Origin of the sequence: Streptomyces sp. NPDC048507 (assembly GCF_043199995.1) — a bacterium.
In the GTDB taxonomy this organism is placed as follows: domain Bacteria; phylum Actinomycetota; class Actinomycetes; order Streptomycetales; family Streptomycetaceae; genus Streptomyces.
Genome location: NZ_JBICWZ010000018.1, coordinates 1 through 114,724, shown reverse-complemented (window position 1 = coordinate 114,724; position 114,724 = coordinate 1). Strand labels below are relative to the sequence as shown.

The 114,724-nt window shown below is 73.4% G+C and carries 97 protein-coding genes and 1 other RNA gene (1 of these 98 cut by a window edge); 44 read left to right on the top strand and 54 right to left on the bottom strand.

Translation table 11 applies throughout. The features are described from left to right. A protein-coding gene (locus ACGFXC_RS32445; protein WP_393718462.1) for a hypothetical protein crosses the window boundary here: on the top strand, positions 1-15 show its end. Its footprint begins 384 nt before the window's first position; 15 of the gene's 399 nt are visible here — the last part of the coding sequence; its start codon lies off the left edge, out of view; its stop codon occupies positions 13-15. 85 nt (positions 16-100) lie between these two features. Here ACGFXC_RS32445 and ACGFXC_RS32440 read toward each other — a convergent pair whose 3' ends face one another. Continuing rightward, on the bottom strand, positions 101-502 hold the full coding sequence (locus tag ACGFXC_RS32440; protein WP_393718461.1) for a hypothetical protein: 402 nt from the start codon (positions 500-502) through the stop codon (positions 101-103). Between the two features lie 144 nt (positions 503-646). Between ACGFXC_RS32440 and ACGFXC_RS32435 the strand changes: the two genes are divergently transcribed. Genes ACGFXC_RS32435 through ACGFXC_RS32420 form a run of 4 tightly spaced genes read left to right on the top strand, consistent with a single transcriptional unit; the run spans position 647 to position 5,220 of the window. After that, complete coding sequence (locus ACGFXC_RS32435; protein ID WP_393718460.1) at positions 647-1,747, top strand: hypothetical protein; 1,101 nt, start codon at positions 647-649, stop codon at positions 1,745-1,747. Continuing rightward, the gene (locus ACGFXC_RS32430) at positions 1,744-2,943 is read left to right on the top strand and encodes a toxic anion resistance protein (protein ID WP_393718459.1); all 1,200 of its coding nucleotides are present in this window, start codon (positions 1,744-1,746) and stop codon (positions 2,941-2,943) included. Before ACGFXC_RS32435 ends, ACGFXC_RS32430 begins: the two co-directional genes overlap by 4 nt. Next, positions 2,940-4,607, top strand: a complete 1,668-nt coding sequence (locus ACGFXC_RS32425) for a substrate-binding domain-containing protein (protein ID WP_393718458.1) — start codon at positions 2,940-2,942, stop codon at positions 4,605-4,607. The genes ACGFXC_RS32430 and ACGFXC_RS32425 overlap by 4 nt, the downstream gene beginning before the upstream one ends. Continuing rightward, a complete protein-coding gene (locus ACGFXC_RS32420; RefSeq protein WP_393718457.1) occupies positions 4,594-5,220 on the top strand; it encodes a hypothetical protein in 627 nt (208 codons plus the stop codon). The genes ACGFXC_RS32425 and ACGFXC_RS32420 overlap by 14 nt, the downstream gene beginning before the upstream one ends. A 72-nt stretch (positions 5,221-5,292) precedes the next feature. Here ACGFXC_RS32420 and ACGFXC_RS32415 read toward each other — a convergent pair whose 3' ends face one another. Then, on the bottom strand, positions 5,293-7,125 hold the full coding sequence (locus ACGFXC_RS32415) for a phosphoenolpyruvate carboxykinase (GTP) (protein WP_393718456.1): 1,833 nt from the start codon (positions 7,123-7,125) through the stop codon (positions 5,293-5,295). A gap of 220 nt (positions 7,126-7,345) precedes the next feature. Here ACGFXC_RS32415 and ACGFXC_RS32410 point away from each other — a divergent pair, with 220 nt between their 5' ends. After that, the gene (locus tag ACGFXC_RS32410) at positions 7,346-8,035 is read left to right on the top strand and encodes a hemolysin III family protein (RefSeq protein ID WP_393718455.1); all 690 of its coding nucleotides are present in this window, start codon (positions 7,346-7,348) and stop codon (positions 8,033-8,035) included. 17 nt (positions 8,036-8,052) lie between these two features. On the opposite strand, the gene ACGFXC_RS32405 is transcribed toward ACGFXC_RS32410, so the two are convergent. Both ACGFXC_RS32405 and ACGFXC_RS32400 read right to left on the bottom strand, forming a co-directional pair. Further along, positions 8,053-9,240, bottom strand: a complete 1,188-nt coding sequence (locus tag ACGFXC_RS32405; RefSeq protein WP_393718454.1) for a GtrA family protein — start codon at positions 9,238-9,240, stop codon at positions 8,053-8,055. Positions 9,241-9,455: 215 nt separating this feature from the next. Next, positions 9,456-11,510, bottom strand: coding sequence for a thioredoxin domain-containing protein (locus tag ACGFXC_RS32400; RefSeq protein WP_393718453.1), 2,055 nt, complete (start codon positions 11,508-11,510; stop codon positions 9,456-9,458). Between the two features lie 186 nt (positions 11,511-11,696). On the opposite strand from ACGFXC_RS32400, the gene ACGFXC_RS32395 reads away from it, so the two are divergent. Both ACGFXC_RS32395 and ACGFXC_RS32390 read left to right on the top strand, forming a co-directional pair. Continuing rightward, entirely contained in the window at positions 11,697-12,263 is a 567-nt protein-coding gene (locus tag ACGFXC_RS32395; RefSeq protein WP_393718452.1) for a Uma2 family endonuclease, read from the top strand. Positions 12,264-12,440: 177 nt separating this feature from the next. Continuing rightward, positions 12,441-15,722, top strand: a complete 3,282-nt coding sequence (locus tag ACGFXC_RS32390; RefSeq protein ID WP_393718451.1) for a tetratricopeptide repeat protein — start codon at positions 12,441-12,443, stop codon at positions 15,720-15,722. A gap of 176 nt (positions 15,723-15,898) precedes the next feature. On the opposite strand, the gene ACGFXC_RS32385 is transcribed toward ACGFXC_RS32390, so the two are convergent. Together ACGFXC_RS32385 and mca are read right to left on the bottom strand one after the other, a co-directional pair. Next, positions 15,899-16,138: a hypothetical protein gene (locus tag ACGFXC_RS32385; protein ID WP_393718450.1), complete on the bottom strand. Its 240-nt coding sequence runs from the start codon at positions 16,136-16,138 to the stop codon at positions 15,899-15,901. A gap of 2 nt (positions 16,139-16,140) precedes the next feature. Further along, entirely contained in the window at positions 16,141-17,022 is an 882-nt protein-coding gene (gene mca / locus ACGFXC_RS32380; protein ID WP_393718449.1) for a mycothiol conjugate amidase Mca, read from the bottom strand. Between the two features lie 106 nt (positions 17,023-17,128). Here mca and ACGFXC_RS32375 point away from each other — a divergent pair, with 106 nt between their 5' ends. Both ACGFXC_RS32375 and greA read left to right on the top strand, forming a co-directional pair. Further along, the gene (locus ACGFXC_RS32375; RefSeq protein WP_393718448.1) at positions 17,129-17,542 is read left to right on the top strand and encodes a DUF4307 domain-containing protein; all 414 of its coding nucleotides are present in this window, start codon (positions 17,129-17,131) and stop codon (positions 17,540-17,542) included. A gap of 239 nt (positions 17,543-17,781) precedes the next feature. Continuing rightward, complete coding sequence (gene greA / locus ACGFXC_RS32370; protein ID WP_393718447.1) at positions 17,782-18,279, top strand: transcription elongation factor GreA; 498 nt, start codon at positions 17,782-17,784, stop codon at positions 18,277-18,279. Positions 18,280-18,412: 133 nt separating this feature from the next. Here greA and ACGFXC_RS32365 read toward each other — a convergent pair whose 3' ends face one another. The 3 genes from ACGFXC_RS32365 to ilvA all read right to left on the bottom strand — a co-directional run bounded on the left by ACGFXC_RS32365 (position 18,413) and on the right by ilvA (position 21,757). Beyond that, a complete protein-coding gene (locus ACGFXC_RS32365) occupies positions 18,413-19,270 on the bottom strand; it encodes an ABC transporter permease (protein WP_393718446.1) in 858 nt (285 codons plus the stop codon). Then, positions 19,267-20,298: an ATP-binding cassette domain-containing protein gene (locus ACGFXC_RS32360; protein ID WP_393718445.1), complete on the bottom strand. Its 1,032-nt coding sequence runs from the start codon at positions 20,296-20,298 to the stop codon at positions 19,267-19,269. The genes ACGFXC_RS32365 and ACGFXC_RS32360 overlap by 4 nt, the downstream gene beginning before the upstream one ends. Positions 20,299-20,524: 226 nt before the next feature. Beyond that, positions 20,525-21,757, bottom strand: a complete 1,233-nt coding sequence (gene ilvA, locus ACGFXC_RS32355) for a threonine ammonia-lyase (protein ID WP_393718444.1) — start codon at positions 21,755-21,757, stop codon at positions 20,525-20,527. Positions 21,758-21,939: 182 nt separating this feature from the next. Between ilvA and ACGFXC_RS32350 the strand changes: the two genes are divergently transcribed. From ACGFXC_RS32350 to ACGFXC_RS32340, 3 genes are all read left to right on the top strand, one after another. Continuing rightward, a complete protein-coding gene (locus ACGFXC_RS32350) occupies positions 21,940-22,461 on the top strand; it encodes a MarR family winged helix-turn-helix transcriptional regulator (RefSeq protein ID WP_393718443.1) in 522 nt (173 codons plus the stop codon). Between the two features lie 62 nt (positions 22,462-22,523). Further along, positions 22,524-23,036: a sigma factor-like helix-turn-helix DNA-binding protein gene (locus ACGFXC_RS32345; protein ID WP_393718442.1), complete on the top strand. Its 513-nt coding sequence runs from the start codon at positions 22,524-22,526 to the stop codon at positions 23,034-23,036. Further along, positions 23,033-23,284, top strand: a complete 252-nt coding sequence (locus ACGFXC_RS32340; RefSeq protein ID WP_393718441.1) for a hypothetical protein — start codon at positions 23,033-23,035, stop codon at positions 23,282-23,284. Before ACGFXC_RS32345 ends, ACGFXC_RS32340 begins: the two co-directional genes overlap by 4 nt. A 22-nt stretch (positions 23,285-23,306) precedes the next feature. On the opposite strand, the gene ACGFXC_RS32335 is transcribed toward ACGFXC_RS32340, so the two are convergent. Beyond that, the gene (locus tag ACGFXC_RS32335; RefSeq protein ID WP_393718440.1) at positions 23,307-24,464 is read right to left on the bottom strand and encodes a cystathionine gamma-synthase; all 1,158 of its coding nucleotides are present in this window, start codon (positions 24,462-24,464) and stop codon (positions 23,307-23,309) included. 139 nt (positions 24,465-24,603) lie between these two features. Between ACGFXC_RS32335 and ACGFXC_RS32330 the strand changes: the two genes are divergently transcribed. Continuing rightward, the gene (locus ACGFXC_RS32330) at positions 24,604-25,716 is read left to right on the top strand and encodes a hypothetical protein (protein WP_393718439.1); all 1,113 of its coding nucleotides are present in this window, start codon (positions 24,604-24,606) and stop codon (positions 25,714-25,716) included. A gap of 88 nt (positions 25,717-25,804) precedes the next feature. Beyond that, positions 25,805-26,467, top strand: a complete 663-nt coding sequence (msrA, locus tag ACGFXC_RS32325; protein ID WP_393718438.1) for a peptide-methionine (S)-S-oxide reductase MsrA — start codon at positions 25,805-25,807, stop codon at positions 26,465-26,467. 68 nt (positions 26,468-26,535) lie between these two features. Here the strand turns inward: msrA and ACGFXC_RS32320 are convergent, their stop codons facing one another. The 5 genes from ACGFXC_RS32320 to ACGFXC_RS32300 all read right to left on the bottom strand — a co-directional run bounded on the left by ACGFXC_RS32320 (position 26,536) and on the right by ACGFXC_RS32300 (position 33,957). After that, a complete protein-coding gene (locus ACGFXC_RS32320; protein WP_393718437.1) occupies positions 26,536-28,149 on the bottom strand; it encodes a DUF262 domain-containing protein in 1,614 nt (537 codons plus the stop codon). 50 nt (positions 28,150-28,199) lie between these two features. Further along, positions 28,200-29,147 (bottom strand): hypothetical protein, encoded by a 948-nt coding sequence (locus ACGFXC_RS32315; protein WP_393718436.1) that lies wholly within the window; start codon positions 29,145-29,147, stop codon positions 28,200-28,202. Beyond that, positions 29,144-30,424, bottom strand: a complete 1,281-nt coding sequence (locus ACGFXC_RS32310; protein WP_393718435.1) for an AAA family ATPase — start codon at positions 30,422-30,424, stop codon at positions 29,144-29,146. Before ACGFXC_RS32310 ends, ACGFXC_RS32315 begins: the two co-directional genes overlap by 4 nt. Before the next feature lie 97 nt (positions 30,425-30,521). Further along, the gene (locus ACGFXC_RS32305; protein ID WP_393718434.1) at positions 30,522-32,705 is read right to left on the bottom strand and encodes a sulfatase-like hydrolase/transferase; all 2,184 of its coding nucleotides are present in this window, start codon (positions 32,703-32,705) and stop codon (positions 30,522-30,524) included. Between the two features lie 205 nt (positions 32,706-32,910). Further along, complete coding sequence (locus ACGFXC_RS32300) at positions 32,911-33,957, bottom strand: NAD(P)-dependent alcohol dehydrogenase (protein WP_393718433.1); 1,047 nt, start codon at positions 33,955-33,957, stop codon at positions 32,911-32,913. A 205-nt stretch (positions 33,958-34,162) separates the two neighbouring features. Between ACGFXC_RS32300 and ACGFXC_RS32295 the strand changes: the two genes are divergently transcribed. Then, positions 34,163-35,059, top strand: a complete 897-nt coding sequence (locus ACGFXC_RS32295; RefSeq protein WP_393718432.1) for a helix-turn-helix transcriptional regulator — start codon at positions 34,163-34,165, stop codon at positions 35,057-35,059. A gap of 12 nt (positions 35,060-35,071) precedes the next feature. On the opposite strand, the gene ACGFXC_RS32290 is transcribed toward ACGFXC_RS32295, so the two are convergent. From ACGFXC_RS32290 to ACGFXC_RS32270, 5 genes are all read right to left on the bottom strand, one after another. Next, positions 35,072-36,040 carry a GNAT family N-acetyltransferase gene (locus tag ACGFXC_RS32290; protein WP_393718431.1) on the bottom strand — a complete coding sequence of 323 codons (969 nt, stop codon included), beginning with the start codon at positions 36,038-36,040 and terminating at the stop codon, positions 35,072-35,074. A gap of 47 nt (positions 36,041-36,087) precedes the next feature. After that, positions 36,088-36,765 carry an ABC transporter ATP-binding protein gene (locus tag ACGFXC_RS32285; RefSeq protein ID WP_393718430.1) on the bottom strand — a complete coding sequence of 226 codons (678 nt, stop codon included), beginning with the start codon at positions 36,763-36,765 and terminating at the stop codon, positions 36,088-36,090. A gap of 88 nt (positions 36,766-36,853) precedes the next feature. Further along, entirely contained in the window at positions 36,854-38,368 is a 1,515-nt protein-coding gene (locus ACGFXC_RS32280) for an ABC transporter permease (protein WP_393718429.1), read from the bottom strand. Between the two features lie 167 nt (positions 38,369-38,535). Further along, positions 38,536-39,795, bottom strand: a complete 1,260-nt coding sequence (locus tag ACGFXC_RS32275; protein WP_393718428.1) for an Ig-like domain-containing protein — start codon at positions 39,793-39,795, stop codon at positions 38,536-38,538. A 142-nt stretch (positions 39,796-39,937) separates the two neighbouring features. Beyond that, on the bottom strand, positions 39,938-40,222 hold the full coding sequence (locus tag ACGFXC_RS32270; RefSeq protein WP_393718427.1) for a hypothetical protein: 285 nt from the start codon (positions 40,220-40,222) through the stop codon (positions 39,938-39,940). A gap of 164 nt (positions 40,223-40,386) precedes the next feature. Between ACGFXC_RS32270 and ACGFXC_RS32265 the strand changes: the two genes are divergently transcribed. Continuing rightward, the gene (locus ACGFXC_RS32265; RefSeq protein ID WP_393718426.1) at positions 40,387-40,722 is read left to right on the top strand and encodes a hypothetical protein; all 336 of its coding nucleotides are present in this window, start codon (positions 40,387-40,389) and stop codon (positions 40,720-40,722) included. 105 nt (positions 40,723-40,827) lie between these two features. On the opposite strand, the gene hutH is transcribed toward ACGFXC_RS32265, so the two are convergent. From hutH to ACGFXC_RS32240, 5 genes are all read right to left on the bottom strand, one after another. Continuing rightward, complete coding sequence (hutH, locus tag ACGFXC_RS32260; protein WP_393718467.1) at positions 40,828-42,369, bottom strand: histidine ammonia-lyase; 1,542 nt, start codon at positions 42,367-42,369, stop codon at positions 40,828-40,830. Between the two features lie 118 nt (positions 42,370-42,487). Further along, positions 42,488-43,606: a diguanylate cyclase domain-containing protein gene (locus ACGFXC_RS32255; RefSeq protein ID WP_393718425.1), complete on the bottom strand. Its 1,119-nt coding sequence runs from the start codon at positions 43,604-43,606 to the stop codon at positions 42,488-42,490. Between the two features lie 59 nt (positions 43,607-43,665). Beyond that, complete coding sequence (locus ACGFXC_RS32250; RefSeq protein ID WP_393718466.1) at positions 43,666-44,469, bottom strand: enoyl-CoA hydratase/isomerase family protein; 804 nt, start codon at positions 44,467-44,469, stop codon at positions 43,666-43,668. 29 nt (positions 44,470-44,498) lie between these two features. Next, the gene (locus ACGFXC_RS32245) at positions 44,499-45,662 is read right to left on the bottom strand and encodes an adenylate/guanylate cyclase domain-containing protein (RefSeq protein ID WP_393718424.1); all 1,164 of its coding nucleotides are present in this window, start codon (positions 45,660-45,662) and stop codon (positions 44,499-44,501) included. Positions 45,663-45,864: 202 nt separating this feature from the next. After that, entirely contained in the window at positions 45,865-46,728 is an 864-nt protein-coding gene (locus tag ACGFXC_RS32240; RefSeq protein ID WP_393718423.1) for a biotin--[acetyl-CoA-carboxylase] ligase, read from the bottom strand. 113 nt (positions 46,729-46,841) lie between these two features. On the opposite strand from ACGFXC_RS32240, the gene ACGFXC_RS32235 reads away from it, so the two are divergent. The 5 genes from ACGFXC_RS32235 (at position 46,842) to ACGFXC_RS32215 (ending at position 50,038) form a co-directional block, all read left to right on the top strand. Next, the gene (locus tag ACGFXC_RS32235) at positions 46,842-47,093 is read left to right on the top strand and encodes a zinc ribbon domain-containing protein (RefSeq protein ID WP_393718465.1); all 252 of its coding nucleotides are present in this window, start codon (positions 46,842-46,844) and stop codon (positions 47,091-47,093) included. A gap of 226 nt (positions 47,094-47,319) precedes the next feature. Continuing rightward, entirely contained in the window at positions 47,320-48,912 is a 1,593-nt protein-coding gene (locus ACGFXC_RS32230; RefSeq protein WP_393718422.1) for an acyl-CoA carboxylase subunit beta, read from the top strand. 21 nt (positions 48,913-48,933) lie between these two features. After that, complete coding sequence (locus ACGFXC_RS32225; RefSeq protein ID WP_351823105.1) at positions 48,934-49,146, top strand: acyl-CoA carboxylase epsilon subunit; 213 nt, start codon at positions 48,934-48,936, stop codon at positions 49,144-49,146. A 96-nt stretch (positions 49,147-49,242) separates the two neighbouring features. Further along, complete coding sequence (mmpB, locus tag ACGFXC_RS32220; RefSeq protein ID WP_393718421.1) at positions 49,243-49,377, top strand: morphogenic membrane protein MmpB; 135 nt, start codon at positions 49,243-49,245, stop codon at positions 49,375-49,377. A 52-nt stretch (positions 49,378-49,429) separates the two neighbouring features. After that, positions 49,430-50,038 (top strand): nucleoside triphosphate pyrophosphatase, encoded by a 609-nt coding sequence (locus ACGFXC_RS32215; protein WP_393718420.1) that lies wholly within the window; start codon positions 49,430-49,432, stop codon positions 50,036-50,038. Here ACGFXC_RS32215 and ACGFXC_RS32210 read toward each other — a convergent pair. Next, positions 50,019-50,459 (bottom strand): hypothetical protein, encoded by a 441-nt coding sequence (locus ACGFXC_RS32210; RefSeq protein WP_393718419.1) that lies wholly within the window; start codon positions 50,457-50,459, stop codon positions 50,019-50,021. The two genes, ACGFXC_RS32215 and ACGFXC_RS32210, sit on opposite strands and share 20 nt — an antisense overlap. Before the next feature lie 377 nt (positions 50,460-50,836). Here ACGFXC_RS32210 and ACGFXC_RS32205 point away from each other — a divergent pair, with 377 nt between their 5' ends. Continuing rightward, positions 50,837-52,600, top strand: a complete 1,764-nt coding sequence (locus ACGFXC_RS32205; protein ID WP_393718418.1) for a biotin carboxylase N-terminal domain-containing protein — start codon at positions 50,837-50,839, stop codon at positions 52,598-52,600. Between the two features lie 145 nt (positions 52,601-52,745). On the opposite strand, the gene ACGFXC_RS32200 is transcribed toward ACGFXC_RS32205, so the two are convergent. Both ACGFXC_RS32200 and ACGFXC_RS32195 read right to left on the bottom strand, forming a co-directional pair. Continuing rightward, positions 52,746-53,720 (bottom strand): DeoR/GlpR family DNA-binding transcription regulator, encoded by a 975-nt coding sequence (locus tag ACGFXC_RS32200; RefSeq protein ID WP_351823002.1) that lies wholly within the window; start codon positions 53,718-53,720, stop codon positions 52,746-52,748. A 187-nt stretch (positions 53,721-53,907) separates the two neighbouring features. Next, positions 53,908-55,347 (bottom strand): NAD(P)H-quinone dehydrogenase, encoded by a 1,440-nt coding sequence (locus ACGFXC_RS32195; protein ID WP_393718417.1) that lies wholly within the window; start codon positions 55,345-55,347, stop codon positions 53,908-53,910. Positions 55,348-55,531: 184 nt separating this feature from the next. Here ACGFXC_RS32195 and ACGFXC_RS32190 point away from each other — a divergent pair, with 184 nt between their 5' ends. From ACGFXC_RS32190 to ACGFXC_RS32180, 3 genes are all read left to right on the top strand, one after another. Beyond that, positions 55,532-55,969, top strand: a complete 438-nt coding sequence (locus ACGFXC_RS32190; RefSeq protein WP_351822996.1) for a gamma-glutamylcyclotransferase — start codon at positions 55,532-55,534, stop codon at positions 55,967-55,969. Positions 55,970-56,120: 151 nt separating this feature from the next. Then, entirely contained in the window at positions 56,121-56,927 is an 807-nt protein-coding gene (locus tag ACGFXC_RS32185; protein ID WP_351822993.1) for a purine-nucleoside phosphorylase, read from the top strand. A gap of 28 nt (positions 56,928-56,955) precedes the next feature. Then, on the top strand, positions 56,956-58,605 hold the full coding sequence (locus ACGFXC_RS32180) for a phospho-sugar mutase (RefSeq protein ID WP_393718416.1): 1,650 nt from the start codon (positions 56,956-56,958) through the stop codon (positions 58,603-58,605). Positions 58,606-58,745: 140 nt separating this feature from the next. On the opposite strand, the gene ACGFXC_RS32175 is transcribed toward ACGFXC_RS32180, so the two are convergent. The 5 genes from ACGFXC_RS32175 to ACGFXC_RS32155 all read right to left on the bottom strand — a co-directional run bounded on the left by ACGFXC_RS32175 (position 58,746) and on the right by ACGFXC_RS32155 (position 63,739). Continuing rightward, positions 58,746-59,336, bottom strand: coding sequence for a CGNR zinc finger domain-containing protein (locus tag ACGFXC_RS32175; RefSeq protein ID WP_393718464.1), 591 nt, complete (start codon positions 59,334-59,336; stop codon positions 58,746-58,748). A gap of 83 nt (positions 59,337-59,419) precedes the next feature. After that, positions 59,420-59,962 (bottom strand): GNAT family N-acetyltransferase, encoded by a 543-nt coding sequence (locus tag ACGFXC_RS32170; protein ID WP_393718415.1) that lies wholly within the window; start codon positions 59,960-59,962, stop codon positions 59,420-59,422. Positions 59,963-59,971: 9 nt separating this feature from the next. After that, entirely contained in the window at positions 59,972-61,177 is a 1,206-nt protein-coding gene (locus ACGFXC_RS32165) for a uroporphyrinogen-III synthase (protein WP_393718414.1), read from the bottom strand. Between the two features lie 123 nt (positions 61,178-61,300). After that, positions 61,301-62,671 carry a nitrate/nitrite transporter gene (locus ACGFXC_RS32160; protein WP_393718413.1) on the bottom strand — a complete coding sequence of 457 codons (1,371 nt, stop codon included), beginning with the start codon at positions 62,669-62,671 and terminating at the stop codon, positions 61,301-61,303. 96 nt (positions 62,672-62,767) lie between these two features. Next, complete coding sequence (locus ACGFXC_RS32155; RefSeq protein WP_393718412.1) at positions 62,768-63,739, bottom strand: LysR family transcriptional regulator; 972 nt, start codon at positions 63,737-63,739, stop codon at positions 62,768-62,770. A gap of 111 nt (positions 63,740-63,850) precedes the next feature. Between ACGFXC_RS32155 and ACGFXC_RS32150 the strand changes: the two genes are divergently transcribed. Continuing rightward, positions 63,851-65,146, top strand: a complete 1,296-nt coding sequence (locus ACGFXC_RS32150) for an MFS transporter (protein WP_393718411.1) — start codon at positions 63,851-63,853, stop codon at positions 65,144-65,146. A gap of 487 nt (positions 65,147-65,633) precedes the next feature. On the opposite strand, the gene ACGFXC_RS32145 is transcribed toward ACGFXC_RS32150, so the two are convergent. From ACGFXC_RS32145 to ftsE, 6 genes are all read right to left on the bottom strand, one after another. After that, positions 65,634-65,978, bottom strand: coding sequence for a hypothetical protein (locus ACGFXC_RS32145; RefSeq protein ID WP_393718410.1), 345 nt, complete (start codon positions 65,976-65,978; stop codon positions 65,634-65,636). A 198-nt stretch (positions 65,979-66,176) separates the two neighbouring features. Continuing rightward, positions 66,177-66,565: a transfer-messenger RNA gene (ssrA, locus tag ACGFXC_RS32140) on the bottom strand. An 84-nt stretch (positions 66,566-66,649) separates the two neighbouring features. After that, complete coding sequence (gene smpB, locus ACGFXC_RS32135; protein ID WP_393718409.1) at positions 66,650-67,135, bottom strand: SsrA-binding protein SmpB; 486 nt, start codon at positions 67,133-67,135, stop codon at positions 66,650-66,652. Between the two features lie 18 nt (positions 67,136-67,153). Continuing rightward, positions 67,154-68,335, bottom strand: coding sequence for a S41 family peptidase (locus tag ACGFXC_RS32130; RefSeq protein WP_393718408.1), 1,182 nt, complete (start codon positions 68,333-68,335; stop codon positions 67,154-67,156). A gap of 67 nt (positions 68,336-68,402) precedes the next feature. After that, the gene (gene ftsX / locus ACGFXC_RS32125) at positions 68,403-69,362 is read right to left on the bottom strand and encodes a permease-like cell division protein FtsX (protein ID WP_393718407.1); all 960 of its coding nucleotides are present in this window, start codon (positions 69,360-69,362) and stop codon (positions 68,403-68,405) included. Between the two features lie 16 nt (positions 69,363-69,378). Beyond that, positions 69,379-70,068, bottom strand: a complete 690-nt coding sequence (gene ftsE, locus ACGFXC_RS32120) for a cell division ATP-binding protein FtsE (RefSeq protein ID WP_030240478.1) — start codon at positions 70,066-70,068, stop codon at positions 69,379-69,381. 221 nt (positions 70,069-70,289) lie between these two features. Here ftsE and ACGFXC_RS32115 point away from each other — a divergent pair, with 221 nt between their 5' ends. Next, positions 70,290-70,481 carry a hypothetical protein gene (locus ACGFXC_RS32115; RefSeq protein ID WP_393718406.1) on the top strand — a complete coding sequence of 64 codons (192 nt, stop codon included), beginning with the start codon at positions 70,290-70,292 and terminating at the stop codon, positions 70,479-70,481. Between the two features lie 127 nt (positions 70,482-70,608). Here the strand turns inward: ACGFXC_RS32115 and prfB are convergent, their stop codons facing one another. Further along, positions 70,609-71,718 carry a peptide chain release factor 2 gene (gene prfB, locus ACGFXC_RS32110; RefSeq protein WP_393718405.1) on the bottom strand — a complete coding sequence of 370 codons (1,110 nt, stop codon included), beginning with the start codon at positions 71,716-71,718 and terminating at the stop codon, positions 70,609-70,611. 314 nt (positions 71,719-72,032) lie between these two features. On the opposite strand from prfB, the gene ACGFXC_RS32105 reads away from it, so the two are divergent. Next, positions 72,033-73,091: an isopenicillin N synthase family dioxygenase gene (locus ACGFXC_RS32105; protein ID WP_393718404.1), complete on the top strand. Its 1,059-nt coding sequence runs from the start codon at positions 72,033-72,035 to the stop codon at positions 73,089-73,091. A gap of 81 nt (positions 73,092-73,172) precedes the next feature. Here the strand turns inward: ACGFXC_RS32105 and ACGFXC_RS32100 are convergent, their stop codons facing one another. Next, positions 73,173-74,429 carry a serine/threonine-protein kinase gene (locus ACGFXC_RS32100; RefSeq protein ID WP_393718403.1) on the bottom strand — a complete coding sequence of 419 codons (1,257 nt, stop codon included), beginning with the start codon at positions 74,427-74,429 and terminating at the stop codon, positions 73,173-73,175. 170 nt (positions 74,430-74,599) lie between these two features. Then, positions 74,600-76,396, bottom strand: a complete 1,797-nt coding sequence (locus ACGFXC_RS32095) for a serine/threonine-protein kinase (protein WP_393718402.1) — start codon at positions 76,394-76,396, stop codon at positions 74,600-74,602. Positions 76,397-76,859: 463 nt separating this feature from the next. On the opposite strand from ACGFXC_RS32095, the gene ACGFXC_RS32090 reads away from it, so the two are divergent. The 5 genes from ACGFXC_RS32090 (at position 76,860) to ACGFXC_RS32070 (ending at position 86,042) form a co-directional block, all read left to right on the top strand. Beyond that, a complete protein-coding gene (locus tag ACGFXC_RS32090; protein WP_393718401.1) occupies positions 76,860-80,012 on the top strand; it encodes an FtsK/SpoIIIE domain-containing protein in 3,153 nt (1,050 codons plus the stop codon). A gap of 97 nt (positions 80,013-80,109) precedes the next feature. Next, positions 80,110-81,471, top strand: coding sequence for an ABC transporter substrate-binding protein (locus tag ACGFXC_RS32085; protein WP_393718400.1), 1,362 nt, complete (start codon positions 80,110-80,112; stop codon positions 81,469-81,471). A 4-nt stretch (positions 81,472-81,475) separates the two neighbouring features. Then, positions 81,476-82,804, top strand: coding sequence for a carbohydrate ABC transporter permease (locus ACGFXC_RS32080; RefSeq protein ID WP_393718399.1), 1,329 nt, complete (start codon positions 81,476-81,478; stop codon positions 82,802-82,804). Further along, the gene (locus ACGFXC_RS32075) at positions 82,801-83,655 is read left to right on the top strand and encodes a carbohydrate ABC transporter permease (RefSeq protein ID WP_393718398.1); all 855 of its coding nucleotides are present in this window, start codon (positions 82,801-82,803) and stop codon (positions 83,653-83,655) included. The genes ACGFXC_RS32080 and ACGFXC_RS32075 overlap by 4 nt, the downstream gene beginning before the upstream one ends. A 125-nt stretch (positions 83,656-83,780) precedes the next feature. Beyond that, a complete protein-coding gene (locus tag ACGFXC_RS32070) occupies positions 83,781-86,042 on the top strand; it encodes a CDP-glycerol glycerophosphotransferase family protein (protein WP_393718397.1) in 2,262 nt (753 codons plus the stop codon). Positions 86,043-86,083: 41 nt separating this feature from the next. On the opposite strand, the gene ACGFXC_RS32065 is transcribed toward ACGFXC_RS32070, so the two are convergent. Beyond that, positions 86,084-86,704 carry a TetR/AcrR family transcriptional regulator gene (locus ACGFXC_RS32065; protein WP_393718396.1) on the bottom strand — a complete coding sequence of 207 codons (621 nt, stop codon included), beginning with the start codon at positions 86,702-86,704 and terminating at the stop codon, positions 86,084-86,086. A 141-nt stretch (positions 86,705-86,845) separates the two neighbouring features. Between ACGFXC_RS32065 and ACGFXC_RS32060 the strand changes: the two genes are divergently transcribed. Together ACGFXC_RS32060 and ACGFXC_RS32055 are read left to right on the top strand one after the other, a co-directional pair. After that, positions 86,846-87,748: an ABC transporter permease gene (locus ACGFXC_RS32060; protein ID WP_393718395.1), complete on the top strand. Its 903-nt coding sequence runs from the start codon at positions 86,846-86,848 to the stop codon at positions 87,746-87,748. After that, complete coding sequence (locus ACGFXC_RS32055; RefSeq protein WP_393718394.1) at positions 87,741-88,553, top strand: ABC transporter ATP-binding protein; 813 nt, start codon at positions 87,741-87,743, stop codon at positions 88,551-88,553. The genes ACGFXC_RS32060 and ACGFXC_RS32055 overlap by 8 nt, the downstream gene beginning before the upstream one ends. A gap of 91 nt (positions 88,554-88,644) precedes the next feature. On the opposite strand, the gene ACGFXC_RS32050 is transcribed toward ACGFXC_RS32055, so the two are convergent. The 5 genes from ACGFXC_RS32050 to secA form a co-directional block, all read right to left on the bottom strand. Then, positions 88,645-93,612, bottom strand: coding sequence for an NAD-glutamate dehydrogenase (locus ACGFXC_RS32050; RefSeq protein ID WP_393718393.1), 4,968 nt, complete (start codon positions 93,610-93,612; stop codon positions 88,645-88,647). A 368-nt stretch (positions 93,613-93,980) separates the two neighbouring features. Further along, the gene (locus tag ACGFXC_RS32045) at positions 93,981-94,664 is read right to left on the bottom strand and encodes an HAD family hydrolase (protein WP_393718392.1); all 684 of its coding nucleotides are present in this window, start codon (positions 94,662-94,664) and stop codon (positions 93,981-93,983) included. Beyond that, complete coding sequence (locus ACGFXC_RS32040) at positions 94,661-95,161, bottom strand: DUF6912 family protein (protein WP_393718391.1); 501 nt, start codon at positions 95,159-95,161, stop codon at positions 94,661-94,663. The genes ACGFXC_RS32045 and ACGFXC_RS32040 overlap by 4 nt, the downstream gene beginning before the upstream one ends. A gap of 31 nt (positions 95,162-95,192) precedes the next feature. Further along, the gene (locus ACGFXC_RS32035; protein WP_393718390.1) at positions 95,193-95,681 is read right to left on the bottom strand and encodes an Rv3235 family protein; all 489 of its coding nucleotides are present in this window, start codon (positions 95,679-95,681) and stop codon (positions 95,193-95,195) included. Positions 95,682-96,094: 413 nt separating this feature from the next. Continuing rightward, complete coding sequence (gene secA, locus ACGFXC_RS32030; RefSeq protein ID WP_393718389.1) at positions 96,095-98,887, bottom strand: preprotein translocase subunit SecA; 2,793 nt, start codon at positions 98,885-98,887, stop codon at positions 96,095-96,097. Positions 98,888-99,114: 227 nt separating this feature from the next. Here secA and ACGFXC_RS32025 point away from each other — a divergent pair, with 227 nt between their 5' ends. Further along, entirely contained in the window at positions 99,115-99,705 is a 591-nt protein-coding gene (locus ACGFXC_RS32025) for a GNAT family N-acetyltransferase (RefSeq protein ID WP_393718388.1), read from the top strand. A 9-nt stretch (positions 99,706-99,714) separates the two neighbouring features. Then, on the top strand, positions 99,715-100,893 hold the full coding sequence (locus tag ACGFXC_RS32020; protein WP_393718387.1) for a winged helix-turn-helix domain-containing protein: 1,179 nt from the start codon (positions 99,715-99,717) through the stop codon (positions 100,891-100,893). A 25-nt stretch (positions 100,894-100,918) separates the two neighbouring features. Here the strand turns inward: ACGFXC_RS32020 and ACGFXC_RS32015 are convergent, their stop codons facing one another. The 6 genes from ACGFXC_RS32015 to mtrA all read right to left on the bottom strand — a co-directional run bounded on the left by ACGFXC_RS32015 (position 100,919) and on the right by mtrA (position 108,326). Continuing rightward, positions 100,919-101,668: a response regulator gene (locus ACGFXC_RS32015; protein WP_393718386.1), complete on the bottom strand. Its 750-nt coding sequence runs from the start codon at positions 101,666-101,668 to the stop codon at positions 100,919-100,921. A gap of 285 nt (positions 101,669-101,953) precedes the next feature. After that, the gene (gene hpf, locus ACGFXC_RS32010) at positions 101,954-102,649 is read right to left on the bottom strand and encodes a ribosome hibernation-promoting factor, HPF/YfiA family (protein ID WP_393718385.1); all 696 of its coding nucleotides are present in this window, start codon (positions 102,647-102,649) and stop codon (positions 101,954-101,956) included. A 311-nt stretch (positions 102,650-102,960) separates the two neighbouring features. Beyond that, the gene (locus ACGFXC_RS32005) at positions 102,961-103,695 is read right to left on the bottom strand and encodes a ComF family protein (protein ID WP_393718384.1); all 735 of its coding nucleotides are present in this window, start codon (positions 103,693-103,695) and stop codon (positions 102,961-102,963) included. A gap of 72 nt (positions 103,696-103,767) precedes the next feature. Next, complete coding sequence (locus ACGFXC_RS32000) at positions 103,768-105,477, bottom strand: LpqB family beta-propeller domain-containing protein (protein WP_393718383.1); 1,710 nt, start codon at positions 105,475-105,477, stop codon at positions 103,768-103,770. A gap of 184 nt (positions 105,478-105,661) precedes the next feature. Then, on the bottom strand, positions 105,662-107,635 hold the full coding sequence (gene mtrB, locus ACGFXC_RS31995) for an MtrAB system histidine kinase MtrB (protein ID WP_393718382.1): 1,974 nt from the start codon (positions 107,633-107,635) through the stop codon (positions 105,662-105,664). Between the two features lies 1 nt (position 107,636). Then, a complete protein-coding gene (gene mtrA, locus ACGFXC_RS31990) occupies positions 107,637-108,326 on the bottom strand; it encodes a two-component system response regulator MtrA (RefSeq protein ID WP_351826892.1) in 690 nt (229 codons plus the stop codon). 235 nt (positions 108,327-108,561) lie between these two features. Between mtrA and ACGFXC_RS31985 the strand changes: the two genes are divergently transcribed. The 6 genes from ACGFXC_RS31985 to ACGFXC_RS31960 all read left to right on the top strand — a co-directional run. After that, the gene (locus ACGFXC_RS31985; RefSeq protein WP_393718381.1) at positions 108,562-109,809 is read left to right on the top strand and encodes a hypothetical protein; all 1,248 of its coding nucleotides are present in this window, start codon (positions 108,562-108,564) and stop codon (positions 109,807-109,809) included. Positions 109,810-109,816: 7 nt separating this feature from the next. Beyond that, a complete protein-coding gene (locus ACGFXC_RS31980) occupies positions 109,817-110,488 on the top strand; it encodes a DUF4129 domain-containing protein (RefSeq protein WP_393718380.1) in 672 nt (223 codons plus the stop codon). Further along, positions 110,485-111,882, top strand: a complete 1,398-nt coding sequence (locus tag ACGFXC_RS31975; protein ID WP_393718379.1) for a DUF4350 domain-containing protein — start codon at positions 110,485-110,487, stop codon at positions 111,880-111,882. Before ACGFXC_RS31980 ends, ACGFXC_RS31975 begins: the two co-directional genes overlap by 4 nt. Then, positions 111,879-112,841, top strand: a complete 963-nt coding sequence (locus ACGFXC_RS31970; protein WP_393718378.1) for an AAA family ATPase — start codon at positions 111,879-111,881, stop codon at positions 112,839-112,841. The genes ACGFXC_RS31975 and ACGFXC_RS31970 overlap by 4 nt, the downstream gene beginning before the upstream one ends. Continuing rightward, the gene (locus tag ACGFXC_RS31965) at positions 112,841-114,151 is read left to right on the top strand and encodes a DUF58 domain-containing protein (protein ID WP_393718377.1); all 1,311 of its coding nucleotides are present in this window, start codon (positions 112,841-112,843) and stop codon (positions 114,149-114,151) included. The genes ACGFXC_RS31970 and ACGFXC_RS31965 overlap by 1 nt, the downstream gene beginning before the upstream one ends. A 55-nt stretch (positions 114,152-114,206) precedes the next feature. Then, positions 114,207-114,724, top strand: a 518-nt coding sequence (locus ACGFXC_RS31960; protein ID WP_393718376.1) for a Uma2 family endonuclease, incomplete at its 3' end; no start/stop codon positions are given.

The window sequence follows — 114,724 nt, the reverse complement described above, 5'->3', positions numbered from 1 at the left end:
GCCGGCGCACACTGACGGCCCCGGTCCGGGGCCGCGGAGGCTCCGGACCGGGTGCCACGAACCTCCCCGCGCCGGCGCGCGGGCGCGGCCGGGGAATGCCTCACCCCGTCTCCACTCCCGCCACCCCGCACCACGGCGTCGCGCCCGGGGGCCAGGGCGGCCCGATGGCCTCGGCGTAGGACGGGGAGCCCGGAGCCAAGCCCGGGACGCGGACCAGGGACTGGGACGTACGGGTGGCGGGGCCCGGGGTCCGCCGGTCGCGGAACTCGACCGTGATCACGTACGAGCCCTCCCCGCGCTCGCCCACGGTCGCCTCCACCGTCGCCGCCACCCGGTGGCTCGCCGGGTCCACGCGGCAGGACGTCACGCGTACGTCCGGCTGCGGCGGGGGCACCGCCGCTCCGCCGCTGGCCCATACGTACAGGCCCAGCGGGGCGAACACCAGCAATCCCGCCAGCCCCATCAGGCCGACCAGCCAGCCCTGCCACTTCAACGCGCTCACGCCCATGGCACGATCCTCCCGGGCCCCCGCCCGGCCCACCAGCACCCACGGGCCCACACAGCATTTCGAAGTGGGACCGCCTGGACACCCGACGTTCATGCGAACCGCCGCGGAATGTGGGTTTCCGCGAGCACGCTGCCCCTCGTGAGACGCAACCTGGGAATCGCTCTGGCGGTCCTCCTGATCGGCGGCGTGATCGCCGTCATCTTCTTCGGGGGACAAGGAGCCGGAGGCACGCCAACGACGAGCGTGCGCGGCGTCATCGGGTCGGAGAAGTCGGACTTCTTCCGCGACCCCGACGTCGGCAAGGCCCTTGCCGCCAAGGGCTTCACCGTGAAGACCGAAACCTCGGGATCCTGGGCCATGGACCAACTGGCCCTCAAGGATTACGACTTCGCCTTCCCCGGCAGCAGTGAACCGGCGCAGGAGATCGAAGCCGCGGCCGGGGTGAAGGGCGCGCAGACGGCCAAGCCCTTCTTCTCCCCGCTCGTCGTGATCGCCCGGGCCAACGCGGCCAAGGTGCTCGCCGACGGCGGGCTCGTGAAGATGTCCGGCAAGAACTCGGGCACCCTTCTGATGGGCCCCTACCTGAAGGCCGCGGGCGAGGACCGGACCTGGCAGCAGCTGCCCGGTTCGGCGGCCTACCCCGAACTGACCGGCACGGTGTTCATCAAGACCACCGACCCCGCCACCTCCAACTCGGGCGCCCTGTTCATCGCCGCGACCTCCAACGTCGCCAACAACGGCACCGTCGTCTCCGACGATGCCGGGATCGCCCGCACCACACCCCTCCTGCGCAAGCTGATCTCGGTCCAGGGCGCCCTGGAGCCCAGCACCGACGACCCCTTCCGCGCCTTCATCAGCGGCAGCGGCGAGCCGCTGATCCTCGCCTACGAGTCGCAGGTCGCCTCGCTGCTGATCCAGAAGCAGGCGGGCGGCGGGACGGACGACATGGTGGTGCTCTATCCGGACACCACCGTCAACTCCCCGCACACCTTCGTGCCGCTCGACGACAAGGCGCGCGAGCTGGGCACGCTGCTCGCCACCGATCCCAAGCTGCGCGAGCTGGCCGTACGGCACGGGTTCCGCCCCCAGGAGGGGGTGGCCGAGTTCACCGCGGCGACCGCGCCGTACGCCGGGTACCTCAACCCGGGGCTGACCGGCATCCGCCAGGTCGGCGCGCCGACCGTCAAGGTGCTGATGGCGCTGGCCGCCCGCGCCAAGGGACAGGGGGACACGCCGTGACACCGACACCGACACCGACACCGCCCGAGGACGCTCCGCTCGTCCTCACCGCGCCGGAGCCCGTCGCCCCCGTACGCCGCGAACAGGCCTCCGGGCTGGTCCCGCTGGCGGACGGGGTGCGCGACGACGTGGCCCGGCGGGCCGGGGAGTACGTGGGCCGGCTGGCCGGGACCGACGTCCGCTCGCCCGAGTTCGCCGCCCGGATCGGCGAGATCACCGCTCTGGGTTCGGCCGACGTGCGCAGCGCCGCCCAGCAGTCCAACCGGATGCTGGAGCGGGCCGTGCGCGCGCTGGGCGCGGACGGGGCCGGTGACGCGCAGGCCCGGGTCGCGGGTTCGCTCGTCGAGCTGCGGCGCACCGTCGAGGACCTCGATCCGCGGGACGCTCCCGCCAAGGGGCTGGGCAGGCTGTTCTCGAAGCTGCCGGGCAGCAGCCGGCTGCGCGACCACGTGGCCAAGTACGCCTCCTCGCAGGCCACTTTGAACCGGATCGTCGGCGCGCTGCGCGGCGGCCAGGACGAGCTGCGGCGCGACAACGCGGCGCTGCACACGGAGCGGGCCCGGCTGTGGGAGACCATGGGCAAGCTCCAGGAGTACGCGGCCTTGACCGAGGCCCTGGACGCGGCCGTCGGGCAGCGGATCGCGCAGGAGGAGCTGACCGATCCGGGGGCGGCGGACGCGATGCGCGCGGACGTGCTGTTCCCGGTGCGGCAGAAGCACCAGGACCTGCTGACGCAGCTGGCGGTGAGCGCGCAGGGCTATCTGGCGATGGACGTGGTGCGGCGCAACAACGACGAGTTGATCAAGGGTGTGGACCGGGCGGCGACGACCACGGTGTCCGCGCTGCGGATCGCGGTGATGCTGGCGTCGGCGCTGGACACCCAGCGCGCGGTGGTCGAGCAGGTCAACGCGCTGAAGGGGACCACGGAGGAGCTGATCCGGGGGAACGCGCAGATGCTGTCCACGCAGAGCGGGGGGATCCAGCGGATCGCCGCGGACCCGGCGGTGGGTGCCGAGACGCTGCGGACGGCCTTCGCGCAGATCTATCAGACCCTGGACGCGATCGACACCTTCAAGGCGCAGGCCACGGAGAACATGGCGGCGACCGTGGAGTCCCTGACCGGTGAGCTCCAGGCGGCTTCGGTCCACCTGGCCCGGACGCGGAACGCGGGCGCCCCGGAAGGCGGGGAGCGATGAGCGGGCGTACGGTGCGCGGGGCGCGGGCGGGCCGGCGGTTCGCGGCGGCCGTGGCCCTGGCGGCGACGCTGCTGGGGGCGGCGGCCTGTACCTCGCAGGAGCCTTCGACTGCGTCGGGCGGTTCGGGGGGTTCGGGCGGTTCGGGGGGTTCGGGCGGGCCGCAGCCGCAGGAGTACAAGGAGGGCCGGCTGCGGGTGCTGGCGTCCAGCGAGCTCTCCGACATGGAGCCGGTCCTGAAGGCGGCGAAGGCGGCCACCGGCGTGTCGGTGGACTTCACCTGGTCGGGGACGCTGGACGCGGCGGAGCAGGTGGCGTCGGGGAGGGCGGACGGGAAGTTCGACGCGGTGTGGCTGTCGTCCAACGACTACCTGCGGCTGCGTCCGGAGGCGGCGGCGAAGCTCGCGAACGAGACCCCGGTGATGTCCTCGCCGGTCGCGATCGGGGTGAAGCCGGAGGCGGTGGCCCGGCTGGGGTGGAAGCCGCAGGAGGTGACGTGGTCGGCGGTCGAGGAGGCCGTCGCCGCCGGGAAGCTGACGTACGGGATGACGGATCCGGTGCACTCCAACTCCGGTTTCTCTGCGCTGGTTTCGGTGGCCTCCGGGCTGTCGGGGGCGCAGTCGGCGCTGACCGACGCCGACGTGGGCGCGGCGCGGCCGCGGCTGCGGGAGTTCTTCAAGGGGCAGAAGCTGACGTCGGGTTCCTCGGGCTGGCTGGTGACGGCGTACGCGAAGCGCGGCGACGTGGACGCGCTGGTGAACTACGAGTCGGTGCTGCTGTCGATGAACGCCGGGGCGAAGGCGCCGCTGACGGTGATCCGGCCGAGGGACGGGGTGGTGACGGCGCACTACCCGCTGACGCTGCTGACCTCGGCCCCGGCCGGGGCGCGGGAGTCGGGCCGGCTGCTGACGGAGTACCTGCGGGGGGACGCGGCGCAGAAGGCCATCACGGAGAAGACGCTGCGGCGCCCGGTGGCGGCCGGGGTGGCTCCGGCGCCCGGTCTGGACGCGGAGAAGCGGCGGGAGCTGCCGTTCCCGGGGACGCGGTCGGTGGCGGACGGGCTGCTGGCCTCGTACGAGAACGAGCTGCGCCGGCCCTCGCGGACGGTGTACGTGCTGGACACCTCGGGGTCGATGGCGGAGCAGGGCCGGATCGGGCGGCTGAAGTCGGCGCTCACCGAGCTGACGGGGAGCGGCGGTTCGGGCACGGGCGAGCGATTCAGGGATCGCGAGGAGGTGACTCTGCTCCCCTTCGGTGACAAGGTGAAGCAGGTGCTGACGCACGTCGTCGAGCCGGGGGCTCCGGGGGCTGCCCTGGACGCGATCCGTGGTGACGTGAATTCCCTCCGCCCGGAGGGGGGCACGGCCGTGTACGGCAGCCTGAAGGCCGCGTACCAGCACCTGGGGCAGGGGAACGCCGACGCGTTCACCTCGATCGTGCTCATGACGGACGGGCAGAGCGGGGACAAGGTGCAGGATTTCGATTCCTTCTACGCGGGGCTGCCCGAGGGGCAGAAGCACACTCCCGTCTTCGCGGTGCTGTTCGGGGACTCCGACCGCAAGGAACTGACGCACATCACCGAACTGACGGGCGGCCGCCTCTTCGACGCCACCGACGGCAACGGCTCGCTGGACGGGGCCTTCGAGGAGATCCGTGGCTACCAGTAGCGGGCCGGCCGGGCCGGGGCGGGTCCGGGCCTATCTGGAGTCGGGCAAGAACCTGGCGGGCTGCGTGTGCGGGCTGGCCGGGCTGGGGCTGACCCTGGCCGGGGTGGCGGGCGCGTACTGGCCGGCGGTGGTCGCGGGCCTGTACGGGGCGGGCGCGCTGATCGCCCCGCCGCGGCGGGTGGACGCCCCGCACTTCCCGGAGCCGGCCGAGCAGTTGGGCGTCGTACGGGAGGACCTGGGGCGGCTGCGCGCGTACGTGGCGGAGGTGGAGCTGCCGGCGGCGGCCGAGGCCCGGCTGACGGAGCTGCTGGAGCTGTACGCGGCACTGCTGGACCCGGGGTGGGTGGCGGACGTGCTGGCCACCGAGCCGGAGGCGGTGCACACGCTGTCGCGGGCGATCCGGCTGGACGTGCCGGAGTGCGTGGACACGTACAGCCGGACGCGGTGGTGGACGCGGCTGACGCCGGGGGGCGAGTCGCCGGAGCGGCACCTGGAGCGGCAGCTGGCGCTGCTGCTGGAGGAGGCGGAACGCGTGACGGCGGACCTCCGTGAAACGGAGGCCCGCCGTCAGCAGACGCACACGACCTATCTGGAAGGTCGCAGAGAGTCCTAGGTCGGGGACTCCCGCGTCAGCCCTGCGGCCGGGGACAGCCGGCCGCGGTTCTGGGGGGGGGTGGGGCCGGGGCTAGCCCAGGCGCTCGACGAGCGCGTGGTACTGGTCCCACAGCTCCTTGGGGGTGTGGTCGCCGTAGGTGTTCAGGTGCTCGGGGACCAGGGCGGCCTCCTCGCGCCAGACCTCCTTGTCGACGGTGAGGAGGAAGTCGAGGTCCTCGGCCGGGAGGTCGAGGCCGTCGAGGTCGAGGGAGCCCTCGGCCGGCAGGACGCCGATGGGGGTCTCGACGCCTTCGGCGGTGCCGTCGAGGCGGCCGACGATCCACTTCAGGACGCGGCTGTTCTCGCCGAATCCGGGCCACACGAACTTGCCCGCGTCGTTCTTGCGGAACCAGTTGACGTAGTAGATCTTGGGGAGCTTCGCCTGGTCCTTGCCCTTGGCCACGTCCACCCAGTGACCCATGTAGTCACCCATGTTGTAGCCGCAGAACGGCAGCATGGCGAAGGGGTCGCGGCGCAGTTCGCCGACCTTGCCCTCGGCGGCGGCGGTCTTCTCGGAGGCGATGTTCGAGCCGATGAAGACGCCGTGGTTCCAGTCGAAGGACTCGGTGACCAGCGGCACGGCGGAGGCGCGGCGGCCGCCGAAGAGGATCGCGGAGATCGGGACGCCCTTGGGGTCCTCCCACTCCGGGGCGATCGTCGGGCACTGCGAGGCCGGGACGGCGAAGCGGGCGTTGGGGTGGGCCGCCGGGGTCCCGGACTCCGGGGTCCAGGCGTTGCCCTTCCAGTCGATGAGCTCGGCCGGGGCCTCCTCGGTCATGCCCTCCCACCAGACGTCGGAGCCGTCCGGGGTGAGCGCGACGTTGGTGAAGACGGTGTTGGCGTACATCGTCTTCATGGCGTTGGCGTTGGTGTGCTCGCCGGTGCCGGGGGCGACGCCGAAGAAGCCCGCCTCGGGGTTGATCGCGTAGAGGCGGCCGTCCTCGCCGAAGCGCATCCAGGCGATGTCGTCGCCGACGGTCTCGACGGTCCAGCCCGGGATGGTGGGCTCCAGCATGGCGAGGTTGGTCTTGCCGCAGGCGCTCGGGAACGCCGCGGCGATGTACTTCGCCTCGCCCTCGCCGGCCGGCGGGGTCAGCTTCAGGATGAGCATGTGCTCGGCGAGCCAGCCCTCGTCGCGGGCCATGACGGACGCGATGCGCAGGGCGTAGCACTTCTTGCCGAGCAGGGCGTTGCCGCCGTAGCCGGAGCCGAAGGACCAGATCTCGCGGCTCTCGGGGAAGTGCGAGATGTACTTGGTGGTGTTGCAGGGCCACGCCACGTCGGCCTGGCCCTCGGCGAGCGGGGCGCCGAGGGTGTGGACGGCCTTGACGAAGAAGCCGTCGGTGCCGAGCTCGTCGAGGACGGCCTTGCCCATGCGGGTCATCGTGCGCATGGCGACCGCGACGTAGGCGGAGTCGGTGATCTCGACGCCGATCGCGGAGAGCTCGGAGCCGAGGGGGCCCATGCAGAAGGGGACGACGTACATCGTCCGGCCCTTCATCGAGCCGCGGAAGATGCCTTCCTGCCCGGCGAAGAGCTCCTTCATCTCGGAAGGGGCCTTCCAGTGGTTGGTCGGGCCCGCGTCCTCTTCCTTCTCGGAGCAGATGAAGGTCCGGTCCTCGACGCGCGCGACGTCGGAGGGGTCGGAGGCGGCGTAGTACGAGTTCGGGCGCGTCGTCTCGTCGAGCTTCTTGAAGGTGCCCTTGGAGACGAGCTCCTCGCACAGGCGCTCGTACTCGTCCTCGGAGCCGTCGCACCAGACGACGCGGTCCGGCTGGGTGAGGGCTGCGATCTCCTCCACCCAGGCGATCAGTTCCCGGTGGGTGGTCGGGACGGAAGTGGGAGCCGCGTTGTCGCGCGCCACGATTGCTCCTTGTTGAGGGGTTTGTTTGGTGTTTGCCCCGTGGGGGCTGCGACCCGGATGCTTCGCGCTCCGCTCATCCGGTGCCGACCGCACTCATCTGATCATCCGGTGCGTGTGCGCATATGTCCAGAGGGCCTCTCACGTGAGCATCGCCACGTCCGTCAATCTTCCGTAAAGAGGACTAACGGAAACCTACGGACCCGTAGGTAGCATGTGGACCATGACTTCTGACGCCGTCGCCGTAGCGGCCTCACCGGCAGTGCCGGAGGCGGAGACCGAGGCCAAGCCGCTGATGCGCGGCTGGCTGCACACCGGAATGTTCCCCGCCGTGGTGATCGCGGGCCTGGCGCTGATGGCCTTCACGGACTCCACCCGGGCCCGCGTGGCCTGCGGGGTCTACATCCTGACCGCCTGCCTGCTCTTCGGCGTCAGCGCCGTCTACCACCGCGGTACGTGGGGGCCGCGCGGCGAAGCGATCCTGCGGCGGCTCGACCACGCCAACATCTTCCTGATCATCGCGGGCACCTACACCCCGCTCACCGTCCTGCTGCTGCCGGACTCCACCGGGCGGACCCTGCTGTGGGCGGTGTGGATCGCGGCCGCGGCCGGCATCGCGTTCCGCGTCTTCTGGGTCGGCGCCCCGCGCTGGCTCTACACCCCCTGCTACATCGCGATGGGCTGGGCCGCCGTCTTCTTCCTGCCCGACTTCCTGCGCACCGGCGGCATCGCCGTCCTGGTGCTGGTGATCGTCGGCGGGCTGCTCTACAGCGTGGGCGGCGTGATCTACGGCATCAAGCGCCCCAACCCCTCGCCCCGCTTCTTCGGCTTCCACGAGGTCTTCCACTCGCTGACGCTGGCGGCCTTCGTGGCCCACTACGTCGGCATCTCGCTCGCCGCCTACCAGCACTGAGCCCCGCGCCGCGCGGCTCAGCCCCTGGGCGGGGCGGGCGCCCGCGGGCCGCGCGGCAGGTAGACGAGGGCCTCGGTGGCGGCGAAGCGCAGGACGAAGGTGGTCACGAGCGCGAGGGCCGTCGCGGGCAGGACGCCGAGGCCGAGGCGGGTCACGAACAGCGCGATGAGCGGGATCCGCAGCAGCAGATCGGCGTTGGCGAGGAGCGCGAAGCGCCCGACGCGGTCCGCCCAGTGGCGGTGGCGGCGGCGGTCGCGGAAGAGCAGGGCCTCGATCAGGAGGAAGTTCCACACCACCCCGGCCTGGTTGGCGAGGACTTCGGCCGCCAGGTACTGCACCCCGGCGTGCGTGAGCAGCCACAGGGCCAGCAGGTTCGGGGCGAAGCCGGAGAGCCCGATCAGGCCGAAGCCGATCATGCGGGCGAGCGGGCTCGCCGAGCGCAGGGCCGCCAGCTGCGCGAGGAGGCGCAGCCCCTCGCGGGCGCCGGAACCGGGCTCCCCGGTCGCGCGGCCGGGCACGGCGCAGGGGATCTCGGCGGTCCGCGCGGGGCGGCAGCGCACGGCCACCTCCAGCAGGATCCGGCGGCCGACCGGCTTGGGCCCGTCGGTGGTGAGCGCGGCGACTGCCGAGCGGCGTACCGCGAAGCAGCCGCTCAACGGGTCGCCGATGCCGCGCAGGGCACGCGGGAACAGGACCTTCGCCAGCCAGGCCGCACCGCGCGAGACGGCGGGCCGGCGCCCCCCGGCGGACCCGGCCGGGCCGTCGCCCGCGCGGGAGGCGACGACCAGGTCGGCGCCGCTGCGGACGCCCTCGGCGACCAGTTCGGTGACCAGGCGGGGCGGGTACCGCAGAGCGGGGTCCAGGACGACGATCCACTCGGACCCGGCCCGCGCGACCCCCTCGGCGACGGCCCGGCCGAGACCCCCCTCGGCGGGAGACCGGTGCAGGACGGACACCGGGAAGGGGCAGCCCGCGGCCGCCTCCCCGATCGCGGCCGGGGTGGCGTCGGCGGAGCCGTCGGCGAAGAGCACCTCACAGGGCGGCCGCGCGGGCAGGGCCGAGCGCAGCCCGCCCAGCAGTTCCCGTACGGACCCGGCCTCGTCGCGGGTCGGGATGAGCACGGTGACGCCGCCGGGTGCGCAGGCCCGCACGCCGGCGGCCTGCGGGCGGTCCAGGGCGCGCGGCGGCCACAGGTCCTCGCTCATGGTGGTTCAGCTCCCACTCTCACGATCGGTGCGACGGGGTCGTGGTGACGGCCGGGTCGTGGTGACGGCCGGGTCGAGGTCCGCCCTGTAGAACCGGCCGGCGCCCGCCGTGGGTGCAACACCGGGGTGAACAGCGTCGAGCCGCAGTGCGTCGCCGACGAGGACGCGGGGGTTCGGGAGCCCGGGAGCCCGGGAGCCCGGGCCCCGCCCCGGCCTCAGCGGCCGTCGGCGGACCCCAACTGACGCTCCAGCTCGGCCGGCTGCGTCGTCGGGCGCGCGCAGACGAAGTGCCGGCACACGTACGCCGTCGGCAGGCCGTCCACCGGCTCGCGCCCGGCCAGCAGGGGGAACTCCGCCCCGCCGCCGTCCGCGCCGAGCGCCGGCCCGGCCGCCACCACCGCGCCGGGAGCCGTCCCCAGCAGCGCGGTCCGGTGCAGTACGGCCAGCGCCGGATCCTGCGCACTCCCGACGACGGCCACCTCGCGCGGCCCGTCCACCAGCGCCTCCGCCACCGCCAGGCCGTGCCCGATGAAGCGCGGGGCGCGCGGCCCGAGGGCCTGCACCACCCCGAGCGCCCGCTCGGCCGCCGTGCGGTGGGGCTCCGAGCCGGTGTGGGCGGCGTACGAGAGGAGCGCCCCCGCGGCGGCCGTCCAGCCGGACGGGGCAGCCGTGTCGGTGGGGTCCTGCGGCCGCCTGATCAGCTGTTCGGCGTCGTGCGCGGTGTCGTAGAGCGAGCCGTCCTCGGCGGCGAAGCGGGCCAGGACCAGGTCCACCAGGAACCCCGCGAACTCCAGCCACACCCCCTCACCGGTGACGGAGGCCAGCGTCATGAACCCCTCGGCGACGTCGCCGTAGTCCTCCAGCACCCCGGCGTGGGGGCCGACCCTGCCGTCGCGGCTGGTGCGGGCCAGCCGGGCGGAGCCGTCCATGTGGACCCGTACGAGGAGATCGGCGGCCTCGGTGGCCCGCTCGACCAGGTCCGGGCGCTCGAAGTACGCCCCGCACTCGGCGAGCGCCGCGACGGCCAGCCCGTTCCAGGCGGCGACGACCTTGTCGTCCCGGCCGGGCGCGGGCCGCTGCGCCCGCGCGGCCAGCAGCCTCGCCCTGATCCCGGCGACCCGCCCGGCGTCCACGGCGGGCCCGTCCTGCGGCAGTTGCAGCACCGACGCGCCGTGCTCGAAGGTGCCCTCCTCGGTCACCCCGAAGTACGCCTGCGCCAACGCCCCGTCGTCCTCGCCGAGCACCTCGGCGAGCTGCGCGGGCGTCCACGCGTAGTAGGCCCCCTCGACGTGCTCACCGGTCACCGGGTCGGCACTGTCGGCATCGAGCGCGGAGGCGAACCCGCCCTGCTCGGTGCGCAGTTCACGGACCATGAAGTCGGCCGTCTCCAGCGCCACCCGGCGCGCGAGGGCCGACCCGGTGGCCCGCCACAGGTGGGCGTAGGCCCGGCACAGCAGGGCGTTGTCGTAGAGCATCTTCTCGAAGTGCGGGACCACCCACTCCCGGTCCACCGAGTACCGGGCGAACCCGCCGCCGAGCTGGTCGTAGATGCCGCCCCGGGCCATGGCCTCGCAGGTGTCGGTCACCATCTGGAGGGCGCCCTCCGAGCCGGTGCGGGCGTGGTGGCGCAGCAGGAACTCCAGCACCATGGACGGCGGGAACTTCGGTGCGCCGCCGAAGCCGCCGCGCACGGAGTCGTACTCGCGGGTCAGCCCGAGCAGGGCCCCCGCCAGCTCCTCGGGCCCGGGCGGGGTGGCCTTGCCGTAGTCCAGCTGCCGTCCGGCCAGGTCCCCCACGATCCGGCGGGCGACCTCGGCGACCTCCTCGGGCCGGCCGGTCCAGGCGGCCCGTACGCCTTCGAGCACCTGTGTGAAGGAGGGCATGCCGTGCCGGGGCTCGGGCGGGAAGTAGGTGCCGAAGTAGAAGGGCTCGGCATCGCCGGTCAGGAACACGGTCATGGGCCAGCCGCCCTGCCCGGTCGCGGCCTGCACGGCCTCCATGTAGACGGCGTCGACGTCGGGCCGCTCCTCGCGGTCCACCTTGACGTTGACGAAGTGCTCGTTCATGTAGGCGGCCGTCAGCTCGTCCTCGAACGACTCGTGCGCCATGACGTGGCACCAGTGGCACGCCGAGTAGCCGACCGACAGCAGCACGGGCACGTTCCGCCGCCGCGCCTCCTCGAACGCCTCCGGCGTCCAGGGCCACCAGTCGACGGGATTGTCCGCGTGCTGAAGCAGATAAGGCGAGGTCACACCAGCCAACCGGTTCATGCGGCTCAGCCTCTCACAACGTCCCGCCACGACCGGTGGAACCCTCGCGAGCCCGCCCGCCTGTCTCAAACGATCGCAGCCACCCCCTCTCCAGCCCCTTCCGCAGCGGGCCGCCAGGCCCCTCGCGACAGTAGGCTGGACACCGCAGCGCCCGGACCTGCCGGGGTTCCTCGAAGGGGGTACACCATGACCGCCGAGATGGTGGCGCCCGCGTGGATGCATTCGCAGATCAGCGCGGAGCAGTACGACTCCTGGTCAGAAGAGCAGTGCGCCGGCATCGAGATCGTGGACGGGATGGTCGTCGTGAGTCCGAGCGCCTCGAAGCGGCACAACCGGCTGGCCCGCATCCTGGCCAATGCCCTGGACGCCGCCGCGGGCCCCGACTGGAACGCGGACACGGACTTCGACGTCCGCCTCCAGGACGTTCCGCTCACCAACCGCCGCCCGGACGTCATCGTCTACCGGGCGGAGACCATCGACCTCAGCCCCACCCGCCCCGAGCACGTACTCCTGGTCGTCGAGGTCGTGTCACCAGGCTCGGAGACGACGGACCGGATCGTGAAGGTCGACCAATACGCCAAGGCCGGCATCCCCTTCTACTGGCGGGTCGAACAGGCCGTCACCGGTGTCCCGATCGTCTACACCTACGTCCTCGACCCCGCCACCAAGGCGTACCGGGACGGCGAGATGTTCACCGGCACGGTGAAGGCCACCGCCCCGTTCTCCCTCACGGTCGATCTCGGGGTCGTGTGAGGAACGGCGGCCGCCCCGCTTCCGGCGCCCTTCGCGGGGCGGGTGGGGGTGCATATATGTGCGGCTGTGACCGGGGAGTTGTCAACTCCCTCTGAACTAGCTCAGATTCCTCGCGCTCGTGGTGGTCCCGCCGCACACTTGGGCCACGTTGCACGGAGCTCTCCGAGGAGGATGCCGATGCGGGACAGCCATCGCGAAGAGGCCGAACGGCTGCTGGCCCGGGCCGTCGAGGAGGAGGTCCGGCGGGCGGGGGCGGGGGCGCCCGTCGACCGGGAGGCCCTGCTGGCGCGCGGCCGGGAGGCCCTGGGGGGGCTCGGCGCGGCGGCGGCCGCGGAGTACGCGGCCTACGTGGCGGCCCTGGACGCGGACGCGGCCGGGCAGCAGTCCCTCGGGGAGGCCTTCCGGCAGGGCAGCACCTCGACGGCCCTGCTGGTGACGGCCGTCGCGGCCGTCGCGGCGGCCGGGGCGGACCTCGCCTTCGGCGTCGCCGCCGGTACGGCGCTCAGCGCGGGCATCGTCGTCGGCGTCGCCGGGGCGGCGACCACCGCCGCCAAGGTGGCGGCGGTGCACCTGCCCGCCGCCAACCGCCGCGCCGGGGCCGCGGGCCGCCCCGGCGGGGCCGCGCAGCTGCGGCTGCAGTGGCTGACGGCGCTGGAGGTGCGCGGCGTACGTCCCTTCCTGGAGCAGCAGCGCCCGGTACGGCCCGTCCCGCCCGGAGCGAAGGCGGCGAAGGCCGCGAAGGCGGCGGGGGCGGCGAACGGCAGCGGCCCCGGCGGCGGGGCGGCGTCGTTGCGCGGGAGTGACCGCAGCGCCGAGGCCCGGCGGCGCGGCATGCTGGAGCAGTCCTTCGGGCAGCTCCCGGACGCGGGCGGGCTGTTCACCGGCCGCCGCGCGGAGCTGACCCGGATCGCCCAGTGGGTCCAGGCCGCCCGGGCCAGCACCGAGACCCGGCCGGTGGTGGTGGTCCTGTACGGAGAGCCGGGGGTGGGCCGTAGCGCCCTGGCCCTGCGGGCGGCGCACGCGCTGCGGGACCAGTTCCGCGGGGCCTGCCTGGTGGACCTGCGCGGCGGGTCCACCGCCCCCGGGGAGGCTCCGCTGCCCACCCGGGAGGCGCTGCTGCACCTGCTGAACCGGCTGGGTGCCCCGCGCGAGCAGCTCCTCTTCCGCGAGGGGGCCACGGCGGAGCAGCAGGTGCGCCGGCTCGGCGAGCTGTACCACCAGCACCTCCAGGGGCTGCCGGTGACGGTGGTGCTGGACGACGCGGTGGATCCGGAGCAGGTCCGCGCGCTCGTGCCGGAGCGCTCCGAGAGCCTGGTGCTGGTGACGGCGCGGGAGCCGCTGGAGCTGCCGGCCGGCCTGTCGGCGTGGGTGCACCAGCTGCCGGTGGTGCGCCTCGCCGGGGCGGAGGCGGCCGAGGTGCTGGCCGCCGGGGCCCGGGCGGCGGGCGGCGCGGTCCCGGGCGAGGCGGCCGCGGCCGGGCTGCTGGAGCTGGGCGCGGGGCTGCCTCTGGCGCTGCGCGCGCTGGCCCCGCTGGGCTCGGCACGGGCCTCGGACCTCGGCGGCGGCGCGGGCGCCGGCAGCGACAGCGGCAGCGGCGACCGCGGCGACGGCTCGCTGGAGCACGCCCTGGACCTGGCGTACGCACGCCTCCCGGAGGAGCGCCGTCGGCTGCTGCGGCGGCTGCCGCTGGCGGGCCGGGCCTCCCTGGGCGCCGCCGCGGCGGCGGCGCTGGCGGGCGCGGACCGGGCCGAGGCCGGGCGGCTGCTGCGCGAACTGGCCGAGGCGGGCCTGCTGGACCTCGTACGCGGGGAGCGGTACCGGATGCACGACGCGGTACGGGCGTACGCGGCGTCACGGCTGGCGGCGGACGAGGACCGGGCCGAGGCGGCGGCCGCGCACGAGCGGCTGATCCGCGACTACGCGCAGCTCGCGGACGCGGTGATCCGGATGGTCGACGGGAAGATGTCGACGCGCGCCCACCAGTTCGGCGGGCACGGCTTCGCCTCCCTGGACGCGGCGCTGCGCTGGCTGGACGAGGAGTCGAGCGTCATCACGGCGGCGCTGCGGCACTCGGAGGGCGTGGACCAGCAGGCGGTGCTGGACCTGCTGGGCGCGCTGTGCGACTTCTGCCTGCTGCGCGGGGACCTGTACCGGCTCGGCGAGATCAACGAGCTGACGCGGGCGGTGGACGGCGGGCGGCTGAACCGGTCGGTGCAGTGGCGCACGGGCATCGCCGCGCGCCAGCTCGGCGAGCTGGACAAGGCCCGCACCACCCTGACCTCGCTGGTGGACCAGTACAGGGAGGCGGAGCAGGAGGCGGGCGCGGGCATGGCGCTGGTCTCGCTCGGCATCACCCTGCACCACCAGGGCAACCTGCCGGAGGCGGCGGCCCGCATCCGGGAGGCGCTGGTGCTCCAGGAGCCGGCGGAGCTGGCGGGCGACCGGGCCTGGGGGCTGCACGCGCTGGCGGCGGTGGAGCGGGACCGGGCGCACCTGGCGGAGGCGATGGCCCTGCTGGAGGAGTCGTTGGCCCTGCACCGGGAGAGCGAGAGCGTGCACGGCGAGGCCTGGGCGCACTTCCAGCTGGGCCAGGTCCACCTGCGGCTGGGCGACGTACCGCGTGCGGAGGCGGAGCTGGGGCGGGCGCTGGAGCTGTACGGGCGCACGCGCGACGACCGGGGCGAGGCGTGGGCGCTGACCCAGCTGGGCCGGGCCCGGGTGGTCGACGGGGATCCGGCGGGGGCGCTGGCGCGGCTGCGGGACGCACTGGCCCGCCACCGGCTGGCGGAGGACGCGCGCGGCGAGGCCTGGACGCTGTACTACCTCGGGCAGGCGCTGGAGGAGGACGGGGAGCGCGACCGGGCGGTGCGCGAGCTGGAGCGGGCCCGGACGATGTTCTCGCGGATGCGGGACGTGTACGGGCTGGCGCACGCCCGGTACCACTCGGGCCGCGTCACCCGCGACCAGCGGGCCGCGCAGACGGGCAACCTGCGCAACTCCGGCTTCGCCCGCCAGCTGCTGATGGACGCCCGGGCCGATTTCCGGCGGATCGGGCTGGCCCACGGGGAGGCCTGGACCTGTCTGGAGCTCGCCGTGGTCGACGCGGGCAACGGGCGGGTGTCGCAGGCGCTGGTGCTGTGCGAGGAGGCGACCCGGCTGTTCATCTCCTACGGGGACCGGCGGGGCGAGGACTGGGCCCGTTTCCTGCGCTGCACGCTGCTGCCGTACGCGGCGGAGGCCGCGCCGCAGGAGGCGCGGGCGGAACTGGACCGGCTGGCGCAGTCCCCGCATCCGCTGCGCGACGGGCGGCTGGCGGACTGCCTGGAGACGTACGGGGTGGTCCTGGACCGGGGTGTGGATCCGGCGGAGGGCTGGCAGGCGTGGCGCCTGGGCATGGTGCCGGACCTGCACGCGCGGGAGGTCATGGGGGTCCCGGTGTCCGCACCCGCCGCGGAGTGAGCTCGGGCGCCGCGCGGCCCGCACGGCGGCGGGCCGGGCCGGGCGGCGCCGCGTACGCGCGCCCGTCCGTACGGCGCCGGCCGCCGCGGCCCCCGACGCCGCGCCGGGTCCCGGAGCGGCAGGCCGGGCGGGCCGCCCGGCCGGACGGCGCCCGCGGGCCTGCGGGGCCTACCGGCCTACGGGGCCTTCGTACCCTTGGCCTTCGCCTTGGCGGGGGCCGCCGCGGCGGGCTCCGGGGCCTCCTTGAAGTCGACCCGGCCCATGTGCCGGCTCATGGACTTCATGAGACCCCAGACGCCGACGGCGAGGGCGGCGAACACGATGAAGCCCAGGAGCCCGGGGGTCACCTTGTTCTTGTCGAAGGTGTCGGCGGCCAGCGGAAGGAGCTGGGTGAATGCTGCCTGCGTAGCGCTCATAGCTACGCATTCTCCCGGATGCCCGCGAAGAGGTCGGACTCGGGGAGGGAAGTGTCGACGAACGACTTCGCCAGCTCGTACTCCTCCGTGGGCCAGACCTCCTTCTGGATCTCCATCGGGACGCGGAACCAGCCGCCGTCGGGGTCGATCTGCGTCGCGTGCGCGATGAGCGCCTTGTCACGGATCTCGAAGTAGTCGGCGCAGGGCACGTGGGTGGTCAGGGTCCGCTCCTTGCGCTCGAACTCCTTCCACCGCTCCAGCCACTCCCCGTAGGGCGATTCCAGGCCGCGGGACAGGAGCGCCTCGTGCAGGGCGATCGTGCGCGGCTTGTTGAAGCCCTGGTTGTAGTACAGCTTCTGCGGCTGGTACGGGGTGCCGTACTCGGCCTCGGGGAACTTGTCGGCGTCCGCCGCGCCGTCGAAGGCCACCATCGTGATCTTGTGGGTCATGATGTGGTCGGGGTGCGGGTAGCCGCCGTTCTCGTCGTAGGTGGTGATGACCTGCGGCTTGAAGGCGCGGATCTTCTTCACCAGCTCGCCGGCGGCCTCCTCGACGTCCGCGAGCGCGAAGCAGCCCTCGGGCAGCGGCGGCAGCGGGTCGCCCTCGGGCAGGCCGGAGTCGACGTAGCCCAGCCATTCCTGCTCGATCCCGAGGATCTCGCGGGCCTCGTCCATCTCCTTGGCGCGCACCTCGTGGATGTTCTCCTCGATGTACTTGTCGCCCTGGAGCTTGGGGTTCAGTACGGAGCCGCGCTCACCGCCGGTGCAGGTCACCACCAGGACGGGCACTCCTTCGGACACGTACTTGGCCATGGTGGCCGCGCCCTTGCTCGACTCGTCGTCGGGGTGGGCGTGGACGGCCATCAGTCGAAGCTGCTCGGTCAAGACAGGATCCTCTGTGATTCGGCGCGACGGGCGACTTCTATAGTGACCGAATCGGGGGGCGGAAAATTCCAGGGGTACCTCACCCTCCCCAGCGAGAGGAACGATCATGAGCGCGGTGCGCGAAGGACTGCCCGAGGGCCGCTACGGCCGCTCGGCGGATGAGCGTGCGGACCGGGGGCTCAAGATCGTCGGATCGGTGCTCGGGGTGGTCCTGCTGGGTGTGGTCGGCTGGATCGGCTGGGACTACGTCGGCGGTCAGGCGGTCAGCGCCGAGGTGATCAAGTTCCAGATCGTGTCGGACTCCGAGGTCAAGGTGCACCTGGAGGTCCGCAAGGAGGCCTCGGTGACCGGGGTGTGCACGCTCATGTCCCAGGACGAGCAGCACGGCGAGGTGGGCCGCGCCGACTTCACCTTCGCGCAGCGCGACTCGCGCGTGGACGAGATGGTCACGCTGAAGACCACCGGCCGGGCCACGATGATCGAACTGGTCGGCTGCCAGACCGCGGGCTCGGCGGGCTGACCCCCCGGGGCCGCCGCGGTCCCCGCCCACCGGTGGGAACACGCGCAGGCCGAGGACCGCGTCCGCACCGATTTCGAGCACCGGCGACCGCTGCCACCAGGCGGTACCGCGCGGGCGCCGGGTGCGATGACACACTTCATACACATGGTGTCCTCCCCCTTTTCTTCCCGAATTGTTAGGCTCGTGGTTTCGCCCGCCGCTGGCGGCTTTGTATTCCCCTGTACCGACGAGGAGCACCCGTGACCCAGACGAGCGAGAGCGTCACCTGGCTGACCCAGGCGGCGTACGACCAGCTGAAGGCCGAGCTGGACTACCTCTCTGGTCCCGCACGCACGGAGATCGCCGGCAAGATCGCGGCCGCCCGCGAAGAGGGCGACCTGCGCGAGAACGGCGGTTACCACGCGGCCAAGGAGGAGCAGGGCAAGCAGGAGCTCCGCGTCCGCCAGCTCACGCAGCTCCTGGAGAACGCGAAGGTCGGCACCGCGCCCGCCGCCGAGGGCGTCGTCGCCCCGGGCACGCTGGTGACGATCGCCTTCGACGGGGACGAGGACGACACGCTGGAGTTCCTCCTGGCCTCCCGCGAGTACGCGTCGTCGGACTTCGAGACCTACTCCCCGCAGTCCCCGCTGGGCAGCGGCGTGATGGGCAAGACGGTCGGCGAGGACGCCGAGTACGAGCTGCCGAACGGCAAGAAGGCCGCGGTCAAGATCCTTGCGGTCAAGCCCTTCACCGGCTGATCACCCCCCTCCCTGCCCGCCCCCGGGCAGTGCGCACCTGCGCGTGAGCCCCCGCCGGACCGATCCGGCGGGGGCTCACGCGCGTCCGGGCGGCCGCGTCCGGGAGGCGGGCGCCGTCGCGCTCCCGGGGGGGTCAGGCGGTCGCCGAGCGGTACTTGCGGACCGCGAGGGTGCGGAACACGGCGATGATCAGCACCGACCACAGGACCGACGCGAGCACCGGGTGCTGCATCGGCCAGGCCGCGGGGACCGGGTAGCCCTCCGGGAGGTTGCCGAAGAGCTCGCGGGCCGCCTGGACGGTGGCACTGAAGGGGTTCCACTCCGCGATGTGCCGCAGGAAGGTGGGCATGTTGTCGGAGGGGACGAAGGCGTTCGAGATGAAGGTGAGCGGGAACAGCCAGATCAGTCCGCCCGAGGTGGCCGCCTCCGGGGTGCGCACGGACAGGCCGATCAGGGCGCCGATCCAGGAGAAGGCGTAGCCGAGCAGGAGCAGCAGGGCGAAGCCGCCGAGGACCTCGCCGGCGCTCGTGTGGGTGCGCCAGCCGACGAGCAGGGCCACCGCCGCCAGCACGACGAGGGTGAGCGTGGTCTGGACGAGGTCGGCGAGGGTGCGGCCGGTGAGGACCGCGCCGCGGGCCATGGGCAGGGAACGGAAGCGGTCGATGAGGCCCTTGTGCATGTCGTCCGCGACGCCCGCGCCCGCGCCGGCGGTGGCGAAGGTGACGGTCTGGGCGAAGATGCCGGCCATCAGGAACTCGCGGTAGTCGGCCGGGGAGGTGCTGCCGCCGACGGCGATGGACCCGCCGAAGACGTAGCTGAACAGGACGACGAACATCACCGGCTGGATGACGCCGAAGATGATCACCTCGGGGATGCGGGACATCCGGATGAGGTTGCGCTTGGCGATCACCAGGGAGTCCCGGACGCCCTGGGTGACGCCGCCGCGCGGGCGGGGGGCCGCGGGTTCCGCAGCCGGGGACGTGACGGTCACTTCGCCGCCTCCTTCCGCGGGCCCTCGGACCCGGACCCGTCACCGGACCCGGCCTCGGCCCCGGCCGTGGTGTCCTCGTCCGCGCCGCGCTCGGCGGCGTGGCCGGTGAGGGAGATGAACACGTCGTCGAGGGTGGGGCGGCGCAGGCCGATGTCGTCGATCTCGATGCCCCGGGAGTCGAGTTCGCGGATGACCTCGGCGAGGAGCTTGGCGCCGCCGGAGACCGGCACGGTCAGCTTGCGGGTGTGTTCCTCGACGGTGGCCTCGCCCTTGCCGAAGCCTGCGAGGACCTGGCGGGCGGTGGCGATGTGGTCGCGCTCGTGGACGACGACCTCGACGCGTTCGCCGCCCGTCTGGGCCTTGAGCTGGTCGGAGGTGCCGCGGGCGATGACCTTGCCCTGGTCGACGACGGCGATGTCGTGGGCCAGGCGGTCGGCCTCCTCCAGGTACTGGGTGGTGAGCAGCAGGGTGGTGCCGCCGGCGACGAGTTCCTCGATGACGTCCCACAGGGCCTGGCGGTTGCGCGGGTCGAGGCCGGTGGTGGGCTCGTCCATGAACATCACGGGCGGGCGGACGACGAGGGCGGCGGCCAGGTCGAGGCGCCTGCGCATGCCGCCGGAGTACGTCTTGGCGGTGCGGTCGGCGGCTTCGGTGAGGCCGAAGCGGTCCAGGAGTTCGACGGCGCGGGCCTTCGCCGCGCGGGCGCTCATCTGGTAGAGCTGGCCGACCATCCGGAGGTTCTCGCGGCCGGTGAGGTATTCGTCGACGGCGGCGAACTGGCCGGAGAGGCCGATGGAGCGGCGGACCTCGTTGGGGTGCTTGAGCACGTCGATCCCGGCGACGACGGCGCGGCCGCGGTCGGGCTGGAGGAGGGTGGTCAGGACGCGGACGGTCGTTGTCTTTCCGGCGCCGTTGGGGCCGAGCAGGCCCAGCACGGTGCCTTCGGGGACATCGAGGTCCACTCCGTCCAGAGCCCGTACGTCGCCGAAGGTCTTGACCAGACCTTCGGCGTAGATGGCGCCTGGCATAAGGGTGCTCCCAGAGTCGATCGGGCCGTAGGGGCGCGGCGACGTTCGACGACGGAGCTGCCGAAATCGGGGCGTTCCTACGCGAATCCTAGGCGCGCCGGACGGTCCTCGCCCGGCGCACCGGCACCGTATCGCGTCATATCGCGATCCGCCACGGCTTTCCGGAACGCCGCCCCCGGGCCGCGGCCCGCTTCCCCCCTCGGCCCCCGCCCTCGGCCCTCGGCCTTCAGCCCGTGACCGGGTAGCCCGCGGCGTGCAGGGTCCGGGCGACCTGCGCGCAGTGCTCGGGGCCCTTGGTCTCCAGGTGGAGCTCGACCTCGACCTCGGTGAGCCCGAGGCGCGGGTCGGTCCGTACGTGGCTGACGTCCAGCACGTTGGCGTCCACCGTGCTCAGCACCCCCAGCAGCCCCGCGAGGGCGCCCGGCCGGTCGGTCACGCGCAGCCGCAGCGAGAGGTACCGCCCGGCGGCGGCCATGCCGTGGCGCAGGATGCGCTGGAGGAGCAGGGGGTCGATGTTGCCGCCGGACAGGACGGCCACGACCGGCCCGCCCCCGTACCGTTCGGGCTCGCTCAGCAGCGCGGCCACCGGGCTGCAGCCGGCCGGCTCGACGACCAGCTTGGCCCGCTCCAGGCAGAGCAGCAGGGCGCTGGAGAGCGCGTCCTCGGAGACCGTGCGGACGTCGTCCAGCAGCTCCCCGATGATCCTGAAGGGGACGTCGCCGGGCCGGCCCACCTTGATGCCGTCCGCCATGGTCGCGGGGTCGTCGATCGAGACGGGGTGACCGGCCTTGAGCGATGGCGGGTAGGCGGCCGCGCCCGCCGCCTGCACGCCGATCACCTTCACGTCCGGGCGCAGCGCCTTCACCGCGACGGCGATCCCGGCCGCGAGCCCGCCGCCGCCGATCCCGACGAGGATCGTACGGACCTCCGGGCACTGCTCCAGGATCTCCAGGCCGACCGTGCCCTGCCCGGCGATGATGTCGCGGTGGTCGAAGGGGTGGATGAACACCGCCCCCGTGCGGTCCGCGTGCTCCTGGGCGGCCGCGAGGGTCTCGTCGACGACCTGGCCGTGCAGGCGCACCTGCGCGCCGTACTCCTCGGTGGCGGCCACCTTGGGCAGCGGGGCGCCGACCGGCATGAAAACCGTGGAGCGGACCCCGAGCAGGGAGGAGGCGAGCGCGACGCCCTGCGCGTGGTTGCCGGCGCTGGCGGCGACGACGCCCGCCGCGCGCTGCTCCGGCCGCAGGCCCGCGATGCGCACGTAGGCACCGCGCAGCTTGAACGAGCCGGTCCGCTGGAGGTTCTCGCACTTGAAGTGGACCGGGGAGCCGGTCAGCGCCGAGAGGTGCCGGCTGCCCTCCATCGCGGTGACCCGGGAGACCCCGGAGAGCATCTTCTGGGCCCCCCGGACGTCGTCGAGGATGACCTGCGGAACGGGCTCGGGCACGCGGTAGTTCATGCGGCCAGTCTCGCAGCCCGCGCAGGTCCCGGCTCAGGGGCGAAATCTCGCCATGCGGAACGGCGGCGGGGTGCCCGGACCCAAGCGCCGTACGAGTTCTCGTACGCGGCGTACGAGCCGCCGTACGGCCGCGTACTCTGTCCCCCATCCTTGTCGGCCCCACGCGAAGAGAGCCCACGGCCATGCCCTCCATCCCGGCCAGTTCCGACCTGCCCGCGGCGGCCGAAGCGCCCGCCGGATCCGGTCTCCTCGACGCGCTCCAGCACCAGGTCGCGGTCTTCGCGCGGCGGGCCGAACAGACCCGCCTGGGCGGGGTCGGCCAGGCCCGCAACTCGATGGACCGCGCCGCGTACCTGCTGCTGAACCGCCTCGATCTGGAAGGCCCGATGGGCGTGAAAGCGCTGGCCGGAGGGATGGGCATCGACTCGTCCACCGTCACGCGCCAGGTCGCCCCGCTCGTCGACGGCGGTCTGGTCAAGCGCACCTCGCACCCCGAGGACGGCCGGGCCGTGGTGCTCGCGCTGTCCGCCCGCGGGCTGGCCCGGCTGGAGGAGGTCCGCTCCTCGCGGCGCGAGCTGATGGCCCGGGTGACCACGGGCTGGGACGAGGAGGAGCGCGAGGCGTTCACGAAGCTGCTGACCCGCTTCAACCTGTCGCTGTCGGAGCTGATGGCCGCGGCGGCCGAGGGCGGCCCGGCCTCCTGAGCGAACCCGCGTGATCCGGCCCCGTCCGACCCCTTGACCGGGGTGGTGGGACCGGCCCCACCATGGGTGCCGTGGAACGGCGTTCGGGGCGCGACCCGGAGTTCGAGGCCTTCGTCGCGGGCGCGGCGGGGCGGCTGCTGCACGTCGCCGTCCTGCTGACCGCCGAACCGGCGGCCGCAGCGGCCGGAGCGGCCGGAGCCGCCGGAGCCGCCGGGGCGGAGGCATCGGGCGGAACGCCCGCCGGGGCGCCCGCCGCGCGGCGGCTGCTGGCCGGGGCGCTGGCCCGTACGTACGCCCACTGGGAGCGGCTGCGCGGCGACGACCCCTACGACCACACCCGCCAGGAGCTGTGCGCGGCCTACGCCCGCACCGCCCGGCGGATCGGCCCGGGCACGGGGGTGCTGGCGCGGCTGAGCCCGCCGGAGCGGCTCGTCCTGGTGATGCGGATCTACGAGGGCGTCGCCGAGGAGGTCACCGCCGCACAGCTGGGGCTGGCCCCCGAACGGGTCGAGGCCATCTGCAACCGGGCCGTGGCCGCGATGCGGGCGGCACCCGGCCGGAAGACGGCCGCATGAGCCCCTTCGACCGTAAGGAATCGCAGGTCAGGGCGCTGCTGGAGGGACCCCACCCGGCGGTCCCGGCCGGTCTGGCGGCAGCCGCCAAGGCGCAGGGCAGACGCATGCTGCGCCGCCGCCGGGCCCTGCGCCGGTTCGGCTGGACGGTGCTGTGCGCGGCGGCGCTGGCCTTCGCGGTGTGGGCGGCACTGACCCACCCCTGGGCCTCGCCGCCGAGCGACGTCTCCCCGCCCCTGGAGGGCTGGTAGCCCTCCAGGGGGGAAGCGGTGGCTAGCCGAGGGCCTGGGTCAGGTCCGCGATCAGGTCGTCGGCGTTCTCGATGCCGACGGAGACGCGGATCAGGTCCGCCGGGACCTCCAGGGCCGACCCGGCCACCGAGGCGTGGGTCATGCGGCCCGGGTGCTCGATGAGGGACTCGACGCCGCCGAGGGACTCGGCCAGGGTGAAGATCTTGGTGCGGCCGCAGACCGCGACGGCCTCTTCCTCGCCGCCGGCGACCTGGAAGGAGACCATGCCGCCGAAGTTGCGCATCTGCTTCGCGGCGATCTCGTGGCCCGGGTGCTCGGGCAGGCCCGGGTAGAGGACCTTGGTGACCTTCGGGTGGCGCTGGAGCACCTCGACGATCTTGGCGGCGTTCTCGGCGTGCCGGTCCATGCGCACGGCGAGGGTCTTGATGCCGCGCAGCACGACCCAGGAGTCGAAGGGCCCGGCGACCGCGCCCATCGCGTTCTGGTGGTAGGCGAGTTCCTCGCCGAGCGCCTCGTCGGCGGTGACCAGGGCGCCGCCGACGACGTCGGAGTGGCCGCCCATGTACTTGGTCAGCGAGTGCACGACCACGTCGGCGCCGAGCGCCAGGGGCTGCTGGAGGTAGGGGGAGGCGAAGGTGTTGTCGACGACGAGCTTCGCGCCGGCGGTGCGGGCGATGTCGGCGATGACGGCGATGTCGGTGATCCCGAGCAGCGGGTTCGAGGGGGTCTCGACCCAGATGAGCTTGGTCTTCGGGGTCAGCGCCGCGCGCACCGAATCGGCGTCGGAGGTGTCGGCCACCGACCACTCCACGCCCCAGCGGGAGACGACCTTCGCGAAGAGGCGGAAGGTGCCGCCGTAGGCGTCGTCGGGGATGACCACGTGGTCGCCCGGCGAGAGCAGCGTGCGCAGCAGGCAGTCCTCGGCGGCGAGCCCGGACGCGAAGGCGAGGCCGCGCCGGCCGCCCTCCAGCGCCGCGAGGTTCTCCTCCAGCGCGGTGCGGGTCGGGTTGCCGCTGCGGCTGTACTCGTAGCCTTCGCGCAGTCCGCCCACGCCGTCCTGCTTGTACGTGGACACCTGGTAGATCGGGGGCACGACCGCGCCGGTCCGCGGGTCCGCCGTGTTGCCCGCGTGGATCGCGCGGGTCTCGAAGCTCTGGTGCTCGTGGCTGTCGTCGCTCATGGGCAGATGCTATGCCCCGGGCGGGCCGCGGTCCTCTCCCGGCCTGACGGTGCGCTGGCAGGCCGCTGACCCGCACCGCGCACCGGCCGGGGGCGGGGGCATTGGCCTTTCCCCCGCCGCGTCTGGTTCGCTGGAGGGCATGCAGATGATCTGGGTCCTGATGGGGCTCGCCCTGGCCGCGGCCATGACGTTCCAGTTCGTACGGGCCAGGCGCGGCGGCGGCGGCCCCCGGCTGGTCGCGCCCGGCAGCCCCGACGCGGCCGACCCGGCGGACTACGGCTTCGTCCGCCAGGAGGAGCTGGACATCCGGGTGCCCGGGCCCGACCGGGACCTGATGGACGCGCTGGGCAGCGTCCAGCGCGGCGGGCACTGGCGGGCGGCCTCGGCGCTGCTGGCCGGCACCCCCCGGGAGGGCGAGCTGCGCTGGCAGCGCGTACAGGCCTTCGGCGGCGCGGCCGCGCTGGAACTGGTGCAGCAGCCCGGGGCGGGCGCGCAGTGGCTGAAGGCGTGGCGGCTGGAGGCGGAGAAGGACGCGGGCGGCGCGCAGGTGCACGCGGAACTGCTCGTCCAGCAGGCCTGGCGGCATTCCGGCGGCGTCGGTTCCGAGGACCACCGGATCATCCTGGAGGAGGCCCGGGCGGCCTGCCGCAAGGCGGCCCTGCTGTCTCCGGGCGACCCGGTCCCCTTCATCACGGAGCTGGCCATCGCCCGGGCCCTCGGGTACGCGGAGGCGGACTTCGACGCGCTGTGGGCGAAGGTGATCGACCTCGCCCCGGCCCACATGGGGGCGCACCTGGCGGCGCTGCACTACTGGTGCGAGAAGTGGCACGGCTCGCGGGAGAAGGCCGACGCCTTCTCGCACGCGGCGGCGGCGCGCGCCCCCCGGGGCTCGCTGCTGGCGGCGCTGCCGCTGTTCGCGGTGTACGAGCACCTGCCCGAGGTGGTGCTGGTGAGCAGCTTCTGGCAGAGCGCGGTCGTCACCCGGGCCGTGGAGGGGGCGCTGTACGCGGTGCACTCGGCGCGGGCCGACGACCCGATGCTGGCGCACGTACGGCACCTGCTGCTGGTGTTCCTGGTGAACATGGAGCGCTGGGCGGAGGCGATGGAGCAGGTGCGGCACGTGGACGGCTGCGTGGGCGCCCTCCCGTGGTCCGCCACGCCCGACCCGGCCGCCGCGTACGCGGTCCACCGCGCGCTGGCGGTGGCCGGCTACGAGGCCAACGGCGGCTCTCCGGCGACGCTGCCCCACTGACCCCGCACGGCCCGGGCCGGGGGCGGGGGGCGGGCGGGAATCCCTCCCGGCCCCCGGCCGTTGACACCCGTACAAGGAGGGAATCCCCATGTTCTCGTACCGTCGCACGCCCGAACTGCCCACCCGCGAGGAGGCCCTCAAGGGCCGTACGCAGCCGCAGTTCTCCCTGCCCGACCGCCACACCGTCCTCGGCAACCCGCTCGCCGGCCCCTACCCCGCGCACCTGGAGGTCGCCGACTTCGGCCTGGGCTGCTTCTGGGGCGCGGAGCGCAAGTTCTGGCAGACCCCGGGGGTGTGGACCACCCTGGCCGGCTACCAGGGCGGCTACACCGAGAACCCGGAGTACGAGGAGGTCTGCTCGGGCCAGACCGGCCACACCGAGGTCGTCCGCGTGGTCTTCGACCCGGCGCTGGTGTCCTACGAGGCGCTCCTGAAGCTGTTCTGGGAGTCCCACGACCCCACCCAGGGCTTCCGCCAGGGCAACGACGTCGGCACCCAGTACCGCTCGGCCGTCTACACCCACTCCCCCGCCCAGCAGGCCACCGCGGAGGCCTCCCGCGCCGCCTACCAGCGCGTCCTGACCGCCTCCGGCTACGGCGACATCAGCACGGCCGTCCTCCCGGCGGCGGAGCGCCCCTTCTGGCCGGCGGAGCCGTACCACCAGCAGTACCTCGACAAGAACCCGGCGGGCTACTGCGGCATCGGCGGCACGGGCGTCTCCTGCCCCATCGGCGTGGCCACCGCGGAGTAGCGGCACGGAGCACGGTGTCGGATCGCGCCGGGCCCCGGCGGTGTCGCCGGGGCCCGGGCCAGGTCCCCTCATTCGGTGTCGATGTCCGCCTCACCCGTGCGTTCCAGCGGGACGGGGATGCCCATGGTCTCCATGAACTCGCGTTCGCTGGATTCCAGGAACCGCGCCCGCGCTGCGATGAAGTCCTCGATCCGCTGCTGACGAATGGCCTCCAGTGCATCGGCGGGGATGCCGTGGCTGCTGCTGAACGACTCCGCTCGGTCGCCGGTGAGGCCCGTGAGCGTACTGCGCACCGAGTAGCCGTCTTCCGTCGGGAGCAGCAGTCGGTTCGCCGGGTGCGACACGCTCTCGGTCTTGTGGGCCACATGACGGTAGGCGTTGGAATCGGCTACCTGGAGCAGCTTCACCGGGTCGATCATCTCGCCGCTCCCGGCCTCCCTGGCGGGGAACTGGCGCAGCTCCCAGAGGATGAAGGCGCGGACGCGCGCGCTGCGCATGTCGAAGCGGTTCGGGAACGGGCGCGCCATCTCGACGTCCCACGGGGCGTCCACCTCGCCCTTCGCGAAGGCCTTCATGCGCTGGAGGGAGATCTTGACGTTGGTCGTGTTCGCCCCGGCGAAGAACCCGGACCAGGAGGTCCCCCAGAACCATCGTTCGAGCTCCCACAGCTGCCCGTCCGACGGGTTCGGATTGCAGTGGAAGAAGGCGGTCAGCAAGACGATCTGGATCTGGTAGGGAACAAGCCGGGCCAGCGGAACCTGGATCTTCTCGCGCAGGAACTCCACGGCCGCCCTGATCGCGTGGTCCGTGTTGTCGACCGACGTCGCGAGGCTCCCCTTGACCCGGGTGGCCATGACTTCCCACCGGGCGTCGAGGATGTCCTCCTCGCCACTGACGGCCAGGATGGACCGGAAGACGGTGATGGACGTGATCTGCCCGTACCCCAGCGGAGCCAGGCTCTCCCGGGTCGACTCGATGCGCTCCGCGAGGCTCTCGCCGTCGGGCGTGTAGGCCAGCGCGGACACCATCTGGTCGGGGGACATCGACTGGCCGCTGCTGTTGAGCCGCGAGAAGACCTCGACGGCGTGGGTGAGACCGCCGCCCTTCAGCCGGATGACCGCCAGCTGGTACGACTTGATGCGGTGGGCCAGTTGTTCCGCCTCGTCCAGATGACGTTCGAGGACGAGCTCACCGTCCACCGCTTCCGACAACTTCCTGCCGTACGCCAGGAAGTCCATCGTCCGCAGGACCGAACGCATGGGAAGGTAGTGCGCCGGGGGTTCCTGCTCCCTCTTCCAGTGCCGGAACCGGTCGGAGCGTTCCTGCAGGCCACCGAGCTCGCGGTAGACCTGCCACATCCATTCGCTCTGGGCTGCGGGATCTTCTCCGGCGGGGCGGCGCATGAGGCTCCCGAAGAGCGTGGAGACCCGCTGGTGCCCGTCGAGCAGGTAGGCGATCGTCTCCCCGGCCGGCGGGGCCGGGACCTCGATGTCCGCCAGCTTGTCGAGACTCGGGATCTCCGCGTTCGACTCCAGGATGAGGAGGCTCCCGATCGGATATCCGCGCTCGATGCTGTCGAACAGCTTCAGCATCTGCTCCGGGCGCCAGACGAACGGCCTCTGGAACCGGGGAACGCGGAGCTTGCCCTCTTTGATCTCCTTGAGAACCTGCTCGAGGAGCATGATCTGCGGATTGACGGTAATCTCGCCTTGAATACCTGCCACCGTTCCTCCTAAATAACCTCGAGAATTACCTTCATCAACATTTCAAGCTCGTCGGCGACCCCCGGACCGATCTTGTCGAAGTCTTCGACGGTAAGACTTCCGGCATGTTCCCGCATCGCCTTCAGAATCCCCTTCCCGAAGCCCTCTCCCAGTCCCCGCACGGTGGCCTCACCCACATCGCGGTAGAGGACCTCCTGAGCGGCCGGTACGGAGCCCTTCCCGCCGGCGGACCGGAATCCGGATTTCATGTCGTAGTGGCCGCGCTGTTCGGGGGAGAGCTTCTTCAGGTGCCCGATCCGCCGATAGGTCTCCGCGCGCTGCCCGACGATGGCCAGGATTCTGGTCGGAGCGTAGTTCTCCGCCTCCCGCAGGGTGAGCACGTGGACCCTGACGCCCAGCCCCTGCAGGTGGTCCGCCTTCACGTGGGATCCGGTGCGCTGGCCGGGGATCAGACGGTCACTGTCGAGGAGGGCGGCCACGCGTACGGTCGTGGTGAACTTCGTGGCGGCATCGGCGGCCACTTTGGCCAGGCTGCCCCCTCCCCCGTGCCGGATCTCCAGCCAGTCCTTCTCGAGCGCCAGCAGGAGACGTGACGCCGAGAAGGCCACGAAGACCGCGCGCAGGAAGTTCCCGTCCGACTCCTCGTCCTCGACGACCAACTGGGCGGGTCGGCAGAGGTCGCGGGCGTATTCCCTGAGACGGTCCGGCTCGACCTCGACCACGGAGCCCGCTCGCGGCCCGCGCCAGGCAGCCTCCACCAAGCTCTTGTGGGAAAATTCGGCGAACAGGTCCGCGAATTCCTTCGCATGGCGGCGCAGGTACGAGATTCCCGCCTGCGCGGACTCGGGACTCACCTGCCAGTCATGGCGGCCCTCGTACACCTCCCGAAGGATCGTCAGGATGTCGATTAACGAATCCGGGGACGCGAAGACCGCCGGGGAGAGCTCGATCCTCAAAGGTTCGCTCGCCTCTCCAACTGCGCCGCGGCGAGGGCACGCGCCTCCTCGTAATCCTCCGAGAAGACGCCCTCCGGCCAGAAATCGAGGCTTCCGTCCTGCGCGATGTTGATGCGGCGCGTCCGCGAGTGAGCACCGGCGTGTTCCACGAAGAAGAGGGTCACGTTGGCGGCGGGCATGCCTTCGGCGATCCGGCGGCGCAGGCGCAGCAGGAAGGTCTCGCTGTGCGTCTCGACGATGAAGCGGACCTTGGACCGCTGCACCGCCGTGAGGTAGAGGTCGGCCAGCGGCCCGTGCGCCGCGGGATGCAGGTGCAGCTCCGGTTGTTCGACGATCTCCAGCACCGGGCTCTCCGGAGGGCTCAGCATGTCGAGGGCTCGCTGCACGAAGAGCGGAAGCACCTGGGCGACACCCGTACCGGAGTCCGCCAGGTTGACCTCCAGCCCGTCTTCGGACTCCGATTTGAGCACGACGGAATAGAGCCCCCCCCTCTCGACCACGTCGACGCTCCATCCGGGCAGGTTGTCCGCCAGATCGAGGTTCACCTGACGGATGAGCGATCTGTTGTTCCGGGCGATGTCACTGGCCAGGATCCCGGCCGCGAACTCCCCGCTGATCCCCACGTCGGACGGCATGCGACCGGGTAGCCGGTAGCGCCGGTGCGGACGTTCTCGGAAGGGCCCCACGTACCTGACGACCGGATAGTTCTCGCGCACCGCGGAACCCATGCCTTCGATGAATTCCAGGAAGCTCGATTCTTCCGGCGTACCCGCTACGGGTTCGAATCCGATGGGAATGATCCCGTGGAAGCGGACGCGCAGCGGTCCGAGCTCGGCCCCGTCGTGCACGGCATCGTACGTGGGGTTGATCGGGTCTTTCAGGTCCCAGGTCAGGACGGTCCGCACGCCGCCCGCCGCGAGCTCGAACTTGCTGACCACCTGGGTCATGCACTCGTCGATGTTCTGGATGGCGGCCGATACCTGCACGGTCGATTCCGACGCACCGGAGATTTCGAGATCCATCGAGATCCCGCCGTGCGGCCTGTTGCCGTAGACGAGGTCGGTGAACGAATCCAGGATGTCTTCGGGCAGTTCGTCCAGGTCGAGCGGGATCGGGGACTCCGTGCGGATCCCCGTTCCGATGACCAGGGGCGCGCGGACCAGGGCGCTCTTGCCCGAATTGTTCCGCCCGAGGATCACGGTGAGGGGGGCGAGTTCGATGTCTTCGCTGTCCGCGAAGCAACGGTAGTTGGTGAGAGCCATCCGCCTGAGTGACATACAGTCACTTTAGCCGTGCAACCGGACGCCGACAGAGGCGTTTTGACCGCCAGCACGGCCGATCACACACGGAGCGGACCCCCGTGCGGCCACGACCCTAACGCACCACCGTGATGTGGGCGCGGGCCCAGGAGGTGTGGTCGAAGGCGGAGTTGGCGTTGGCGTCCTGCACCACCAGGTGCAGGAGGCGGACGCCGCGGACGTCGAGGTCCAGCGCCACCGGGCCCGTGGCGGCGGTGAGGGTGGCCGTCGTCAGGAGGGTGCGGCCGTCGGCGCGGACGAGGGCGCGGGTCGCCCCGGCCGCCGACTGCGCCGCGGAGAAGTCGTCGATGCCGACCAGCGCCGTGAAGCGGTCCGCGCGGCCGCCCAGGTGGTAGACGACCTCCGACGGGGCGTGGACGCCCAGGCCCTTGGCGTACGTGACGCCGCCGAAGGCGATCGGGGGTCCGTCGCCCGCCTCCTTGCGGCCGTTCGAGCGGTCCCGCTCGACGGGGCCCCAGCCGCCCGCGGCCGAGACCCAGGGCAGGTCGCTGAGGTAGGCGTCGGCGGTGGGCGGCGCCGGGAGCGGGGTGAACCGCGCGGACGCCGTGAAGCGGAACGCCGAGGTGGTCGCCGAGGCCGTCACGGAGCCGGCCGCGGCCGTGGGCGCCGTCACGGTCCAGACGGTGGTCAGGGCCGCCCCCGGGGCCAGGGACGCCGCCGCCGCCGACCCGCCGGCCACCGCCGTCCAGCCGGCCGGGAGCGCCAGCTCCACCCGTACGTCCGGCCAGGCCCGGGCGGTGCCGTTGGCCAGTCGGGTCGTCACCGAGACGCCGTCCGCCACCGCCGTGAGGCCCCAGTCGCGGCGCGGGCCGGGCGCGGACCAGGAGGACCGCAGCAGGCCGGTCAGGGAGGTCACCACCGACGGGTTCGCGGCCGCCACGTCGCGCTGCTCCCCCGGGTCCGCCGCGAGGTCGTACAGCTCGAAGCTCCACTGCCCGTCGGGGGCGGTGCGGTCCCGCGCGGGAGCGAACCGTACGCCCTTCCAGTGGTCCTTGCGGATCGCCTCCGCCACCCGCTTCGCCCTCCCCCCGTCCTGCGCGTTGGCGCGGGCGGTGACGCCCTGCTCGTCGCGGTACCAGTACAGGTGCCCGTGGAGCGGGGCGAGCGCGGCAGCGCCCGCGAGGACGGGGGCGGCGGAGAGGCCGTCGATGTCGGACGGGGCCGGGGCGCCCGCCAGGTCGGCGAGGGTCGGCAGGAGGTCGTGGAGCGGGGTGGGGCGGGAACTGGTGGTGCCCGCCGCGATCCGCCCGGGGGCCCAGGCGATCAGCGGAACCCGTACGCCGCCCTCGTAGAGGTTGCGCTTGTAGCCGCGCAGCGGCCCGTTCGCGTCGAAGAGGTCGGGGTTGACGCCGCCCTCCTCGTGCGGGCCGTTGTCGGAGGCGATCAGCACCACCGTGCGCTCCGCGATCCCGTGCGCCCGCAGCCGGTCCACGACGGCGCCGACCTGTGCGTCGAGCAGGCTGATCTGCGCCGCGTGCGCCTTGTCGGCCTGTGGCCAGGAGCGGGCGGCGTACGCGCCCACGTCCGGGATCTCGCCGGGGGCGTGCGGGAGGTTGGGGGTGAGGAAGAGCAGGAAGGGGTCGGGGCCGGCGGCGCGGGCGTCGATGAAGTCCAGGGCGCGGGCCGCGATGACCTCGGGGGCGTAGGTGCCGGCGGCGAGGGGTTCCCTGACGCCGTTGTGCCACAGGTAGGCGGGCCGGTACTCGTGGGCGTGGCCGTGGTCGATGTACCCGTAGAACTCCTCGAAGCCGCGCGCCGCCGGATGGCTGGGCTGGTCGGCGGCCTCGGGTCCGAAGCCCCACTTCCCGAACAGGCCCGTACGGTAGCCGCGCGCCCGCAGCACCTCCGCGACGGTGGTGTCCCCGTCGCGCAGGGCGCCCTGGCCGCCGCTGTCGGGGTTGGCCCGGACGGCCGCGTGGCCGGTGTGCAGGCCGGTCAGGAGGGCGGCGCGGGAGGGGGCGCAGACGGCGGCGGCGGCGTAGGCCTCGGTGAAGCGCAGCCCCTCGGCGGCGAGCCGGTCGAGGCGCGGGGTGGTGATCAGCTTCTGGCCGTACGCGCCGAGGTCGCCGTAGCCCAGGTCGTCGGCCAGGACCACCACGAGGTTCGGGAGCGGGGCGGCCCCAACCCCGGCGGCCCCGTCCGCGGCGGCCGCGGCCGGTGCGGCCGCGGGGAGCTGGGGCAGCGCGGCGAGGCCCGCGGCGGCCGCGGATCCGGCGAGGAAGTGACGGCGGCTGGTCATCTCGGACTCCTGGGCTGCGGACGGTCGGTGACCAGATCATCGGCAGCGGGGCCCGGCGGGGGCCATGCACGGAGCATGAAGAACGCGTGACGGCGGACGGCGGACGGCACCGGGGCCGACGGTGCCGGAACGCCGGAACGCCGGACCGGCCCCCGCGCGTGCGGGGGCCGGACCGGCGCGATCCGGGGATCCGGGGATCCGGGGATCAGATGGTCGAGGCGTCGATGACGAAGCGGTAGCGCACGTCGCTCGCCACCACCCGCTCGTAGGCCTCGTTGACCTGCTCGGCGGCGATGACCTCGATCTCCGAGCCCAGCCCGTGCTCCGCGCAGAAGTCGAGCATCTCCTGGGTCTCCCCGATGCCGCCGATCATCGACCCGGCCAGGGTCTTGCGGCCGCCGATGACGGAGAACAGGTTCAGCGAGACCGGCTCCTCCGGAGCGCCGACGTTGACGAACGCGCCGTCGACCTTCAGCAGGCCCAGGTAGGTGTCGAGCGGCAGCGGCGCCGAGACGGTGGAGACGATCAGGTCGAAGCTGCCGGCGAGCTCCTCGAAGGTGGTCTCGTCGCTCGTCGCGTAGTAGTGGGAGGCGCCCAGCCGCAGGCCGTCCTCCTTCTTGCGCAGACTCTGCGACAGGACGGTGACCTCCGCGCCCAGCGCGGCGGCGATCTTCACGCCCATGTGGCCGAGGCCGCCGAGGCCGATGACGGCGACCTTCTTGCCCGGGCCCGCTCCCCAGTGGCGCAGCGGGGAGTACAGGGTGATCCCGGCGCAGAGCAGCGGGGCGGCGACGTCGAGGGAGAGGCCCTCGGGGATGCGGACGGTGTAGTTCTCGTCGACGACGATGTGGGTGGAGTAGCCGCCGTAGGTGGGCTCCCCGTCCTTGCCCACGGCGTTGTACGTGCCGGTCATGCCCTGGACGCAGAACTGCTCCTGCCCGCGCAGGCAGTACTCGCACTCCCGGCAGGAGTCGACCATGCAGCCGACGCCCACCCGGTCCCCGACGGCGAACCGGGTGACGCCCGCACCGACCTCGGCGACGATCCCGGCGATCTCGTGGCCCGGGACCATCGGGAAGATGCCCTCGCCCCAGCCGTCCCGGGCCTGGTGGATGTCGGAGTGGCAGATGCCGGCGTACTTGATGTCGATGAGGACGTCGTGCTCGCCCACCGGACGGCGCGGGACGGTGGTGCGCTCCAGCGGTGCCTTGGGGGCGGGGGCGGCGTAGGCGGCGACCTGGGTGACGGACATGGGGTGATCTCCTCGGACGAGGACGCGCGGCTCCGGGGGTGGAAACGGGCCGCGGCGTCCGTGCAGCGGTGGTGCGGTGCGTCCCACGATGCCGTTCCCGGCGCACGCCACCCAGCCCCCTGCCGAGCCTAGGACTGCCGGACCTACCCCTGGCGGGGTCAGGATGACCCCCGCGCCGGCGATCCCGTCCGGGGATACTTGCGCCATGGACCACCTCGATCAGCGCGCCGAACTGGGAGAGTTCCTCCGCACCCGCCGGGCCCGGCTGCGGCCCGAGGACGTGGGCCTGCCGGACTACGGGCGCCACCGCCGGGTGCCGGGACTGCGCCGCGAAGAGCTGGCGCAGCTGGCCGGGGTGTCGGTGGCGTACTACACGCGGCTCGAACAGGGGCACGGCCAGAACGTCTCCGCGGAGGTGCTCGACGCCATCGCGCGGGCGCTGCGCCTGGACGGTACGGAATCGGCGCACCTGAACCACCTGGCGAGCCCCCGCACCCGCAAGCGCAGCCGCCCGAGGCGCCCGCAGCAGGTCAGGCCGGGGCTGCGGTCGCTGCTGGAGGCGATGGACGGCGTACCGGCGTACCTGGTGGGGCGGCGCCAGGACGTCATCGGGTGGAACCCGCTGGCCGCGGCCGTCTTCGGCGACTTCGGGGCGATGCCGGCGGCCGAGCGGAACCTGGTGCGGCTGGTGTTCCTGGACCCGGCCACGGCGGAGCTGTACGCGGACTGGGAGTGCCGGGCGTGCGAGGTGGTCAGCAACCTGCGCATGTACGCCGGCCAGTTCCCGGACGACGAGCAGCTGTCGGCGCTGGTCGGCGAGCTGTCGGTGAAGAACGAGGAGTTCCGCCGGCTGTGGGCGGCGCACACCGTCGCCGACAACAAGACGCACGGCGTGAAGCGGCTGCGGCACCCGCTGGTGGGCGCGCTGGACCTGTCCTTCGAGACGCTGACGCTGCCCGACGACCCGGCGCAGTTCCTGGTCACCTACCACGCCGAGCCGGGCTCCCCGTCGGCCGACGCCCTGCGCATGCTGTCCTCCTGGTCGGCCCCCTCGCCCTCGTCCTCTTCGGCGCCGTCCGCCCCCGCCGACCAACAGGGCTGACGGCGCCCGGCCCTACAGCCCGAGCTGGAAGAGGCCCGCGCCGCGCTCCCGGCGGTAGCCCAGGGCCTCGTTCACGGCCCGCATCGGCCCGTTGCCGTCGGCCACCGTGGTACCGATCCGGCGCAGCCCCGGGTGGCGGGCGGCGGCCCGCTCCAGCATCCGGAGCTTCACCGCCCGGCCGAGGCCCCGCCCCCGGTGCCGGGGCACGACGACGGTGTCGTACTGGAGGGCGCGCGGGCCCTCGGGGTCCGGCAGCACCAGCACGGTGTACGCGGCGACCTCCCCGGCGGGGGTGAGCGCCGCGACGGTGGTCATCTCGCCGCCCCGGTCCAGGACGAGGCGCTGTGCGGCCCGCACCCGCGCGGCCGTCCAGGGCCGGAACTCCTCGTCGCTGTCGCCGCTCGGCGCGTCCTCCATCGCCCCGTGGGCCACGGCCAGGGCCGGGGTCCAGGCGTCGGGGACCAGGCCGGACCAGGTCAGGAGCTCGTAGCCGGGGGTGTCGGGAGCGGCCGGAGCGGTGGCGGGCAGCTCCTGGACGTACCAGGCCATCGGCAGCACGTTGCGGAAGCCGAGGGACTCGGCGAAGGCCTGCCCGGGCCCGCCGAGGTCGGCGACGGTGGCGACGGAGGTCCGGCCCCGGGCGAGCAGTTCCGCGCGGACCCGCTCCCACAGGGCCGTGCCCACGCCCCGCCGGCGGGCGTCGGGCCGTACGGTCAGCTCGTCGAGGAACGCGGCGTGGGTGTTGCCCTCCTCGGTGAAGAGCAGCAGGGCGGCCTGCCCGTCGCCCTCCCCGGTGGTCCAGCGGACGGCGTCGCCCCGGCTGGACGGCACCCCCAGCCGCCCGGCCGCCTCCACCCGGGCGGGCGGGGGCAGACCGGGCAGGGCGGCCGCGTCGACGGCGTGGGCCGCGACCTGGACCGCCCACCAGGCGTCCACCTCGGCTTCGGCGGGGGGCCCGGACCGTGCGTTGATCTTCGTCATGCCCCGGACCCTAGACCGTGCCCGGGGACGTGCGCTCAGGGGTTTTCTCAGGGGTTTTCGGTGACCGTGACCCGGCCGCGCCGGATGGTCGCCACGCGCGGGGCGCGGCGGGCGAGGGCGCTGTCGTGGGTGACCATCACGAAGGTCAGGCCGTGTTCCTTCCACAGGCCCTCCAGCAGGTCCATGACCTCGTCGCGCATGGACTCGTCGAGGTTGCCGGTGGGCTCGTCGGCCAGCAGCACCTTGGGCTTCTTCACCAGCGCCCGCGCGATGGCGACGCGCTGCTGCTGGCCACCGGACATCTCCCCGGGCAGGTGGCCCATCCGTTCGCCGAGGCCGACCGATTCCAGGGCCTCGGCGGCCCGGGCCCGCCGCTCGGCGGCCTTGAGGCCGAGGGGGACGAGGGCCGTCTCGACGTTCTCCTGGGCGGTCAGGGTCGGGATGAGGTTGAAGGACTGGAAGACGAAGCCGATGCTCTCGGCGCGGACGCGGGTCAGCCGGGCCTCGGAGACGGTGGCCAGGTCGAGCCCGTCCAGGACGACCTGGCCTGCCGTGGGGCGGTCGAGCGCGCCGAGCATCTGGAGCAGGGTGGACTTGCCGCCGCCGGTGGGCCCCTGGATGACGAGCCGGCCGCCGTCCTCGATGGTCAGGTCGACGCCGGCGAGCGCGTCGACGGTTTCCTTGCCGCGCCGGTAGCGCTTGGTGACTCCGGTGAGCTGGTACATCTGGTTCCCTCGGTTGCTGTGGGGGTACGCGGCCACGTGCGTGGCCCGTACGGACGGGCGCGGGCGGACGGGCGGACGCGGCGCCCGGCTACTCGACGCGGCGCAGGGCGTCCGCGGGCCGCAGCCGCGAGGCGCGCCAGCCGCCGAAGCCGCCCGCGACGAGGCCGCCGGCCACCGCGAGGCCGACGGCCAGGCCGATGGTGGAGAGCGAGACGGGCGCGGTCAGGGCCACGTCCAGGGCCTTCCCGGCGGTGTGCCGGGCGGCGCCGCCGAACATGCGGCCCCCGCCGCCCCCGCCCGGGCCGCCCGCCCCGCGGCCGCCGCCGGCGCCCGCGAGCTGCGCGGTGAGGCTGGGGCTGACCGCGGTGATCACGTAGGCCGCGCCGAGGCCGACGCCGATGCCGAGAACTCCGCCGATCAGGCCGTTGACCAGGGCTTCTCCGGCGACCTGCCGGGTGACGCGGCCGCTCTTCCAGCCGAGCGCCTTGAGGGTGCCGAACTCCCTGACCCGCCGGGAGACGGCGGAGGAGGTGAGCAGGCCCGCGACGAGGAAGGCGGCGGCGAGGACGGCGTAGGAGAGCCACTTGCCGACGGTGGAGGCCAGCGAGGAGGCCGTGGAGAGAGAGCCGGAGACGGTGTCGGCGAGGTCGGCCGAGGTGGTCACGGTGGTGTCGGGGACGTTCTTCTGGATGGCCTGCTTGACGGAGCCGATCGCCTGGGAATCCTTGGCCTGCACGTAGACCGTGGTGATCTTGTCGGCGGCCTCGGCGAGGGTCTGGGCCTGCTTGAGCGGGAGGTAGACGTTGGCGGTGGCGTCGCCGCTGTCGGCGGTGGCGATGCCGATGATCTTGAACGGGGTGTTCTTGATGGTCAGCGTGGCGTCCACGGCGAGCTTGTTCTGGGTGGCGTAGGCACTGTCCACGACGGCGACGGCGGTGTCGGCCTCGCCGGCCTGGAAGGTGCGGCCGGAGGTGATCTTCGAGGTGGTCAGGGGGCCGAGCGCGGGGTGCGCCACGTCGGCGCCGTAGACGGAGAAGGAGTTGACGTCGAAGTTCGCGCCGCCGCCCTCGACCGACCCGCCCTGGCCGCCGCCCGTACCGCCCGGGCCGCCGCCCTGGCCGCCGCCCGCGCCGCCCCGGCCGGTTCCCGTACCGCCCTGCGAGCGCCTCAACTCGCCCCGCTTGAACTGGCCGTTGACCTTCATCACCTGGAGGCTGAGGCCGCCCACCGCCTGCGCGACCCCGCTCTGGCCGGACACCTGCCCGACCGTGGCCGCATCCAGGGTCTGGAAGCCCTGCGGCATCACGATGTCGTGGCTCTGCTCGGCGTCCGCGTTCGCGTCGCCCTCGCCCTTGGCGTCGAACTGGAAGCGGGGCCTGGAGGGCTGGCCGTTCTCCCCCGGCGGGGCCTGCGCCTTGGTCACGGTCATGTCCGTGCCGAGGCCGTAGAGCGACTGGAGGACCTTGTCCTGGGCCGCGTTCATGCCCGCCGACACGGAGGTGACCACGATGACGAGGGCGATGCCGAGGGCGAGCCCGGAGGCGACGACGAGCGCGGCCTTCCGGCGGCGGCGCAACTCGCGCCGGAGGTAGGTGAAGAACATGCGGCCGAAAGTAGGCGGCACCCCTGATGGCCGGATAAGGCGCGGGTAAGAGTCGGATGAGAAGCACGGAAAAGCCGGACGGCGGGACCCCTGGTGGGGTTCCCGCCGTCCGGCTTCGAAGCCGTCAGACCGTCAGACCGTCAGACCGTCAGGCCGTCAGATCCGGATCAGGCCGAGGGACCGGCCTTCCACTCCGCCCAGCTCATGTTCCAGCCGTTGAGGCCGTTGTCGGGCTTGATGGTCTTGTCCGGGGAGTTCATCACGGTGACCACGTCGCCGATGAGCGAGTTGTCGAAGAACCAGGCACCGGCGGTGTCCGGGTCGCCCGCGCCCTTGGAGTCGTTCAGACCGACACAGCCGTGGCTCGTGTTCACGCTGCCGAAGATCGAGTCGGATCCCCAGTAGTTGCCGTGGATGAAGGTGCCGGAGGTCGACAGCCGCATGGCGTGCGGGACGTCCTTGATGTCGTACTCGCCCTTGCCCTCACCGTTCTTGAAGCCGACGGTGGCGCCGTCCATCCGGGTCTCCTTGAACTTCTCGGAGATCACCATCTGGCCGTTGTACGTCGGGTTCTCCGGGGAGCCCGCCGAGATCGGGATGGTCTTGAGGACCTGCCCGTCCCGGGTGACCGTCATCTTCTTCGTCTTGGTGTCGACCGTGGAGACCTGGCTCCGGCCGATCTTGAAGTTGACCGTCTTGTTCTGGACGCCCTGGATGCCGGGAGCACCCTGCACGCCCTCCAGCGCCAGCTTCAGCGTGACGGTGGAGTTCGCCTTCCAGTACTCCTCCGGGCGGAAGTCGAGGCGCTGGTTGCCGAACCAGTGGCCGACGATCTCCTGGCCGCTGCTGGAGGAGACGGTGATGGCCGCCTGGACGGCCTTCATGTCCTTGATCGGCTTGTTGAAGGTGATGGAGACCGGCATGCCCACGCCGACCGTCTCGCCCTCGTCCGGGATGTACGAGCCGATGAAGCTGTTCTCCGGGGAGACCGTCGTGAAGGAGGTGTTCTCGTGCGCCTCGCGCCCGGCCTCGTCCTTCGCGGTCGCCGCGAGCGCGTACTTCGTGGAGCGCTTGAGCGCGCCCTCCGGCTTCCAGCTCTTGCCGTCGGAGGAGATCTTGCCGGCCACGGCGGTGCCGTCCGTGGTCTTCAGTTCGACCTTGGTGAGCGTACCGTCGCTGACGGTGACGTTCGTGGCGTCGTTCAGGCCGATGTTGGTCGCGCCGTCCTTGGGCGTGATCGCTATTCGCGCCTTGGAGGTGTCCTTGGCGGCCGCCGCGTCCACATCCGCCTGCGACTTGCCCGTTTCGCCGTTGCCCTGTGCCTTCTCGCTGCCCCCGTCGTTGCAGGCCGAGAGCATCAGTACGCCACCGAGCACGGCGGATACGGCCACCAGGGACCGCCTCCGCCGCTTGCTGTACGTCCTCACACGTCACTCCATCGTTGCCGGAAACCCCGAGGCTGCATTCCCGGGATCGGGCCGGGCAGGGGTGCGAACCCCTGCTCGTCCTGACAACGCGTTACGACGCGGAACGGTTCCACATTCCGTTCGGATGTGTGCAACCCCACGGTCAGGCGTTGTCGGCCTCTTCCTCGAAGTCACCATCTTCCCCGTCCAGGTCCCACTCCAGGGACTCGGGGTCGTATTCGACCGGTTCGCTGCTCCAGGAGGCCTGCGCAAGCTCCACTCCCGACAGCTCCGCGACCAGGTCGGTGGGGTCCACCAGGTAGGCCAGGGCCTCCGATTCGTCCTCCCGCACGGCCGATTCGGCGTGCCCGCGCTCCTCGTCCGGCATGAACTCGTCGGCCTTGATGTGCGCGAGGGCGGCTCCGATCAGGGCATCCGAATCGGTCACCTCCAGTACCAAATCCACCCGAAGCCGTACGTATCGTGATGTCTCAGAAGGGTTCATACGACGGAGAGTAAGCCCGCGACAGCCTCGACTTTCCCGCGACCCGCCCCTTTCACTAGCATCTGCCCACACGGCCAATTCGCTGCTTCCGCAAGGGGGATCGCACCGTGTCCGCACCTCGACCGCTGCTCACCGCTCTCGGAGCGACCACCCTCCTCGCCGCCCTCTGGTTCGTCCCCTCGGCGAACGCCACGGCCCCCGGGCACCCGGCGGGCACCTCCGGCGCGCCCGCCGCCGCCAACACGGGCACCGTCACCGGCACCGGTACGGGCACCGGCAGCATCGCCGAGGCCGGCGAGCCCGAGGGGGCCGCCGTGGTCACCCTCTCGCTCGCCGACACCGGCGGCGTCGACACCACCCCGTACGTGGTGGGCGGCACGCTCTGCCTGGGGCTGGGGGCCGGGTTCGTGGCCTTCTCGGTACGCCGCTCGCGCGCCCAGTAACCGCTCCGCGCCCGCCCCCTCCCGCGCCGTACGCGAAGGGCCGCGCCCCCGGGGATCGGGTCCCCGGGGGCGCGGCCCCCGTACGTGCCCGGCCGGGCCAGCGCCTCAGGCCAGCGGGCCCGTCACCGGCTCCACGGCGGCCACGAGCGCGCCCGCGCGCACGAAGGCGTCGGCGGCGGCCAGGTCGGGGGCGAGGAAACGGTCCGGCCCCGGACCCTCCACGCCCGCCGCCCGTACCGCGTCGATGGCCGCACGGCTGGCCGGAGCCGGGGTGAGGTGCTCGCGCAGCTCGATGGCGCGGGTGGCGGCGTAGAGCTCGATGGCGATGATCCGCGTCAGGTTGTCGATGGCGGTACGGAGCTTGCGCGCGGCCGACCACCCCATGGAGACGTGGTCCTCCTGCATGGCGGAGGAGGGGATCGAGTCGGCGGAGGCCGGCACGGCGAGCCGCTTCATCTCGCTGACCAGGGCCGCCTGCGTGTACTGGGCGATCATCAGACCGGAGTCCACACCGGCGTCGTCCGCGAGGAACGGCGGCAGGCCGTGGCTGCGGTTCTTGTCGAGGAGGCGGTCCGTGCGGCGCTCGGCGATCGAGCCGAGGTCGGCGGCCGCGATGGCCAGGAAGTCCAGCACGTACGCCACCGGGGCGCCGTGGAAGTTGCCGTTGGACTCCACGCGCCCGTCGGGCAGCACCACCGGGTTGTCGACGGCGGCGGCCAGCTCTCGGGAGGCGACCAGCGCGGCGTGCGCCAGCGTGTCGCGGCCCGCGCCGGCGACCTGCGGGGCGCAGCGCACCGAGTAGGCGTCCTGCACGCGCGGCGCGGACTCCTCCTGGAAGTGCCCGGTGAGCCCGGACCCCTTCAGCACGGCGGCCATGTTGGCGGCGGAGGCGCTCTGGCCGGGGTGCGGGCGGATGGCGTGCAGCTCGGGCTGCAGGACCTTCTCGCTGCCGAGCAGGGCCTCCAGCGTCAGCGCGGCGGTGATGTCGGCGGAGGTGTACAGGGTGCCGAGGTCGGCCAGGGCCATGACCAGCATGCCGAGCATGCCGTCGGTGCCGTTGAGGAGGGCGAGGCCCTCCTTCTCGCGCAGCTCGACGGGCTCGATCCCGGCCTCGGCGAGCAGCTCCCCGGCGGGCCGGACGGTGCCGTCGGGGCCCTCGGCGTCGCCCTCGCCCATCAGCGCCAGGGCGCAGTGGGAGAGCGGGGCGAGGTCGCCGGAGCAGCCGAGGGAGCCGTACTCGTGGACGACGGGGGTGATCCCGGCGTTGAGCACGTCGGCCATGGTCTGGGCGACGGAGGGGCGCACGCCGGTGTGCCCGGAGGCCACCGTCTTCAGGCGCAGGAACATCAGGGCGCGCACGACCTCCCGCTCGACGCGCGGGCCCATGCCGGCGGCGTGCGAACGGACGATGTTGCGCTGGAGCTGCGCGCGCAGCTCGGGGCTGATGTGCCGGGAGGCCAGGGCGCCGAAGCCGGTGGAGACCCCGTAGACGGGCTCGGGCTTGGCGGCGAGCGCGTCGACGATCCCGCGGGCGCGGGCGAGCGCGTCGAGCGCCTCGCCGGACAGCTCGACCCGCGCGTTGCCCCGGGCGACCGCGATGACGTCCTCGGCGGTGGTCCCGGACGTCCCCACCACGACAGTGTGCATATCCATATTCAGCACCCTACGGACTGAATCCCAACCTGTCACTAGCCAACATTGTCACGATCCCGCCAGGGGTGCGCCCCTTACCGGACCCCCGCCGTGGGCCCCGCCGGGAACCCCGTCACGGCCGCCCCCGGAACCGGCGGCGCTCCCCCGGCGCCTCCCGGGCGGCGGCCGCGTCGGCCAGCCGGACCACCGCCGTGTCGCGCCCCGCCACCACCGGCCCCGCCGACCGCGCCGCCTTCGCCTTGTACTGCGCCGCGTCCGCCAGCCGGAACAGCCGGCGCGAGGACTTCACGGGGCCGATCGGGTCCCCCGTCGAGGCGACCCCGCAGGCGACCCCCTCGCCCAGTTCCAGCTCGGCGGCCCGTACGCAGACCTCCTCGGTCACCCGGACCACCTCGTCCGCCGACGGACCCGAGCTGACCAGGCAGAACTCGTCCCCGCCCAGACGGGCGACCAGCGCACCCGCCAGCATGGCGCCGCACAGGCTCAGCACCGACCCGAACCGTTCCAGCAGCCGGTCGCCCGTCGCGTGCCCGTGGGTGTCGTTGACCTTCTTGAGGCCGTTCAGGTCACAGACGACCAGGCTCACCACCGCCCCGGTGCGCCGGTGCTCCTCCAGCGCCTCGTCCAGCCGCATGTCCACGGCCCGCCGGTTGGCGAGCCCGGTCAGCGGGTCGGTGAAGGCCAGCCGGCGCGCCTCCTCCAGCCGCTCGTTCTGCGCGAGTCCGGCCGCGACCACCGCCGCCAGCACCGTCGCGAACTCGGCGTCGTCCCCGTCGAAGTCCGCCAGCCCCTCGTCGCGGGCGACGTACAGCTCGCCCCAGGCCCGTCCGCTCAGCACGATCGGCGCGACCACGCACGAACCGCGCCCGCGCCGGCGCAGGGCCTCGCCCCGGCGGCCGGGGCGCTCGCCCACCGCGCTCTCCACCCAGGCGTGCGGCCCGCCGCCGCCGGCCCAGCGCTCGTGCAGGAACTCGGTGATCTCCGGGAAGTCGTGCACGGGGTAGGACTCGTCCTCGGGGAACTCCTCCTCCCCGGCCCGCCGCCCGCCCTCGTTCACGAGCACGCGCAGCCGCCCCCGCTCGCGCTCCCACGCGGAGATCGCGGCGAACGACCCGTCCATGGCCAGGCGCGCACCCCGCGCGGCCGCCCGGACGCTGTCCCGCGGTGCGCACGCCGCCGCCATGGCCTGCGCGAGTTCCACGACGGCCCGCAGCCGCCCGTCCACTCCCATCACCCCAGATTAGGGGTTTTGTCCGATTTGGTGACGGCGGGCGCGTCGTTCGGCGGCCGCTACTCCCCGGGCCAGTTCGGCTTGCGCTTCTCGTTGAACGCCGCCACGCCCTCGGCCCGGTCCCCCGAGAAGGCCACCGTCCGCCAGGCCGCGTCCTCGATCTCCAGCCCGGCCGCCAGGTCCATCCCGTGCCCCAGCCGCAGCGCCCGCTTGGCCGCGCGCAGCCCGACCGGGGAGTTCGCCGCCATCGCCGCCGCCAGCTCCAGGGCCCGCTCGCGGTCCTCGCCCGCCGGGGCCACCGAGTCCACCAGGCCCAGCGACAGGGCCTCCGCGGCCTCCACCCGGCGCGCGGTGAAGATCAGCTCGGCCGCGCGGGCCGCCCCGACCCGCCGGGGCAGCAGCTGCGTACCGCCGCCGCCCGGGATCACGCCCACCGACACCTCGGGCAGGCCGACCACCGCCGTCGCGTCGGCCACGATCACGTCGCAGGCCAGCGCCAGCTCGAAGCCGCCGCCCAGGGCGAAGCCGTGCACCGCGGCGATCGTCGGCACCGGCAGGTCCAGCACGCCCCCGTAGGCCCCGCGGGCGGTCGGCCGCTGCCGCACCAGCTCGGCGTCCGAGAAGGAGTTGCGCTCCTTGAGGTCGGCGCCCACGCAGAAGGCCCGCTCGTGGGTGGAGGAGAGCACGACGACCCGCACCGAAGCGTCGGCGGCAAGCGCCGCGCAGGCGGCCCCGATGGACCGCGCCATCTCCGTGGACACGGCGTTCATCGCCTTGGGCCGGTCCAGCACCAACTCGGCGACGAACCCGCCGTCGCCGTGGCGCCGCACCCCGACGAACTCCCCGAACCGGACCTCGTCCACAGCCACGCCACCCTCCCGGTTAACGAACGTTACCCGGGGATCTTAGGCGCCCTGCGCGTCAGCGACCAGGGCTCCACGACACCCAGACCGCGCACCGGCCGCTGCCACATCGGCTGGAGCGCGAAGCGGTACGTGCCGCCGCCCTGCTCGGTCTCGGCGTCCTTCTCCGACTTCGGCGCGGCCCCCGTACGGCTCAGCTCCTCGGCCATGGCGCCGTCCACCAGCACCGCGTCCTTGGGGGCTATGGAGGTCAGCCGCGAGGCCAGGTTCACCGTCGTGCCGAACACGTCGCCCATCCGGGTCGTCACCGTGCCGAAGGCGATGCCCACGCGCAGTTCGGGCATCTGCGGATCGGCCTCCATCGTCTCGATCAGCCGCAGCGCGATCTCCGCCGCCGTCGACGCGTCGTCGGCCGCGTACAGCACCTCGTCGCCCAGCGTCTTGATCAGCCGGCCGCCGTGCGCCGCCACCAGGTCCGCCGCCGTCGTCTCGAAGGCCTCGACCAGCTCGCCGAGCTCCTCCTCCTCCAGGCGCCGGGTCAGCCGCGTGAAGCCCACCAGGTCCGCGAAGCCCACCGCGAGGCGCCGGTCGACCATCTCCTCGTCGTCCGCGACCTGCACGACCCGGCCCGTGGCCGCCGCCAGCTGGCGGCGCCACACGTAGACCAGGAACTCCTCCAGCTCCGGCAACAGCAGCTCGACCAGCGGGTACGTGACCTCGGTACGGGTCATCCCCGCTTCGGGGGGCTCCGTCAGGCCCTCCAGGAACGAGTCGATCTGCCACTCCGCCAGCCGGGCGGTGGTCTGCCCCGTCGAACGGGCCACCTGCACCGCCATCGGCTCGCTCAGCAGCCCCGCCTCGACGAGACCGGCCAGCCGCCGCAGGGCCAGTACGTCGGCCTCCGTCAGGGCCTTGGCCTGCCCGATGTCCGCGAAGCCCATCGCCCGCCAGAAGCGCGAGGCCAGCTCCATCGACACCCCGGCGCTGCGGGCCGCCTGGAACGGCGTGTACCGCCGCTCGGCGCCCAGGATCAGCTGCTCCAGCCGGATGGCGAGCGGATCCGCGGTGGGCTGCGCGGTGTGGTCCACCTCGTGCATGGGAGTGTGCTGGTCACGCCCGATGGGGGTGCCGTGACCGCCCCCGGAGCCCGATCCGGACGGGGACGCGCCGGACGTAGAGTCGTCGACGGTCAAGGGCCGCCTCCTGTCCATTCCGTGCGCACTGCGAAACCGGGTGATCACCGCGGGACCGGGATCGCCTAAACCATACGGCAGGTGTGCCGTAGCTCACTCCCCATCGTGGGTGCGGACGGTTTCCGGCGCCCGCCCCGCGATCCGGGCCCGGGGCACGGGGGCCCGCCCCCGGGCGGCGGCGCCGCCCGGGGCCCCGCCGGGGTCAGCGCACGGAGCGCAGGTGCACCACGTCTCCCGCCCCGACGGCCTCCCGCTCGCCCTCCGGGGTACGGATCACCAGCCGTCCGTCCGCGTCCAGCGCTTCGGCCGTTCCGGTGAGCGTGCGCCCGCCCGGCAGCTCCGCGCGGACGTGGCGGCCCAGCGTCGCGCAGCCGGCCGCGTACGCCTCCTGGAGCCCGCACTCCCCGGGGTCGCCGCCGGCCTCGCGCCAGTTCCCGTACCACTCCTCCAGGGACCGCAGCACCGCCTTGAGCAGCGGCTCGCGGTCGGTCACCGCGGCCTTGGCCAGCAGCAGCGACCCGGCGGCCGGCACGGGCAGCTCGTCCTCGGTGAGGCTCACGTTGAGCCCGATCCCGACGACGACCCCGTCCCCGACCCGTTCGGCGAGGATGCCGCCGGTCTTGCGCTCCTCCCCGTCCACCGCAACCAGCAGGTCGTTGGGCCACTTGAGCTCGGTGTCCGTGCCCGCCGCCCGGGACAGCCCCTGCGCGGCGGCCACCCCGGCCAGCAGCGTCAGCCACCCCCACCGCTCCTGCGGCACGCCCGCGCCCGGCTTGAACAGGACGGAGAAGAACAGCCCCGACCGGGCCGGCGCCGTCCAGGTTCGGTCCAGGCGGCCGCGCCCCGCGCTCTGCTCCTCGGCGACCAGCACGGCCCCCTCCGGCAGCCGCGCGGCCCGCGCCGCGAGATCGGTGTTGGTGGACCCGGTGGCGGCGACCACCTCCAGGGAGGTCCACAGCCCGCCCTCGGCGACGAGGGCCCGGCTCAGCGCCGCGGCATTGAGGGGAGGCCGGTCCAAACTCGACCAGCGTCCCGCGGAACCTCCGGCTGAGGGCTCTGATGACATGATCGGATTCCTTATGTCGCCGTACGTGACCCCATGACCCGAGCCTGAGTCCGGATCATGACCGACCCTAGCTTCCGGGCCGTGGGGAATTCTGCGGTAAACAGGGCGTTCAGATTCCGTTTTTACCCGGACGACGCGCAGGGGCGAGCACGGCGGGCGCTGGCACGGCAGGAGAAGAACAGCAGGAACCCGGCCGACGCCCGCACCAGAGTGGCGAAGCTCCACGCGGCTGCGCGGCCTGCGGAGCCGTCGCGGACGAGCTGCCCCTGACCGTCCGCGAGTGGACGTGCTCGGGCTGCGGTACGGTCCACGACCGGGACGGGAACGCGGCGAACCACCTCCGGGGGAGCGGGCGCAAGACCTGAACGGGGTTCCCCCGTCCACGGCGGAGCGCGACGGAGCGGGAAGCCCCGCCCGCGAGGGCGGGAGCCGCCTCCCCTAGGGAAGGCGGCGATGCCAGGCAAGCCAATGCAGGTGTGTCAAACGCCGCACTGCCGAGCGCCATGCCCGCCGATACGCTACGCACCAGTAGCCAGCAGCAGTCATTCAATTGACCAGGCAGTTGACACCACACAGGGAGCCGCGACCCCGATGTCACAACCCTCAGAGCCGATCGACACGCACACGACCGCGGGCAAACTCGCGGATCTGCGCCGCCGCGTCGAGGAAGCCACCCACGCCGGTTCCGGGCGGGCCGTCGAGAAGCAGCACGCCAAGGGCAAGCTGACGGCCCGTGAGCGGGTCGCGTTGCTGCTGGACGAGGGGTCCTTCGTAGAGCTGGACGAGTTCGCCCGGCACCGATCCACCAACTTCGGGCTGGAGAAGACCCGCCCCTACGGCGACGGCGTCGTCACCGGCTACGGCACGGTGGACGGCCGTCCGGTGGCCGTGTTCTCGCAGGACTTCACCGTCTTCGGCGGGGCCCTCGGCGAGGTCTACGGCCAGAAGATCATCAAGGTGATGGACTTCGCGCTGAAGACCGGCTGCCCGGTCATCGGCATCAACGACTCCGGCGGCGCCCGCATCCAGGAGGGCGTCAGCGCGCTCGGCATGTACGGCGAGATCTTCCGCCGCAACGTCCACGCCTCCGGTGTGATCCCGCAGATCAGTCTGGTCGTCGGCCCCTGCGCCGGCGGCGCCGTGTACTCCCCGGCCATCACCGACTTCACCGTCATGGTCGACCAGACCTCGCACATGTTCATCACCGGACCGGACGTCATCAAGACGGTCACCGGCGAGGACGTCGGCTTCGAGGAGCTCGGCGGTGCCCGCACCCACAACAGCACCTCCGGCGTGGCGCACCACATGGCGGGCGACGAGAAGGACGCCATCGAGTACGTCAAGTCCCTGCTGGCGTACCTGCCGTCGAACAACCTCTCCGAGCCGCCCGCGTTCCCGGAGGAGGCGGACACCGAGGTCGGCGCGTCCGACCTGGAGCTGGACACGCTGATCCCCGACAGCGCGAACCAGCCGTACGACATGCACACCGTGATCGAGCACGTGCTGGACGACGGCGAGTTCCTGGAGACGCAGTCGCTGTTCGCCCCGAACATCCTCACCGGCTTCGGCCGGGTCGAGGGGCACCCGGTGGGCATCGTCGCCAACCAGCCGATGCAGTTCGCCGGCTGCCTGGACATCAACGCCTCCGAGAAGGCGGCTCGGTTCGTGCGGACCTGCGACGCCTTCAACGTGCCGGTGCTGACCTTCGTCGACGTACCGGGCTTCCTGCCGGGCACCGACCAGGAGTACAACGGGATCATCCGGCGCGGCGCGAAGCTCATCTACGCGTACGCCGAGGCCACCGTCCCGATGATCACCATCATCACCCGCAAGGCCTTCGGCGGCGCCTACGACGTCATGGGCTCCAAGCACCTCGGCGCCGACCTGAACCTGGCCTGGCCGACCGCGCAGATCGCCGTCATGGGCGCCCAGGGCGCGGTGAACATCCTCCACCGGCGCACCATCGCCGAAGCGGGGGACAATGAGGTGGAGGAGGTGCGCGCCCGCCTGATCGGCGAGTACGAGGACGCGCTGCTCAACCCCTACACGGCCGCCGAGCGGGGATACGTCGACGCGGTGGTCATGCCGTCCGAGACCCGCGCCCACGTGGTCAAGGGGCTCCGCCAGCTGCGTACCAAACGGGAGTCCCTGCCCCCGAAGAAGCACGGCAACATCCCCCTCTAGGCCCCCGAGGAGCTCACCGTGATGATCAAGGTCGTCAAGGGCAACCCGACCCCCGAGGAGCTGGCCGCCGCACTGGCGGTGGTCCAGGCGCGCGCGGCGGCGCTGGCCTCGGCCCCGTCGGGCGCGCCCCGGGTCCCGGACGAGTGGGCGTCCCCGCGCCGCGTGGCGCGGCGGCGGCTGCCGCAGCCGGGCCCGCACGCGTGGGGCCGTACGTACTGGCCCGCGCAGGGCTGAGCCGGGCCGTGACCCGGGGAACATGACGCGAACGGACGGTGGCGCCTGAGTACGTGTACTCAGGCGCCACCGCCGCGGCGGGGCCAGGATCGGGGCATGCTCTGGTCAGACCCGAAGGACGAGCCGCCCGAGGACATGCGCGAGGCCCAGGCGATGCTCCGGCGGCTGCTGCTGCTGCTCGCGCTGGCGATGGTCGTCGCGGTGTACGTGCTCGGCATAGCCCCGTTCTGATCGCCGCGCCCCAGCCGCCGGGGGCGGCCCCGGGCCGCCCTACGATGGCCCCATGACCGTAGAGCCACAGCGCACGCTCGTCCTCGCCTCCGCCTCCCCCGCCCGGCTGAACCTGCTGCGGCAGGCCGGCCTGGCCCCGCACGTGATCGTCAGCGGGTTCGACGAGGACACCCTGGACCACGACGAGCCGGCCGAGCTCGCCCTCGCCCTGGCCGAGGCCAAGGCGGCCGTCGTGGCGGGGCTGGAGGAGGCCGCGGGCGCCCTGGTGATCGGCTGCGACTCGGTGCTGGAGCTGGACGGCGAGGCCCTCGGCAAGCCGGCCGACGCCACGGAGGCCACCGCCCGCTGGAAGTCGATGCGCGGCCGGGCCGGGATCCTGCGCACGGGCCACTGCGTCATCGACACGGCCACCGGCCGTCAGGTCTCGGCGACCGCCTCCACGACGGTCCGCTTCGGCGAACCGACGGACGCGGAAGTGGCGGCGTACGTGGCGAGCGGCGAGCCGCTGCACGTGGCGGGGGCGTTCACCCTGGACGGCCTGTCGGCGCCCTTCATCGACGGCATCGACGGGGACCCGGGCAACGTGATCGGCCTCTCGCTGCCGCTGCTGCGCTCCCTGCTCGGCGAACTGGGCGTTTCGATCACGGACTTGTGGGCCTGAGCTCCTTGACCGGCGGCCCCGGCCGGACCCGGCCCGCGGGGTAGAGCGTCAGGGTCAGCACGAGCAGGCACAGGATCAGCATCGTCGCCGCGAAGGCGCCCCAGCCGACGAGCCCCACGGCCAGGGCGCCGAGGAGGACGTGGGCGAGCGCGGCGGCGATGAGCACGACGCGGGCGAACCGGCCGGGCGCCCGGTCGCGCAGGCCGGTCAGGGCCAGCAGTACGGCCGACAGCAGCAGGAAGGCCCCCAGGGCCGCGCCGAGCCCGTAGGTGGCCGCGGACATGACGTCCGGGTCCATGCCGGCGATGGACATCGACTGGTTCGCGGTCGTCCGGCCGAGGACGACGTGGACGAGCACCAGGACCGCCGCCTCCACGGCCAGCGCGAGCGCGCCCAGCCCGGCCGTGAATCTGCGCAGCACGACGCCCCCATCCCCCGCACACCACAAGCGTGTTCGACGCCCTGGAGGCTACTAACGAGTAAACCTGCGGACAAGGGGGCGGGGCGGCTTCGTTACGCGAGCCCTCCGTGACGGCTCTCACTCAAAGAATGCATAGGCCGTTCGTAGGGACTCGACAAAGAATCAGCGGGGGCCGCTGACCCGCCGGACAGAGACCTTCTCCGCGCAACGGGGTTACTGTGCAGTCGGGGATCTCCCTGACCTGGGGCGACACAAGGGCTTTCGCGGTACGAGGACCCTCGCGTCACCCTCTGTGTGGGCAAGCTCACCACCGGGGAAGGGTCGAAAGGCCGTGTCGGCTGTCCCTAAACTCAGCTTGTTTCAAGGAGGGAGCCATCGTGCGCAAGGTGCTCATCGCCAACCGTGGCGAAATCGCTGTCCGCGTTGCCCGGGCCTGCCGGGATGCCGGGATCGCGAGCGTAGCCGTCTACGCCGATCCGGACCGGGACGCCCTGCACGTCCGCGCGGCAGACGAAGCTTTCGCGTTGGGCGGTGACACCCCGGCCGCCAGCTACCTCGACTTCGCGAAGGTCCTGCAGGCCGCGGCGGACTCCGGGGCCGACGCGATCCACCCCGGGTACGGGTTCCTGTCCGAGAACGCCGAGTTCGCCCAGGCCGTCCTCGACGCGGGGCTGACCTGGATCGGGCCGCCCCCGCAGGCCATCCGCGACCTCGGGGACAAGGTCGCCGCCCGGCACATCGCCCAGCGGGCCGGCGCGCCCCTGGTCGCGGGCACCCCCGACCCGGTCGCCGGATCCGACGAGGTCGTCGCGTTCGCCCGCGAGCACGGCCTGCCCATCGCGATCAAGGCCGCCTTCGGCGGCGGCGGCCGCGGCCTGAAGGTCGCCCGCACGCTGGAGGAGATCCCCGAGCTCTACGACTCCGCCGTCCGCGAGGCCGTCGCCGCCTTCGGCCGGGGCGAATGCTTCGTCGAGCGCTACCTCGACAAGCCCCGCCACGTCGAGACGCAGTGCCTGGCCGACACCCACGGCAACGTCGTGGTCGTCTCCACCCGCGACTGCTCGCTCCAGCGCCGCCACCAGAAGCTGGTCGAGGAAGCCCCCGCCCCGTTCCTGACGCCCGCCCAGAACGAGGAGCTGTACGCCGCCTCGAAGGCGATCCTGAAGGAAGCCGGCTACGTCGGCGCGGGCACGGTGGAGTTCCTGGTCTCCGCCGACGGCCTGATCTCCTTCCTGGAGGTCAACACCCGCCTCCAGGTCGAGCACCCGGTCACCGAAGAGGTCGCCGGCATCGACCTGGTCCGCGAGATGTTCCGGATCGCCGACGGCGAGGAGCTCGGCTACGGCGACCCGGTCCTGCGCGGTCACTCCTTCGAGTTCCGCATCAACGGCGAGGACCCCGGCCGCGGCTTCCTGCCCGCCCCGGGCACCGTCACCCGCTTCGCTCCCCCCACCGGCCCGGGCGTGCGCCTGGACACCGGTGTCGAGTCCGGCTCGGTCATCGGCCCGGCCTGGGACTCCCTGCTGGCCAAGCTGATCGTCACCGGCGCCACCCGCGAGCAGGCGCTCCAGCGTGCCGCGCGCGCCCTCGCCGAGTTCGAGGTCGAGGGCATGGCCACCGCCATCCCCTTCCACCGCGCCGTCGTCACCGACCCGGCGTTCGCGCCGACGGACGGCAGCCCCTTCACCGTCTACACCCGGTGGATCGAGACCGAGTTCGTCAACGACATCCCGGCCTTCGTCGCCCCGGCGGCCGAGGACACCGAGGACGAGCCGAGCCGCGAGACCGTCGTGGTCGAGGTCGGCGGCAAGCGCCTGGAGGTCTCACTGCCCTCCTCGCTGGGCATGACCCTGGCCCGCACCGCCGCCGCGGGCGGCGCCAAGCCCAAGCGGCGCGCGGCCAAGAAGTCCGGTCCCGCCGCCTCGGGCGACACCCTCGCCTCGCCGATGCAGGGCACGATCGTGAAGGTCGCGGTCGAGGAGGGCCAGCAGGTCAACGAGGGCGACCTGATCGTGGTCCTGGAGGCCATGAAGATGGAGCAGCCCCTCAACGCCCACCGCTCGGGCACCATCGTGGGCCTGAACGCCGAGGTCGGCGCCTCCCTCACCTCCGGCGCCACCATCTGCGAGATCAAGGACTGACCTCCCGGATCCCCGCACGTGACGAGGCCCCGCCCGGGAAACCGGGCGGGGCCTCGTCGTCCTCCGGAGCCGGTCCGGGCGGTCTTCGCCGGGCCACCCTGGCGGGAGCGGCCCGACGGACACCGTCCGTCCGCGGATCCGGCGGTCAGCGGCGCCGCATGTCCGCGACGCGGGCCCGTTCCCCGGCCTGCTGCTCCAGCATCGACGCGGGGGCACTGCGCAGCTGGGCGGTGGGGCCGCCGCGCCGCTGGACCGGCAGCGGGGATTCGCGGCGGGGCCTGCGGCCCTGCATGCCCTCCCCGCCCGCGCCGCCGCCGTGGCCCCCGCCGGAGGCCACCGCGGCGCCCGCCACGGTGATCTGCACGCCCTGGTCGGCCAGTGCCTGGAGCTCGGTGGCGGCCCGGTCGTCGTGCGGCGGCGGCTCGTCCGTGACCAGTCGCGTCATGACGTCCGTCGGGACGGTCTGGAACATCGTGTCGGTGCCGAGCTTCGTGTGGTCGGCGAGCACCACCACCTCCGCCGCGGCCTGCACCAGCGCCCGGTCCACGCTCGCGGAGAGCATGTTGGAGGTGGACAGCCCGCGCTCGGCGGTCAGGCCGCTCCCGGACAGGAAGGCCCGGGACACCCGCAGCCCCTGGAGGGACTGCTCGGCGCCGCTGCCCACGAGGGCGTAGTTGGACCCGCGCAGGGTGCCGCCGGTCATCACCACCTCCACCCGGTTGGCGTGCGCCAGGGCCTGGGCGACGAGCAGCGAGTTGGTGACGACGGTGAGGCCGGGCACCCGGGCGAGCCGGCGGGCCAGCTCCTGGGTCGTGGTGCCCGCACCGACGACGACGGCCTCGCCCTCTTCGACGAGGCCGGCCGCGACGTCGGCGATGGCGGTCTTCTCCGCGGTCGCGAGGTGGGACTTTTGCGGAAAGCCGGACTCCCGCGTGAAACCGCCCGGCAGTACCGCACCGCCGTGCCGGCGGTCGAGGAGTCCTTCTGCCTCCAGTGCCCGCACGTCCCGCCGTACGGTCACTTCGGAGGTCTGGACGACGCGGGCGAGCTCACGGAGCGAGACGGCTCCGTTGGCGCGCACCATTTCGAGGATCAATTGGCGACGTTCTGCAGCGAACACGAAACTGACAGTAATGCCAGCGACCGTCTGCTTTCAGCTCTTTGCGCCGGAATACCGAAGTTGTCCATACGGTGGGCCGACTAGTGGTATACGCGGCGGGGCCGCAGCGCGAACATCCGCGGCACATCCGCCCCTCACCTCGACTCCCGCCCCAACCTCCTTGCGGGAAGGGGCGGTTGGCCGCGGCTCAGACCTCGCCGGCCGCCTTGCGGGTGTGCAGCTGACGGGCGACCTCGGCGATCGAACCGGACAGGGAGGGGTACACCGTGAACGCGTTTGCGATCTGCTCGACCGTCAGGTTGTTGTCGACCGCGATCGAGATCGGGTGGATGAGCTCGCTCGCGCGCGGCGAGACGACCACGCCGCCGACCACGATGCCGGTGCCCGGGCGGCAGAAGAGCTTGACGAAGCCGTCCCGGATGCCCTGCATCTTCGCGCGGGGGTTGCGCAGCAGCGGGAGCTTGACCACGCGGGCGTCGATCTTGCCCGCGTCCACGTCGGCCTGGGTGTAGCCGACGGTGGCGATCTCCGGGTCGGTGAAGACGTTCGAGGAGACCGTCTTGAGGTTGAGCGGGGTCACCGCGTCGCCGAGGAAGTGGTACATCGCGATGCGGCCCTGCATGGCGGCCACCGAGGCCAGCGCGAAGACGCCCGTGACGTCACCGGCCGCGTAGACGCCCGGCGAGGTGGTGCGGGAGACCTTGTCGGTCCAGATGTGGCCGGAGTCCTTGAGCCGGACCCCGGACTCCTCCAGGTTCATGTCCCGGGTGTTCGGGATGGCGCCGACGGCCATCAGGCAGTGGGTGCCGCCGATGACGCGCCCGTCGGACAGGGTCACCTCGACTCGGTCGCCCACCCGCTTGACGGACTCGGCGCGCGAGCGGCCGACGACGTTCATGCCGCGGCGGCGGAAGACGTCCTCCAGGACGGCGGCGGCGTCGGGGTCCTCGCCGGGCAGCACGCGGTCGCGCGAGGAGACCAGCGTCACCCGGGAGCCGAGCGCCTGGTACGCGCCGGCGAACTCGGCGCCGGTGACGCCGGAGCCGACGACGACGAGCTCCTCGGGCAGCTCCTCCAGGTCGTAGACCTGGGTCCAGTTCAGGATCCGCTCGCCGTCGGGCATCGCGTCCGGGATCTCGCGGGGGTGCCCGCCGGTGGCGATCAGGACGGCGTCGGCGGTCAGGATCGTCTCCGTGCCGTCGGCGGCCGTGACGATGACGTCCCGCGTGCCGTCGATGCCCTGCGGGCCGCCGAGCTTGCCGCGGCCGCGCAGGACGCGGGCGCCGGCCCGGGTCACGGAGGCCGTGATGTCGTGGGACTGGGCGAGCGCGAGGCGCTTGACGCGCCGGTTCACCTTGCCGAGGTCCACGCCGACGACGCGCGCGGCCTGCTCGATGTGCGGGGTGTCGTCCGCGACGACGATGCCCAGCTCCTCGTACGACGAGTCGAAGGTCGTCATGACCTCGGCGGTCGCGATGAGAGTCTTCGAGGGCACGCAGTCGGTGAGCACCGACGCCCCGCCCAGACCGTCGCAGTCCACGACGGTCACCTCCGCGCCGAGCTGGGCCCCCACCAGGGCCGCCTCATACCCGCCGGGTCCGCCGCCGATGATCACGATCCGGGTCACGAAAAGTCCGCCTCACGTCTACCCGGCCGGCTGCCGCCCCGGCCGGTGTTCCGGGGGGTCTCCCCGGGGGATGCATTCCGTGCCCCATTGTCCCGCACTCATCAAGGTGCTTCTCCCCCGGTGCCACCCCCGGTCCGCCATCCGGGCACGCGGGCCGGGGCGCCCCTCCCGTACCCTCGACCTCATGTCGCTCTACGCCGCGTACGCCGGCAACCTCGACCCGCGGCTGATGACGCGCCGCGCTCCGCATTCGCCGCTGCGCGGCACGGGCTGGATCAACGACTGGCGGCTGACCTTCGGCGGCGAGCAGATGGGCTGGGAGGGCGCCCTCGCCACGGTCGTCGAAGCCCCCCGCCACCAGGTCTTCGTCGCCCTCTACGACATCGCGCCGCTGGACGAGGACTCCATGGACCGCTGGGAGGGCGTCGGGCTCGACATCTACCGGCGCATGCGGATCCGGGTCCACACCCTGGACGGCGAGGAAGCCGCGTGGGTGTACGTCCTGAACGGCTACGAGGGCGGTCTGCCCTCGGCGCGCTACCTGGGCGAGATCGCCGACGCCGCCGAATCGGCCGGCGCCCCGCACGACTACGTCATGGAGATCCGCAAGCGCCCTTGCTGATCTCCGCCCGGCCTCCAGCGGGTCCCCGGCGGCCCTCCGGGCCGCGCGGCGCCCGCCGGGGACGATTCGGCGGAAACGACAAGGCAACGATCCGAACACCGTGAGCTGCGCCATCTACGCGCGTAGGCCGAGAGCGGCTACGCTCGTCCGCGTGAACGCATCTGTTACCGACCCCTTCGCCCACGCCGACGCCGCCGCCACCCGCCTGCGCGAGCTGACCGGCGTCGATTCCCACGATGTCGCCCTCGTCATGGGCTCCGGCTGGGCCCCCGCCGCCGAGGCGCTCGGTGCGCCCGAGGCCGAGTTCCCGGTCACCGAACTGCCCGGCTTCCCGCCCCCGGCCGTCGAGGGCCACGGCGGCAAGATCCGCTCGTACAAGATCGGCGAGAAGCGCGCGCTGCTCTTCCTCGGCCGGACCCACTACTACGAGGGCCGCGGCGTCGCCGCCGTCGCGCACGGCGTCCGCACCGCCGTCGCCGCCGGCTGCAAGACCGTCGTCCTGACCAACGGCTGCGGCGGTCTGCGCGAGGGCATGAAGCCCGGCCAGCCGGTCCTGATCAGCGACCACCTCAACCTGACGGCCACCTCGCCGATCGTCGGCGCGAACTTCGTCGACCTCACCGACCTGTACTCGCCGCGCCTGCGCGCGATGTGCAAGGAGATCGACGCGAGCCTGGAGGAGGGCGTCTACGTCCAGTTCCCCGGCCCGCACTACGAGACCCCGGCCGAGATCAACATGATCCGCGTGATGGGCGCCGACCTGGTCGGCATGTCCACCGTGCTGGAGGCCATCGCCGCCCGTGAGGCCGGCGCCGAGGTCCTGGGCATCTCCCTGGTCACCAACCTGGCGGCGGGCCTGTCCGGCGAGCCGCTCAACCACGAAGAGGTCCTCCAGGCCGGCCGCGACTCGGCCGCCCGCATGGGCACGCTGCTGACGCAGGTCCTCGCCCGCATCTGATCGACGTACGAGAGGTAAGGCGGAAGCAGTGCAGGAACAGGACGACCTGATCACCCGGGCGCAGGCCTGGCTGGCCGAGGACCCCGACCCCGAGACGGCGGCCGAGCTCGGCCGGATCATCGCGGCGGGCGACACGGCGGACCTCGCGGACCGGTTCTCCGGCACGCTGCAGTTCGGCACCGCCGGACTGCGCGGCGAGCTCGGCGCGGGCCCGATGCGGATGAACCGCGCCGTGGTCATCCGGGCCGCGGCGGGCCTCGCGGCCCACCTGACGGCCCAGGGCCACGCCGGCGGCCTGGTCGTCGTCGGCTACGACGCGCGCTACAAGTCCGCCGACTTCGCCCGCGACACCGCCGCCGTGATGACCGGCGCCGGGCTGCGCGCGGCCGTCCTGCCCCGGCCGCTGCCGACGCCGGTCCTCGCCTTCGCCATACGGCACCTGGGCGCCGTCGCCGGCGTCGAGGTGACCGCGAGCCACAACCCTCCCCGGGACAACGGCTACAAGGTCTACCTCGGCGACGGCTCGCAGATCGTCTCCCCGGCGGACGCGCAGATCGCGGCGCAGATCGACGCGATCGGCGCGCTCGACTCCGTCCCGCGCCCCGACTCCGGCTGGGAGGACCTCGGCGACGAGGTCCTGGAGGCCTACCTGGCCCGTACGGACGCCGTCCTGACCCCCGGGTCCCCCCGGGGCGTGCGGACGGTCTACACGGCCATGCACGGCGTCGGCAAGGACGTCGTACTGGCCGCCTTCGCCCGGCACGGCTTCCCGGCCCCGGTGCTCGTCGCCGAGCAGGCCGAGCCGGACCCGGCCTTCCCGACGGTCGCCTTCCCCAACCCGGAGGAGCCGGGCGCGATGGACCTGTCCTTCGCGAAGGCCGCCGAGGCGCAGCCGGACATCGTCATCGCCAACGACCCGGACGCCGACCGCTGCGCGGTGGCCGTCCCGGACGGCGACGGCGGCTGGCGGATGCTGCGCGGCGACGAGGTCGGCGCGCTGCTGGCGGCCCACCTGGTCCACAAGGGCGCCCGGGGCACCTTCGCGGAGTCCATCGTCTCCTCGTCGCTCCTGGGCCGGATCGCCGAGGCCGCGGGCCTGCCGTACGAGGAGACCCTCACCGGCTTCAAGTGGATCTCCCGCGTCGAGGGCCTGCGCTACGGCTACGAGGAGGCGCTCGGCTACTGCGTGGACCCCGAGGGCGTCCGCGACAAGGACGGCGTCACGGCCGCCCTGCTGGTGGCGGAGCTGGCCTCGGTCCTCAAGGAGCAGGGCCGCACCCTGACCGACCTGCTGGACGACCTGGCCATGGAGCACGGCCTCCACCACACCGACCAGCTGTCGGTCCGCGTCGAGGACCTGTCGGTCATCGCGAACGCCATGGCCGCGCTGCGCGCCGAGCCGCCGGTGTCGCTGGCGGGCCTGCGGGTGGTCTCGGCGGAGGACCTGAACCGGGGTACGGACGCGCTCCCGCCCACGGACGGGCTGCGCTACTACCTGGACGGCGACTACAAGGCCCGCGTCATCGTCCGCCCCTCCGGCACCGAGCCCAAGCTCAAGTGCTACCTGGAGGTCGTCGTCCCGGTGGCCGACGCGACCGCCCTGGCCCCGGCCCGCGCCCGCGGCCAGGAGGTCCTGGACGCCGTCAAGAAGGACCTCGCGGCGGCCGCAGGCATCTGAGCGGCCCCGCCCCCACGGCCCCCGAGCCCCGGCTCGGGGGCCGTCGGCGTTCCCCGGACGGCGCCGCCCGGGGTCGTGGCTTGCGGGGTCGCGCCCCGCGGGATCGCGCGGTGCGGGATCGCGCGGTGCGGGGTCCGCGCCTACTCCTCCCCCGCCGCGCCCACCACGCTGCGCACGCGGCGCCGGTGGCGGGCCACGCGCTCGCGGTTGCCGCACCGCTCGCTGGAGCACCAGCGGCGGCGGTGGCCACGGGAGGTGTCGAGGTAGACCCGGGCGCAGCCGTCGCCCCCGCAGGCGCGCAGCAGTGCCAGGTCGCCGGGGTCCGTCAGGAGCTCCACCGCGTCCCGGGCCACCGCCGCGAGCAGGCCGGGGCACTCCACCCCGCCGCACAGCTCCCGCACCAGGTGCCCCTCCCGGTCCCGTACCGCGCACAGCCCGGGCGGCGGCCCGGCCGCCGCCCGGTTGACCCGGGCCAGGGCCGCGGCGCCGTCCTGCGGCCCGCCGGCGCCGGCCAGTTCGGCCCGTACCAGGCTGTCCACGTCGGCGCGCAGACCGTGGAAGGCCGCCACCCAGTCGGGCCCCAGCCGCCCGAGCGGGGTCCGGTCGGGCACCAGTCCGGCGCCGACCAGCCACAGCCGCAGCCCGTCGGCGTCACGTATGCCGTCCGCGTCCCCGTGGGACGTGGAGGTGGCCAGCAGGTCGAGACAGACCCGCCCGGAGTCGAACCACATGCGCGTCACCGCCTAGGTCTCGCCGTGGGCCGCCTCCCCAGAGTGCCGGGACGCGGTGCGCAGCGGAACCCCCCGGCAGGGCCCTACGCGGGCGGCGGGTCGTCGTGGAGCAGGCGTTGGAAGAGGCGGTGGTCGCGCCAGGCCCCGTCGATGTGGAGGTAGCGGGGGGCGGTCCCGTACGCGGTGAAGCCGGTCTTCGTCAGGACCCGCTGGGAGGCGAGGTTGCCGAGCAGGGTGCCGGCCTCGACCCGGTGCAGGGCGAGTTCGTCGCGGGCGATCCGGCAGACCTCCTCGACGGCGGCCGTGGCCAGGCCCCTGCCGTTCCAGTCCCGGTCGATCCAGTAGCCGACGCCGCCGCTGCGCAGGGGGCCCAGCGCGATGGAGCCGAGGTTGATCCCGCCGACCGGGTCCGCGCCGGCGACCAGCACGTACGGGAGGGTCCGGCCGGCGTCGCACTCGGCCAGCAGCCCCTCGATCCGCTCCCGTTGCCCGGCCTCGGTGTAGAAGCGGTCGGGGCGGTGGGGCTCGTAGGGCTTCATGAACGCCCGGTTGCGGGCCAGTACGCCGGCCAGCCCGGCGGCGTCGTCGAGCGTGACGCCCCGCATCTCCACCCCGTCGACGATCATCCGGGCATGCTAGGGGGTCTCGTGCGCCCCCGCACAGTCCCCCGCGTCCAGCGACAGCCGGTATCCCCGCTTGACCACGGTCTGGATCAGGCCCGGCGCCCCCAGCGCCGCCCGCAGCCGCGCCATCGCGGTCTCCACGGCGTGCTCGTCGCTGCCCGCCCCCGGCAGCGCGCCGAGCAGTTCGGCCCGTGACACCACCCAGCCGGGCCGCCGGGCCAGCATCGTCAGCAGCGCCATCCCGGCGGGCGGTACGGGCCGCAGCGCGCCGTCGACGAGGACGGCGTGGCCGCGGATCTCCATCCGGTGGCCCGCGACCGGCAGGGCCCGGGCCCGGGCGGGGAGTTCCTGGCAGAGCAGCTGCACCAGCGGGCCGAGCCGGAACCGCTGCGGCGCCACCGGGGCGATCCCCTCGGCCTGGAGCGGCAGCGCGGTCACGGGCCCGACGCAGGCGCTGAGCACCGGCCCGCGCAGCGCCTCCACCACGGCCTCCCGCAGCCCGCGTTCCGCCGCCCGGGCCAGCACCGAGGCCACGGCGGGGGCGGAGGTGAAGCTGACGGCGTCCAGCGCCCCCACCGCGACGGCGTCCAGCAGCCGGTCCAGCGGGGCGAGGTCGCGCGGCGGCATCCACCGGTAGACGGGCACCGGCACCACGTCGGCGCCGGCCGCGCGCAGGGCCTCCACGAACCCGGGCAGCGGCTCGCCGTGCAGCTGGAGCGCAATGCGCCGGCCCCCGACGCCGTCGGCCAGCAGCCGGTCCAGCACCTCGGCGAGGGATTCGGAGCCCGGCGACCAGGCCTCGACGAGCCCGGCGGCCCGTACGGCCCCCTTCACCTTGGGCCCGCGGGCCAGCAGTTCGGCGGTGCGCAGCCGTGCCAGGAGTCCCTCGCCGATGCCCCATCCGTCGGCGGCCTCGATCCAGCCGCGGAAGCCGATGGCGGTGGTCGCGACGACGGCGTCCGGCGGGCAGTCGATGAGTTCCTCGGTGGCGGCCATCAGCTCGCCGTCGTCGGCCAGCGGCACGATCCGCAGGGCGGGCGCGTGCAGCACGGCCGCCCCGCGGCGGCGCAGCAGGGCGATCAGGTCGTCGGCGCGCCGGGCGGCGGTGACGCCGACGGTGAAGCCCGCGAGGGGACCGTGCTCCGGCGCGTCCGGCCCGTCCGGCGCGGACGCCGTGCACTGCGGGGACTCCGGGGACTGAGTGGGCTTGCTGGGCATCGTGGGTGACCTGCCTCGGCTTGCGGGGTGCCCGGTGGGGGCGGGTGGCGCGGGGGTCCGAGCCTGTCAAGGCGTCGTGACGGCTTCGGTTCCAGGGTATTTCGGTGCCGTAACGCGGCGCCCTCACACGGAGGTGAGCTGCGCCTTCCCGGCGCTCCCGGCGGCCGGGACCGCCGTCCGCCCGGGCCGGCGCAGGTATACGGCCCAGGTGACGGCGCAGCACACCGCGTAGAAGCCGAGGAAGGTGACGAAGGCGGCCGTGCCGGAGCCGCCGCCGCGGAACGCCTGCCGGAAGACGAGGTTGACGCCGAGCCCGCCGAGCGCCCCCACGGCTCCGATCAGGCCCATGGCGGCCCCGGAGAGCCGCCGCCCGTACGCGGCCGCCCGTTCGCCCTCCAGGCCCCGGGCGAGGCCCTGTGCGTGGAAGACGGCGGGGACCATCTTGTAGGTGGAGCCGTTGCCCGCCCCGCTGAGCGCGAAGAGGGCCACGAAGCCGGTCAGGAACACCGGCAGGGAGTCCCGTACGGAGGCCAGCACCACCACCCCGGTGGCCGCGGCCATCGCCACGAAGGCGGCCAGGGTGATCCGCGCCCCGCCGAACCGGTCGGCGAGCGCCCCGCCCGCGGGCCGGGCCAGGGAGCCGAGCAGCGGCCCGAGGAAGGTCAGCGAGGCGGCCTGGAGCGGGGTGTGGCCGAAGCGGGTCTGCAGGACCAGTCCGAAGGCGAAGCCGTAGCCGATGAAGGAGCCGAAGGTGCCGACGTAGAGGAAGGCCATGATCCAGGTGTGGCGCTCCCGCAGGGCCTCGCCCACGGCGCCGGTGTCGCCGCGCACGGGCGCCAGGTTGTCCATGCGCAGCAGGGCCAGTACGGCCGCCGCCACGATCAGCGGGAGGTACGCGGCGAGCAGCAGGCGCGGGTGCCCCGCCCCGGCGGTGGCGATGACGAGCAGCGCGGCGAGCTGGACGACGGGCACGCCGATGTTGCCGCCGCCCGCGTTGAGGCCGAGGGCCCGGCCCTTCTCGCGGAGCGGGAAGAAGGCGTTGATGTTGGTCATGGAGGAGGCGAAGTTGCCGCCGCCCACCCCGGTCAGCGCGGCCACGGCGAGGAAGGTCCCGTACGAGGTGCCGGGCTCCATGACGGCCAGCGCGGCGACGGTCGGGACGAGCAGCAGCAGGGCGCTGATAACGGTCCAGTCGCGGCCGCCGAAGCGGGCGACGGCGAAGGTGTAGGGGATCCGGACGAGGGCGCCGACGCAGGTGGCGGTGGCGATGAGGAAGAACTTCCCGGCGGGGTCGATGCCGTAGGCGGGCCCCATGAAGAGCACCAGCACCGACCACAGGGACCAGACGGAGAAGCCGACGTGCTCGCTGAACACCGAGTACAGCAGGTTGCGCCGGGCGACCGGACGGCCCGTCCGCCGCCAGAACGTCTCGTCCTCGGGGTCCCACCGCTGGATCCAGCGGCCCCCTTCGCGCGGTGCGGTGGTACGGGTCATCACACGCCTCCCCAGCTGTCGCGTCCGTGGGGCCGACGCTACGGACGGCGCGTTTCCGCCCCGGCCCCGCCGGATGACCGGCGGGCTACCTCGCGCTCACCCGCCCGCGGCCCCCGGTGTGAGCGCCGCCGGCAGCCAGCTGCCCGGGGGCACCTCCAGCCAGCCGTGCGACCGGGCCAGCCCGTCGGCGGCCCGGAGCAGGGCGTCGAGGCCGGGGTGGCGCAGCCCGCGCGGCCACACCAGCGCGAGCGGGGACAGCGGTACGGGGTCCACCAGGGGCCGTTTGACGCAGCCGGGCAGCTCGGGGAAGTCCACGGTGGCCAGCACCGGGGTGCGGGTCTTGGCCATCACCCGGCCGAACTCCTCCTTGCCGACCGCGACCGGCGCGGGCGGCGCCAGCGCGATGTCCCGTCCGGCGAACAGCTCGCGGGCGAGCCCGGTCCACTCCAGGGTGCGCGGGTTCCCGGCCCCCGCGTAGACGCTCTCCCCGGCGAGCGCGGCCAGCGGTACGCCGTCCAGCGCGGCCAGCGCGTGGTCCTCGGGCAGCAGCACGGCGAGCGGTTCGTAGCGCACGGGCCGGTGCGCGAGCCGCTCGCCGAGCGCGGGGGCCAGCCCGGCCGCGTACCCGAAGGACACGTCGAGCCGCCCGGCGGCGATCTCGGCCGCGGCGTGGGTGAGGCCGCTCTCGAAGCGGGCCATCAGCTCGCAGCCGGGGGCGAGTTCGCGGGCCCGTTCCAGGATCCGGCGGCCGGTGCCGGGGCCGTCGGTGTTCACGTCGACGAGCAGCGGCCGGGGCGGTCCCGCGAAGGCCTCGGCCAGTTCCCGGTGGGCGCGCAGCACCTCGCGGGCGTGGGGCAGCAGCCGCTCCCCGTCGGGGGTCAGCTCGACCGCGCGGGTGGTGCGCAGGAACAGGGCGGCGCCCAGGTCCCGTTCGAGGCGGCGCACGTCGCGGCTCAGGGCCTGCTGGGCGACGTGCAGCCGGGCGGCGGCGCGGGAGAAGTGCAGCTCCTCGGCCACGGCGAGGAAGCCGCGCAGCAGCCGGGGGTCCACGGCGTCACGGGAGTTCACCAGCGGAGACTAACAACGCGGGGGGACGGCACGGGACTGACAACAGGGGTGCGTCAATGGCCCCGGAACAGGTGTTGGACCGGGGCGGGGGCCGGGCCGCAGGCTCGTCGCATGCCGCAGACGACCCCGCTGATGGCCGTGACCGGAAGCACCCTGGTCCTGGCCGCCCCCGCCTCCCCCGCCGCTCCCGTCCCCACCGCCCCCGACCGGGCCCGGGGCCCGTACGCGCGCCTCTTCGCCGTCCCCGGCGCCCGCGGGTTCACCGCCGGGAGCCTCCTCGCCCGGCTCCCGGCGGGCATGTGGGGGATCAGCGCGGTCATGATGATCGCCGGACAGCGCGGCTCGTACGCCCTCGCCGGGGCGGTCACCGCGACCGGCATGGCCGTCACCGCGGTGGTCGCGCCGTGGACGGCCCGGCTGATCGACCGGCACGGCCAGGCCCGGATCGCCCTGCCCGCCACCGTGATCGCGGTCCTCGGCTCGCTCTGCCTGGCGCTGTGCGTCCGGACCGGTGCCCCCGCCTGGACCCTGTTCGCCTGCTCCGCGGCCACCGCCGCCACCCCCAACACCGGCGGCATGTCCCGGGCCCGCTGGACCCACCTGCTGCCCCGCGACGCCCATCACGGCGCGCTCTCCTTCGAGCAGGCCGCCGACGAACTGTGCTACCTGCTGGGCCCGGTCCTGGCGGTCCTCCTGTGCACCGCGCTCTTCCCCGAGGCGGGCACCCTGGCCGGCGCGGCCCTGCTGCTGACCGGCATGCTCGTCTTCACCGCCCACCGCGCCACCGAGCCCCCGCCGGCCGGGATCCCGCCCGTCCGGGGCTCCTCGCCGCTGCGGCCGCTGCGCCCGCTGCTCGGCCTGTTCCTCGCCACCGGGGTGGTGTTCGGCTCGATGGAGGTCACCTCGGTGGCGCACCTCTCCGGGCTCGGCCTCGGCGCCGCGGCGGGGCCGGTGCTGGCCCTCCAGGCGGCGGGCTCGTGCGCGTCGGGGCTGCTGTACGGCACCCGCCGGCCCCGCGGCCTGACGCTCTGTCTGGCCGCCCTGGCCGCCGCGCTGGCGCTGCCCTGGGCGGCGGCCGCGTCCGGCTCGCTGCCGCTGCTGGCGGGGGCGCTGCTGCTGGCGGGGACGGCGACGGCCCCGGTGATGGTCACGGCCATGTCCCGGGTGCACGCGCTGACCCCGGCGGGCCGGCTCAACGAGGGCATGACCCTCGCCGTCACCGCCATCCTGGCGGGCATCGCGGCCGGCTCGGCGGCGGCCGGTGCCGCCGTCGACCGCCTGGGCACCACCAGTGCGTACGCCCTCCCGGCCACGGCCGCCCTTCTTGCCCTGTTCGCCCTGCTTGTCCGGCGGGCGAGTGACGGCACCCGCGTGGTACTCACGACCGGCGAGCGCGATCCGCAATAACGGGGGGTCTCCCAGCGCCCTTCCCTTCGCGGAGGAACCCCCCTGCCTGCTTCCCGTTCCGTTTCGGCGGCCCTGTTCGTCGCGGCCGTCACCGCCTCCTTCCTGCTGCCGGCCGCGCCGACCCTGGCCGCCGACTCCCCGCACCTGCGGTTCTCGCAGCCGTACGTCCCCTCGAGCCGTTCCGCCGACGCGCGCCTGCTGACCTGCGAGGCCCGCAGCCGAGAGGGCGCGGGGCCTCGACGACGATCTGCGGGTCTTCGGTCCGGCGCACGAAGGTGAACCGCAACCACCCCCGACCGCGGTCGAAGCTGAGGATGTGCGGGCCCTTCGGGCGGCTGGAGCGGGCCGGTTCGAGAGGGAAGCCTTCCGGCAGTTCGTCCTGCGGAAGGTACGGATCTCTGGCGGTGACCAGCTCGGCCATGCCGGCCCTGAGCTTCATCCGTACTTCCTCGGGCAGGGCGTCACGGTACGTACGCGCCGCCGTCCGTTACCGGCCGGGCTCCACCTGGCGGGCGCTGCGCCGGATGTGCCCCGCCTCCTCGAGGAGCGCCTTGGCGCGGTCGATGCCGGTCGCCCCGGCGGCCTCTTCCTCCAGGCGGTGCACCCGCTGCTCCAGCAGCGGGTCACGGGCAAGGGCGTACTCGCCCCACCAGCGGGCCATGAACGCCGGGACGGGCGCGATGTCGTAGGCGTCTGCGATGTCCCGCTTCCAGTGCGCGTCGAAGTCGGGGAGGAGCGCAGGGGCGTGCTGGGCAGTGGCTTCCCGAAGGGCTCGCGGTGTCCTCTCGGGCATGGGCGGGATGCCCGAGTCGCCCACGGCAGCGGTGGTCATGATGCCCTCCTCCGTCTCGCACGGCCGGCTCGCTCCTCCGCGGCACCGTCCTACGCAGCGTATCGCCGGACGGCGCGGTCCGCGGACGAGTGGGGAGTTCCAGCAGGCTGCGGCGCCCCTTCCGGTGATCGGAGTCTGCGTGCGGACATGACGAAGGCCCCGCAGCCGAGAGGCCGCGGGGCCTTTGCCCACATGGGGTGGTGGAGATGGCGGGAATCGAACCCGCGTCCAACGGTGCAGAAGCAGGGCTTCTCCGAGCGCAGTCCGCTGCGCTTTTCTCAGCCCCGGAGATCACACGGACAAGTCTCCGACGGGCTCAGTCACTGTTTGATTTCCCTCCAACCCCCGTGACCGGGGCTAGAGGTTTAGATCCCTAGTTGACGCCAGGATCCGGACCGGGACCACTTCCGGGCTGACGCTCCTCACAGAGGCTTCAGCTCACTGTTATTAGGCAGCGAGGGTGAAGCGGGAGTTATCGCTCTTGGAGTTGGCGATTATTGTTTGCGACATATGGTTAGCGAGATCATTGCCGCTTCCTCGGCTCGCTTCCCCTGCATCGACATCCGCTGTCGAAACCGATCATCCCCATGTTTTTTTAACAAGCTGCTCCGCCCCTCGCGGGGTGGTGCTGACGCCATGGTACGCGAAGACGACCACCGCGTGCCAGGAGATTAAACCGTACCGCGCTGCTTGCGGCGGATCGCCGATACCGCACGGTTCGTCTCACGGGTGTCCTGCTTCTCCCGCAGCGTCTGGCGCTTGTCGTACTCCTTCTTGCCCTTCGCCAGCGCGATCTCCACCTTCGCGCGGCCGTCCTTGAAGTACAGGGCGAGCGGGACGACCGTGTGGCCCGACTCGTCCGCCTTGCGCTCCAGCTTGTCGATCTCCTCGCGGTGCATGAGGAGCTTGCGCTTGCGCCGGGCGCTGTGGTTGGTCCAGGTGCCCTGGCTGTACTCCGGCACGTGCACGTTGTACATCCAGACCTCGCGGCCCTCCACCGACACGAAGCCGTCCACGAGGGAGGCCCGGCCCTGGCGCAGGGACTTGACCTCGGTGCCCGTGAGCACGATCCCGCACTCATAGGTGTCGATGATCGTGTAGTCGTGCCGCGCCTTCTTGTTCTGGGCGATCAGCTTGCGCCCTTTTTCCTTAGCCATAGTGCGGTCATTTTCGCACTACGGACCCACCCCGAGGCCACCCAATACCGTGCGGGCCCGGTCCTCGGCCCCGTCGCCCGCCGCGAGGTCCGGGGTGATCCCGCCGCCGTCGAGGCTGCGGCCCGCCGGAGTGCGGTACGTGCCCACCGTCAGCTCCGCCACCGAACCGCCCGGGAGTTCGGTGGGCATCTGCACCGCGCCCTTGCCGAAGGTGCGGGTGCCTACGGTCACGGCACGGCCCCGGTCCTGGAGGGCGCCGGTGACCAGTTCGGCCGCGCTCATCGTGCCGCCGTCCACCAGGGCCACCAGCGGCCGGACCGTGTCCCCGCCGGGCGCGGCGTACAGGGCGCGCTCGGAGCCCCGTACGTCGTACGTCGCCACCAGCCCGCCGTCCAGGAACGCCGAGGCCGCCGTCACCGCCTCGGCGACCAGCCCCCCGGGGTTCCCGCGCAGGTCCAGCAGCACCCCGCCGCCCGGCGGAGCGGCCCGGACGGCGTCGCGCACCCGGTCCCCCGAGCCGCGCGTGAAGGAGGCGACCTTGATCACGGTGGTGCCGTCCGCGAGGCGGCGTACGGTCACCGGCTCGGTACGCAGCCGCTCCCGGCGCACGGTCTCGGTGAGGCCGGCGCCGTCCCGGCCGAGGCCGAGCACCACCGGGGTGCCCGCCTCCCCGCGCAGCAGCGCCACCACGTCGGCCACGGCCAGGCCGGTGACGCCGTGGCCGTCCACGCTCAGCAGCCGGTCCCCGGTGCGCAGCCCGGCCCGGGCGGCGGGGCTGTCGGGCTGGATCCGCTCGACCTCGATCGCGCCGTCCCGGCGGCGGCCGGTCCAGACCCCGACGCCGGTCCAGCGGCCGTCGAGGTCGTCCGTGAAGGCGGCGTACTCGCCCTGGTCGTAGACGGCGCCCCAGCGGTCGCCGCTGCGGCTGACCACCTCCTCGGCGGCCTTCTTCCCGGACTTGCCCTCCGCGACGGCCTCGGCGGCGGCGCGGGCGACGGCCTCCCGGTCGGCGGTGCCGCTCTCCCCGGAGGCGGGCACCGGCGAGCCCACGAGGGCCGGCGGCCGGCCGTCCTGCCCCTCGCGGGGGCTCCAGCACCCGCTCCCCGCGCCGGCGCCGACGGTGGCGAGGAACAGCAACGTCAAGACGGCCCCGCGACGCAGGTCGCGGGGCCGCGGACAGAGGGCGGGCAGACCCGGCATGCCGCCGAGTCTAGGACAAGCCCCGCGCGGGCACGGCCGGTTGGCCGGACCGCCCACGGGGCGCTCGTCACACCTTGAGGTACTTGCGCAGGGCCACGAACGCCGCCAGGGAGGGCATCAGCAGGCCGATGACCAGGACCAGCGGGAGCTTGGTGAGGACGGCGTCCCAGCCGATGAAGTTGATCAGCTGGAGCTTGTCGCGCAGGCCGATGCCGTGGTCGATCACGAAGTACTGGCCGGCGCCGAGCATGCCGCAGGCGAGGCCCGCGCCGATGAGTCCGGCGACGGCGGCCTCCATGATGAACGGCACCTGGATGTAGAAGCCGGAGGCGCCCACCAGGCGCATGATCCCGGTCTCCCGCCGACGGCTGAACGCCGAAACGCGCACCGTGTTGACGATCAGCAGCAGCGCCACGATCAGCATGATCAGCATGATGCCGAGGGCCGCCCAGTTGAGGGTGCCGAGCAGCGCGAAGAGGTTGTCGAGCTCGCTGCTCTGGTCGGCGACCGACTGGACGCCGTCGCGCCCGGCGAACGCGGAGGTGATGACCGCGTACTTCTCCGGGTTCTTCAGCTTGACCCGGAAGGAGTCCGGCATCTGGTCGGGGGTGACGACGGAGGCCAGCGCCGTGTGGCCGAAGCGCTCCTTGTAGTGCTTGTAGGCCTCGTCCGAGGACTCGTACATGACCGTCTGGACGAGGGCCATCTTCTTGAGCTCGGTCTCGATGCCCTGCTTCTGCTCGGGGGTCACGGCCCCCTTGGAGCAGGGCTTGCCGCCACCCGCCGCGGGCGCCCCGGCGGCGGGGGCCCCGGCCGCGTCGATGGCGTCGTTCTTGGTGCAGAGGTAGACGGTGACGTTGACCTTGTCGTACCAGAACCCCTTCATCGCGCTGACCTGGTCGCGCATGAGGAGCGAGCCTCCGAAGAGGGCCAGCGAGAGGGCCACGGAGATGATGACGGCGAAGGTCATGGTGAGATTGCGGCGGAGGCCGACGCCGATCTCCGACATGACGAACTGGGCGCGCATGGCGTCTGGGGACCTTTCAGTGCTGGTAGCCGTAGACGCCGCGCGACTGGTCGCGCACGAGTCGGCCCTGTTCGAGTTCGATGACGCGCTTGCGCATCTGGTCGACGATCTGCTGGTCGTGCGTCGCCATGATCACGGTGGTGCCGGTCCGGTTGATCCGGTCCAGCAGCTTCATGATCCCGACGGAGGTCTGCGGGTCGAGGTTGCCGGTCGGCTCGTCCGCGATCAGCAGGGCGGGACGGTTGACGAAGGCGCGGGCGATGGCCACGCGCTGCTGCTCGCCACCGGACAGCTCGCCCGGCATCCGGCCCTCCTTGCCGCCGAGGCCGACCAGCTCCAGCACCTGCGGGACGGCCTTGCGGATCTCACCGCGCGGCTTGCCGATCACCTCCTGCGCGAAGGCGACGTTCTCGGCCACCGTCTTGTTCGGCAGCAGCCGGAAGTCCTGGAAGACGGTCCCCAGCTGGCGCCGCATGTGCGGGACCTTCCAGTTGGAGAGCTTCGCGAGGTCCTTGCCCAGCACGTGCACCTGGCCGTGACTGGCCCGTTCCTCGCGCAGGACCAGCCGCAGGAAGGTGGACTTGCCGGAGCCGGAGGAGCCGACCAGGAAGACGAACTCGCCCTTGGCGATGTCCAGGGAGACATCTCTGAGTGCGGGACGGTTCTGCTTCGGGTAGGACTTGGAGACGTTGTCGAATCGGATCACGGGTGCACCACGGTCGCCGGGAGTAGGTGAGCGTGACCATACGCGACCGGGCGGGGGGTGGGGACCCGGCATCCGCAGTTGCCCGATTTATCCCGGGTGCCCGCCGGGTCGTTTCGCGATTGCCCAAAGGGGCCGCGCCGAATGTCGGCGGAGCTGGCACAGTGGTAGGGGGAACGGACTCGGTCCCCGTGCCGTTAACGAGGGGACGAGAGGAGGAGCGCATGACATATGACCGGCTCGTGTGCGCGAACTGCGCCGCACCCGTCAGCCAGGGCCGCTGTCCGGTGTGCCGGGCGAACCGGGAGCGCCTCCAGCAGCAGGAGGGCCCCTTCGCCGGCCTGAATCCGGTGACGCTCATCGCGCTTCTGGTGGTTCTGGTGGGCGCGCTGGCGCTGGTGGCCCGGACCGCCTGACAGGCCGCGCCGCGTCCCGATCACCCGGTCGCGCGGCCGCCGCAAGGCCCGCGCGACCACACGGCATGAGGAAGGGCCCGGACACCTGAGGGTGTCCGGGCCCTTCCTCACACGTGGGGCGGGCGGGTTACGCGCCCTGCTCCTGCTGCTTGCGCCAGCGGATCCCGGCCTCCAGGAAGCCGTCGATCTCGCCGTCGAGGACCGCCTGCGGGTTGCCGACCTCGAACTCCGTCCGCAGGTCCTTGACCATCTGGTACGGGTGCAGGACGTAGGAGCGCATCTGGTTGCCCCAGGAGCTGCCGCCGTCCTTGAGGGCGTCCATCTTGTCCTTCTCCTCCTGGCGGCGCCGTTCGAGCAGCTTGGCCTGGAGGACGTTCATCGCGCTGGCCTTGTTCTGGATCTGCGAGCGCTCGTTCTGGCAGGAGACCACGATGCCGGTCGGCAGGTGCGTGATGCGCACCGCCGAGTCGGTGGTGTTGACGCCCTGGCCGCCGGGGCCCGAGGCGCGGTACACGTCGACGCGCAGCTCGGCCTCGTCGATCTCGACGTGGTCGCTGGTCTCGACGACCGGGAGGACCTCGACACCGGCGAAGGAGGTCTGGCGGCGGCCCTGGTTGTCGAAGGGCGAGATGCGCACGAGGCGGTGCGTGCCCTGCTCGACGGAGAGGGTGCCGTAGGCGTACGGCGCCTTGACGACGAAGGTGGTCGACTTGATGCCGGCCTCCTCCGCGTACGAGGTCTCGTAGATCTCGGTGGCGTAGCCGTGGCGCTCGGCCCAGCGCAGGTACATGCGCTGGAGGCGCTCGGCGAAGTCGGAGGCGTCGACGCCGCCGGCCTCGGCACGGATGTTGACCAGGGCCTCGCGCTCGGCGTACTCGCCGGAGAGCAGGGTCCGGACCTCCATCTCGTCCAGCGCCTTGCGCACGGAGACCAGCTCGGTCTCCGCCTCCGCGAGGGTGTCCGCGTCGTCCATCTCCTGGGCGAGCTCGAACAGGACCGCGAGGTCGTCGATACGGCCGCGCAGGTTCTCGGTCTTGCGGACCTCCGCCTGGAGGTGCGAAAGCTTGCTCGTGATCTTCTGGGCGGCGTCCGGGTCGTCCCACAGGGACGGCGCGGCGGCCTGCTCCTCGAGCACGGCGATCTCCGCCCTCAGCTTGTCGAGGTCCAGGACGGCCTCGATCGACCCCATGGTCGAGGAGAGGGACTTCAGCTCTTCGGAAACATCGACGACTGCCACGGGTCCAGCCTAGCCGGTCCCCGGAGGGCACTCTCCGGCCAGGCCGGATCAACCCGTACGGGGAGGGGTGGGTACGGGCGTACGCTCACCGCATGACCGTTCTCCTCGTGAAGCGCCGCCATGTGGACCACATGCGTGTCACCACCACGAGCTGTCAGCCGACGGACCCCGCACGAGCCTGATCCACCCCGATCCGACTTCGGTCCCGTACGCGGCCGTCCGCCCCGGCGCCATCCCTGCCGGCGGCCCGCTCCTCCGCCTTGCCCCGCCATCTCCGGGGCACGGGACCCCGTGACATCCGAAACGGAGCCGTCATGCCGTCCGCGCACCCTTCCTCCTCCCTCTCGCCCTCCTTCGCGGCACCCTCCGCGCCCGCCCACGACGCCTCGCTCGCCGTCATCGACCTCTCCCGGGCGGACGACCCCGCCGAGCGGGCCGACTTCCTGGAGCAGTTGCACGCGGCCGCGCGGGACACCGGGTTCCTGTACCTGACCGGGCACGGCATAACCGAGTCCGAGACCGCCCGGATACTGGAGCTGACCAGGGCCTTCTTCGCGCTCCCGGAGGCCGACCGGCTCGCGGTGAGCAATCTGAACTCCCCGCACTTCCGGGGCTACACCCGCATCGGGCACGAGCTGACGGGCGGTGCCTCCGACTGGCGCGACCAGCTCGACGTGGGCGCCGAACGGCCGGCGCCGGCGCTGGGGCCGCACGACCCGGCGTACCTGTGGCTGGAGGGCCCCAACCAGTGGCCGGCGGCCCTGCCGGAGCTGCGCGAGGTGGTCCTCGACTGGCAGGCGCGGCTGGCGGCGGTGGCGCACCGGCTGCTCCAGGAACTGCTGGCCTCCATCGGCGCCCCCACGGACTTCTTCGACGCGGCCTTCGCCGACCGCCCCCACCTGCACACGAAGCTGATCCGCTACCCCGGGTCCGCGCCGTCGGGCACCGACCAGGGCGTCGGCGCGCACAAGGACTACGGCTTCCTGACGCTGCTGCTCCAGGACTCGGTGGGCGGCCTCCAGGTGGTCCGGGACGGCGGCTACGTCGACATCGCGCCACGGCCCGGAGCGTTCGTGGTGAACCTGGGCGAGCTGCTGGAGATCGCCACCGAGGGGTACCTGCGGGCCACCGACCACCGGGTGGTGAGCCCGCCGGGGGCGGTGGAGCGGTTCTCGGTGCCGTTCTTCTACAACCCGCGGCTGGACGCGGTCGTCGAGACCGTCCCCGGGGAGTACCTGCGCTCCGCGCCGGGCCTGGCCCAGGACACGTCCAACCCGCTGCACGCGGAGTACGGCCGCAACGAGCTCAAGGGCTGGGTACGCGCCCACCCCGCGGTGGCCCGGCGCTGGCACCCGGCGCTGACGGCGGCCTGACGCGGCGGCCGGGGCCGGGCCCGGCTCGGGCTCCGGCCGCCGCCGGCTCCCGGGCCGGGGTCCTGCGGCCGGGCCGGGGTCCTACGGCCGGGCCGGGGCGGAGTGCTCGCTGTCCTGCGGCCGCGGGGCCGGGTCGTCGCCGGACAGAGCCAGCCAGCTCCCGACGCCGACCGCGGCGGCCAGCGCCACCGCCGAGGCGGACAGCACCAGGCGCCGCTTGCGCGCGGCCTCGGCCCGGTGCCGGGCGGAGCCGGGGCGGTGACCGCCGGCCGGCCGCGGGACCCGGGCCGTGCCCAGCGCCCCGCCGGCCAGCTCGTCCGGCCCCGGCACCCGCATGGAGGTGTGGGTGTCCCGGTTGGAGTCGGTCGCGGAGCCCGGCACCAGGGGGACCACCCCGCGCCTGCGCACGGGCTCGGCGGCCTGCTCCTCGGCGGGCTCCGGCGGCTCCGCGTCGGCGTCGTCGGGCTCGTCCACGTCCAGCGGCGGCATCCCGGCCAGCAGCGGCAGCAGGTCCCGCAGCCGGACGGACAGCTCCGAGGCCCGCAGCCGGGAGGCGGGCGCCTTGGCCAGGCACTGGACCATCAGCTGCCACAGCTCGTCGGGGATCCCCGGCAGCGGGACCACGGTCTCGGTCACGTGCCGGCGCAGCACCGCGCCCGGGTGTCCCCCGCCGAAGGGGGTGAACCCGGCGAGCAGCTCGTAGAGCACGGTGGCCAGGGCGTATATGTCGACGGCCGCCCGCGGCGGCAGGCCCTCCACTATTTCCGGCGCGAGGTAGTCCGGCGTCCCGATGATCCGGGTGGTGGGCGCGCCGGCCCGTGCCCCGGTGGCGGCCCGGCGGGGCGAGTCGATGAGCTTGGCCACGCCGAAGTCGGTGAGCAGCGCGGGATGCGCGCCGCCTGGGCCGAGCGGGCCCTGCATGTCGAGGAGGACGTTCTCCGGTTTGACGTCCCGGTGGACGACGCCCGCCGCGTGGGCCGCGGCCAGCGCGTCCGCGACGTCCGCGACGACGGCCACGGCCGCCTCGGGGGCGAGCCGCCGCTCGCGGTCGAGGCGCGTGCGCAGGTCCGTACCGCGGACGAGGTCCATGACGAGGGCGAGGTCGTTGCCGTCCACGACGAGGTCGCGGACGGAGACGATGTGCGGGTGCTCCAGGCCGAGCAGGGCGCTGCGCTCCTGGACGAAGCGCCCGACCAGCTCCTGGTCCGACGCGAGGTCCTCGCGCAGCAGTTTGACGGCGACGGGGCCGTCAGGTCCCTCGCCCAGCCACACCGTGCCCGCGCTGCCGCGCCCCAGGATCTGGTGCGCGGTGTACCGGCTGCCGATCTTCCGTGCCACGACTGCTCCCTCAGCGGCTGGCGTACGCGACAAAGCTACGCGGCCGAATGGGGGTTGAACGCTCCGGATCGCGGCGACCTTCACTTCTGCGGGCGAAATCACGTCCTGGATGTCGACAAATCCATGAAGTCGGCGCTACGGGGCCGCGCGGACCGCCCCGTGACGGCACGTCAGGGGGCCGTGCCGCCGCTCGCGGAGTCGCCGAAGGAGCTGACGAAGTCGACGGCGTCGCTGCCCCAGCTCCAGACCTGGTCCCACCAGTTCTTGCCGGTGCCGACCCATTCCTGGAGCGGGGTGAGCTCCCAGACCAGCCAGCCGCCGATGAACAGCAGCAGGATCATGACCAGACAGCCCTTGAGGCAGCCGAGCCCGGGGATCCTGACCGGGTTGGCGCTGCGGCGGCGCGGCTCGCGCGGCTCCCGCGGCTCGCGCGCGGGGCGCTGCTGCTGAGGGGGCTGCGGCGCGGACTGCGGCCGCTGCTGCTGCTGGGGAGGCTGTTGCTGCGGCTGCTGGTACTGGGGCCGCTGCGGCTGCTGCTGGTACTGCTGCGGCTGCTGGTACTGCTGGGGCTGCTGCGACTGGTAGTGCTGCGGCTGCTGCTGGTACTGCTGCGGCGGAGGCGCCGGGCGGTACTGCGGGGGCTGCTGCTGCTGGTGCTGCGGCTGCTGGTACTGCTGCTGCGGGGCCCGGGGCTGGTGCTGCGGGGGCGGCGGGGCCTGCCGCTGGGGGCGCCTGCGCAGCGGGTCCTCGCTCGGGTCGAGGTACTGCATCTGCGTCTGCTCGTTGCGGTCCCGCGCGGCCCGCATCTGCGACTCCCACGGGTGCGGGCTGTCGGGCCGCTGCACCGGGGGCATCACGGAGGTCGGATCGGGGGCGCCGCCCCGGGCGCCGGGGCCGCCGGTGGCGGGCAGCACGGTGGTGGCGTCGGCCCCGCCGACCGGCGGCAGCACGCTGGTCATGCCGTTCGGGTCGTAGGCGCCCATCGGTGCGCCCGCCCCGGCGGGCAGCGCCTGCGTCGGATCGGCGGCGCCGGGGACCGCGGGAACGGGCGCGGGCGAGGGGTCGGGCACGAGCAGGGCGCCGACGCCGATCGCGGCCTCGACCTCGTCGGGCGAGGAGTGCACGCGGATGCCGGAGGCGACCACGCGCAGCCCGCGCGCGAGGTTCTCGGCGCTCGGACGCTCGTCGGGCTCCTTGCGCAGGCAGCGCTCGATGACGGTCCACAGCGGCTCGGGCAGGGTCGCGGGGCGCTGGGGCTCCTCGCTGAGGTGCCGGTGGAGGACTTCGAGGGCGGTGCCGCCCGCGAAGGGCGGGCGCCCGGTGACGAGCTCGTAGAGCAGGATGCCGGCGCCGTAGATGTCGACGGCGGAGGTCTGCGGGCGGCCCTCGGCGGACTCGGGCGCCACGTAGGCGGGGGTGCCGACGAACTCGTGGGTGCGGGTCAGGCCCGGGGAGTCGGCCAGGCGCGCGATGCCGAAGTCGGTGAGCATCGGCTTCATCTGCCCGCCGCGCTCGTCGAGCAGCACGTTGGCGGGCTTCAGGTCGCGGTGGACGACGCCGTCGGCGTGGCTGGCGGCGAGCGCGTCGGCGATCTGCGCGGTGAGCAGGCACGCGGCAACGGGGCTGAAGGGGCCGTTCTCGCGGATGTACTTGTGCAGGTCCGGACCGTCGATCAGGTCCATGACCAGGGCCAGCAGGTCCCCCTCGACCACGAGGTCGCGGGTGCGGACGATGTTGGGGTGGGTCAGGCGCAGCAGGACGGAGCGCTCGCGCAGGAAGCGCATGACGATGTCCGCGTCCTGGGCCAGCTCCTCCTTGAGGACCTTGATGGCCACGGTCTCGCCGGGCTGCCCGGCGACGGCTGCCTCCGCGCCGGCGGTCTCCCGCTGGCGGGCACGCCAGACGGTGCCCGTGGCGCCGCGCCCGAGCGGCTCCTCGAGCAGGTATTTGCTGCCGACTGGCCGCACGTCTCGCGCTCCCCTGCTGTCGTGTTCGTCGGGTGTTTCCCCGGGATGTTTCGGCTGATTCCGCTGGATGGGTTTCCGGCCCAACTCTAGGGGGTGTCCCCGGGGAAGACGCGGCCCGACGGAGGTTGGTTGCCGCACATATGTACGAAGGGTGAGATTTGCGGGGTATGCCGGAGGCGATTTTGCGCTGCTCCGTGTCCGTATTCGTACGACGGGCGGACGGTACCGAGATCGATCAAGATCATTTGTCGGCAGGTGCCGGGCGTGTCGTACACGACAGGTGCGAGGATGCACCCGTACGGAACGGCGGGGACGGGAGCCCGGCCTTCCGGCAGACCTGACCGGACGACGCGTCCGCGCCGGGCGGGGGGTGTCCGGGCAGGCGTGTCCCGCCGTCCCCCTGCCGGGCGCACGCACCGCGCACCGCGCGCTCGCGCTCCGCGCAGAAGGGACCGCTGACGCGATGCAGATCCGGCTGACCGTCCTCGGGCCGCGCAGCGGCCACCAGACCGCCACCGCGCCGGCCGGCTGTGACGTGCTCGTCACGGCGCCCGCCGGGACCGCGCTGGCCGCGGTCGCCTCCGGGCTCGCGGCGACCGTCGGCGGCCCCGACACCGGCGGCACGGTGGTGCTCTACTGCGGCGCGCGCCGCCTCGACGCGCAGCGCGCCGTGCTCGGGGAGCCCCCGCTGGTGGACGGCGCGGTGCTGACGCTGAACGCCCCCGCGCCCGACGCGGACGCCGGCGGCGACCATGGCCTCCCGGCGGGCGACGGCCCCGGCGGACCGCAGCTGCACGTGGTGGCCGGGCCCGACGCGGGCGGCGTGCACCTGCTGCACCCCGGAGCCGTGCGGATCGGGCGCTCGGCGGACGCGGACGTACCGCTGGACGACCCGGACGTGTCCCGGCTGCACTGCGCGGTGACGGTAGGGGCGGACGGCCGGGTGGCGGTGGCCGACCTCGGCTCCACGAACGGCACCGCCCTCGACGGCGCCCCGGTGGGGGTGCGGGCGGTCCCGCTGCCGCCGGGCGCGCTGCTGCGCATCGGCGAATCGACGCTCCGGCTGGCCGTCGGGGGCGCCCGCCCGCTGCCCGTCGCCCCGGACCTGGAGGGCCACCTGGCGCTCCCGGGCCGCAGTGACGCCCCCGGCGACACCGACGGCCCGGGCGGCGCGGGCGGCGCGGGCGACCCCGCCTCCCGGCTCCCGCAGGCCTCCCCGCACACCGGCGGCGCCGACTGGCCCCCGGCCGCCGCCCCCGGCCCGGGAGGGCGGACCGGCGCCGCGGAGCCCTCCGGCGCCGGGCCCGCGCAGTGGCCCGCGCCCGGCCCGGCCGGCGGCAGCGGGCAGCGGGCCGCCCCCGACTCCGGCATGGGCCTGCACCCCGGCACCCCCCGCCCCGGCGCTCCCGGCGCGGGCTCACCCGGCGCGTACGGCACGGGAGCGCATCCCGCGCACCCCGCGGCCGCCGACGACCCCGCCGACGGCCCGGCGGGCGGCGGCAGGCGGCGCGGGCTCGGCGCCTGGGCGCGCCGGTGGGTGCGCGGGGAAGGGGTCGAGGAGGAGGCCGGGGCCGAGCCGGAGCCGGTGGTGGCGGCCGCGGTGCCCGACGCCGACGACCCGGCGTCGCTGCTGCTGGCGGCGCTCGGGCCGACGGGGCGGCTCTGGTCGCGCGGGCCCGGCCACCCCGGGTTCCTGGAGGCCGGGCTCGGCGCCGGGAGCCGGGTGGCGCTGACCGCGTGCGGTTCGCTCGGGATCGCGGGGCCGCGGGCGCGGCTGACGGGCGTGGCCCGGTCGGTGATCGCCCAGCTGGCCGGGCTGCACGCGCCCGCGCAGCTGGAGGTGGTGCTGCTGGCGGCCGACCGCGTACGCCCCCTCCAGGAGCGGCGGCGCGACTGGGGCTGGCTCGGCTGGCTGCCCCACGTACGCCCGGCGCACGGACAGGACTGCCGGCTGCTGCTGGCGTACGACCGGGAGCAGGCGGCGGCCCGGACCGGGGAGCTGGCGCGGCGCCTGGACGACAGCGCGCTCGGCACGAACTGGGCGGCGGCCGACGCGACGGCGCTGCGGCAGGCCGCGCGGGCGTACGCGGGCCCGCGCACGCTCGTGGTCCTGGACGGCGATCCGGGCGCGGGCGCCCTGCGGGACGTCACGGCCCGGCTCGCCTCGCACGGGGCGGCCGCAGGCATCCACCTCCTGGTGCTCGCGGAGGCGCCGGCCGCCACCGCGGCCTCCCCGGTGGCGGCGACGTACGAGGCGGCCTGCGCGGCCGCTCCGGCGCTGCGGGACTGTACGGCGGCCGCCCTGCTGAGCGGGGACGTCGCCACGGCCGTCCGCTGCTTCGCGGTGGCGGGGGGCAGACCCCAGCCGCCCGGGGAGACGGCCGTCGCGGACGGGGTCTCGGCCGCCTGGGCGGAGCGGTTCGCCCGGGCGCTGGCCCCGCTGCGCGCGGAGGGGGCGGCCGCGGAGGGCTCGGGGTACCGGCCGGCCGCGGCGAGCCTGCCGGCGGCTTCGCGCCTCCTCGACGAACTCGGCCTGGCCAGGGCCACCCCGGCCTCCCTGATGGCCCGCTGGGCGGCCGCGACCGACCAGGGCCAGGGTGTCGGCGGCCGCGCGGAGATCGTGCTCGGCGCGGGCCGGCGCGGGCCGGTCGGCGCCGAGCTGGTCCACGACGGCCCGCACCTGCTGGTGGAGGGTCCCGCCGGGAGCGGCCGCACCGAGCTGCTGCGCTCGCTGGCGGCGTCCCTCTCGGCGGCGGCCCGCCCCGACCGGCTGGGCCTGGTCCTGCTGGACGGCGCCGGCGGGGAGCGCGGCGACGGCCTCCTGCCGTGTACGGAACTCCCGCACGTGTCGGCCCACCTGGTGGCCTCGGACCCGCTGCGCATGCGGGAGTTCGCGCAGGCCCTCGGGGCCGAGCTGAAGCGCCGCCACGAGCTGCTGGACGGGGTCGCGTTCGCGCAGTGGCACGCCGACCGGGAGCTGTCGGGCCGGCTGGTGGCGCCCCGCCGGCCCACCCCGGGCGAGCTGCGCGGCGACCTCGACCCCCCGCGCACCGGCACCCTGCGGCTGCGGGCGGCGGCCACGCGCGCCGAGCCGCCGGCCGGGCCGAGTCCGCTGCCCCGGCTGGTGGTGCTGGTGGACGACTTCGACGCGCTGGTCGCGCCCGCGCTGGGCAGTACGGGCCGCCCGGCGGCCGGTTCGGTGGTGCGGGCGCTGGAGGCGGTGGCCCGCGAGGGCACCCGGCTCGGGGTGCACCTGATCGCGGCCAGCGCCCGCCCGGACCGGACGGCGGAGACCGAGCTGGTGCGCCGCTCGACGCTGCGGGTCGAGCTGGACGCGCCGGACCGGCCGGGGCCGGGCCGGGGCGTGCTGCGGTACGCGGACGGGCGCGCGGTGCCGTTCCAGGCGGGCCGGGTGACGGGGCGGATCCCGCGCACGGCGACGCTGCGGCCGACCGTGGTGCCGGTGGAGTGGGAGCGGATGGGCGATCCACCGGCCCGCCGTCCGGTGCGCGAGCTGGGCAACGGTCCGACCGACCTGGCGCTGCTGGCCAGTGCCCTGGAGCGGGCCTCCCACCTGGTCTCGGCGGTGCCGGTGCTGTTCCCGCCCGCGCCCTGAGGCCCCGCGGCGCCCCCGTCACGCGGTATTGCGGGGGCGCGCCGCTCGGCGTAGACCTTGTGGTCCGGGACACACCGCGGACATCGGGGGCACAGCCATGCGCGAGCGGGGAACGAGCCGTACGAGAATCGGCTGGACGGCACTGGCGGCGGCGGGCGCGCTGGCGCTCTCGGCGTGCGGTGGTGATCCGCAGCCGGGTCCGGAGCGGACCGGCCGGGGCGAACCGTCCGCGCCGCGCGTGGAGTTACCGAAACTGCCCGGCGAGAAGCTCTCGGTGGCGGCGGTCTGGACGGGCGGGGAGCAGGCCAACTTCACCAAGGTGCTGAAGGAGTTCGAGAAGCGCACGGGGGCCTCCGTCACCTTCGTCCCGGCGCAGGACCCGATCGTCACCTTCCTCGGCACCAAGATCGCGGGCGGTCAGCCGCCGGACGTGGCGCTGCTCCCGCAGGTGGGGGCGCTGGTGTCGGCGGTGAAGAACAAGTGGGCGCAGCCGGTGGGCCCGGAGGCGGCGGCGCAGCTGGACGCGAACTACTCGGCGGGCTGGAAGAAGCTGGGCGCGGTCGACGGCACCCAGTACGGGGTGTACTACAAGGCCGCGAACAAGTCGCTGGTCTGGTACAACGCGAAGGCCTTCGAGGCGGCGGGGGTCAAGCCCCCGGGAACCTGGAAGGAGCTGATCGCGGCGGCCGACACCCTGTCCGCGTCGGGCACCCCGGCGGTGTCGGTGGCGGGCGCGGACGGCTGGACCCTGACGGACTGGTTCGAGAACGTCTACCTCTCGCAGGCGGGTCCGGAGAAGTACGACCGGCTGGCCCGGCACGAGCTGAAGTGGACGGACGACAGCGTCAAGCAGGCCCTGACCACCCTGGGCGAACTGTTCGGGCGGGCGGACTACCTGGCGGGCGGCGCGGCCGGGGCGCTGGCGACGGAGTTCCCGAAGTCGGTGACGCAGACCTTCACCGGCGGGGAGCGGCCCGCGGCGGCGATGGTCTTCGAGGGCGACTTCGCGGCGGTGAACATCGCGCAGACCGAGGCGAAGGTCGGCGAGGACGCGCTGGTGTTCCCGTTCCCGGCGGTGGGCGCGAAGGCGCCGGTGGTCTCGGGCGGTGACGTGGCGGTGGCGCTGAAGGCGTCGAAGGGGGCGCAGGCGCTGCTGACGTTCCTGGCGTCGGCGGACGCGGCGGAGATCCAGGCCCGGGAGGGCGGCTTCATCTCCCCGAACAAGGCGGTGGACCCGGGCGCGTACCCGGGCGAGATCCAGCGGGGCATCGCGAAGGCGCTGATCGCGGCGGGCGACGACTTCCGCTTCGACATGTCGGACCAGGCTCCGGCCGCCTTCGGCGGGACGCCGGGGGCCGGGGAGTGGAAGACGCTCCAGGACTTCCTGGCGAACCCGTCCGACGTGGCGGGCACGCAGGCGAAACTGGAGGCGGACGCGGCCAAGGCGTACGGGAACTGATCCCGTGCCGCCCACGGCCGAAAACGGCCCCTCCGCCGGCCCGCGCTCGGACGCCGGGCGCCGCCGGCTGGTGGCGGCGGTGTTCCTGCTGCCGGCGCTGGTACTGCTGGGCGCGCTCGTCGTGCAGCCCATCGGCTACTCCCTCTACCGCAGCCTCTTCGACCGCTCCGGCGAGGTGTTCGTGGGGGCGGACAACTACGGGGAGATCCTGCGCGATCCGGTGATCCGCACCGCGCTGGGCAACACGGCGCTGTGGGTGGTGCTGGCGCCGACGACGGCGACCGCCCTCGGGCTGATCTTCGCGGTACTGACCGAACGGGTGCGCTGGGGCACGGCGTTCAAGCTGCTGGTGTTCATGCCGATGGCGATCTCGATGCTGGCGGCGGGCATCATCTTCCGGCTGGTCTACGACCACGACCCGCAGCGGGGCGTGGCCAACGCGGTGTGGGTGGGGGTGCACGACACCTTCGCCGAGTCGTCCGCGTTCCCGAAGGCCCGCCCGGGCCGGGACTCCCCGCTGGAGCCGGCCGAGGGGGGCGCGTTCGTGACGCGCACGACGGTACGGGCGGGGGTGCCGGTGCTGCTGCCGCTGGTCGGGGTGGCGCCGCAGGACCTGCCGGCGGGGACGCGTACGGCCGGGGCGGCCGTCGCGGAGCCGGGGAGGGTGACCGGCACCGTCTGGCAGGACTTCACCCGGGGCGGCGGCGGCCGGACGAACGCGGTCGACGCCACCGAGCAGGGGTTCTCCGGGATGCGGGTGGAGGCGGTGCGGGACGGGCGGGTGGTGGCTTCGGCGACGGCCCGCGCGGACGGCACCTTCTCCCTGCCGGCGGCGGCCGACGGGGCGCGGCTGCGGCTGCCCGGCGCGAACTTCCGGGCCGCGTACGCGGGGGTGGAGTGGCTCGGCCCGACGCTGGTGACCCCGGCGGTGATCGGGGCGTACGTGTGGATGTGGGCCGGTTTCGCGATGGTGCTGATCGGGGCCGGGCTGGCCGCCGTACCGCGGGAGCTGCTGGAGGCGGCGCGGGTGGACGGGGCGGGCGAGTGGCAGGTGTTCCGGCGGATCACGGTGCCGCTGCTGGCGCCGGTGCTGTCGGTGGTGCTGGTGACCCTCGTCATCAACGTCATGAAGATCTTCGACCTGGTGTTCGTGATCGCGCCGGGCGCGGTGCAGGACGACGCGAACGTGCTCGCGCTCCAGCTCTACCGCACCTCGTTCGGAACGGACGCCGACCAGGGGCTGGGCAGCGCCATCGCGGTGCTGCTGCTGGTTCTGGTGGTGCCGGTGATGCTGCTGAACATCCGCAGGCTGCGCAAGGAGGGGGCCCGATGAGCACTCCCGCCGTCGGCCGGCTCGCGGCGCGCGCCGCGTCCGGGGCCGTCCGCGTCTTCCTCGTCCTGGCCGCGCTGTTCTGGCTGCTGCCCACGCTCGGCCTGCTGATCTCCTCGTTCCTGTCCCCCGCCGACCTGAACGACGGCGGCTGGTGGCAGGTGCTGACCGAGCCGTCGAGGCTGACGGCGGCGAACTACTCCCGGCTGCTGGCGAACGACACCATCACCGGTTCGCTGCTGAACACGGTGGCCATCGCCGTCCCGGCGACGCTGCTCGTGGTCGCCCTGGGCTCGCTCGCGGGATACGCCTTCGCCTGGCTGGAGTTCCCGGGGCGCGACTGGCTCTTCCTCGTGGTGGTCGGACTGCTGGTGGTCCCGGTGCAGGTGGCGCTGATCCCGGTGTCCGAACTCTTCGGCGCGGTCGGCCTGTTCGAGACCACGGCCGGGGTGGTGCTGTTCCACACCGCCTTCGGACTGCCGTTCGCGGTGTTCCTGCTGCGGAACTTCTTCGCGCAGATCCCCCGCGAACTGCTGGAGGCGGCCCGCCTGGACGGGGCGGGCGAACTGCGTCTGTTCGCCCGGGTGGTGCTGCCGCTGGGCGGGCCGGCCATCGCCTCGCTCGGCATCTTCCAGTTCCTGTGGGTGTGGAACGACATGCTGGTCGCGCTGGTCTTCGCCGACTCGGCGCACCCGCCGGTCACCGTCGCGCTCCAGCAGCAGGTGCGGCAGTTCGGGAACAACATCGACGTCCTGGCGCCGGGGGCGTTCCTGTCGATGGTGGTGCCGCTCGTCGTGTTCTTCGCGTTCCAGCGGCAGTTCGTGACGGGGGTGATGGCCGGAGCCGTCAAGTAGCGGCGTGATCAAGAGGTTGACGTGCGGCGTTGACGCTGCGTAACCCGAATGCCGCACACCGCGTAACCCGAACGCCGCGCGCGCGGTTCCTGGGCCACCTGCCCGCGCCGACCCCTGGATGTGCCGTGCCCCGGTTCAGCGTCATCGTGCCCGCGTACAAGGTTCAGGCGTACCTCCAGGAGAGTCTGGATTCGGTCCTGTCCCAGTCGTACCAGGATCTGGAACTGATCGCGGTGGACGACGCCTCCCCGGACGCCTGCGGTTCGATCATCGACGAGTACGCGGCCCGCGATCCCCGGGTCACCGCGGTGCACCTGGCGCACAACCTGGGCCTGGGCCCGGCCCGCAACGCGGGCCTGGCCCGGGCCGGCGGCGACTACGTGGTGTTCCTCGACGGCGACGACACCCTGGCGCCCGGCGCGCTCCAGGCCATCACCGACCGGCTGAAGGCCACCGGCTCCCCCGACGTCCTCGTGTACGACTACGCCCGCACCTTCTGGAGCGGCGAACTGGTGCGCAACCGGCTCGCGCACCGCCTCGCCGAGGAGGGCCCGGCCAGCTTCCGCCTCGCCGACCGGCCAGCGCTGCTCGGCATGCTGATGGTGGTGTGGAACAAGGCCTACCGCCGCGAGTACGTGGAACGCGAGGGCCTCACCTTCCCGCCCGGCCTCTACGAGGACACCCCCTGGACCTATCCGGCGCTGCTGGCCGCCGAGTCCGTCGCCGTCCTGGACCGGGTCTGCGTGCACTACCGCCAGCGCCGCACCGGCTCCATCCTGACCACCTCGACCCGCCGCCACCTCGACGTCTTCGACCAGTACGAGCGGGTCTTCGGCTACCTCGCCACCCGCCCCGAAATGGAGCGCTGGCGGCCCGCCGTGCACCGGCGGATGGCGGAGCACTTCTGCGCCCTGTACGCCGACCCGCGCCGCCTGCCGCGCGCCGCCCGCGCCGAGTTCTTCGCGCGGGCCTCGGCCCTGCTGCGCCGCCACCGGGCTCCGGGCGCGGGCTCCGGCTCCCTGCCGCTGTCCCTGTCGCGCACCGACCGGCTGCGGCACGGTCTGATGCGGCTCGGGGTCCGGCGCACCTACCGGCTGCTGTCCGTACTGCGCGCGGCGGGCCTGGCGGCGGGCGGTGCGGGCGGGGCCCTGGGCCGGGGGCTGCGCGAGTGCGGGCTGCGCGCCCACTACCGCCTCCAGCGGACGCTGCCGCTGCGCCCGGAGCTGGCCGTCTTCTCCGCGTACTGGCACGGCGGCTACGCCTGCAACCCGGCGGCGATCGAGGCGAAGCTGCGGGAGCTGGCCCCCCGGATGCGCACGGCCTGGATCTGCGACCCGGAGCACACCGCGACGCTGCCGCCCGAGACGATGGCGCTGCGGCCCGGCTCGGCCGCGTACTGGAGCGCCCTGGCCCGGGCCACCTACCTCACTACGAACGTCAACTTCGACCGCGCGCTGGTCAAGCGGCCGGGGCAGATCGTGGTGCAGACCCAGCACGGCACCCCGCTCAAGCGGGTCGGCCTCGACCTCCAGGACCGCCCGGCGGCCACCCCGACCACGGACTTCGCGGGGCTGCTGCGCGGCGCCGACCAGTGGGACTACCTGCTCTCCGCGAACCGGCACTCCACCCTGGTGTGGGAGCGGGCCGTGCCGTCCTCGTACACCACCCTGGAGTACGGCTACCCGCGCAACGACACCTTCCACCGGGCCACCCAGTCCGACGTGCTGGAGCTGCGGGAGCGCCTGGGCGTCCCGCCGGGCTCCTGCGCGATCCTGTACGCCCCGACGCACCGCGACTACCGCCGCAGCCGGCCCGAGCACCTGGACTTCGAGCGGGTCCTGCGGGACCTGGGCCCGCGCTTCACCCTGCTCGCCCGCACCCACCTGACCTACGCGGGCACCGACCGGCCCTGGGACGCGCACCCCCGGCTGATCGACGTCTCCGGCCACCCGTCGGTGGAGGAGCTCTGCCTGGCCTCGGACGCGCTCGTCACGGACTACTCGTCCCTGATGTTCGACTACGCGGCGCTGGACCGGCCGATCGTGATCCACGCGGACGACTGGGAGGCGTACGAGGCCGCCCGCGGCACCTACTTCGACCTGCGGGCCTGTCCACCGGGGGCGGTCGCGCGCACCGAGGACGAGCTGGTCGACATCTTCGCCACCGGCCACTGGCAGGGCTCGCGCTCGGCGCAGCTGCGGTCGGCCTTCCGCAGCCGCTTCTGCTCCTTCGACGACGGGTACGCCGCCGAGCGGGTCGTGCGCCGGATCTTCCTGGGCCAGTCCGCGCCGCTCCCGGCGATCACCCCGCTGGAGGAGCGCAGGCCCGCCCCGGCGGCCCCGGCGCCGGTCCCGGAACCGGCCCTGACCCACCGGTTCGCCTTCTGAGGGCGCCGGGCGGTGGCGGTCCGCCCGGCACCCGCCCGGGGTCAGCCCGCCCGCAGGCCCGCCACCACGGACCGCGCGAGATCGTCCAGGTACCCGGCGGCGACGGTGTCCCGCACGACCACCTGGCGCCAGTACAGCGGCCCGATCGCCAGGTCGAGCGCCCGGTCCGGGCAGGCCGTCGCCGGGAGTTCCCCGCGCCCGACGGCCTCGGCCACGATGCCCGCGGCGAGCCGCTGCTGACCGTCCAGCAGGGCTCCCCGCACCGCGTCCGCGATCTCGGGGTTGCGGGCGGCCTCCACCAGGAGGTCGGGGATCACCGCGGAGGCCACCGGGTGGCGCAGCACGTGTGACATGACCTCCAGCAGGGCCCGTACGTCCCCGTACAGCGAGCCCGTGGCGGGCACCGGGATGCCGTCGGCGGCGACGGCGCCCACCAGGTCGAGCACCAGGTGCAGCTTCGACTTCCAGCGCCGGTAGACGGCGGTCTTGCCGACCCCGGCCCGGCGGGCGATGCCCTCGATCGACATCCGGGCGAAGCCCACCGCCGCCAGTTCCTCCACCACCGCGGACCGGATCGCCTCGGTCACGTCCTCGCGCAGGACGGCGGCCCCGGCGGGGGCGCGGCGGGCGGGGGCGGGGGCGGGGGCGGGCTCGGTGGTCATGCACAGAGCATAGCGGCGACATCGTCACGACGATACGGTTGCGTTCCGACGCCGGAACGCCCTAACCTCACCGTAGCGACGATACGGACCCGTCCCATCGCCAGCGGCGCCCCGCCCCCGTCGAAAGCGACTCCCGTGACCGTGACCAGCGACACCGTGAACAGCGTCACCGCACCGCCGTCCCCCGCGGAGCTGGCGGCGGCCCACGGCCTCACCGTGAGCGGCGCCCGCCCCTCCCTGCCCGGCTACCTCGCGCAGCTCTGGGGCCGGCGCCACTTCGTGACGGCGTACGCCAGCGCCCGCATGCACGCCACGTACAGCACGGCCAAGCTCGGGCAGGTCTGGCACCTGATGACGCCGCTGCTCAACGCGGCCGTCTACTACTTCATCTTCGGCATCGTCATGCACGCCAGTCACGGCGTCCCCGACTACCTGCCGTTCCTCATCACCGGCGTCTTCGTCTGGGACTTCATCGGCAGCTCCATCAACGCCGGCACCCGCGCCGTCCACGGCAACCTCGGCCTGGTCCGCGCCCTGCACTTCCCCCGCGCCAGCCTGCCCATCTCCTCCGTCGTGCAGCTCTTCCAGCAGCTGCTCGTCACCATGGGCGCCCTGGTCATCCTGCTCCTCGCCTTCGGCCAGACCCCCGGCCCGGCCTGGCTCATCGCCCTGCCGACCCTGTTCCTGATGGCCGTCTTCTGCGCGGGCTGCGCCATGGTCATGGCCCGCATCGGCAGCAAGAGCCCGGACGTCAGCCAGCTGATGCCCTTCGTGCTCCGCACCTGGATGTACTCCTCGGGCGTGATGTGGTCCATCGACTCCATCCTGAAGACGGACCAGCTGCCCCACTGGGTCGCCCTCGCGCTGAAGACCAACCCGGCGGCCGTCTACATCGACCTCATGCGCTTCGCCCTGATCGACAGCTTCAAGGCGTCGTCGCTGCCCCACCACGTCTGGCCGATCGCCATCGGCTGGGCCCTGCTCGCCGGCGTCGGCGGGTTCGTCTACTTCTGGAAGGCAGAGGAGGAGTACGGCCGTGGCTGACACCCTGATCCGCAGCACGACACCCATCACCGCTCCCGCCCCCGGCGGGCGGATCCCCACCGTGATCGCCGACGAGGTCCACGTGATCTACAAGGTGCACGGCTCCGGCACCCGCAGGGGCGGCGCCACCGCCGCCCTCAGCCGGATCTTCTCCCGCAGGCCCGCCCCCGGCGTCCGCGAGGTGCACGCCGTCAAGGGCGTCAGCTTCACCGCGTACAAGGGCGAGGCGATCGGGCTCATCGGCTCCAACGGATCGGGCAAGTCCACCCTCCTGAAGGCCATCGCCGGCCTACAGCCGGTGGCCTCCGGGGCCGTCTACTCGCACGGCCAGCCCTCGCTCCTGGGCGTGAACGCGGCCCTGATGAACGACCTCACCGGCGAACGCAACGTGGTCCTCGGCGGACTCGCCATGGGCATGACCCGCCGGCAGATCCACGAGCGCTACCAGGGCATCGTCGACTTCTCCGGCATCAACGAGAAGGGCGACTTCATCTCCCTGCCCATGCGCACCTACTCCTCCGGCATGGGCGCCCGGCTGCGGTTCTCCATCGCCGCCGCCAAGGACCACGACGTCCTGATGATCGACGAGGCCCTGGCCACCGGCGACGCCGCCTTCCAGCGCCGCAGCCAGGCCCGCATCGAGGAGCTCCGCGAGCGCGCCGGCACCGTCTTCCTCGTCAGCCACGGCATCGGCACCGTCCGCGAGACCTGCGACCGCGCGATCTGGCTCGAATCGGGCGTCCTGCGCATGGACGGCCCCTCCGCGGAGGTCTGCGACGCCTACGAGGCCTTCACCCGCCGCTGACCGCCCCGCGCGGAACGCACGGGACACCGGAAACGGGCGGGCCCGGGACCACCAGTGGTCCCGGGCCCGCCCGTTCGCCGTACGGCGCCGGCTACGCGTGGACGCGCAGCAGCGAACGCATCGTCCGCATCGCCACGGACAGGTTCGCCAGGTCGAAGTCGTCCGAACCCCGGATCTCGTCCAGGGTCGTCCGGGCCCGGCCGATGATCGCCGCGTTCTTCTCCTCCCAGAGCTTGAACCGGTCCTCGGGAGTCGCGTCCCCGTCGCCCACCGCCAGCACGTCGGCGGTCAGCGCGGCGTGCGCCGCGAACAGGTCCTCGCGGATGGAGGCACGGGCCATCGACTGCCAGCGGTCGGACCGCGGCAGCTCGATGATCCGGTCCATCAGCTGCGTGATGTCCAGCCGGTCGGCGAGGTCGTAGTACACCTCGGCGACGGCCAGCGGATCCACGCACGTGCGGTCCGAGATGGCGACGATGTCCAGCGTCGGGAACGCCGAGGAGAAGCCGGCCACCTTCGCCGCGAGCTCCTCCGGCACGCCCTCGCCGGTCAGCTCGTCCACGATCGACCGGTACCACTCCAGGTCCGCGCCGCGCACCAGCTTCGGCAGCTCCGCCCAGACCTGCTCGACCCGGGACGAGAACAGCTCGATGGTCTCGGTGATCTGGAGCGGCTGCGGCCGGTTGTTCAGCAGCCAGCGCGTACCGCGCTCGACCAGACGGCGCGAGTGCAGCCGCACCCGGGTCTGGACGTCGGCCGCCACCTTGTTGTCGAGCGCCTCGACGGCGTCCCACACCTCGGCCAGACCGAAGATCTCGCGGGCCGACAGCTGCGCCCGCACGATCTCCTCGGTGGACGCCCCAGTCTCCTCCCGCAGGCGGTGCAGGAAGGTCGAGCCACCGGTGTTGACGGTGTCGTTGACCAGCAGGGTGGTGATGATCTCCCGGCGCAGGGCGTGCGCGTCGATCTGCTCGGGGAACTTCGCGCGCAGCGCGCCCGGGAAGTACGCGTGCAGCAGCCGGCGCAGGTACGGGTCGTCCGGCAGCCCGGTGGCGATCAGCTCGTCCGCCACCGTGATCTTGGTGTACGCGAACAGGACGGCCAGCTCCGGCTGGGTCAGGCCCTTGCCGTTGCTCAGCAGCTCGCGGATCTGGCGGTCGGCCGGCAGGAACTCCAGCTGCCGGTCCAGCCGTCCGGCCCGCTCCAGACGGCGCATGAAGCGCTGCTGGGCGTGGAGCAGGCTCGGCGCCTGGGCGCAGCCGTTGGCGAGCGCGGTGTTCTGCGCGTAGTTGTTGCGCAGCACCAGGTGGCCGACCTCGTCGGTCATCTCGGCGAGCAGCTTGTTGCGCTGCTTGACGGTCATGTCGCCGTCCGAGACCACCGCGTTCAGCAGGATCTTGATGTTCACCTCGTGGTCGGAGGTGTCCACGCCCGCGCTGTTGTCGATGGCGTCGGTGTTGACCTTGCCGCCCTCGCCGCCGGCGCCGGTGCGGGCGAACTCGATGCGGCCGAGCTGGGTCAGGCCCAGGTTGCCGCCCTCGCCGATCACCTTGGCGCGGACGTCGGAGCCGTTGACGCGGATGGCGTCGTTGGCCTTGTCGCCGACGTCGGCGTGGGTCTCCGAGGTGGCCTTGACGTACGTGCCGATGCCGCCGTTCCACAGCAGGTCCACGGGGGCCTGGAGGATGGTCTGCATCAGCTCGGCCGGGGTCATCTTGGTGACGCCCGCCTCGATGCCGAGGGCCGCCCGCACCTGCGCGTTGACCGGGATGGCCTTGGCGCTGCGCGGGTGGATCCCGCCGCCGGCCGACAGCAGCGCGGTGTCGTAGTCCGCCCAGGACGAGCGGGGCAGGTCGAACAGCCGGCGGCGCTCCGCGTAGGAGGTGGCCGCGTCCGGCGCCGGGTCGAGGAAGATGTGCCGGTGGTCGAAGGCCGCGACGAGGCGGATGTGCTCGGAGAGCAGCATGCCGTTGCCGAAGACGTCGCCGGACATGTCCCCGACGCCGACGACCGTGAAGTCCTCGCTCTGGGTGTCGTGGCCCAGCTCGCGGAAGTGCCGCTTGACCGATTCCCAGGCACCGCGGGCGGTGATGCCCATGCCCTTGTGGTCGTAGCCCGCCGAACCGCCGGAGGCGAAGGCGTCGCCCAGCCAGAAGCCGTAGGACTCCGCCACGCCGTTGGCGATGTCGGAGAAGGTGGCGGTGCCCTTGTCGGCGGCGACGACGAGGTAGGTGTCGTCCTCGTCGTGGCGGACCACGGCCTTGGGCGGCACGACCTCCCCGGCGACCATGTTGTCGGTGATGTCCAGCAGCGCCGAGATGAAGATCTTGTACGAGGCGATGCCCTCGGCGAGCCACGCGTCGCGGTCCACCGCCGGGTCCGGCAGGTTCTTCGCGACGAAGCCGCCCTTGGCGCCGACCGGCACGATCACCGTGTTCTTGACCATCTGCGCCTTGACCAGGCCCAGGACCTCCGTACGGAAGTCCTCGCGGCGGTCGGACCAGCGCAGGCCGCCGCGGGCGACCTTGCCGAAGCGCAGGTGCACGCCCTCCACGCGCGGGGAGTACACCCAGATCTCGTAGGCCGGGCGCGGCGCGGGCAGGTCCGGGATGGCCTGCGGGTCGAACTTCACCGACACGTAGGAGTGCGGCTCGCCCGCGTCGTTCGGCTGGAAGAAGTTGGTGCGCAGCGTCGCCTTGATCAGGGTGAGGAAGGCCCGCAGGATGCGGTCCTCGTCCAGCGAGGCGACCTGGTCCAGGGCTCCGTCGAGCTCCTCCAGCATGGCGTCGATGAGCTCGGTGCCGGCGGACTGGCGGCCGGGCGACATCCGGGCCTCGAACAGCGAGACCAGCAGCCGGGTGGTGTGGACGTTGTTGCGGAGGGTGTCCTCCATGTAGTCCTGGCTGAAGGTGGAACCGGCCTGGCGCAGGTACTTCGCGTACGCGCGCAGCACGACGGCCTGCCGCCAGGTCAGCCCGGCACCGAGGACGAGGGTGTTGAAGTTGTCGTTCTCGGCCTCGCCGGTCCAGACGGCCGCGAAGGCCTCCTGGAAGCGCTCGCGGGCGTCGTCGCCGAGGTAGGAGTCCCCGTTGCCCGTGGAGAGCGGCATCCGCAGGCCGAAGTCGTAGATCCAGGCGCTGACCCGGTCGGTGCGGCGCAGCTCGTACGGCCGCTCGTCGGTGACCTCGACGCCCAGGCGCTGCAGGACGGGCAGCACGGCGGACAGGGAGACCTGCTCACCGGTGCGGTAGATCTTGAACCGGCGCTCGCCGGGGCCCGCGCCGACGGGCTCGTACAGCGACAGCGCGAACTCGTGCTCGCTGGCGGAGAGCCGCTCCAGGTGGCACAGGTCGGCGACGGCCGCGCGCGGCGAGTGGTCGGCCTTGTAGCCCTCGGGGAAGGAGGTGCCGTACTTGCGCAGCAGCTCGGCGGCGCGCTCCTCGCCCAGCTCGGCGACCAGGGCCTCGCCGAAGCCGTCGGCCCAGGAGCGGGCCGCGTCGACGAGGCGGCCCTCGATGCGCTCGACGTCGGCGTCGGTCAGCGCGGGCAGCTCGGTGCCCTGCGGGACGCGGACGACGAAGTGGATGCGGGAGAGGATCGACTCGGTGTTCCAGGCGGTGAAGTCGACGCTGATGCCGTCGAGCTCCTCCTTCAGGATGTCGATCAGGCGCAGCCGCACGCCCGTGGTGTAGCGGTCGCGCGGCAGGTAGACGAGCGCGGAGTAGTAGCGGCCGTACTCGTCCTGGCGCAGGTAGAGCCGCAGCCGGCGGCGCTCCTGGAGGTACAGGACCGAGGTGACGATGGACCGCAGCTGGTCGACCGGGGTCTGGAACAGCTCGTCGCGCGGGTAGGTCTCCAGGATCTGGAGCAGGTCGCGGCCGTCGTGGCTGGACGGGGAGAAGCCCGCGCCGTCGAGGACCTCGGTGACCTTGCGGCGGATCACCGGGACGCGGCGCACCGACTCGGTGTAGGCGGCGGAGGAGAACAGGCCGAGGAAGCGGCGCTCGCCGACCACGTTGCCGTCGGCGTCGAACTTCTTCACGCCGACGTAGTCGAGGTAGGACGGGCGGTGGACCGTGGAGCGGCTGTTGGCCTTGGTCAGCACCAGCAGGCGGTGCTCGCGGGCCTTGGCGCGCGCGTCGGCGGGCAGCCGGTTGAAGGACGGCGACACCGGGTGGCCGTCCTCCTTGCCGCTGTGCAGCGGGTCGGAGCGCAGGATGCCGAGGCCGGTGCCGGGCACGGCGCTCAGGGCGTCGCCGTCGACGAGGTTGTACTCGCGGAAGCCGAGGAAGGTGAAGTGGTCGTCGGCGAGCCAGCGCAGCAGCTCCCGGGCCTCTTCGAGCTCGTGCTCGCGCAGGTCGGGCGCGGTGGGCTCGGCGGGGAGCTCGTCGGCGATGCGCAGCGCGGCGTCGCGCATCTTCTCCCAGTCCTCGACGGACTCGCGGACGTCGGACAGGACGCGCAGCAGATCGGCGGTGATCTGCTTGAGGTCGGCCTTGTCGGTCTCGCGGTCGATCTCGACGTGGATCCACGATTCGACGAGCGAGTCGTGCGGGCGCGCGGTCCGGGGGCCGTGCGCGTCGCAGTCGGGACCGAGGATCTCGATCAGCTTGCCGGTGACGTCACGGCGCACGACGACCTGCGGGTGGATCACGACGTGGATGCCGCGGCCCTGGCGGGAGAGCTCGTTGGTGACGGAGTCGACGAGGAAGGGCATGTCGTCGGTGACGACCTCGACGACGGAGTGGCTGGAGGTCCAGCCGTTCTCCTCGACCGTGGGGGTGTGCACGCGGACGTTCGCCGTGCCCTGCGGCCGGTTCTCGGCGAGCCGGTAGTGGGAGAGCGCCGCACCGAACACGTCGACCGGATCCCGGTCGCCGAGGTCTTCGGGGGCGGTGTGCAGGTAGTAGCGCTGGAGGTAGGAGAGCGTCGTGCCCTGTTCGGGACGCTCCCCTTGCTCGGACCCAGTCGGAAGTAGCCCCCCGGCCGGGCTGTTCTCAGCTACCCGTGCCGCCCGCGCGAGCAGCTCGGCCTTTGCTTCGTCCAGCTTGGTCTGCATGTCCTCTGGCTCCTGTCGCGCGCCATTGCGTGACGTAGGTGAAGGAAGGATGGACGCAGCTCCGCCCCGGGGCGGTGCGTGCGTCCGGATGGGGTGTCGACGCCATCGCGTCGGATGAGCCGACCGGGAGGGATTCGGCCATGATCTGCAGGACGTCCCGGCGGCGGGGACCAGCGAGGGCCCGGGCACGGAAGTGCGCCGGGCGCGGGCCGGGGGCGTCCGTGCCCCCGATGACTATCGCGCTGATCACGGGTACAAGGCTATCTCGCCCCACCCCCAGGTCGTCATTGACAGCATCTGTACAAATCCCGGGGGGAAACCTGGACACTCTGGCCAGCGACGCCGTCATCCGGTCGGGTCCGGCGCCGCTATCCGGCCAGCTCGCGAGCTGCGGCGACGGCGTCGGCCAGCGTGTCCACGACGGGGACACCGGCCGATTCCAGACTGGTGCGGCTGTGCGAACCGCCCGTGTACAGCACGGCGCGGGCCCCGATGTGCGCCGCGGCGAGCGCGTCGTCCACCGCGTCTCCGATGAGGATCGTCCGCGTGGCGGTCACTCCGGTGGACTCCATGGCAGCCATATGGCGTACGAGATGTCCTGCCTTGGTGGTGTGGGAGGGCCCGGTACGGCCGTCGACGCGCAGGAAGTGCGCCTCGATGCCGTGCGTGCGGACCAGCGGCACGAGCTTCTCGTGGGGCGCGAGGGAGAGCAGGGACTGGGTGAGCCCGTCGGCCTGCCAGCCGCTCAGCAGCTCGCGGGCCCCCTCCGCCAGCCCCGCCGTCCCGGCCGCGGCCCAGTAGTGGCGGTGGAAGGTGTCGTCCATGACGAGCCACTCCTCCTCGGTGGGCAGCCGGCCCATGAGGCGCTCGTAGAACTTCGGCACCGGCACGACGTACAGGTCGCGGTACGTCTCCAGGGTGATCGCGGCGAAGCCCAGTTCGGCGAAGGAGGCGTTGGTGGCGGTGATGACGGCGTCGATGTCGTGCAGGAGCGTGCCGTTCCAGTCCCAGACGATGTGGACGCCGGTGCCGGCCGCCTCGGCGGCGGTCATGTGAGCAGCCCCGGGATCTCCTGCACGCCGAACCAGAGCAGCTCGTGGTCCTCGGCGCCGTCGGCGGTGGACCGCGCCCCGTCGTCCCCGGCGTCGGCGGCCTCCAGCGCGGCGGCGGCCGCGGCGACGTCCTGTTCGGCGTCGTCGGCGTCGACGTGCACGGCGGCGGCCACCGCGAGCCGCACGGCGGCGGCGAGGGCGACCAGGCCGAGGGCGGCCTCGTCGTCCCCGGGAAGGGCGGTGGCGGCCTTGTCGTCGACGTCGAGGGCGACGACGACGCGTCGGCGCGGGGCGTCCGCGTCCGCGGCGAGCAGCCGCAGGGAGGCGGCCGCGGCCCGGCCCAGGGCGGCGTACTCCAGCTCCTCCACGTCGTCCGAGACGTACCACTCCCGCAGCCCGGGGGTCACGGCGTAGGCCCGGAGCGGGGCGGGCCCCAGCTCGCCCGCCGTGTGCGCCTCGGCGAGACCGGGGAGTGTCAGGGGGACGTACACGCGCATGGCCGGCTGCTTTCGGTAGTCGGGAACGCCCTCAGGATACGACCGCGGCCTCCCGCACCGAATCCCCCCTGGTACGGGGCCCGCGGATCTCGATCGCCGCGCAGCGCCAGCGCAGGTCGGGCCCCTGTTCCAGGCGGAAGGCCATCGCGGAGACCCGGTCGCCGGTGGCGATCCGCGCGAACGCCTCGATGACCCCCGGGCCGGGGTGGAACCGGCCGCAGTGGCGCAGCACGGGGCGCGGACGGCCCGGCGCGGGCAGGGAGGTGGCCAGGGAGGCCAGCTGCTCGTACGCGGGCCCCACGGTGAGCCCCAGCAACGAGTGGACGGGCCGCTGCCCGCTCAGCACCGCGAGCAGACGCTGCGCGAACCAGTCGTGCGGCCCGCCCCGCCGTCCCGCCCGCGGCGCCCCGCCCGGCCCCCGCGCGTCCCGCCGCCCGCCGGGCCGGGTCCGGGCCGGGGCGCCCGTCCGGCCCCGGCCCTCGCCGCCGGTCGCCGCACGGCTGGTGATGGTGGTGTCCATGTCGCTTCCCCCGCAGATCGGTGACTCGGTGTCACCGTTCTACGGCCCCTCGGCGACGCTCCGCAATCACCGGCGGAGCCCCCGCCCCACCCGCCCGTCCCCTCACCTATCCGGGTGAACCAACCCCGCCGGGCCCCCGGTCCGCCCGCCGCCGCCCGCCCGGGGTGGACGCCCGCCCCCGCCCCCCGCACCCCCCGATGGGCGACCCCCGCTCACCCGCCCGGCCCAGCCAACCCCCCGCCCGGCCGGACCACGGCCACGCCGACGGCCCGGGGCGGGGCGGCCCGGGGCCGGCCGCGCGACGGCACCGCGCCCGCACGACGACGGCCGGGGCCGGACACCCCTTCGGGCGCCCGGCCCCGGCCGGTGTTCGTGCTGCTGGTGCGCTGCCGCCGGTACGCCCGGCAGCGGCGTTACTTCTTGCGCCGGCGCCCGCCGGAGGCCTTCTGCGCCTTGCGCCGTTCCGCCCGCGTCATGCCGTCGCCGCCCGCGCCCTCCGCGTCGAACTCGCCCTCGACGACGCCGCCCTCCCCGTCGACCGACGGGGCGGAGAAGTGCAGCCGGTCCGGACGCTGCGGAGCGTCCAGGCCCTTGGCCCGGATCTCCGGCCGCGCGGCCGCCGGCTCCTTCGACAGGGACGGCGCCGTGGCCTGCACCGGAACCTCCTCGACCTGCTGCTCGACCTGGACCTCCAGGTTGAACAGGTAGCCGACGGACTCCTCCTTGATGCCCTCCATCATGGCGTTGAACATGTCGAAGCCCTCCCGCTGGTACTCGACCAGCGGGTCCTTCTGGGCCATCGCCCGCAGGCCGATGCCCTCCTGGAGGTAGTCCATCTCGTAGAGGTGCTCGCGCCACTTGCGGTCCAGCACCGACAGCACCACGCGCCGCTCCAGCTCACGCATGACGTCGGAGCCGAGCGCCTTCTCGCGCGTCGCGTACTGCTCGTGGATGTCGTCCTTGACGGACTCCGCGATGAACTCGGCGGTGATGCCCGCACGGTCCCCGGCGGCCTCCTCCAGCTCCTCCACCGTCACCTTGATCGGGTAGAGCTGCCGGAAGGCGCCCCACAGCCGGTCCAGGTCCCACTCCTCGGCGAAGCCCTCGACCGTCTCGGCCGCGATGTACGCGTCGATCGTGTCGTCCATGAAGAAGACGACCTGCTCGTGCAGGTCCTCGCCCTCCAGGACGCGGCGGCGCTCACCGTAGATGACCTCGCGCTGGCTGTTGAGCACCTCGTCGTACTTCAGGACGTTCTTGCGCGTCTCGAAGTTCTGGGTCTCGACCTGCGACTGGGCGGACGCGATCGCGCGCGTCACCATCTTGTTCTCGATCGGCACGTCGTCCGGCACGTTCGCCATCGCCATGACCCGCTCGACCATCTGCGCCTTGAACAGACGCATCAGGTCGTCACCGAGCGACAGGTAGAAACGGGACTCGCCCGGGTCGCCCTGACGGCCCGAGCGGCCGCGCAGCTGGTTGTCGATGCGGCGCGACTCGTGCCGCTCGGTGCCCAGCACGTACAGCCCGCCGAGGTCCTTGACCTCTTCGAACTCGGCCTTCACGGCCGCCTCCGCGCGCCCCAGCGCCTCGGGCAGGGCGTGCGCCCACTCCTCGATGTGCTCCTCCGGGTCGAGGCCGCGCTGGCGCAGCTCCGCCTCGGCGAGGTCGTCCGGGTTGCCGCCGAGCTTGATGTCGGTACCGCGGCCGGCCATGTTCGTGGCGACCGTGACCGCGCCGCGGCGTCCGGCCTGGGCGACGATCGAGGCCTCGCGCTCGTGCTGCTTGGCGTTGAGGACCTCGTGCGGCACGCCCCGCTTGGAGAGCTGCTGGGAGAGGTACTCGGACTTCTCGACCGACGTCGTACCGACGAGGATCGGCTGGCCCTTCTCGTGCTTCTCCGCGATGTCGTCGACGACCGCGGCGAACTTCGCGACCTCGGTGCGGTAGATCAGGTCCGGCTGGTCCTTGCGGACCATCCCGCGGTTCGTCGGGATCGGCACGACGCCCAGCTTGTAGATCTGGTGGAACTCGGCGGCCTCGGTCATGGCCGTACCGGTCATGCCCGAGAGCTTCGTGTACAGGCGGAAGAAGTTCTGGAGGGTGATCGTGGCGAGGGTCTGGTTCTCGTCCTTGATGTCCACCCCTTCCTTCGCCTCGATGGCCTGGTGCATGCCCTCGTTGTACCGGCGTCCGGCCAGGATGCGGCCGGTGTGCTCGTCGACGATCATGACCTCGCCGTCGATGACGACGTAGTCCTTGTCGACCTTGAAGAGTTCCTTGGCCTTGATCGCGTTGTTGAGGTAACCGACGAGGGGGGTGTTCACCGACTCGTACAGGTTCTCGATGCCGAGCCAGTCCTCGACCTTCGCGACACCGGCCTCGTGGATGCCGACGGTGCGCTTCTTCTCGTCGACCTCGTAGTCGCCGGTCTCCTCGATGCCCTTGAGCGGCTGGCCCGCCTCGCCCTTGGTCAGCCGGGTGACCAGCTTGGCGAAGTCGGCGTACCACTTGGTGGCCTGGTCGGCCGGACCCGAGATGATCAGCGGCGTACGGGCCTCGTCGACCAGGATCGAGTCGACCTCGTCGACCACGGCGAAGTTGTGGCCGCGCTGCACCAGCTCGTCCTGCGACCACGCCATGTTGTCGCGCAGGTAGTCGAAGCCGAACTCGTTGTTCGTGCCGTACGTGATGTCGCAGGCGTACTGCTCACGACGCTGCGCCGGGGACATGTTCGCCAGGATGCAGCCGACGTCCAGGCCCAGGAACTTGTGGACGCGGCCCATCATCTCGGAGTCGCGCTCGGCCAGGTAGTCGTTCACCGTGATCAGGTGGACGCCCTTGTCCGAGAGCGCGTTCAGGTACGCCGGGAGGGTACCGACGAGGGTCTTGCCCTCACCGGTCTTCATCTCCGCCACGTACCCCAGGTGCAGGGCCGCGCCGCCCATGATCTGCACGTCGTAGTGGCGCTGGCCGAGGACGCGCTTCGCGGCCTCGCGCACCGTTGCGAACGCCTCGGGCAGCAGGTCGTCCAGGCTCTCGCCGTCCTGGTACCGCTGCTTGTACTCGTCCGTGAGCGCGCGCAACTCGGCGTCGGAGAGGTTGACGAAGTCCTCTTCGATGGAGTTGACCTGGTCCGCGATGCGGTGCAGTTTGCGCAGGATCTTGCCTTCGCCTGCACGCATGAGCTTGTTGAAGACGGACACCGAGGTTTGTCTCCTTGCCGGTCGGGCCTGGGCACTGTTCGTAACCGGGCACGGCAGGTGGGCCCCACCGCAACGGCCATCGTAAGCGAGGACGTGGTCGCGCCGGGAGGTCCGCCGTATCCGCGGGGCACGGGTGCCCGGAATGAGAACGTGTGGGCAGGGCCGAAGGTGCCGGTGGGGACGAAAACTGCTCGCCCCCCGCTCCCCCGCGCCGCCACAATCCGTGGATGGAACCCACCACGCTGCGCACGGACCGCCTGGACCTGCGGCCCTTCGCCCCGTCCGACGAGGACGAGGTGTACGCCGCCGCCCAGGACCCCGCCATCCCGCGCTGGACCGCGGTCCCCTCGCCCTACGCGCGCTCCGACGCCCGCGCCTTCGTCGGCGAGCGGGTCCCCGCCGGCTGGCGCGAGGACACGGGATACGCCTTCGCGGTCCGCCTCGGCGCCGGCGGCCCGCTGGTCGCGGCCGTCGCCGTCCACGTCCACCTGGCGTTCGGGGAGAAGGTGTACGAGATCGGCTACTGGGCGACGAGGGAGCACCGCGGGCACGGCTACACGACCGAGGCCGTCGGCGCCGTCGCCCGCTGGGCCTTCACCGCCCTGGGCGCCGCCCGGCTCGAATGGCGCGCCGAGGCCGGCAACACGCCCTCGCGCGCCGTCGCCGAGAAGGCCGGCTTCCGGGTCGAGGGCCTGCTGCGCGCCGCCCTGCACCACGGCGGCACCGTCCGGGACTGCTGGATCGGCGGCCTGCTCCCCGGCGACCTCGACCTCCCCTCGGCCCTGCCCCACCTGCCCGCTGTCGGTGCCGGGTCCTAGGCTGCGGCCATGATCAGCAGCCTGCCGCAGCCGACGCTCTCCCTGTCCGCCGACGAGGCCCGGCGCATCGCGCTGCGCGCCCAGGGGTTCCTCGGCGCACCGGACCGCAAGGGCGGTGTCCGCGCGATGCTGCGCCACCTGGGCGCCGTCCAGCTGGACACCATCTCCGTCCTGGCGCGCTCGCACGAGCTGATCCCGTACGCGCGTCTGGGCGCGGTCGGCCGGCAGACGGTGGAGCGGGCGTACTGGACGCAGAACCACGCCTTCGAGTACTGGTCGCACGCGGCGTGCGTACTGCCGATCGAAGAGTGGCCGCACTTCGCCTTCCGCCGCCGGGCCAAGCGGGCGCAGGGCTACCGCTGGCACAAGATGCGCGACCGGGACGCCTCCTGCCGCCTGGTCCTGGACCGGCTGACCGCCGACGGCCCGCTGACCTCGACCGAACTGGGCGGCGCGAAGAACGGCGGCCCCTGGTGGGACTGGTCAGAGACCAAGATCGCGGTGGAGTGGCTGCTGGACACCGGTGACGTCGTCTGCACCGAGCGCCGCGGCTGGAAGCGGGTCTACGACCTGGCCGGGCGGGCGGTCCCGGCCGGACTGCTCCACGACGACCTCGACGACCGCGAGTGCCTGCGCCGGCTGGTCGCCCTCGCGGGCCGGTCCCTGGGCGTCGGCACCCGCGCCGACCTCGCCGACTACCACCGCCTCAAGGGGGACCAGGTCGAGGCGGTGATCGCGGACTCCGGTCTGGTCCCGGTCACGGTCGAGGGCTGGACCAAGCCCGCCTGGGCGGACCCGGCGGCCCTGGCCGCGGCCCCCCGGGGCCGCCACCGCACCACCCTGCTCTCGCCGTTCGACTCCCTGGTCTGGGACCGGCCGCGGACGGAGCGGATCTTCGGCTTCGCCCACAAGCTGGAGGCGTACGTCCCCAAACCCCAGCGGATCCACGGGTACTTCGCGATGCCGCTGCTGGCCGGCGGCCTGCTCCAGGGCCGGGCCGACCCGGCCCGCGAGGGCACCACCCTGGTGGCCCGCCGGCTCTCCCTGACCACCCCGAAGGCGGCCGCCCCGATGGCGCGGGCCCTGCGGGAGGCCGCGGAGTGGGTCGGCTGCGACGCGGTGCGCGTCGAGCGCGCGTCCACCCCGGCGGAGGCCGCCGCGGTCACCGCGGAACTGAAGGCGCTCTGACCCTGCGGCACCCGCGCCGGACCGGCTAGCGGATCTCCAGGATCTTCTCGCGCATCGCGTAGACGACCGCCTCCATGCGCGAGTGCAGCTGGAGCTTCTCCAGGATGTTGCGCACGTGGTTCTTGACGGTGTTCTCCGAGATGAACAACTGCTTGGCGATGTCCCGGTTGTTCATCCCGGTCGCCACCAGCTTCAGCACTTCCAGCTCGCGGTCGGTCAGCCGGGGCGCCGGCACCAGCCTGCGCTCGTCGGTGCGCTGGATCATCGACTTGAACTCGGTCAGCAGCTTCGACGCCATCGACGGGCTGATCTGCGACTGCCCGTCCGCCACCGCGCGGATGGCCGTCGCCACCTCGTCCGTGGAGATCTCCTTCAGCAGGTAGCCCGTCGCGCCCGCCTTGATCGCGTCGTAGAGGTCCGCCTCCTCGTCGCTGATCGTCAGCATGATGATCTTCGCGGAGGGCGCCACTTCCTTGATCGAGGTGCAGGCCTCGATGCCGCCCCGCCGGGGCATCCGCACGTCCATCAGCACGATGTCCGGCAGCAGGTCGGCGGCCTTGTCCACCGCCTCCGCCCCGTCCCCGGCCTCGCCCACGACCTGGATGTCCTCCTCCTGGGCGAGGACGATCTCCAGCCCGCGCCGGAAGAGGGCGTGGTCGTCGACCACCAGAACCCGGATCGGCTCCCCGGCCGGCTCGGCCGCCGCGTCCGCCGGGTCCGCCGTCCGACAGCGCGCGCCGTCGTCACCGCGTACCGGCCCGAAGCTGTCCGCCATCGTTCCTCCCCCTGCATGTGCCCAGTTGCCGGGTCAACCCCGCGGGGTCTGCCGCCGGTTGACTGCCCGCCATGATTCCATGCCCGGGTGTCGGCGAGGGGGCGCGACGACGGCCCTGCGGCCCATAGGAGCCACTACCGGCCACCCACGGACAGATCCCGGTCACATCACGGACGTATCCCAGCCAGACCGGACCGGGATACGGCCGGTTTTCGGCCACGGCATCTCGTACAGGTGCCCCCGCGGAGCGCCTCGGGCGCTCCGCGGGGGCAACGGAGGGGGGCGTCAGCCGCCCAGCGCACCGCCCGCGCCCGCGGCCGGCTCGTCCGAGCTGGAGGCGCCGTCGGCGTTCAGGTGGACGACGCCGTAGTCGTAGGCGTGACGGCGGTAGACGACGCTCGGCATCTTGGTGTCGGAGTCGACGAACAGGTAGAAGTCGTGTCCGACCAGTTCCATCTCGTACAGCGCCTGGTCGAGCGACATCGGCCCGGCCGAGTGGGTCTTCTCGCGGACGATCAGCGGGCCCTCGCCCTGCACTTCCAGGGATCCGATCCGGGTGGTCGGGATCCCGTCCGCCTTCTCCTCGGAGACCGGCTCGCCGTTGCCGTTGAGCGAGGCGACGCCGGGCACCACGTCGGCGACCTCGGCCGCCGAGAGCCGGCCGTTGCCACGCCGGGTGAACCGCTTGTCGTGCTGCTTGCGCAGCCGGGCCTCCAGCTTGTCCTGAGCGAGGTCCAGCGCCGCGTACGGGTCGGCGGCGGCGGCCTCGGCCCGGATCACCGGGCCCCGCGAATGCAGGGTGATCTCCACGCGGTCGGAACGGTCGGCCTGCCGCGGGTTGTGCTCCTTGGACACCTCGACGTCCAAGCTGATCACCTTGGCGTCGAGCTTTTGGATCCGCTCGGGATTCAGCTTCTCGGCCACGTGCTTGCGGAACCGCTCGGGCACCTCGGTCTTGCGGCCCTTGACGACGATGTCCACGCAGAACTCCGTTCCCGGAGAGCCCCACCGCCAGCGGCGAAGCGTCTCCCTTTCGCACCAGGCCCCGGTGAACACCGGAGCCTCGGACTTGGCGACTTTCACCTCCTCCTCCCCCATCGGCAAGATCTACATCCCACCGACTTCGGAGCAGAGAGAACCCCCTGAACGGGCACTGACACGAAGTCCTCACAACCGAACATATCTCTCAATGCCGGTTGTCGGCACCCGCTACCGGAACGTACCTCCGTTCAGGTGGCTGTTCCCTCTTACTACCTGCAACGATGCGCATTCCCCGGCAGTTCCAAATCTATTCACAAGTTTTTTGCTCTGTACGAGTTGTCGACCGGTTCTCCGGCGAAGGAGCCCGCCGGCGCCGCCACCACGGCCGCGGCCCGCACCCGCAGCCCGGCCGCCCGCAGCGCCCGTGCCGCCTCGGCGAGCGTGGCCCCGGTGGTGATGACGTCGTCCACCAGGACGATCCGCGCCCCCGCGACCACCCGCTCCCCGCCCGGGCACACCCCGAGCGCCCCCGCCAGGTTCTCCAGCCGCTCCCGCGCCCCCAGACCCGCCTGGTCGGCGACCCGCCGCCGCAGCCGCAGCACGGGCGCCACCCGCGCGGGCACCCCGCCCGCGCGCAGCCGGGCCGCCGCCGCCAGGGCCACCCGGCGCGCCGGATCGTGCCCGCGCGCCCGCAGCGTCGGCCGCGCGGACGGTACGGGGACCAGCGCCAGCTCCCCCGCCCCGCCCCCATCGGCCCGGAGTACCGCCGCGGCCAGGCCGGCGCCGAGCGGACCGGCCAGCGGCAGGGCCCCGCGCTCCTTGTGGGCCAGCACGACGGCCCGTACGGCCCCCTCGTACGCGGCCCCGGCCACCACGACGGGCAGCCCGGCGGGACCGGACCGCCGCGCCGAAGGGCGCACCCGCCCGGCCCGGGCGCCGCTGAGCGCGCCCCGGCAGCCGGCGCACAGCACCCGGCGCGCAGCCCCGCAGCCCGCGCAGTCGGCCGGCAGCACCAGCCCCGCCAGCTCCTGCCACCACCCCCGCATGCCCCCAGCCTGCCGGGCGCCGCGCACCACCGCGACCCCTGTGGAAAACCCCGGGCGCCCCTCAGCCCGGGTTCAGCCCGGGTACACCGGCGCCCGGCCGCCCGCCGCCACCGTGCGCCACTGCGCCCCCGGCGGCAGCCACACGATGCCGTCCTCCGTCGAGGAGGCCACCACCGGCTTCGACTCGTCCTCGGCGGCCGCGATCGCGCTCAGCCCCGTCGCCCCCGGCAGGCTCGCCGCGACCATCGACCCGTCGGCCAGCATGTAGCGGGCCTGGTCGACCCCGCCGCTCTCCCGGCCCACCACCAGCAGCCGCCCCCGCGGCGCCCAGCTCATCGCGGTGACCTCCGCCATCTGCGGAGCCGCCGGCCGCAGCTCGCGCACCGACAGCGGCGACGCGTCCCCCTGCACCTCCGGCCGCTCGATCCGCCCCAGGTACAGGTTCTTGCGGCCGCCCTCCCGCTCGACGAGCAGCGCGAGCCGCACCCCGTCCGCAGAGGCCTTCAGCGCCGTGATCCTGCCTCCGTCCAGCCCGGCGACGTCCACCTTCTGCGGGATCCCGGTCCCCCCGGGAATCCGGTACAGGCCCTGGGACTGCGGGTCGAGGTCCGCGATCCACAGGTCGCCCTGGGCGTCCCAGCTGGGCGCCGTCAGCTTGCCCGACTTGCTGTTCAGCAGCGGCTGCGGCATCTGCCCCGCCGTCGTCAGCGTCACCACGTACAGCCCGTGCCCGTCGTCGGAGACGACCGCGGCCCGCTTCTCGTCGTACGTCACGGCCGCCGAACCCACCTTGAAGCCCGCGGCGGTGGCCAGCGGACCCGGGGCGGGCTCCGGCTTGTCCTGCTGCTGCTCCTCGGCGTTGACGTTGAGGACCATCCGGACCAGCTTGTAGTCCTTGTCCACGTAGTACTGGTGCTCCGGCGACGGCGGCCGGTTCGCGAGGACCGACGCGGTCGAACCGGTCACCCAGCACAACGAGGACTTGCCGTCGGGACGCAGCAGTTCGACCCGGTCCAGCCGCGAGGCCGTCAGGTCCCGCACCGTGTAGAGGAGTTGGGTGGCCATCTTCTGGCACTGCGGCTGCCCCACGTTGCCGCCCTTGTCGTTGAGCGGGACGCGCAGGGTGTTCTGGCCGTCGTAGGACAGGGACTTGGTGCCCTCGCGCAGGGCCGCGCCGGTCGGGAAGGCGGTCGAGACGACCGGCCCGAGCCACTTGGAGGGACCGGCGAGCAGCGACTGCACGGTCTGCGTGGTCGGGTCCATCCGCGAATCGGGGTCGCTGCGCTGGCGCACGTACACCGGGTCGGCGACGAGCTTGCCGCCCGCGAAGTAGTACTTGTTCACCGGCTTGTAGATCCGCTGGAAATCGGACTCGCTGAGCACGAGGCCGCTGGGCGGGGTCGCGATCCGCCACTGCTTGTTGACCTGGACCAGCTGGAGGAACTCCTCGTAGCGCTTGCCGCCGGTCTCCGGCTGGTAGGCGCTGCGCTCGTCGACCGTCGCCAGCTTCTTGCCGGTCACCTTCCAGCGGGGCCCCTCGGGGTCCCGCTCGCCGTGGACGGGCACCCGGTCGAGTCCCGCCGAGAGCACGGTGACGGCCGAACCGGGCTTCCACTCCTTCGCGGCGTCCTCGGTCAGGTACTTCCGGGCGGTCGCCAGCTGCGGGTCGTCGCTGGTCATGGCCTCCAGGAAGCCGTCGACGATGTCGGCCGGGCTGGCCTTGTCGGCCGGCGGGGCACCGAAGACCCGCACCTGGGAGTCGACGCCCTGCGAAGCGTCCACCCGCCGGATCTCACCGCGGTCGGGCATGGACGCGCAGCCGGCCAGCAGCGCCCCCACGACCCCGCACGCCAGGACCGGCCCGAGGCCTCCCGGCCCCCCGCGCCGTACGCCCCGTAGGCCCCCTGGGCCCCGAGAGCGCCCCGTGCGCCGTGCGGCGCGCCGCACGTCCGCCCCCGACGCACGTTCAGCGTCCTCCACCGGATCCATCCTCCTGTGCTGCTCCCTGATCGGCGGGCCTGGCCACGACCCGGGCGCCGTTGCCGGGCAGCGCGGTGGGGTCGGCGGGCACGGGCTGGGCGGTGGTGACGGCGGGCCTGGGCGGTATCGGCGAACGGTCGGCCCGCTCCGCCCGGCCGCCGCCCGCACCGGGACGCCCGCCGGAGCCGTTGCCCCGTCCCGCGGCCTCGGCCGCGGCCCGGGCCCGGTTGCCCCGCGAGTCCTCGGGCTCCAGCGGGATCGGCGATCCGCGCAGCGGCTCGTCGGCGGTACGGGGCAGGGTGAGGCGGAACTGCGAGCCGCCGCCCGGCTCCCCCCAGGCCTGGAGCCAGCCGCCGTGCAGCCGGGCGTCCTCGACGGCGATCGACAGGCCCAGGCCCGTACCGCCGGTGGTGCGCGCCCGGGCCGGGTCGGCGCGCCAGAAGCGGTTGAAGACGCGAGTGGCCTCGCCGGGCTTGAGCCCGACCCCGTAGTCACGGACGGCGACCGCGACGGCCCCGCCCGCCGAGGCGAGCCGGACCACCACGTCCCGGCCCTCGCCGTGCTCGACGGCGTTGACGACGAGGTTGCGCAGCACCCGCTCCACGCGGCGGGCGTCGGCCTCCGCTATCACCGGCTGGGTGTCGCCCAGGACGCGGATGCGCGTGCCCTTGTGCTCGGCCAGCGGCTCGGCGCCGTCGATGACCCGGCGCACGACGTCGCGCAGGTCGATGGGCTCCGCCTCCAGCGCGGCCGCGCCCGCGTCGAACCGGCTGATCTCCAGCAGGTCGGCGAGGAGCGACTCGAAGCGGTCGAGCTGCCCGGCCAGCAGCTCTGCGGAGCGGGCCGTGATCGGATCGAAGTCCACCCGGGCGTCGTGGATGACGTCGGCGGCCATCCGGACCGTCGTCAGCGGGGTGCGCAGCTCGTGGGAGACGTCCGAGACGAAGCGGCGCTGCATCCGCGAGAGGTCCTCCAGCTGCTGGATCTTGTTCTGGAGGTTCTGGGCCATCTTGTTGAAGGCTTCGCCCAGACGGGCGATGTCGTCCTCGCCGGTGACCTTCATCCGCTCCTGGAGCCGCCCGGCCGAGAGCCGCTCGGCGATCCCGGCGGCCATCCGCACGGGCGTCACGATCTGCCGCACGACGAGCGAGGCGATGGCGCTGAGCAGCACGACGACGAACAGCCCGGCCGTGGCGATGGTGCTCTTGACCAGGTTGAGGGATTCCTCCTCCTGGGTGAGCGGGAAGAGGTAGTACAGGTCGTACGGGTCCCCGTTGATGTCGGTCAGCCGCTTGCCGACGACCAGCGCGGGCTCCGGGAGCTTCTCCCCGCTCCCGGCGGTGTACTTGATCTGCGAGAAGGTCTTGAAGGTGCCGGTGGCGTGGTTGACGGCCCGGCGCAGCTCCAGGGGGACGCTCGCCGTCGGATCGACGTTGCCGGAGGCGCGGGCTCCCTTGACGCCCTGCGCGCCGGGCGCCTGCTCCCCGGTGCCCGCGCCGAGCGCGACCACCTCGAAGGCGGTCTGCCCGCCACTGGCCAGCTGCTTGACCAGCGAGTTCATCCAGGTGCTGGCGTCCCGGCCGACCTTGTTGTCGGCCGCTTCGGTCCCGTCCACGGCGGAGGGCGTATTGGCCTTCTCCTGTGCGACCGCGAACCCGCCCGCCGCCTGGCTCTGCGCGGCCTCCTCCTTGGCGTCGAGGAGACCCTTGCTGACCTGCGCGATGACGACGAAGCCCAGCGCGAGGACCACGGCCAGCGACATCAGCAGCGTCGCCGCGACCACCCGCAGCTGGATGTTGCGCCGCCACAGGCGGACAGCCGGAAGCAGCGGCCGTCGTACGAGGCGTACGAAGAGCCGCAGCACGGGGCCGCCGGGCGCTCCGTCCTTGCTCAGACGCAGCACCCGGCCGCCCCACGGAGCTCCCCGACGGGAGCCGCCCCGGGGCGTGCCGGGCGGCACGTCAGCTGGGTCCGGCCTTGTAGCCGACACCGCGCACCGTCACGACGATCTCGGGGCGCTCCGGATCCTTCTCGACCTTGGAGCGCAGCCGCTGAACGTGCACGTTGACCAGGCGGGTGTCCGCCGCGTGGCGGTAGCCCCAGACCTGCTCCAGCAGCACCTCGCGGGTGAACACCTGCCACGGCTTGCGCGCCAGCGCGACCAGCAGGTCGAACTCCAGCGGGGTCAGCGCGATGGCGGCCCCGTCCCGCTTGACGGAGTGCCCGGCCACGTCGATGACCAGGTCACCGATGACCAGCTGCTCCGGCGCGGGCTCCTCCGAACGCCGCAGCCTCGCCCGGATCCGGGCGACCAGCTCCTTCGGCTTGAACGGCTTCACGATGTAGTCGTCCGCGCCCGACTCCAGGCCCACCACGACGTCGACCGTGTCGCTCTTCGCGGTGAGCATGACGATCGGCACCCCGGACTCGGCCCGGATCAGCCTGCACACCTCTATGCCGTCCCGTCCGGGCAGCATGAGGTCGAGCAGGACCAGGTCCGGCTTCGCCTCCCGGAAGGCAGCCAGCGCCTTGTCGCCGTCCGCTACGAACGACGGCTCAAAACCTTCTCCACGCAGCACAATGCCGAGCATCTCGGCCAGCGCGGTGTCGTCGTCGACGACAAGGACTCGTCCCTTCATGCTTGACATCATCCCATTAGCTAATCGTTACCTGGCGGTGAGCTGTCCCACAGCCAAAAGGGCTGGAAATCGCCCCTCGGACCTGCGTGGTGATCAGGACGACCAGTCTGCCTCGGATCCGCGCGACAATTGAAGGGACGAGCGGCCGGAGATCGCGGGGGACGGCCGGTCCCTTCGGTGATCCCCCGTGGCACGATGGCAGCCGACCAGCGCGCCGGCCACGGCAGGTGCACGTGAAGGAGCGACGATGAACGACTCTCCGGGCTGGGCCACGCCCGGATCCCCGTCCGACGGCCAGGGCTCCGACGCCGACCGGCCCGCCGCGCCGCCCGCCGGCGACGGCAAGTGGTCCGCCGCCCAGCCGCCGCCCGGACAGTGGTCGAGCCCGGGCACCACCCCGCCGCCCGCCCCGGCCCCGGCGCCGCCGGCGCCCCCGCAGCCGCAGCCGCAGCCGCCCGCCGGCTGGGGCTCGTACGGCTCCCCCTCGCAGCAGCCCGGCGCCCCCTATGGCTACCCCGGCGGCCCCGGCGGCTGGGGCGGCCCCCCGGCCGCCGCCAAGCCCGGCGTGATCCCGCTGCGGCCCCTCGGCCTCGGCGAGATCCTGGACGGCGCCGTCAGCACCCTGCGCGGCCACTGGCGCTCCGTGCTCTCCGTCAGCCTCGTCGTCGCCGCCCTGTGCCAGACCGGGCTGCTCTTCGTCCAGCGCGCGGTCGTCGACAGCTCCCTGCTCACCACCGGCCGCAGGCCCACCGACGAGGAGCTCGCCGACCAGCTGGGCAACACGGCCTTCCTCTACGGCGCCCAGTACTTCCTGGAAGCCCTCGGACTGTTCCTGGTCACCGCCCTGCTCGCGCCCGTCGTCAGCCGCGCCGTCCTCGGCCGCCCCTCCAGCGTCTCCGACACCCTGAAGGCCGTGCGCCCGCTCGCCCCCCGCATGGCCGGCCTGATCGCCGTCCTGCTGCTGGGCGCCCTGGCCGCCGCCTTCGTACCGGCCCTGCCCGGCATCCTCACGGGCAACGTCACGGCCGCCGCCCTGGGCGTCCCCGTCGGCCTGGTCCTCCTGGCCTGGTTCTACGTGACCTTCGTCCTGGCGCCCCCCGCGCTGATGCTGGAACGCGGCTCGATCGCGGACGCCCTGAAGCGCTCCGCGAAGCTCGTCCGCGGCTCCTGGTGGCGGATCTTCGGCATCAGCCTGCTCACCTGGATCCTGCGCACCATCACGGCGGGGATCATCGTGATGCCGTTCGCGGGCATCGCCCTGTTCATCGCCCCCGGCGGCTTCAGCGGCCTCCTCGACGGCACCGCCGCCACCAGCTGGACCTTCCTGATCATCACCGCGCTGGGCGGGATCGTCGGCTCCGCCGTCACCGTCCCGATGCAGACGGGCGTCACCACCCTCCTCTACGTCGACCAGCGCATCCGCCGCGAGGCCCTGGACCTGGAGCTCGCCCGGGCCGCCGACCAGGGCGGCGCCGGACCGGTCACCGGAGGCTGACGCGCCGATGGGGACGGGGGGACTCATCGTCACGGGCGCGGCGGCCCTGCTGCCGCGCGACGGGACACCGCCGGTGACGACACCGCGCGACGCCGCCCGCGAGGCGGCCGAACGCGAACTGTCGAAGCCCGCCTACCACCAGCACGACCCGGGGCTCCTCCAGCGTGCCCTGGACCGCCTCTGGGAGTGGATCAGCGGCTTCTTCGACCGCGCCGCGACGGCCACCCCGGGCGGCGGCCTCGGCCTGCTCGCCGTCGCCCTCCTCATCGCCCTGGCCGTCGCCGCCCTGTGGTGGCGCCTGGGCACCCCCCGCCGGTGGAGCACCACTGCGGGCGCCCTCTTCGACCGGGGCCCCCGCAGCGCCGCCGACCACCGCGCGGCCGCCGAGGCCCACGCGGCGGCCGGCCGCTGGACCGAAGCCGTCCAGGAACGCATGCGCGCCGTCGTCCGCGCCCTGGAGGAACGCACCCTCCTCGACCCCCGCCCCGGCCGCACCGCCGACGAGGCCGCCGCCGAAGCCGCCGCCTCCCTCCCCGCCCACGCCGCCGACCTGCACGCCGCCGCCCGCGCCTTCGACGAGGTCACCTACGGCGGCCGCCCGGGCGACCCCGAGGCCTACACCCGCCTGCGCGCCCTCGACGACACCCTCACCCACACCAAACCGGCGGCACCCCGATGACCCCCGACCCCACCCCGCCCGGCGCAGGCACCCCCGGCCAGGACACCGGCACCCCCGCCCCCCAGGCCGACGGCGGCGCAGCCGGCGCGTCCACACCCCCCGGCCGGACCACCCCCGCGCGCCCCACCGCCCAAGACCCGCCCGGCCGGGGCACCGCACCCGCCACCCCGCCCGGCCAGGGCAGCGGCCGGGGCGGGACCTCCGCCGACGCCTCCCCCGCCCGGCTCTGGGCCCGCGCCCGGGGGATCGTCCTCGCCCTCGGGATCGTGCTCGTCGCGGCCGTCGCCCTCGCCGGACTCCAGACCGGCGACCACCACGGCCTCCTCGACCCCCGCTCCGCCGACCCCGACGGCACCCGCGCCCTCGCCCAGCTCCTCAAGGAACGCGGCGTCACCAGCCGGGTCGTCACCAACGCCGACGAGGCCGCCGCGGCCGCCGGCCCCGGCACCACCCTGCTCATCAGCGACCCCGACCTGCTCGGCGAGCCCCAGCGGCGCACCGTCCGCTCCGCCATCGACCTCTCCGGCGGCCGGACCGTCCTCGTCGCCCCCAGCAGCGTCAGCCTCCCCGGCCTGGCCCCCGCCGCCCATACCAAGGGCTTCGCCCGCCAGCGCGACCTCGACCCCCGGCCCCCCGGCAGCACGGACTGCGCCCTCCCCGCCGCCACCACCGCGGGCCGGGCCGGCACCGGCGACGGCCTTCGCTACACCACCGCCCTCCCCGGCTCCGCCGCCTGCTACCCCAGCGGCGGCCACCCCACCATCCTCACGATCCCCAGCACCACCCCGGGCGGCGACACCGTCCTCCTCGGCTCCGCATCGTTCCTGCGCAACGACCGCCTCGCCAACCAGGGCAACGCCTCCCTCGCCCTCCAGCTCCTCGGCTCCCGCCCGGACCTCGTCTGGTACCTGCCCACCCTCGCGGACATGGCCTCCGACACCGGCTCCGACGAACAGGGCCTCCTCGACCTCGTCCCGACCGGCTGGACCTGGGCGCTGCTCCAGCTGTTCGTCGCCGCCGCCCTCGCCGCCCTGTGGCGGGCCCGCCGGCTCGGCCCCCTCGTCACCGAGGACCTCCCCGTCGCGGTCCGCGCCTCCGAGGCCACCGAGGGCCGCGCCCGCCTCTACCGCAAGGCCGCCGCCCGCGACCGCGCCGCGACGGTACTGCGCGCCGCCACCCGCGAACGCCTCGCCGCCCTGGTCGGCGTACCGGCCCCGCAGGCCCACGACCCCGTCACCCTGGTCCCCGCCGTGACCGCCCGCCTCCGCACCACCGCCGGCCCCCACGACCCGGCCACCACCCTTCTGTTCGGCCCCACCCCCGCCGACGACGCGGCACTCGTCGCGCTCGCCGACCACCTCGACGCCCTCGAAAGAGAGGTCCGCACCTCATGACGGCCACCACGGACAGCGCCCGTTCCTCGCTGGAAGCGCTCCGCACCGAGATCTCGAAGGCCGTGGTCGGCCAGGACTCCGCCGTCACCGGCCTCGTCGTCGCCCTCCTGTGCCGCGGCCACGTCCTCCTCGAAGGCGTGCCCGGCGTCGCGAAGACCCTCCTGGTCCGCGCCCTCGCCGCCTCCCTCGAACTCGACACCAAGCGCGTCCAGTTCACCCCCGACCTGATGCCGAGCGACGTCACCGGCTCCCTCGTCTACGACGCCCGCACCGCCGAGTTCTCCTTCCAGGACGGCCCGGTCTTCACCAACCTCCTGCTCGCCGACGAGATCAACCGCACGCCCCCCAAGACCCAGTCCTCCCTCCTCGAAGCGATGGAGGAGCGCCAGGTCACCGTCGACGGCACCCCCCGCAAGCTCCCGGAGCCCTTCCTCGTCGCCGCCACCATGAACCCGGTCGAGTACGAGGGCACCTACCCGCTCCCCGAAGCCCAGCTGGACCGCTTCCTCCTCAAGCTGACCGTCCCCCTCCCCTCCCGCGAGGACGAGATCGGCGTACTGACCCGGCACGCCGCCGGCTTCGACCCCCGCGACCTGCACGCCGCGGGCATCCGCCCCGTCGCCGGCGCCCGCGACCTCGAAGCCGCCCGCGAGGCCGTCGCCCGGACCACCGTCTCCCCCGAGATCACCGCGTACGTCGTCGACCTCTGCCGCGCCACCCGCGAATCGCCGTCCCTCACCCTCGGCGTCTCCCCCCGCGGCGCGACCGCCCTGCTGGCCACCGCCCGCGCCTGGGCCTGGCTCACCGGCCGCGACTACGTCACCCCCGACGACGTGAAGGCCCTCGCCCTCCCCACCCTGCGCCACCGCGTCCAACTGCGCCCGGAAGCCGAGATGGAGGGCGTCACGGCCGACGCCGTGATCACCGCGATCCTCTCCCACGTCCCCGTACCCCGCTGATGGCCCTCACCGGACGCGCCGCCCTGATCGCGGCCCTCGCCAGCATCCCGGTCGGCGTCCTCGAACCCAGCTGGACGGGGATCCTCGCCGTCAACGGCCCCCTCGCGCTGGCCTGCTGCGTCGACTACGCCCTCGCGGCGCCCGTCCGCACCCTGGAACTGACCCGCTCGGGCGCCACCTCGGTCCGACTCGGCGAACCGGCCGACGTCCACCTCACCATCGCCAACCCGGCCGCCCGCACCCTCCGCGCCCGCATCCGCGACGCCTGGCCCCCCAGCAGCTGGCAGTCCGGCACCGAGGCCGACGCCTCCCGCCACACCCTGACCGTGCCCGGCGGCGAACGCCGCCGCCTCACCACCCGCCTGCGCCCCACCCGGCGCGGCGACCGCCGGGCGGCCCGCGTCACGATCCGCTCCTACGGCCCGCTCGGACTGCTCGCCCGCCAGGGCTCGCACACCGTCCCCTGGACGGTCCGCGTCCTGCCGCCGTTCACCAGCCGCAAACACCTCCCCTCCCGCCTCGCCCGGCTGCGCGAACTCGACGGCCGCACCAGCGTCCTGACCCGCGGTGAGGGCACGGAGTTCGACAGCCTGCGCGACTACGTACCCGGCGACGACACCCGTTCCATCGACTGGCGGGCCACCGCCCGCCGGCCCAAGGTCGCCGTCCGTACCTGGCGTCCCGAACGCGACCGGCACATCCTGATCTGCCTCGACACCGGCCGCACCTCGGCGGGCCGCGTCGGCGACGCCCCCCGCCTGGACTCCGCCATGGACGCGGCCCTGCTCCTCGCGGCCCTGGCCACCCGCGCCGGCGACCGCGTCGACCTGCTGGCCCACGACCGCCGCCCCCGCGCCCAGATCCAGGCCCGCTCGGCCGCCGACACCCTCCCGGCGTTCGTCAACGCCATGGCCGGCCTCGAACCGGCCCTCGTCGAGACGGACTCCCGCAGCCTGGTCTCCACGATCCTGCGCAGCGCCCCCCGGCGCTCCCTGGTCGTGCTCCTGACAAGCCTGGAGGCGGCCCCCATCGAGGAGGGCCTGCTCCCGCTCCTCCCCCGCCTCACCCAGCGGCACACGGTGATCGTCGCCTCGGTCGCCGACCCCCGCATCGCCGCCATGGCGGCCGCCCGGGGCTCCCTGGACTCCGTGTACGAGGCCGCGGCGGCCACCCAGTCGCAATCCCAGCGCCGCCGCACCGCGCAGCAGCTCTCCCGCCACGGCGTCCACGTCGTCGACGCCACCCCGGACGACCTGGCCCCCGCCCTCGCCGACACCTACCTCTCCCTCAAGGCAGCCGGCCGCCTATAACCGGCCCCAACCGCTCCGCTGGCTACGCTGGTCGCGCACCCACCAGGAGGACACCATGGCCGACGGACTGAACGTGGTGCGGCTCCGCCGCCATATCGAAGCCCAGACGCCCGAAGTCATGGCCCTCAACGACACGAACATGGGCGATTCGCAGACCGGACTGACCAAGGTGCCCGACCTCATGGTCATCGCGGAGGAGGACACCGACGACACGCCGAAGGTCATCAACTCCCGTGACGTGCTGATGGTCGTGGAAGTCGTGTCCCGTACGCATTCCCTCACCGGCATCCGCGACAAGCTGCCCGACTACCCGAAGATGGGAGTCCCGCTGTACGTGGTCGTGGACCCGCGCAAGGACAAGAAGAGCGTCGCCGTGCACAGCGAACCTTCGAAGGGCCCCGAACGGTCCCCGCAGGCCGCTGGACTCTCGACACCAGCAGCCTCAAGAGCTACCCCGCGGACCGGTGAAAAAGGGGATGCCCCAGAACGCAGAAAAGCCCCGCACCAGTTACCTGGTGCGGGGCTTTCCCACAATGATTGTTCGGCGGCGTCCTACTCTCCCACAGGGTCCCC

Bases quoted from the DNA above. Each gene is read 5' to 3' on its own strand.
- ACGFXC_RS32425 (WP_393718458.1), top strand. From the start codon at position 2,940: ATGAGCGGGCGTACGGTGCGCGGGGCGCGGGCGGGCCGGCGGTTCGCG.
- ACGFXC_RS32410 (WP_393718455.1), top strand. From the start codon at position 7,346: ATGACTTCTGACGCCGTCGCCGTAGCGGCCTCACCGGCAGTGCCGGAG.
- ACGFXC_RS32405 (WP_393718454.1), bottom strand. From the start codon at position 9,240: ATGAGCGAGGACCTGTGGCCGCCGCGCGCCCTGGACCGCCCGCAGGCC.
- ACGFXC_RS32400 (WP_393718453.1), bottom strand. From the start codon at position 11,510: ATGAACCGGTTGGCTGGTGTGACCTCGCCTTATCTGCTTCAGCACGCG.
- ACGFXC_RS32395 (WP_393718452.1), top strand. From the start codon at position 11,697: ATGACCGCCGAGATGGTGGCGCCCGCGTGGATGCATTCGCAGATCAGC.
- ACGFXC_RS32390 (WP_393718451.1), top strand. From the start codon at position 12,441: ATGCGGGACAGCCATCGCGAAGAGGCCGAACGGCTGCTGGCCCGGGCC.
- ACGFXC_RS32385 (WP_393718450.1), bottom strand. From the start codon at position 16,138: ATGAGCGCTACGCAGGCAGCATTCACCCAGCTCCTTCCGCTGGCCGCC.
- ACGFXC_RS32375 (WP_393718448.1), top strand. From the start codon at position 17,129: ATGAGCGCGGTGCGCGAAGGACTGCCCGAGGGCCGCTACGGCCGCTCG.
- ACGFXC_RS32360 (WP_393718445.1), bottom strand. From the start codon at position 20,298: ATGCCAGGCGCCATCTACGCCGAAGGTCTGGTCAAGACCTTCGGCGAC.
- ilvA (WP_393718444.1), bottom strand. From the start codon at position 21,757: ATGAACTACCGCGTGCCCGAGCCCGTTCCGCAGGTCATCCTCGACGAC.
- ACGFXC_RS32350 (WP_393718443.1), top strand. From the start codon at position 21,940: ATGCCCTCCATCCCGGCCAGTTCCGACCTGCCCGCGGCGGCCGAAGCG.
- ACGFXC_RS32345 (WP_393718442.1), top strand. From the start codon at position 22,524: ATGGGTGCCGTGGAACGGCGTTCGGGGCGCGACCCGGAGTTCGAGGCC.
- ACGFXC_RS32340 (WP_393718441.1), top strand. From the start codon at position 23,033: ATGAGCCCCTTCGACCGTAAGGAATCGCAGGTCAGGGCGCTGCTGGAG.
- ACGFXC_RS32335 (WP_393718440.1), bottom strand. From the start codon at position 24,464: ATGAGCGACGACAGCCACGAGCACCAGAGCTTCGAGACCCGCGCGATC.
- ACGFXC_RS32330 (WP_393718439.1), top strand. From the start codon at position 24,604: ATGCAGATGATCTGGGTCCTGATGGGGCTCGCCCTGGCCGCGGCCATG.
- msrA (WP_393718438.1), top strand. From the start codon at position 25,805: ATGTTCTCGTACCGTCGCACGCCCGAACTGCCCACCCGCGAGGAGGCC.
- ACGFXC_RS32320 (WP_393718437.1), bottom strand. From the start codon at position 28,149: ATGCTCCTCGAGCAGGTTCTCAAGGAGATCAAAGAGGGCAAGCTCCGC.
- ACGFXC_RS32310 (WP_393718435.1), bottom strand. From the start codon at position 30,424: ATGTCACTCAGGCGGATGGCTCTCACCAACTACCGTTGCTTCGCGGAC.
- ACGFXC_RS32305 (WP_393718434.1), bottom strand. From the start codon at position 32,705: ATGACCAGCCGCCGTCACTTCCTCGCCGGATCCGCGGCCGCCGCGGGC.
- ACGFXC_RS32300 (WP_393718433.1), bottom strand. From the start codon at position 33,957: ATGTCCGTCACCCAGGTCGCCGCCTACGCCGCCCCCGCCCCCAAGGCA.
- ACGFXC_RS32295 (WP_393718432.1), top strand. From the start codon at position 34,163: ATGGACCACCTCGATCAGCGCGCCGAACTGGGAGAGTTCCTCCGCACC.
- ACGFXC_RS32290 (WP_393718431.1), bottom strand. From the start codon at position 36,040: ATGACGAAGATCAACGCACGGTCCGGGCCCCCCGCCGAAGCCGAGGTG.
- ACGFXC_RS32285 (WP_393718430.1), bottom strand. From the start codon at position 36,765: ATGTACCAGCTCACCGGAGTCACCAAGCGCTACCGGCGCGGCAAGGAA.
- ACGFXC_RS32280 (WP_393718429.1), bottom strand. From the start codon at position 38,368: ATGTTCTTCACCTACCTCCGGCGCGAGTTGCGCCGCCGCCGGAAGGCC.
- hutH (WP_393718467.1), bottom strand. From the start codon at position 42,369: ATGCACACTGTCGTGGTGGGGACGTCCGGGACCACCGCCGAGGACGTC.
- ACGFXC_RS32255 (WP_393718425.1), bottom strand. From the start codon at position 43,606: ATGGGAGTGGACGGGCGGCTGCGGGCCGTCGTGGAACTCGCGCAGGCC.
- ACGFXC_RS32240 (WP_393718423.1), bottom strand. From the start codon at position 46,728: ATGTCATCAGAGCCCTCAGCCGGAGGTTCCGCGGGACGCTGGTCGAGT.
- ACGFXC_RS32230 (WP_393718422.1), top strand. From the start codon at position 47,320: ATGTCACAACCCTCAGAGCCGATCGACACGCACACGACCGCGGGCAAA.
- ACGFXC_RS32225 (WP_351823105.1), top strand. From the start codon at position 48,934: ATGATCAAGGTCGTCAAGGGCAACCCGACCCCCGAGGAGCTGGCCGCC.
- mmpB (WP_393718421.1), top strand. From the start codon at position 49,243: ATGCTCTGGTCAGACCCGAAGGACGAGCCGCCCGAGGACATGCGCGAG.
- ACGFXC_RS32215 (WP_393718420.1), top strand. From the start codon at position 49,430: ATGACCGTAGAGCCACAGCGCACGCTCGTCCTCGCCTCCGCCTCCCCC.
- ACGFXC_RS32190 (WP_351822996.1), top strand. From the start codon at position 55,532: ATGTCGCTCTACGCCGCGTACGCCGGCAACCTCGACCCGCGGCTGATG.
- ACGFXC_RS32175 (WP_393718464.1), bottom strand. From the start codon at position 59,336: ATGTGGTTCGACTCCGGGCGGGTCTGTCTCGACCTGCTGGCCACCTCC.
- ACGFXC_RS32170 (WP_393718415.1), bottom strand. From the start codon at position 59,962: ATGATCGTCGACGGGGTGGAGATGCGGGGCGTCACGCTCGACGACGCC.
- ACGFXC_RS32165 (WP_393718414.1), bottom strand. From the start codon at position 61,177: ATGCCCAGCAAGCCCACTCAGTCCCCGGAGTCCCCGCAGTGCACGGCG.
- ACGFXC_RS32160 (WP_393718413.1), bottom strand. From the start codon at position 62,671: ATGACCCGTACCACCGCACCGCGCGAAGGGGGCCGCTGGATCCAGCGG.
- ACGFXC_RS32150 (WP_393718411.1), top strand. From the start codon at position 63,851: ATGCCGCAGACGACCCCGCTGATGGCCGTGACCGGAAGCACCCTGGTC.
- ACGFXC_RS32145 (WP_393718410.1), bottom strand. From the start codon at position 65,978: ATGACCACCGCTGCCGTGGGCGACTCGGGCATCCCGCCCATGCCCGAG.
- smpB (WP_393718409.1), bottom strand. From the start codon at position 67,135: ATGGCTAAGGAAAAAGGGCGCAAGCTGATCGCCCAGAACAAGAAGGCG.
- ACGFXC_RS32130 (WP_393718408.1), bottom strand. From the start codon at position 68,335: ATGCCGGGTCTGCCCGCCCTCTGTCCGCGGCCCCGCGACCTGCGTCGC.
- ftsX (WP_393718407.1), bottom strand. From the start codon at position 69,362: ATGCGCGCCCAGTTCGTCATGTCGGAGATCGGCGTCGGCCTCCGCCGC.
- ACGFXC_RS32115 (WP_393718406.1), top strand. From the start codon at position 70,290: ATGACATATGACCGGCTCGTGTGCGCGAACTGCGCCGCACCCGTCAGC.
- ACGFXC_RS32105 (WP_393718404.1), top strand. From the start codon at position 72,033: ATGCCGTCCGCGCACCCTTCCTCCTCCCTCTCGCCCTCCTTCGCGGCA.
- ACGFXC_RS32090 (WP_393718401.1), top strand. From the start codon at position 76,860: ATGCAGATCCGGCTGACCGTCCTCGGGCCGCGCAGCGGCCACCAGACC.
- ACGFXC_RS32085 (WP_393718400.1), top strand. From the start codon at position 80,110: ATGCGCGAGCGGGGAACGAGCCGTACGAGAATCGGCTGGACGGCACTG.
- ACGFXC_RS32075 (WP_393718398.1), top strand. From the start codon at position 82,801: ATGAGCACTCCCGCCGTCGGCCGGCTCGCGGCGCGCGCCGCGTCCGGG.
- ACGFXC_RS32065 (WP_393718396.1), bottom strand. From the start codon at position 86,704: ATGACCACCGAGCCCGCCCCCGCCCCCGCCCCCGCCCGCCGCGCCCCC.
- ACGFXC_RS32050 (WP_393718393.1), bottom strand. From the start codon at position 93,612: ATGCAGACCAAGCTGGACGAAGCAAAGGCCGAGCTGCTCGCGCGGGCG.
- ACGFXC_RS32045 (WP_393718392.1), bottom strand. From the start codon at position 94,664: ATGACCGCCGCCGAGGCGGCCGGCACCGGCGTCCACATCGTCTGGGAC.
- ACGFXC_RS32040 (WP_393718391.1), bottom strand. From the start codon at position 95,161: ATGCGCGTGTACGTCCCCCTGACACTCCCCGGTCTCGCCGAGGCGCAC.
- ACGFXC_RS32035 (WP_393718390.1), bottom strand. From the start codon at position 95,681: ATGGACACCACCATCACCAGCCGTGCGGCGACCGGCGGCGAGGGCCGG.
- ACGFXC_RS32025 (WP_393718388.1), top strand. From the start codon at position 99,115: ATGGAACCCACCACGCTGCGCACGGACCGCCTGGACCTGCGGCCCTTC.
- ACGFXC_RS32020 (WP_393718387.1), top strand. From the start codon at position 99,715: ATGATCAGCAGCCTGCCGCAGCCGACGCTCTCCCTGTCCGCCGACGAG.
- ACGFXC_RS32015 (WP_393718386.1), bottom strand. From the start codon at position 101,668: ATGGCGGACAGCTTCGGGCCGGTACGCGGTGACGACGGCGCGCGCTGT.
- ACGFXC_RS32005 (WP_393718384.1), bottom strand. From the start codon at position 103,695: ATGCGGGGGTGGTGGCAGGAGCTGGCGGGGCTGGTGCTGCCGGCCGAC.
- mtrA (WP_351826892.1), bottom strand. From the start codon at position 108,326: ATGATGTCAAGCATGAAGGGACGAGTCCTTGTCGTCGACGACGACACC.
- ACGFXC_RS31985 (WP_393718381.1), top strand. From the start codon at position 108,562: ATGAACGACTCTCCGGGCTGGGCCACGCCCGGATCCCCGTCCGACGGC.
- ACGFXC_RS31980 (WP_393718380.1), top strand. From the start codon at position 109,817: ATGGGGACGGGGGGACTCATCGTCACGGGCGCGGCGGCCCTGCTGCCG.
- ACGFXC_RS31975 (WP_393718379.1), top strand. From the start codon at position 110,485: ATGACCCCCGACCCCACCCCGCCCGGCGCAGGCACCCCCGGCCAGGAC.
- ACGFXC_RS31970 (WP_393718378.1), top strand. From the start codon at position 111,879: ATGACGGCCACCACGGACAGCGCCCGTTCCTCGCTGGAAGCGCTCCGC.
- ACGFXC_RS31965 (WP_393718377.1), top strand. From the start codon at position 112,841: ATGGCCCTCACCGGACGCGCCGCCCTGATCGCGGCCCTCGCCAGCATC.